Source organism: Nucisporomicrobium flavum, assembly GCF_016464385.1.
Lineage (GTDB): Bacteria > Actinomycetota > Actinomycetes > Mycobacteriales > Micromonosporaceae > Actinoplanes > Actinoplanes flavus_A.
Genome location: NZ_JADMLH010000012.1, coordinates 57,672 through 173,014 on the forward strand (window position 1 = coordinate 57,672; position 115,343 = coordinate 173,014).

Annotated in this window: 100 protein-coding genes and 1 tRNA gene (2 of these 101 cut by a window edge); 67 read left to right on the forward strand and 34 right to left on the reverse strand. The window is 72.2% G+C overall.

The genetic code is table 11. The features are described 5' to 3' along the window. On the forward strand, nucleotides 1-3,193 hold the 3' portion of the coding sequence (gene dnaE, locus IT780_RS26355) for a DNA polymerase III subunit alpha (RefSeq protein WP_199514384.1). It extends 341 nt beyond the left edge of the window; only the last 3,193 of its 3,534 coding nucleotides appear in the window; its start codon lies beyond the left edge, outside the window; the stop codon is at nucleotides 3,191-3,193. Between the two features lie 43 nt (nucleotides 3,194-3,236). Further along, a complete protein-coding gene (locus tag IT780_RS26360; protein ID WP_199514385.1) occupies nucleotides 3,237-4,010 on the forward strand; it encodes a hypothetical protein in 774 nt (257 codons plus the stop codon). Here the strand turns inward: IT780_RS26360 and IT780_RS26365 are convergent. Beyond that, the gene (locus IT780_RS26365) at nucleotides 3,925-4,632 is read right to left on the reverse strand and encodes an LON peptidase substrate-binding domain-containing protein (RefSeq protein ID WP_199514387.1); all 708 of its coding nucleotides are present in this window, start codon (nucleotides 4,630-4,632) and stop codon (nucleotides 3,925-3,927) included. The genes IT780_RS26360 and IT780_RS26365 overlap by 86 nt on opposite strands. Before the next feature lie 149 nt (nucleotides 4,633-4,781). Here IT780_RS26365 and hisD point away from each other — a divergent pair, with 149 nt between their 5' ends. From hisD to hisF, 8 genes are read left to right on the forward strand one after another with little or no spacing between them, the layout of a single operon-like run. Next, nucleotides 4,782-6,092, forward strand: coding sequence for a histidinol dehydrogenase (gene hisD / locus IT780_RS26370; RefSeq protein WP_199514389.1), 1,311 nt, complete (start codon nucleotides 4,782-4,784; stop codon nucleotides 6,090-6,092). After that, on the forward strand, nucleotides 6,089-7,165 hold the full coding sequence (locus tag IT780_RS26375) for a histidinol-phosphate transaminase (RefSeq protein ID WP_199514390.1): 1,077 nt from the start codon (nucleotides 6,089-6,091) through the stop codon (nucleotides 7,163-7,165). The genes hisD and IT780_RS26375 overlap by 4 nt, the downstream gene beginning before the upstream one ends. Next, nucleotides 7,162-7,773 (forward strand): imidazoleglycerol-phosphate dehydratase HisB, encoded by a 612-nt coding sequence (gene hisB / locus IT780_RS26380; RefSeq protein WP_199514392.1) that lies wholly within the window; start codon nucleotides 7,162-7,164, stop codon nucleotides 7,771-7,773. The genes IT780_RS26375 and hisB overlap by 4 nt, the downstream gene beginning before the upstream one ends. Then, the gene (locus IT780_RS26385; RefSeq protein ID WP_199514394.1) at nucleotides 7,770-7,943 is read left to right on the forward strand and encodes a CG2302 family histidine operon protein; all 174 of its coding nucleotides are present in this window, start codon (nucleotides 7,770-7,772) and stop codon (nucleotides 7,941-7,943) included. The genes hisB and IT780_RS26385 overlap by 4 nt, the downstream gene beginning before the upstream one ends. Further along, on the forward strand, nucleotides 7,940-8,560 hold the full coding sequence (gene hisH / locus IT780_RS26390; protein ID WP_199514396.1) for an imidazole glycerol phosphate synthase subunit HisH: 621 nt from the start codon (nucleotides 7,940-7,942) through the stop codon (nucleotides 8,558-8,560). The genes IT780_RS26385 and hisH overlap by 4 nt, the downstream gene beginning before the upstream one ends. Nucleotides 8,561-8,607: 47 nt before the next feature. Next, nucleotides 8,608-8,922, forward strand: coding sequence for a hypothetical protein (locus tag IT780_RS26395; RefSeq protein WP_199514398.1), 315 nt, complete (start codon nucleotides 8,608-8,610; stop codon nucleotides 8,920-8,922). Between the two features lie 26 nt (nucleotides 8,923-8,948). Beyond that, the gene (priA, locus tag IT780_RS26400) at nucleotides 8,949-9,674 is read left to right on the forward strand and encodes a bifunctional 1-(5-phosphoribosyl)-5-((5-phosphoribosylamino)methylideneamino)imidazole-4-carboxamide isomerase/phosphoribosylanthranilate isomerase PriA (protein WP_199514400.1); all 726 of its coding nucleotides are present in this window, start codon (nucleotides 8,949-8,951) and stop codon (nucleotides 9,672-9,674) included. A gap of 10 nt (nucleotides 9,675-9,684) precedes the next feature. Continuing rightward, a complete protein-coding gene (gene hisF, locus IT780_RS26405) occupies nucleotides 9,685-10,461 on the forward strand; it encodes an imidazole glycerol phosphate synthase subunit HisF (RefSeq protein WP_199514402.1) in 777 nt (258 codons plus the stop codon). 168 nt (nucleotides 10,462-10,629) lie between these two features. Here the strand turns inward: hisF and IT780_RS26410 are convergent, their stop codons facing one another. Both IT780_RS26410 and yczE read right to left on the reverse strand, forming a co-directional pair. Then, nucleotides 10,630-11,058, reverse strand: a complete 429-nt coding sequence (locus IT780_RS26410) for a hypothetical protein (protein ID WP_199514404.1) — start codon at nucleotides 11,056-11,058, stop codon at nucleotides 10,630-10,632. Nucleotides 11,059-11,386: 328 nt separating this feature from the next. Beyond that, nucleotides 11,387-12,043, reverse strand: a complete 657-nt coding sequence (gene yczE / locus IT780_RS26415; protein WP_199514406.1) for a membrane protein YczE — start codon at nucleotides 12,041-12,043, stop codon at nucleotides 11,387-11,389. A 59-nt stretch (nucleotides 12,044-12,102) separates the two neighbouring features. On the opposite strand from yczE, the gene yczR reads away from it, so the two are divergent. Beyond that, nucleotides 12,103-13,557: a MocR-like transcription factor YczR gene (gene yczR, locus IT780_RS26420; RefSeq protein ID WP_199514623.1), complete on the forward strand. Its 1,455-nt coding sequence runs from the start codon at nucleotides 12,103-12,105 to the stop codon at nucleotides 13,555-13,557. A gap of 80 nt (nucleotides 13,558-13,637) precedes the next feature. Here the strand turns inward: yczR and IT780_RS26425 are convergent, their stop codons facing one another. Then, entirely contained in the window at nucleotides 13,638-14,225 is a 588-nt protein-coding gene (locus tag IT780_RS26425) for a TetR/AcrR family transcriptional regulator (RefSeq protein WP_199514407.1), read from the reverse strand. Between the two features lie 98 nt (nucleotides 14,226-14,323). Between IT780_RS26425 and IT780_RS26430 the strand changes: the two genes are divergently transcribed. Both IT780_RS26430 and IT780_RS26435 read left to right on the forward strand, forming a co-directional pair. Beyond that, on the forward strand, nucleotides 14,324-15,466 hold the full coding sequence (locus IT780_RS26430) for an FAD-dependent oxidoreductase (RefSeq protein ID WP_199514409.1): 1,143 nt from the start codon (nucleotides 14,324-14,326) through the stop codon (nucleotides 15,464-15,466). A gap of 26 nt (nucleotides 15,467-15,492) precedes the next feature. Next, nucleotides 15,493-15,954: a pyridoxamine 5'-phosphate oxidase family protein gene (locus IT780_RS26435; RefSeq protein WP_199514411.1), complete on the forward strand. Its 462-nt coding sequence runs from the start codon at nucleotides 15,493-15,495 to the stop codon at nucleotides 15,952-15,954. A gap of 3 nt (nucleotides 15,955-15,957) precedes the next feature. On the opposite strand, the gene IT780_RS26440 is transcribed toward IT780_RS26435, so the two are convergent. Then, complete coding sequence (locus IT780_RS26440) at nucleotides 15,958-17,781, reverse strand: AMP-dependent synthetase/ligase (protein ID WP_199514413.1); 1,824 nt, start codon at nucleotides 17,779-17,781, stop codon at nucleotides 15,958-15,960. Between the two features lie 265 nt (nucleotides 17,782-18,046). Between IT780_RS26440 and IT780_RS26445 the strand changes: the two genes are divergently transcribed. Continuing rightward, entirely contained in the window at nucleotides 18,047-19,264 is a 1,218-nt protein-coding gene (locus IT780_RS26445) for a S8 family peptidase (protein ID WP_199514415.1), read from the forward strand. Between the two features lie 111 nt (nucleotides 19,265-19,375). On the opposite strand, the gene IT780_RS26450 is transcribed toward IT780_RS26445, so the two are convergent. Next, the gene (locus IT780_RS26450; protein ID WP_307831391.1) at nucleotides 19,376-20,026 is read right to left on the reverse strand and encodes a TetR/AcrR family transcriptional regulator; all 651 of its coding nucleotides are present in this window, start codon (nucleotides 20,024-20,026) and stop codon (nucleotides 19,376-19,378) included. 60 nt (nucleotides 20,027-20,086) lie between these two features. Between IT780_RS26450 and IT780_RS26455 the strand changes: the two genes are divergently transcribed. Beyond that, nucleotides 20,087-20,383 carry a hypothetical protein gene (locus IT780_RS26455; RefSeq protein ID WP_199514417.1) on the forward strand — a complete coding sequence of 99 codons (297 nt, stop codon included), beginning with the start codon at nucleotides 20,087-20,089 and terminating at the stop codon, nucleotides 20,381-20,383. After that, the gene (locus IT780_RS26460; protein ID WP_199514419.1) at nucleotides 20,380-21,246 is read left to right on the forward strand and encodes a methyltransferase domain-containing protein; all 867 of its coding nucleotides are present in this window, start codon (nucleotides 20,380-20,382) and stop codon (nucleotides 21,244-21,246) included. Before IT780_RS26455 ends, IT780_RS26460 begins: the two co-directional genes overlap by 4 nt. Before the next feature lie 14 nt (nucleotides 21,247-21,260). Here the strand turns inward: IT780_RS26460 and IT780_RS26465 are convergent, their stop codons facing one another. The 4 genes from IT780_RS26465 to IT780_RS26480 all read right to left on the reverse strand — a co-directional run bounded on the left by IT780_RS26465 (nucleotide 21,261) and on the right by IT780_RS26480 (nucleotide 24,634). Beyond that, on the reverse strand, nucleotides 21,261-21,845 hold the full coding sequence (locus IT780_RS26465) for a PepSY domain-containing protein (RefSeq protein WP_199514421.1): 585 nt from the start codon (nucleotides 21,843-21,845) through the stop codon (nucleotides 21,261-21,263). Between the two features lie 76 nt (nucleotides 21,846-21,921). Further along, nucleotides 21,922-22,668 (reverse strand): class I SAM-dependent methyltransferase, encoded by a 747-nt coding sequence (locus IT780_RS26470; RefSeq protein ID WP_199514423.1) that lies wholly within the window; start codon nucleotides 22,666-22,668, stop codon nucleotides 21,922-21,924. 20 nt (nucleotides 22,669-22,688) lie between these two features. Beyond that, complete coding sequence (locus IT780_RS26475; protein ID WP_199514425.1) at nucleotides 22,689-23,954, reverse strand: sensor histidine kinase; 1,266 nt, start codon at nucleotides 23,952-23,954, stop codon at nucleotides 22,689-22,691. Beyond that, nucleotides 23,951-24,634, reverse strand: a complete 684-nt coding sequence (locus IT780_RS26480) for a response regulator transcription factor (RefSeq protein WP_199514427.1) — start codon at nucleotides 24,632-24,634, stop codon at nucleotides 23,951-23,953. Before IT780_RS26480 ends, IT780_RS26475 begins: the two co-directional genes overlap by 4 nt. A 102-nt stretch (nucleotides 24,635-24,736) precedes the next feature. Between IT780_RS26480 and IT780_RS26485 the strand changes: the two genes are divergently transcribed. Both IT780_RS26485 and pdxR read left to right on the forward strand, forming a co-directional pair. Beyond that, nucleotides 24,737-25,183, forward strand: a complete 447-nt coding sequence (locus IT780_RS26485; RefSeq protein WP_307831392.1) for a hypothetical protein — start codon at nucleotides 24,737-24,739, stop codon at nucleotides 25,181-25,183. An 11-nt stretch (nucleotides 25,184-25,194) separates the two neighbouring features. Further along, nucleotides 25,195-26,589, forward strand: a complete 1,395-nt coding sequence (pdxR, locus tag IT780_RS26490; RefSeq protein WP_199514429.1) for a MocR-like pyridoxine biosynthesis transcription factor PdxR — start codon at nucleotides 25,195-25,197, stop codon at nucleotides 26,587-26,589. Here pdxR and IT780_RS26495 read toward each other — a convergent pair. Both IT780_RS26495 and IT780_RS26500 read right to left on the reverse strand, forming a co-directional pair. Continuing rightward, nucleotides 26,484-27,773, reverse strand: coding sequence for an APC family permease (locus IT780_RS26495; protein ID WP_199514431.1), 1,290 nt, complete (start codon nucleotides 27,771-27,773; stop codon nucleotides 26,484-26,486). The two genes, pdxR and IT780_RS26495, sit on opposite strands and share 106 nt — an antisense overlap. A gap of 69 nt (nucleotides 27,774-27,842) precedes the next feature. Continuing rightward, on the reverse strand, nucleotides 27,843-28,460 hold the full coding sequence (locus IT780_RS26500) for a TIGR03085 family metal-binding protein (protein ID WP_199514433.1): 618 nt from the start codon (nucleotides 28,458-28,460) through the stop codon (nucleotides 27,843-27,845). Nucleotides 28,461-28,636: 176 nt separating this feature from the next. Here IT780_RS26500 and IT780_RS26505 point away from each other — a divergent pair, with 176 nt between their 5' ends. Both IT780_RS26505 and IT780_RS26510 read left to right on the forward strand, forming a co-directional pair. Continuing rightward, nucleotides 28,637-30,433, forward strand: coding sequence for an ABC transporter ATP-binding protein (locus IT780_RS26505; protein ID WP_307831393.1), 1,797 nt, complete (start codon nucleotides 28,637-28,639; stop codon nucleotides 30,431-30,433). Further along, nucleotides 30,430-32,205 (forward strand): ABC transporter ATP-binding protein, encoded by a 1,776-nt coding sequence (locus IT780_RS26510; protein WP_199514437.1) that lies wholly within the window; start codon nucleotides 30,430-30,432, stop codon nucleotides 32,203-32,205. Before IT780_RS26505 ends, IT780_RS26510 begins: the two co-directional genes overlap by 4 nt. Nucleotides 32,206-32,215: 10 nt before the next feature. Here the strand turns inward: IT780_RS26510 and rpsD are convergent, their stop codons facing one another. After that, nucleotides 32,216-32,824: a 30S ribosomal protein S4 gene (gene rpsD / locus IT780_RS26515; protein ID WP_307831394.1), complete on the reverse strand. Its 609-nt coding sequence runs from the start codon at nucleotides 32,822-32,824 to the stop codon at nucleotides 32,216-32,218. Nucleotides 32,825-32,908: 84 nt separating this feature from the next. Between rpsD and IT780_RS26520 the strand changes: the two genes are divergently transcribed. After that, complete coding sequence (locus tag IT780_RS26520) at nucleotides 32,909-33,649, forward strand: DUF2470 domain-containing protein (protein ID WP_199514441.1); 741 nt, start codon at nucleotides 32,909-32,911, stop codon at nucleotides 33,647-33,649. On the opposite strand, the gene IT780_RS26525 is transcribed toward IT780_RS26520, so the two are convergent. Further along, the gene (locus IT780_RS26525) at nucleotides 33,646-34,239 is read right to left on the reverse strand and encodes a TetR/AcrR family transcriptional regulator (RefSeq protein ID WP_199514442.1); all 594 of its coding nucleotides are present in this window, start codon (nucleotides 34,237-34,239) and stop codon (nucleotides 33,646-33,648) included. The two genes, IT780_RS26520 and IT780_RS26525, sit on opposite strands and share 4 nt — an antisense overlap. 73 nt (nucleotides 34,240-34,312) lie before the next feature. On the opposite strand from IT780_RS26525, the gene IT780_RS26530 reads away from it, so the two are divergent. Further along, complete coding sequence (locus IT780_RS26530) at nucleotides 34,313-35,833, forward strand: FAD-dependent oxidoreductase (RefSeq protein ID WP_199514443.1); 1,521 nt, start codon at nucleotides 34,313-34,315, stop codon at nucleotides 35,831-35,833. Here the strand turns inward: IT780_RS26530 and IT780_RS26535 are convergent. The 4 genes from IT780_RS26535 to IT780_RS26550 all read right to left on the reverse strand — a co-directional run bounded on the left by IT780_RS26535 (nucleotide 35,731) and on the right by IT780_RS26550 (nucleotide 39,697). Then, nucleotides 35,731-36,402 carry a TetR/AcrR family transcriptional regulator gene (locus IT780_RS26535; protein ID WP_199514444.1) on the reverse strand — a complete coding sequence of 224 codons (672 nt, stop codon included), beginning with the start codon at nucleotides 36,400-36,402 and terminating at the stop codon, nucleotides 35,731-35,733. The two genes, IT780_RS26530 and IT780_RS26535, sit on opposite strands and share 103 nt — an antisense overlap. Nucleotides 36,403-36,422: 20 nt before the next feature. Next, nucleotides 36,423-37,157: an ABC transporter permease gene (locus tag IT780_RS26540; protein ID WP_199514626.1), complete on the reverse strand. Its 735-nt coding sequence runs from the start codon at nucleotides 37,155-37,157 to the stop codon at nucleotides 36,423-36,425. 5 nt (nucleotides 37,158-37,162) lie between these two features. Then, a complete protein-coding gene (locus tag IT780_RS26545) occupies nucleotides 37,163-37,885 on the reverse strand; it encodes an ABC transporter ATP-binding protein (RefSeq protein WP_199514446.1) in 723 nt (240 codons plus the stop codon). Nucleotides 37,886-38,032: 147 nt separating this feature from the next. Next, complete coding sequence (locus IT780_RS26550; RefSeq protein WP_199514448.1) at nucleotides 38,033-39,697, reverse strand: hypothetical protein; 1,665 nt, start codon at nucleotides 39,695-39,697, stop codon at nucleotides 38,033-38,035. A gap of 202 nt (nucleotides 39,698-39,899) precedes the next feature. Here IT780_RS26550 and hisI point away from each other — a divergent pair, with 202 nt between their 5' ends. From hisI to IT780_RS26565, 3 genes are read left to right on the forward strand one after another with little or no spacing between them, the layout of a single operon-like run. Next, complete coding sequence (gene hisI / locus IT780_RS26555) at nucleotides 39,900-40,295, forward strand: phosphoribosyl-AMP cyclohydrolase (RefSeq protein WP_199514452.1); 396 nt, start codon at nucleotides 39,900-39,902, stop codon at nucleotides 40,293-40,295. Next, entirely contained in the window at nucleotides 40,292-41,833 is a 1,542-nt protein-coding gene (locus IT780_RS26560; RefSeq protein ID WP_199514453.1) for an anthranilate synthase component I, read from the forward strand. Before hisI ends, IT780_RS26560 begins: the two co-directional genes overlap by 4 nt. Beyond that, nucleotides 41,830-42,414: a Trp biosynthesis-associated membrane protein gene (locus IT780_RS26565; RefSeq protein WP_199514455.1), complete on the forward strand. Its 585-nt coding sequence runs from the start codon at nucleotides 41,830-41,832 to the stop codon at nucleotides 42,412-42,414. Before IT780_RS26560 ends, IT780_RS26565 begins: the two co-directional genes overlap by 4 nt. Here the strand turns inward: IT780_RS26565 and IT780_RS26570 are convergent. Beyond that, on the reverse strand, nucleotides 42,348-42,644 hold the full coding sequence (locus IT780_RS26570) for a hypothetical protein (RefSeq protein WP_233413542.1): 297 nt from the start codon (nucleotides 42,642-42,644) through the stop codon (nucleotides 42,348-42,350). The two genes, IT780_RS26565 and IT780_RS26570, sit on opposite strands and share 67 nt — an antisense overlap. 351 nt (nucleotides 42,645-42,995) lie before the next feature. Here IT780_RS26570 and trpC point away from each other — a divergent pair, with 351 nt between their 5' ends. From trpC to IT780_RS26595, 5 genes are read left to right on the forward strand one after another with little or no spacing between them, the layout of a single operon-like run. Beyond that, nucleotides 42,996-43,799, forward strand: coding sequence for an indole-3-glycerol phosphate synthase TrpC (gene trpC / locus IT780_RS26575; protein WP_199514627.1), 804 nt, complete (start codon nucleotides 42,996-42,998; stop codon nucleotides 43,797-43,799). Then, on the forward strand, nucleotides 43,796-45,037 hold the full coding sequence (gene trpB / locus IT780_RS26580) for a tryptophan synthase subunit beta (protein WP_199514456.1): 1,242 nt from the start codon (nucleotides 43,796-43,798) through the stop codon (nucleotides 45,035-45,037). The genes trpC and trpB overlap by 4 nt, the downstream gene beginning before the upstream one ends. Continuing rightward, nucleotides 45,034-45,840 carry a tryptophan synthase subunit alpha gene (trpA, locus tag IT780_RS26585; protein WP_199514458.1) on the forward strand — a complete coding sequence of 269 codons (807 nt, stop codon included), beginning with the start codon at nucleotides 45,034-45,036 and terminating at the stop codon, nucleotides 45,838-45,840. Before trpB ends, trpA begins: the two co-directional genes overlap by 4 nt. 34 nt (nucleotides 45,841-45,874) lie before the next feature. Then, nucleotides 45,875-47,164 (forward strand): prolipoprotein diacylglyceryl transferase, encoded by a 1,290-nt coding sequence (gene lgt, locus IT780_RS26590; RefSeq protein WP_199514460.1) that lies wholly within the window; start codon nucleotides 45,875-45,877, stop codon nucleotides 47,162-47,164. 16 nt (nucleotides 47,165-47,180) lie between these two features. Next, nucleotides 47,181-48,371, forward strand: coding sequence for an FAD-dependent oxidoreductase (locus tag IT780_RS26595; RefSeq protein ID WP_199514462.1), 1,191 nt, complete (start codon nucleotides 47,181-47,183; stop codon nucleotides 48,369-48,371). Between the two features lie 10 nt (nucleotides 48,372-48,381). On the opposite strand, the gene IT780_RS26600 is transcribed toward IT780_RS26595, so the two are convergent. After that, nucleotides 48,382-49,263, reverse strand: coding sequence for a GNAT family N-acetyltransferase (locus IT780_RS26600; protein ID WP_199514464.1), 882 nt, complete (start codon nucleotides 49,261-49,263; stop codon nucleotides 48,382-48,384). A 149-nt stretch (nucleotides 49,264-49,412) separates the two neighbouring features. Here IT780_RS26600 and gltB point away from each other — a divergent pair, with 149 nt between their 5' ends. Both gltB and IT780_RS26610 read left to right on the forward strand, forming a co-directional pair. Continuing rightward, on the forward strand, nucleotides 49,413-53,966 hold the full coding sequence (gltB, locus tag IT780_RS26605) for a glutamate synthase large subunit (RefSeq protein WP_372443798.1): 4,554 nt from the start codon (nucleotides 49,413-49,415) through the stop codon (nucleotides 53,964-53,966). Then, on the forward strand, nucleotides 53,959-55,437 hold the full coding sequence (locus tag IT780_RS26610; RefSeq protein WP_199514468.1) for a glutamate synthase subunit beta: 1,479 nt from the start codon (nucleotides 53,959-53,961) through the stop codon (nucleotides 55,435-55,437). The genes gltB and IT780_RS26610 overlap by 8 nt, the downstream gene beginning before the upstream one ends. Nucleotides 55,438-55,459: 22 nt before the next feature. On the opposite strand, the gene IT780_RS26615 is transcribed toward IT780_RS26610, so the two are convergent. Continuing rightward, nucleotides 55,460-55,867 (reverse strand): NUDIX domain-containing protein, encoded by a 408-nt coding sequence (locus IT780_RS26615; RefSeq protein ID WP_233413587.1) that lies wholly within the window; start codon nucleotides 55,865-55,867, stop codon nucleotides 55,460-55,462. A 287-nt stretch (nucleotides 55,868-56,154) separates the two neighbouring features. Here IT780_RS26615 and pyk point away from each other — a divergent pair, with 287 nt between their 5' ends. Further along, a complete protein-coding gene (gene pyk / locus IT780_RS26620) occupies nucleotides 56,155-57,591 on the forward strand; it encodes a pyruvate kinase (protein ID WP_199514472.1) in 1,437 nt (478 codons plus the stop codon). After that, nucleotides 57,588-58,466 carry an acyl-CoA thioesterase gene (locus IT780_RS26625; RefSeq protein WP_199514474.1) on the forward strand — a complete coding sequence of 293 codons (879 nt, stop codon included), beginning with the start codon at nucleotides 57,588-57,590 and terminating at the stop codon, nucleotides 58,464-58,466. Before pyk ends, IT780_RS26625 begins: the two co-directional genes overlap by 4 nt. A gap of 220 nt (nucleotides 58,467-58,686) precedes the next feature. On the opposite strand, the gene IT780_RS26630 is transcribed toward IT780_RS26625, so the two are convergent. The 3 genes from IT780_RS26630 to IT780_RS26640 all read right to left on the reverse strand — a co-directional run bounded on the left by IT780_RS26630 (nucleotide 58,687) and on the right by IT780_RS26640 (nucleotide 61,029). Further along, on the reverse strand, nucleotides 58,687-60,045 hold the full coding sequence (locus tag IT780_RS26630; RefSeq protein ID WP_199514476.1) for an HdeD family acid-resistance protein: 1,359 nt from the start codon (nucleotides 60,043-60,045) through the stop codon (nucleotides 58,687-58,689). Between the two features lie 126 nt (nucleotides 60,046-60,171). Continuing rightward, nucleotides 60,172-60,870 (reverse strand): transcriptional regulator, encoded by a 699-nt coding sequence (locus IT780_RS26635; RefSeq protein WP_307831395.1) that lies wholly within the window; start codon nucleotides 60,868-60,870, stop codon nucleotides 60,172-60,174. An 85-nt stretch (nucleotides 60,871-60,955) separates the two neighbouring features. Beyond that, nucleotides 60,956-61,029 (reverse strand) — tRNA-Leu (locus IT780_RS26640). 134 nt (nucleotides 61,030-61,163) lie between these two features. Between IT780_RS26640 and IT780_RS26645 the strand changes: the two genes are divergently transcribed. The 11 genes from IT780_RS26645 to IT780_RS26695 all read left to right on the forward strand — a co-directional run bounded on the left by IT780_RS26645 (nucleotide 61,164) and on the right by IT780_RS26695 (nucleotide 73,987). Next, a complete protein-coding gene (locus IT780_RS26645; RefSeq protein ID WP_199514478.1) occupies nucleotides 61,164-61,781 on the forward strand; it encodes an ANTAR domain-containing response regulator in 618 nt (205 codons plus the stop codon). Between the two features lie 285 nt (nucleotides 61,782-62,066). Then, the gene (locus IT780_RS26650) at nucleotides 62,067-63,230 is read left to right on the forward strand and encodes a branched-chain amino acid ABC transporter substrate-binding protein (RefSeq protein WP_199514480.1); all 1,164 of its coding nucleotides are present in this window, start codon (nucleotides 62,067-62,069) and stop codon (nucleotides 63,228-63,230) included. A 79-nt stretch (nucleotides 63,231-63,309) separates the two neighbouring features. Continuing rightward, a complete protein-coding gene (locus IT780_RS26655) occupies nucleotides 63,310-64,260 on the forward strand; it encodes a branched-chain amino acid ABC transporter permease (protein ID WP_199514482.1) in 951 nt (316 codons plus the stop codon). Continuing rightward, nucleotides 64,257-65,405 carry a branched-chain amino acid ABC transporter permease gene (locus IT780_RS26660; RefSeq protein WP_199514484.1) on the forward strand — a complete coding sequence of 383 codons (1,149 nt, stop codon included), beginning with the start codon at nucleotides 64,257-64,259 and terminating at the stop codon, nucleotides 65,403-65,405. Before IT780_RS26655 ends, IT780_RS26660 begins: the two co-directional genes overlap by 4 nt. Before the next feature lie 92 nt (nucleotides 65,406-65,497). Further along, nucleotides 65,498-66,304: an ABC transporter ATP-binding protein gene (locus tag IT780_RS26665; RefSeq protein WP_372443807.1), complete on the forward strand. Its 807-nt coding sequence runs from the start codon at nucleotides 65,498-65,500 to the stop codon at nucleotides 66,302-66,304. Continuing rightward, complete coding sequence (locus IT780_RS26670; protein WP_199514487.1) at nucleotides 66,294-67,004, forward strand: ABC transporter ATP-binding protein; 711 nt, start codon at nucleotides 66,294-66,296, stop codon at nucleotides 67,002-67,004. Before IT780_RS26665 ends, IT780_RS26670 begins: the two co-directional genes overlap by 11 nt. A gap of 27 nt (nucleotides 67,005-67,031) precedes the next feature. After that, on the forward strand, nucleotides 67,032-67,940 hold the full coding sequence (locus tag IT780_RS26675) for an ABC transporter substrate-binding protein (protein WP_199514489.1): 909 nt from the start codon (nucleotides 67,032-67,034) through the stop codon (nucleotides 67,938-67,940). A gap of 7 nt (nucleotides 67,941-67,947) precedes the next feature. Further along, complete coding sequence (locus tag IT780_RS26680; RefSeq protein WP_199514490.1) at nucleotides 67,948-68,973, forward strand: amino acid ABC transporter permease; 1,026 nt, start codon at nucleotides 67,948-67,950, stop codon at nucleotides 68,971-68,973. Continuing rightward, the gene (locus IT780_RS26685; RefSeq protein ID WP_307831398.1) at nucleotides 68,970-69,734 is read left to right on the forward strand and encodes an amino acid ABC transporter ATP-binding protein; all 765 of its coding nucleotides are present in this window, start codon (nucleotides 68,970-68,972) and stop codon (nucleotides 69,732-69,734) included. The genes IT780_RS26680 and IT780_RS26685 overlap by 4 nt, the downstream gene beginning before the upstream one ends. A gap of 54 nt (nucleotides 69,735-69,788) precedes the next feature. Then, nucleotides 69,789-72,482, forward strand: coding sequence for a DNA polymerase I (polA, locus tag IT780_RS26690; RefSeq protein ID WP_199514492.1), 2,694 nt, complete (start codon nucleotides 69,789-69,791; stop codon nucleotides 72,480-72,482). 1,160 nt (nucleotides 72,483-73,642) lie between these two features. Beyond that, nucleotides 73,643-73,987 carry an ArsR/SmtB family transcription factor gene (locus IT780_RS26695; protein WP_199514631.1) on the forward strand — a complete coding sequence of 115 codons (345 nt, stop codon included), beginning with the start codon at nucleotides 73,643-73,645 and terminating at the stop codon, nucleotides 73,985-73,987. Between the two features lie 628 nt (nucleotides 73,988-74,615). On the opposite strand, the gene IT780_RS26700 is transcribed toward IT780_RS26695, so the two are convergent. Genes IT780_RS26700 through IT780_RS26710 form a run of 3 tightly spaced genes read right to left on the reverse strand, consistent with a single transcriptional unit; the run spans nucleotide 74,616 to nucleotide 75,974 of the window. Continuing rightward, nucleotides 74,616-74,942: a DUF3140 domain-containing protein gene (locus IT780_RS26700; RefSeq protein WP_199514494.1), complete on the reverse strand. Its 327-nt coding sequence runs from the start codon at nucleotides 74,940-74,942 to the stop codon at nucleotides 74,616-74,618. Next, nucleotides 74,932-75,138 (reverse strand): hypervirulence associated TUDOR domain-containing protein, encoded by a 207-nt coding sequence (locus tag IT780_RS26705; RefSeq protein WP_199514496.1) that lies wholly within the window; start codon nucleotides 75,136-75,138, stop codon nucleotides 74,932-74,934. Before IT780_RS26705 ends, IT780_RS26700 begins: the two co-directional genes overlap by 11 nt. Before the next feature lie 20 nt (nucleotides 75,139-75,158). Further along, entirely contained in the window at nucleotides 75,159-75,974 is an 816-nt protein-coding gene (locus IT780_RS26710) for a class I SAM-dependent methyltransferase (protein ID WP_199514498.1), read from the reverse strand. 860 nt (nucleotides 75,975-76,834) lie between these two features. Between IT780_RS26710 and rpsA the strand changes: the two genes are divergently transcribed. From rpsA to IT780_RS26740, 6 genes are all read left to right on the forward strand, one after another. After that, nucleotides 76,835-78,349, forward strand: coding sequence for a 30S ribosomal protein S1 (gene rpsA / locus IT780_RS26715; protein ID WP_199514500.1), 1,515 nt, complete (start codon nucleotides 76,835-76,837; stop codon nucleotides 78,347-78,349). A gap of 242 nt (nucleotides 78,350-78,591) precedes the next feature. Next, the gene (gene coaE / locus IT780_RS26720; protein WP_199514502.1) at nucleotides 78,592-79,794 is read left to right on the forward strand and encodes a dephospho-CoA kinase; all 1,203 of its coding nucleotides are present in this window, start codon (nucleotides 78,592-78,594) and stop codon (nucleotides 79,792-79,794) included. Nucleotides 79,795-80,075: 281 nt separating this feature from the next. Further along, complete coding sequence (uvrB, locus tag IT780_RS26725) at nucleotides 80,076-82,208, forward strand: excinuclease ABC subunit UvrB (RefSeq protein ID WP_199514504.1); 2,133 nt, start codon at nucleotides 80,076-80,078, stop codon at nucleotides 82,206-82,208. 711 nt (nucleotides 82,209-82,919) lie between these two features. After that, nucleotides 82,920-83,798 (forward strand): hypothetical protein, encoded by an 879-nt coding sequence (locus IT780_RS26730; protein WP_199514506.1) that lies wholly within the window; start codon nucleotides 82,920-82,922, stop codon nucleotides 83,796-83,798. 128 nt (nucleotides 83,799-83,926) lie between these two features. Further along, on the forward strand, nucleotides 83,927-84,826 hold the full coding sequence (locus IT780_RS43235) for a GNAT family N-acetyltransferase (RefSeq protein ID WP_199514507.1): 900 nt from the start codon (nucleotides 83,927-83,929) through the stop codon (nucleotides 84,824-84,826). A 778-nt stretch (nucleotides 84,827-85,604) separates the two neighbouring features. Continuing rightward, nucleotides 85,605-86,603 carry a TerC family protein gene (locus IT780_RS26740; RefSeq protein ID WP_199514509.1) on the forward strand — a complete coding sequence of 333 codons (999 nt, stop codon included), beginning with the start codon at nucleotides 85,605-85,607 and terminating at the stop codon, nucleotides 86,601-86,603. A 317-nt stretch (nucleotides 86,604-86,920) separates the two neighbouring features. Here the strand turns inward: IT780_RS26740 and typA are convergent, their stop codons facing one another. Continuing rightward, nucleotides 86,921-88,786: a translational GTPase TypA gene (typA, locus tag IT780_RS26745; RefSeq protein ID WP_199514511.1), complete on the reverse strand. Its 1,866-nt coding sequence runs from the start codon at nucleotides 88,784-88,786 to the stop codon at nucleotides 86,921-86,923. Between the two features lie 160 nt (nucleotides 88,787-88,946). Between typA and IT780_RS26750 the strand changes: the two genes are divergently transcribed. Beyond that, on the forward strand, nucleotides 88,947-89,741 hold the full coding sequence (locus tag IT780_RS26750; protein WP_199514513.1) for a lytic transglycosylase domain-containing protein: 795 nt from the start codon (nucleotides 88,947-88,949) through the stop codon (nucleotides 89,739-89,741). 205 nt (nucleotides 89,742-89,946) lie between these two features. Further along, entirely contained in the window at nucleotides 89,947-90,372 is a 426-nt protein-coding gene (locus IT780_RS26755) for an uL11 family ribosomal protein (RefSeq protein ID WP_199514515.1), read from the forward strand. A 67-nt stretch (nucleotides 90,373-90,439) separates the two neighbouring features. Here IT780_RS26755 and IT780_RS26760 read toward each other — a convergent pair whose 3' ends face one another. After that, nucleotides 90,440-91,087 carry an ATP-dependent Clp protease proteolytic subunit gene (locus IT780_RS26760; RefSeq protein ID WP_199514517.1) on the reverse strand — a complete coding sequence of 216 codons (648 nt, stop codon included), beginning with the start codon at nucleotides 91,085-91,087 and terminating at the stop codon, nucleotides 90,440-90,442. Nucleotides 91,088-91,249: 162 nt separating this feature from the next. On the opposite strand from IT780_RS26760, the gene IT780_RS26765 reads away from it, so the two are divergent. After that, complete coding sequence (locus IT780_RS26765; protein ID WP_199514519.1) at nucleotides 91,250-91,870, forward strand: cysteine hydrolase family protein; 621 nt, start codon at nucleotides 91,250-91,252, stop codon at nucleotides 91,868-91,870. A gap of 3 nt (nucleotides 91,871-91,873) precedes the next feature. On the opposite strand, the gene IT780_RS26770 is transcribed toward IT780_RS26765, so the two are convergent. From IT780_RS26770 to IT780_RS26780, 3 genes are read right to left on the reverse strand one after another with little or no spacing between them, the layout of a single operon-like run. Then, nucleotides 91,874-92,527 carry an MBL fold metallo-hydrolase gene (locus IT780_RS26770; RefSeq protein ID WP_199514521.1) on the reverse strand — a complete coding sequence of 218 codons (654 nt, stop codon included), beginning with the start codon at nucleotides 92,525-92,527 and terminating at the stop codon, nucleotides 91,874-91,876. Nucleotides 92,528-92,529: 2 nt separating this feature from the next. Beyond that, on the reverse strand, nucleotides 92,530-93,234 hold the full coding sequence (locus IT780_RS26775) for a maleylpyruvate isomerase family mycothiol-dependent enzyme (RefSeq protein ID WP_199514523.1): 705 nt from the start codon (nucleotides 93,232-93,234) through the stop codon (nucleotides 92,530-92,532). Beyond that, nucleotides 93,231-94,133 (reverse strand): NAD(P)H-binding protein, encoded by a 903-nt coding sequence (locus IT780_RS26780; protein ID WP_199514525.1) that lies wholly within the window; start codon nucleotides 94,131-94,133, stop codon nucleotides 93,231-93,233. The genes IT780_RS26775 and IT780_RS26780 overlap by 4 nt, the downstream gene beginning before the upstream one ends. 63 nt (nucleotides 94,134-94,196) lie before the next feature. On the opposite strand from IT780_RS26780, the gene IT780_RS26785 reads away from it, so the two are divergent. The 9 genes from IT780_RS26785 (at nucleotide 94,197) to whiA (ending at nucleotide 108,297) form a co-directional block, all read left to right on the forward strand. After that, nucleotides 94,197-94,811 (forward strand): TetR/AcrR family transcriptional regulator, encoded by a 615-nt coding sequence (locus tag IT780_RS26785; protein WP_199514527.1) that lies wholly within the window; start codon nucleotides 94,197-94,199, stop codon nucleotides 94,809-94,811. Nucleotides 94,812-94,889: 78 nt separating this feature from the next. Further along, on the forward strand, nucleotides 94,890-95,930 hold the full coding sequence (gene rsgA, locus IT780_RS26790; protein ID WP_199514529.1) for a ribosome small subunit-dependent GTPase A: 1,041 nt from the start codon (nucleotides 94,890-94,892) through the stop codon (nucleotides 95,928-95,930). 25 nt (nucleotides 95,931-95,955) lie between these two features. After that, nucleotides 95,956-97,752 carry a DUF6311 domain-containing protein gene (locus IT780_RS26795; RefSeq protein WP_199514531.1) on the forward strand — a complete coding sequence of 599 codons (1,797 nt, stop codon included), beginning with the start codon at nucleotides 95,956-95,958 and terminating at the stop codon, nucleotides 97,750-97,752. Between the two features lie 113 nt (nucleotides 97,753-97,865). Next, nucleotides 97,866-100,823 (forward strand): excinuclease ABC subunit UvrA, encoded by a 2,958-nt coding sequence (uvrA, locus tag IT780_RS26800; protein ID WP_199514533.1) that lies wholly within the window; start codon nucleotides 97,866-97,868, stop codon nucleotides 100,821-100,823. Between the two features lie 493 nt (nucleotides 100,824-101,316). Beyond that, entirely contained in the window at nucleotides 101,317-101,871 is a 555-nt protein-coding gene (locus IT780_RS26805) for a Rieske (2Fe-2S) protein (protein WP_199514535.1), read from the forward strand. Nucleotides 101,872-102,155: 284 nt separating this feature from the next. Further along, nucleotides 102,156-104,612 carry an excinuclease ABC subunit UvrC gene (gene uvrC / locus IT780_RS42150; protein ID WP_307831399.1) on the forward strand — a complete coding sequence of 819 codons (2,457 nt, stop codon included), beginning with the start codon at nucleotides 102,156-102,158 and terminating at the stop codon, nucleotides 104,610-104,612. A 262-nt stretch (nucleotides 104,613-104,874) separates the two neighbouring features. Beyond that, nucleotides 104,875-105,771 (forward strand): RNase adapter RapZ, encoded by an 897-nt coding sequence (gene rapZ, locus IT780_RS26820; protein ID WP_199514632.1) that lies wholly within the window; start codon nucleotides 104,875-104,877, stop codon nucleotides 105,769-105,771. Then, entirely contained in the window at nucleotides 105,768-107,081 is a 1,314-nt protein-coding gene (locus tag IT780_RS26825; protein WP_443678591.1) for a gluconeogenesis factor YvcK family protein, read from the forward strand. Before rapZ ends, IT780_RS26825 begins: the two co-directional genes overlap by 4 nt. Before the next feature lie 235 nt (nucleotides 107,082-107,316). Then, a complete protein-coding gene (gene whiA / locus IT780_RS26830; RefSeq protein ID WP_097322458.1) occupies nucleotides 107,317-108,297 on the forward strand; it encodes a DNA-binding protein WhiA in 981 nt (326 codons plus the stop codon). 111 nt (nucleotides 108,298-108,408) lie between these two features. Here whiA and IT780_RS26835 read toward each other — a convergent pair whose 3' ends face one another. After that, nucleotides 108,409-109,599, reverse strand: coding sequence for an MFS transporter (locus IT780_RS26835; protein WP_199514537.1), 1,191 nt, complete (start codon nucleotides 109,597-109,599; stop codon nucleotides 108,409-108,411). A 2-nt stretch (nucleotides 109,600-109,601) separates the two neighbouring features. After that, entirely contained in the window at nucleotides 109,602-111,857 is a 2,256-nt protein-coding gene (locus IT780_RS26840; RefSeq protein WP_199514539.1) for a glycoside hydrolase family 3 C-terminal domain-containing protein, read from the reverse strand. Nucleotides 111,858-111,916: 59 nt separating this feature from the next. Between IT780_RS26840 and IT780_RS26845 the strand changes: the two genes are divergently transcribed. The 4 genes from IT780_RS26845 to tpiA form a co-directional block, all read left to right on the forward strand. Further along, nucleotides 111,917-112,561 (forward strand): TetR/AcrR family transcriptional regulator, encoded by a 645-nt coding sequence (locus IT780_RS26845; RefSeq protein ID WP_199514541.1) that lies wholly within the window; start codon nucleotides 111,917-111,919, stop codon nucleotides 112,559-112,561. 336 nt (nucleotides 112,562-112,897) lie between these two features. After that, nucleotides 112,898-113,893, forward strand: coding sequence for a type I glyceraldehyde-3-phosphate dehydrogenase (gene gap / locus IT780_RS26850; protein WP_199514543.1), 996 nt, complete (start codon nucleotides 112,898-112,900; stop codon nucleotides 113,891-113,893). 5 nt (nucleotides 113,894-113,898) lie between these two features. Then, entirely contained in the window at nucleotides 113,899-115,095 is a 1,197-nt protein-coding gene (locus tag IT780_RS26855) for a phosphoglycerate kinase (protein WP_199514545.1), read from the forward strand. Between the two features lie 3 nt (nucleotides 115,096-115,098). After that, nucleotides 115,099-115,343, forward strand: the 5' portion of a protein-coding gene (gene tpiA, locus IT780_RS26860) for a triose-phosphate isomerase (RefSeq protein WP_199514546.1). Its footprint extends 547 nt past the window's final position; only the first 245 of its 792 coding nucleotides appear in the window; its start codon is at nucleotides 115,099-115,101; the stop codon falls past the right edge of the window.

Genomic DNA, 115,343 nt, shown 5'->3' on the forward strand with positions numbered 1-115,343 from the left:
GAACCTGTTCCGCCTCAGCAGCCGGGCGTCCATGGAGGGCCACTACGTCAAGTGGCCGCGGATGGACATGGACATCATCGCCGAGCACGCCGAGGGCATCATGGCCACGACCGGCTGCCCCTCCGGCGCGGTGCAGACCCGGTTGCGCCTGGGCCAGGACGAGGAAGCCTTCAAGGTCGCCGCGCAGTACCAGGAGATCTTCGGCAAGGACAACTACTTCCTCGAGATCATGGACCACGGCCTCGAGATCGAGAACCGGGTCCGCGACGGCCTGCTCGACATCAGCCGCCGGCTCGGCATCCCGCCGCTGGTCACCAATGACTCGCACTACACCCACGAGTCGCAGGCCGAGGCGCACGACGTGCTGCTGTGCGTGCAGACCGGCAGCAACATCGCCGACCCCAACCGGTTCCGCTTCGACGGCGGCGGCTACTTCATCAAGTCCGCCGACCAGATGCGCGCGGTGGACTCCTCCGACGCCTGGCTGGAGGGCTGCCGCAACACGCTGCTGGTGGCCGAGAAGGTCGACACCGAGGGCATGTTCACCTTCAAGAACCTCATGCCGCGGTTCCCGGTGCCCGAGGGGCACACCGAGGAGTCCTGGTTCCGGCACGAGGCGTTCGAGGGGCTCAAGCGGCGGTTCCCGGACGGCATCCCGGAGACCCACATCAAGCAGGCGGAGTACGAGCTCGGCGTCATCAGCCAGATGGGCTTCCCGTCGTACTTCCTCGTGGTCGCCGACTTCATCCAGTGGTCCAAGCGCAACGGCATCGCGGTCGGCCCGGGCCGTGGCTCGGCGGCCGGCTCGCTGATCGCGTACGCGATGGGCATCACCGACCTGGACCCGCTGCCGCACGGCCTGATCTTCGAGCGGTTCCTCAACCCCGAGCGCGTCTCGATGCCCGACGTCGACATCGACTTCGACGAGCGCCGGCGCGGCGAGGTCATCCGCTACGTCACCGAGCGGTGGGGCGAGGACAAGGTCGCGCAGATCGCCACGTTCGGCACGATCAAGGCCAAGGCCGCGATCAAGGACTCGGCCCGGGTGCTCGGCTACCCGTTCGCGGTGGGCGACCGGATCACCAAGGCGCTGCCGCCGGACGTGATGGGCAAGGGCATCCCGCTCTCCGGCATCTTCGACAAGGAGCACAAGCGCTACGGCGAGGCCGGCGAGGTCCGCGCGCTGTACGAGCAGGACCCGGACGTCAAGAAGGTCATCGACACCGCGCGCGGCATCGAGGGTCTGATCCGGCAGACCGGCGTGCACGCCGCCGGCGTCATCATGAGCGCCGAGCCGATCATCGACCACATCCCGCTGATGCGCCGCGCCACCGACGGCGTGATCATCACGCAGTTCGACTACCCGACCTGCGAGACGCTCGGGCTGCTGAAGATGGACTTCCTCGGCCTGCGCAACCTGACGATCCTCGACGACGCCGTGAAGAACATCCAGCTCAACCACGGCAAGGAGCTGGACCTGCTGGCCCTGCCGCTGGACGACAAGCCGTCGTACGAGCTGCTCGCCCGCGGTGACACGCTCGGCGTCTTCCAGCTCGACGGCGGGCCGATGCGCTCGCTGCTGCGGCTGATGAAGCCCGACAACTTCGAGGACATCTCCGCCGTCCTGGCGCTGTACCGCCCCGGCCCGATGGGCGTCGAGTCGCACACCAACTACGCGCTGCGCAAGAACAAGCTGCAGGACATCACGCCGATCCATCCCGAGCTGGAGGAACCGCTCCGGGAGATCCTCGAGCCGACGTACGGCCTGATCGTCTACCAGGAGCAGGTGCAGCGCGCCGCGCAGATCCTCGCCGGTTACAGCCTCGGCCAGGCCGACCTGCTGCGCCGCGCGATGGGTAAGAAGAAGAAGGAGATTCTCGACAAGGAGTTCATCCCCTTCCGCGACGGCTGCCGCGAGCACGGCTACAGCGACGAGGCCATCCAGGCGGTGTGGGACGTGCTGGTCCCGTTCGCCGGGTACGCGTTCAACAAGGCCCACTCGGCGGCGTACGGCCTGGTGTCGTACTGGACGGCGTACCTCAAGGCGCACTACCCGGCGGAGTACATGGCCGGGCTGCTGACCAGCGTCGGCGACGACAAGGACAAGATGGCGATGTACCTGGCCGAGTGCCGGCGCATGGGCATCCAGGTCCTGCCGCCCGACGTCAACGAGTCCGCCGGCCCGTTCACCCCGGTCGGCAAGGACATCCGGTTCGGCCTCGCCGCGATCCGCAACGTCGGGCACAACGTGGTGGAGGCGATCGCCCGCTGCCGCGAGGAGAAGGGCAAGTACCAGGACTTCTACGACTTCCTGTCCAAGGTGGACGCGATCGCCTGCAACAAGAAGACGATCGAATCGCTGATCAAGGCCGGCGCCTTCGACTCGATGAAGCATGCCCGCAAGGGCCTGCTGGCGGTGCACGCCGAGGCGATCGACGCGTACGCCGACGTCAAGCGCAACGAGGCCGCGGGCCAGTTCGACCTCTTCGGCGCGTTCGGCGACGAGGCCGGCGGCAGCTCCGCGACGGTCGCGATGCCGCCCATCACCGACGGCGAGTGGGACAAGCGCGACAAGCTCGCCTTCGAGCGCGAGATGCTCGGTCTGTACGTCTCCGACCACCCGCTCGCGGGCCTCGAGCAGGTGCTGGCGAACGCCGCCGACACCACGATCGCGGCGCTCAACGAGGAGGGCTCGGTCCCGGACGGCCAGGTCGTCACGCTGGCCGGCATCCTCACCGGCGTCCAGCGGCGCATCACCAAGCAGGGCCGCGCCTGGGCCTCGGCCACCCTGGAGGACCTCGCCGGCGGGGTGGAGACGCTGTTCTTCCCCAACACGTACGAGGTCATCGGCCAGTACATCGCCGAGGACGCGATCGTCGTCGTGAAGGGCCGGGTCGACCGCCGCGACGACACGCCCCGGATCATGGCGATGGACATGTCGATGCCGGACGTGACCCACAACCCGGACACCAAGCCGATCACGCTGACCATGCCGATCACCCGGTGCACGCCGCCGCTGGTGTCCGAGCTCAAGGAGATCCTGGTCAGCCACCCGGGCGACAGCGAGGTGCACGTCCACCTGCTCAACGGCAGCCGCAAGACGGTCATGCGCCTCGGCGGGTTCAAGGTCGCGGCGACGCCCGCCCTGCGCGCCGACCTGAAGATGATCCTCGGCCCGTCGGCGGTCGCCTGATGGTCCGCGGCGCGCGCCCGGCGGGACCTGGCAGGATCGGGGCGTGAATCCCGGTCAGGAGCAGGGCCCGCCCCTCCACGAGCAGGACCCGTCGTACCCGTACGGGCCGCCGCCGCAGGAGTTCGGGTTCGAGGCGCCGGCCCCGGCGCGCAGCCGGAGCCGGGCGGTCGCCGTCACGGCCCTGATCACGCTCGCGATGGCCGTCGCGGGCGGCCCGCTCGGACTGCTCTGGTCGTGGCTGGCGCCGTCGGTGCCGGTGGTCAACGCGGGGCAGAACGGCATCGTCGTCAACGACCCGTCGCCGGAGGAGTACATCGCGGCCGACGGCTGGTTCACCATCATCGGCTTCGGGTTCGGCCTGGTCGCCGCGATCGTCATCTGGCTGGTGCTGCGCCGCGACCGGGGGCCCGCGGTGCTGCTCGGCGTGGTGTTCGGCGGGCTGGCCTCGTCGGCCACGATGTGGGGGACCGGGCGGGTCATCGGTCTGAGCGCCTGGCACGACTGGCAGCGGCACTCCGCCGTGGGGGACTCGTACCAGCGGCCGCCGGACCTGCACGCGCACGGGGCGCTGCTGGTGGCCGCCTTCGCCGCGGTGATCGTCACCACGCTGCTGGCCGGCTGGTCCAACGACCCGGACCTCGACCGCCCGGGCGCGAAGCCCGGCTACGGCAACGACCTGGCGGACGACAACCTGGACGGCCGCGGGCCGGCCGGGGCGCCGGGCGGCCCGCTCAGTTCGGGCTCACCGGACGCGCCAGATCCGACAGCGGCACCGGCACCGCCCGCACCCTGGCGAGCAGACCCGCCTCGCGGTTGAGCAGCCGCAGCTCGGCGCGCAGCCGGGCGGCGGTGTCCGGCGCGGCCAGCAGCTCCTGCCGTTCGTCGGTGGTCAGCTGGGCGGTCGCCGCGACCAGGTGCGAGAGCACCGTCGGGTCGTCCGGCACCTGGTCGAGCACCTCCGAGTCGGGGCGCAGCAGGTCCAGATAGGTCCGGAAGGCGGCCAGCACCCGCGGCGCCAGCAGCTCCGCCGTCCCGCCGGTCGTCTCCTCCTCGGGCAGCCACTCCACCTCGGCCGTCAGGTACGGGTGCGTCGCCGCCGCGAGGGTGACCACCCGGAACCGCCGCCGCCCGACCGTCACGATGTCGAAGCGGCCGTCGGGCAGCTCGGTGACCTGCCGCAGCTCGGCGGTGCACCCCACGTCGTAGAGCTCGCCCGTGGTGATCGCCGCTCCCGGGGGCGCCTCGCCGTCGCTGTCGGCGGGGAGCGCCTCGGAGCCGTGCCGCAATGTCACGACGCCGAACTCATGCGGTTCGGCGTCGGTCGTGGCGACCAGGTCGCGCACGAGCGTGCGATACCGCTCCTCGAAGATGTGCAGGGGCAGGACCAGGCCGGGGAAGAGCACCGTGCCCAGCGGGAAGACCGGGAGAATCGCGCCCACGGCACGAGCGTATCGGCATGGTCGCTTTCCGCGCGCGTCCCGGAGCGGTGATCTTTGCCCCGGGCTTCGGCAAAAGCCGCATAGTCGCTCTTCTCACTGCCTGGAACCGCGGCGGGAGCCCGCGGGCGTCCCGGCCTAGACTTGTCGGCGTGCTGAATCGGATCGACCTGCGCGGCTCCCGCCGGGACCCGCGCGGTCTGCTGCCCCGTGCCCAGCTCGACGTCTCCCAGGCCGTCGAGAAGATCCGCCCCGTCGTGGTGGCGGTCCGGGAGCATGGTTTCGCGGCGATCCGCGAGGCCACCGAGAGATTCGACGGGGTACGCCTCGAGCGCCTGCGCGTGCCCGCCGAGGCGATCGCGGCCGCCGAGTCGTCCCTCGACCCCGACATCCGCGCCGCGCTGCTGGTCTCCATCGAACGGGCCCGCAAGGTGCACGCCGACCAGCGCCGGACCGACACCACCACCCAGGTCGTGCCGGGCGGCACGGTGACCGAGCGCTGGGTGCCGGTGTCCCGCGTCGGCCTGTACGTGCCGGGCGGGCTCGCCGTGCTCGCCTCCACCGTGGTGATGAACGTGGTCCCCGCCCAGGAGGCCGGCGTCCGGTCGCTCGTCGTGGCCAGCCCGCCCCAGTCCTCGAACGGGGGTCTGCCGGACCCGACGATCCTCGGCGCCTGCGCGTTGCTCGGCGTCGACGAGGTGTACGCGGTCGGCGGCGCCCAGGCCATCGCGATGCTCGGCTACGGCTCCGACGGCGCCGACGAGACCGACCGGTGCGAGCCGGTCGACGTCATCACCGGCCCGGGCAACATCTGGGTCACCGCGGCGAAGCGCCTGCTGCAGGGCACCGTCGGCATCGACGCCGAGGCCGGGCCGACCGAGATCGCGATCCTCGCCGACGACACCGCCTCGCCGGCGCACGTCGCCGCCGACCTGATCAGCCAGGCCGAGCACGACCCCCTCGCCGCCAGCGTGCTGGTCACCGATTCGCCCGAGCTGGCCGACGCGGTCGACGCGCAGCTGGCCGCGCAGGTGCCGGCCACCAAGCACGAGGCCCGGGTGCGCGAGGCGCTGGGCGGCACCCAGTCCGGCGTCGTGCTCGTCGACGACCTGGCGCAGGGCCTCGCGGTCGTGGACGCGTACGCCGCGGAGCACCTCGAGATCCAGACCCGCGACGCCCGCGAGTGGGCCATGCGGGTGCGCAACGCGGGGGCGATCTTCGTGGGGGCGTACTCGCCGGTGTCGCTGGGCGACTACGCGGCCGGCTCCAACCACGTGCTGCCCACCGCCGGCTGCGCCCGGCACTCCTCGGGCCTGTCCGTGCAGTCGTTCCTGCGCGGCATCCACGTCGTGGAGTACGACGAGGCCGCCCTGCGCGACGTCGCGCCGCACGTGGTGGCGCTCGCCAACGCCGAGGACCTGCCCGCGCACGGCCAGGCCGTGACGGCCCGGTTCGCGTCGTGACCACCGTTGACGACCTGCCGATCCGCGACGACCTGCGGGGCAAGTCGCCGTACGGCGCGCCCCAGCTCGACGTCGCGGTGCGGCTGAACACCAACGAGAACTCGTACGCGGTGCCCGACGTGGTGGTGGACGAGATCGCCAAGGCGGTCCAGGCCGAGCTGCGCGACCTCAACCGCTACCCCGACCGCGACGCCGTCGCCCTGCGGACCGACCTCGCGGACTACCTGGGCCACGGGCTCACCACCGCGAACGTGTGGGCGGCCAACGGCTCCAACGAGGTGCAGCAGCAGCTGCTGCAGGCGTTCGGCGGACCGGGCCGTACGGCACTCGGCTTCGGCCCGTCGTACTCGATGCACCCGCTGCTCGCGGCCGGCACCGGCACCCGCTGGATCGGCGCGCTGCGCGACCCCGACTTCGGGCTCACCCCCGGCGCGGCCGTCGCGCAGCTCGAGCAGCACCGGCCCGACCTCGTGTTCCTCTGCTCGCCGAACAACCCGACCGGCACCGCGCTCGACCCGTCGGTGATCGACGCGGTCCTCGGCGTGGCGACGGGCATGGTGCTGGTCGACGAGGCGTACTTCGAGTTCGCTCGCCCCGGCACGCCCAGCGCGCTGGAGCTGCTGCCCAACCACCCGCGCCTCGTGGTGACGCGGACCATGAGCAAGGCGTTCGGGTTCGCCGGCGGCCGCCTCGGCTACCTCGCCGCGGACCCCGCCGTCGTCGACGCCGTCCAGCTCGTACGGCTGCCGTACCACCTGTCCAGCCTGACGCAGGCGGCCGCGCGCGCCGCTGTCGCCCAGCGCGACGCCCTGCTCGCGGCCGTGGAGGCCATCAAGGAGCAGCGCGACCGCATCGTGTCGACGCTGCGCTCGCGCGGCGTCCGCGTGGCCGACAGCGACGCCAACTTCGTGCTGTTCGAGGCGGGCGCCGACCAGAAAGTGGTCTGGCAGGCGTTCCTGGACCGCGGGGTGCTCATCCGCGACGTCGGCCTCGCCGGCTGGCTGCGCGTGACCGCGGGCACCGAGACCGAGACATCCGCCTTCCTGACCGCCGCCGAGGAGATCCTGTCGTGAGCCGCACCGCGCGCGTCGAACGCGTCACCAACGAGACCAAGGTCCTCGTCGAGATCGACCTCGACGGCACCGGCAAGGGCGACCTCGCCACCGGCGTCGGCTTCTACGACCACATGCTCAACCAGCTGGCCAAGCACGGCGGCTTCGACCTCACCGTCCGCACCGAGGGCGACCTGGAGATCGACGCCCACCACACCATGGAGGACACGGCGATCGCGCTGGGCGAGGCGTTCGCGCGGGCGCTCGGCGACAAGGCCGGCATCCGGCGGTACGGCTCCGCCACGATCCCCATGGACGAGGTGCTGTGCCGCGCCGCCGTCGACCTGTCCGGCCGGCCGTACGTGGTGCACGACGAGCCGGAGCTGGCGCCGTACATCGGGCCGGTCTACCCGACGAGCATGACCCGGCACATCTTCGAGTCGTTCGGCCACACCGCCAAGGTGACGCTGCACGTCAGCGTGCTGCGCGCGGCCCGGGACGGCGGCCGGCCCGACGCCCACCACGTCGTCGAGGCGCAGTTCAAGGCCTTCTCCCGGGCGCTGCGCGAGGCCGTGGAGATCGACCCGCGCAACGCCGGGGCGCTGCCGTCCACCAAGGGCGTGCTGTGAGCAGCATCGTCCCGGTCCTGCTCCTGGCCGTCGCCGGCATCCTGGTCGGCGGGGTCGTCTCGCTGGCCCGGCAGGGCGCCAGCAGGTTCTCGATCGGGCTCGTCGCCGTGCTCGCGCTGCTGGCCCTGGCCGGCGGGGTGCTGTGGCTGATCCCGGGGGACAACACATGAGCAGCGTGGTGATCCTCGACTACGGGTCGGGCAACCTGCGCTCCGCCGAGCGTGCGGTGGCGCGTACCGGAGCCGACGTTACCGTGACCGACGACCTGGCCGCGGCCGCCGACGCGGACGGCCTGGTCGTCCCGGGCGTCGGTGCGTACGCCGCGTGCATGGCGGGCATCGAGAAGCTCGGCGCGGGGCCGGTGATCGCCGCACGCGTCGCCGCCGGCCGCCCGGTCCTGGGCATCTGTGTCGGCATGCAGATCCTCTTCGAGACCGGCGTCGAGCACGGCGTCGAGACCCGCGGCCTGGGCCTGCTGCCCGGCGCCGTGACGAAGCTCGCCGCGCGCCGGATCCCGCACATGGGCTGGAACACGGTCTCCGTGCCGGCGGAGTCCGTGCTGCTCGGCGGGCTTCCGGAGGACACCCGGTTCTACTTCGTGCATTCGTACGCGGCGCAGAACCTCGACGCGCTGTCCGAGGCGGGTGCCACGGTGACGACGGCCGCACACGACGGGCCGTTCGCCGCGGTGGTGGAGCACGGGGCCCTGTCGGCCGCGCAGTTCCACCCCGAGAAGTCCGCCGACGCCGGGTACGCGCTGCTGCGCACCTGGGTCTCCCGGCTGTGACCCGGCACCGCGTCGTGGCGCGTCGCGCAGTCGCCGGGGCGTGACCGGTGTCCAAGGAGAGAGCGAGGCGGCGGGCCGAACGGCTCGTGGTCCTGGAGAAGGAGAAGGCCGCCCGGGCCCGCAAGGTCGCCCGCCGGCAGCGCCGCCGCGCCCTCGTCCGCCGGCTCACGCCGCAGCGCCGCAGCTCCGGGCGCCTGCACCGGCGCAGCCGCACCCAGCGGGCCGGCATCGTCGTCATCCCGCTGGCGGCCGCGGCCCTCGTCTGGTTCCTCGTCCCGGAGCTCGCGCTCCGGCTGGTCCTCATCGCCATGATCGTGCTTGTCCTGCCGGCCCTGGTCGTCGTGGTCCTCGGCCGCCGGTAGCCCTTCTCATCCCTGGGAGTTTCGCCGTGACCCTTGCCCTGCTGCCCGCTGTCGACGTCGCCGACGGCCAGGCGGTGCGCCTCGTCCAGGGCGCCGCCGGCTCCGAGACCGGCTACGGCGACCCCCTGGAGGCCGCGCTCGCCTGGCAGAACGACGGTGCCGACTGGGTGCACCTCGTCGACCTCGACGCCGCCTTCGGCCGCGGCTCCAACGCCGCCCTGCTCGCCGAGGTGGTCGGCCGCCTCGACGTCAAGGTGGAGCTCTCCGGCGGCATCCGCGACGACGAGTCGCTGCGCGCGGCGCTCGGCACCGGCGCCGCCCGGGTCAACATCGGCACGGCCGCCCTCGAGGACCCCGAGTGGTGCGACCGGATCTGCGGCGAGTACGGCGACCGCGTCGCCATCGGGCTGGACGTGCGCGGCCGTACGCTGTCGGCCCGCGGCTGGACCCGCGACGGCGGCGACCTGTACGAGGTCCTCGAACGCCTCGACAAGGCCGGCGCGGCCCGGTACGTGGTCACCGACATCACCAAGGACGGCACCATGAAGGGGCCCAACCTGGAGCTGCTCCGCGAGGTGTGCGCCCGTACGCCCGCCCCGGTCATCGCCAGCGGCGGTGTCTCCACCCTGGACGACCTGCGCGCGCTGGCGACCCTCGAACCGGTCGGCGTCGAGGGCGTGATCGCGGGCAAGGCCCTCTACGCGGGCGCGTTCACGGTCGCCGAGGCGCTCGCCGTCCTCGCGTCTCGATAGGGAGCACACCATGACTGTGGCGGTACGCGTCATCCCCTGTCTCGACGTCGACGCGGGGCGCGTGGTCAAGGGCGTCAACTTCCTCGACCTGCGCGACGCCGGCGACCCCGTGGAGCTCGGCGCGGCGTACGACGCGGCCGGCGCGGACGAGCTGACCTTTCTGGACGTGACCGCGTCCTCGGACGACCGCGGCACGATGCTCGACGTGGTACGCCGTACGGCCGAATCGGTCTTCATCCCGCTCACCGTGGGCGGCGGGGTCCGCTCGGTCGACAACGTCGACACGCTCCTGCGCGCGGGCGCCGACAAGGTGGGCGTCAACACGGCGGCCATTCACCGCCCCGAGCTGATCTCCGAGATCGCCGACCGCTTCGGCAACCAGGTCCTCGTGCTCTCCCTGGACGTACGCCGGGTGCCGGCCGGTACCGGGCCGGGCCACCCGAGCGGCTGGGAGGTCACCACCCACGGCGGCCGCAAGAGCGCCGGCCTGGACGCGGTCGAGTGGGCGCGCCGCGTCGCCGAGCTGGGCGCGGGCGAGATCCTGCTGAACTCGATGGACGCGGACGGCACCAAGGCGGGCTTCGACCTGGAGCTGATCTCGGCGGTGCGGGCGGTCGTGGACATCCCGGTGATCGCCAGCGGGGGCGCGGGGCGCGTCGAGCACTTCCCGCCGGCGGTGGCGGCGGGCGCGGACGCGGTGCTGGCGGCGAGCGTCTTCCACTTCGGAGAGCTCACCATCGGCGAGGTGAAGGAGAGCCTGCGGGCGGCCGGCAACCCGGTCCGCTGACCGGCGCCCGGCCGGTGGCGGCCCGGCCAGCGGCGGCATGGCCAGCGGCGGTCCGGTCTGGCCTGGCCTGGCCTGGCCGCACGGTCCGCCCGCGCGACCCGCCCGCAGGGTCAGCCCGTGCGACCCGCCCGTGCGACCCGCGCGAGCACGCGGCGCGGTGCGGGCTGCTCAGCGGCCGTCGGCCAGTCGTAGGGAGTATTCGCGGACGGCGGCGTTGTAGGTCTTCTCGTCCAGCTTCCAGTCCGACTCGCCCGGCGTGGCCGCCCGGTTCAGCTGCGTCTGGAGGGTGACGACCGCCGAGGACAGGCCGCTGAACGGCCGGGTCCGCCACAGCTGCTCGCCCGCGGGTGCCACCTCGACCAGGTCATCATCGACGGTGAGCAGGCCGGCGCCCGCGAGGCGGCGTACCGATTCCTCCAGCTCGGAACGGCTGGGGACGCTGTGGTGCAGGAAGTCCGCGGCCGCGAGCACGTCGGCCAGGCTCGCGCCGGTCACCGGGAGGGCGGCGTGCAGCGCGCGGTCCCTCTCCAGGCGCTCGGCGATCACCGCGGACACGAAGATCCAAGCGTCGTTCCAGTGCCAGCCGCCAGCCCCCATGCCGCAATGATGCCGCCTGCAACCGGAACCGGGAAGCACATGTGTCGCTATGATCACCGAGCTGTGTCCGGACGGCCGGACATTTCACCCCCCGCCGCCCGGTCCACCCAGGACGATGTCACCCGACCGGTGCCCCGGCGACCGTCCCGGCCGGGCGCGCGCCGCCGCCACGGACCGGAGACGGGTCCGTCGGCCCGGAGAGAACCGATTTAGCGGCAGCGCCAGCGCCAAGGCCATTCAGCAGGGGACGCGCGGCGCCAGGCCGGCTCGGCCGGGACGTGGCGCCGGCGCTGCGGGCCGCCCGGTGCGAGGCCTGGCCCGCCGCCGGTCAGGCCACCGCCGGAACGACCTGCCCCACGGCCTCCCGCCGCCGCACCGCGAACATCGGCATGAAGACCTGCACCAGCGGCCCGATCCCGAGCGCGTACGCGACCGTGCCGATGCCCACCGTCCCGCCGAGCAGGAAGCCGATGGCCAGCACCAGCACCTCGATGCTCGTACGCACCAGCCGGATCGACAGCCGCGGGAACCGGTTGACCAGCCCCGTCATCAGCCCGTCGCGGGGTCCCGGGCCGAAGTGGGCGCCGATGTACATGGCCGTGGCGATGGCGTTGACGACGATGCCGACCACCAGGTACGTGATGCGGATCGCGAGGCCTTCGCCGGGGGAGAGCACCGCCAGCGCGGCGTCGACGACGAAGCCGATGACGACGAGGTTGGCGATCGTGCCGAAGCCCGGGCGCTGGCGCAGCGGGATCCAGAGCAGCAGGATCGGGATGCCGGTGAGGATCACCACCCAGCCGAAGCTGAGCCCGGTGGCCTTCGACACACCCTGGTGGAAGACGTCCCACGAGGTGAGCCCGAGCCCCGACTCCACCATGAAGGCCATGCTTATCCCGTACAGGATCAGACCCGCGAAGAGCTGACTGGTACGGCGGAAGAGCCGGCGGTCCGCGGTGGCAAGGTGGTTGCTTCGGTTCGTCATGAGTGCCACTCTGAAGGCCAATTGGACGGGCTGCGAGAGCCAATTTCCCGGAGGTGGCTGTGACGACGTCGGTACGGGGAGGCCAATTGGCGCGGCTCCTCGGCCAGTGGCACTCGCTGCCGGGCCGGCACCGGAGCCCCGACTACGCCGCGCTGGCCGGGGCCGTACGGGGACTGCTCGCCGACGGACGGCTGCCGCTGGGCGTACGGCTGCCCGCGGAGCGAGAGCTCGCCGAGGCGCTCGGGGTGAGCCGGACGACCGTGACCGCCGCGTACCGTGGCCTCCGCGAGACCGGCCACCTCACCAGCCGGCGGGGCGCGGGGAGCTGGACCACCCTGCCGAACGGCCACCGGGTCGCGACGTCCGGGCTGTGGACCCCCGACGACGACCTCGACATGATCGACCTCGGCGTGGCGGCCTCGGCGGCGCCGGTCGAGCTGATCCCGGCCGCCCGGGCCGCCGCCGACGAGCTGCCCCGGTTCCTCGGCAGCGCCGGATACAACCCGACCGGCCTGATGGAGCTGCGCGACGCGGTCGCCGCCGCCTACACCGCGCGCGGGGTGACCACGAGCGCCGAGCAGATCCTGATCACCAGCGGCACCCAGCAGGCCCTCGACCTCGTGCTCCGCCTCTCCGTCCCGGCGGGCGCGTCGGTGCTGGTGGAGTCCCCGACGTACCCGAACGCGCTTGCCGCCCTGGCCGCCCGCCGCGCCCGGATCAGCACCCACGGCATCGACGCGGCGACCGGCTGGGACGGCGAGATGCTGCTCGGCGCGCTGCGGCAGACCCGTCCGCGGCTGACGTACGTGATCCCGGAATTTCACAATCCCACCGGCCACCTCATGCCGGCCGCCCTGCGGGAGCGGCTCGTGGCCGCGGCCCACGCGACCGGCACCGAGCTGGTCGTCGACGAGTCGTTCGTGGACCTGCCGCTCGACACCGACGAGATGCCGCCGCCGGTCGCGGTCTTCGACCGGCATTCGCGGGTGGTCTCGATCGGCGGCATGAGCAAGGCCTACTGGGGAGGCCTGCGGATCGGATGGGTACGCGCGTCCGCCCCGCTCGTGCAACGGCTCGCGGCGCTCCGCGTGGGCGTCGACATGTCCAGCCCGGTCCTGGAGCAGCTCGTCGCCGTGCACCTGCTGCGCGACGCCGCGTCGATCGTGGCGACCCGCCGCGCCCAGCTGGCGGTCCGTCGCGACGCGCTGATCGCGGCCCTGCGCGAGTACCTGCCGGAGTGGCAGTTCACCCTGCCCGCCGGTGGCGTGATGCTGTGGGCGGAGCTCGACGGGCCGATTTCCAGCGCGCTCGCCCGCGCCGCCGAGGACGTGGGGGTGCGGCTGGCGCCGGGGCCGCGGTTCGGCCTGGACGGCACGCTGGAGCGGTTCCTGCGGCTGCCGTACTCGCTGCCCGCGGACGACCTGACCGAGGCCGTGCGCCGGATCGCCTCCGTCCGGCACGACCTCGACCGCTCGGCGCGACCGGCCTGGCGATCGGAAGCGGTCATCGCCTGACGCGGCGCGGCGCGCCGCGGGAGGCCGCGGCGCGGGGAAAGGCGCAGGGAAGGCGCGGCGCGGGGAATCCGCGGCGGTTTCTACGCTGCCGTGCCCGGCGGTCGCCACCCGTGGATCAGCATGTCGAACATCGCGTCCACGGCGGCGCGGAGGTCCGGGCGGCCGCGGGTCAGGGCGGGGATGTCGAGCACGAAGCGCGCCAGGGCCGTGCAGCCGAGGTCGTCCGGGGCGGCGCCCAGCTCGGCGGCGATGGCGGCGCTGAGGCTGTCCGTGTGCCGGGTCCACATGCGATCCGCGTACGCCCGCAGCTCCGGCGTGGTGTCGATGAGGCGGGTGAACTGCTCCGCCTGGGGATGCGCCGCGATCGGCAGGTAGTGGTCGATGAAGTGGTGCCGGAGCGCGTCCGGGACGCTGCGGCCGGCGGGGCGCTCGCGTACGGCCGCGATCAGCCCGGCCTCCGCGCTGGCGTCCTGGTCGAAGACCAGCGCCTCCTTGCCGCTGAAGTGCTTGAACAGCGTGGTGGTCGACACGTCGGCGGCGTCGGCGATGTCACGGATGCTGACGCGGTCGTAGCCCCGCTCGAAGAAGAGCCGGAGGGCGGCGTCGGCGATGGCTTGCCGGGTGGCGGCCTTCTTGCGTTCCCGTCGGCCGACGGAGGGCTGGCTCATGGGTGGAGCGTATCACTAAGGTGACTCGAGCAAAAAGTTGACCGGTTGCACTTTTGTATTTAGCCTCCTTTCGCATGGACTCCCGTCAAGAGATGATCATGACTTCACCGGCGCCCACCGCCGCCCGGATCAGCGTCATCGGCGCCGGCCCCGGCGGCCTCACCTGCGCCCGCATCCTCCAGTCGCACGGCATCGACGTGACCGTCTTCGACCGTGATCCCGGTCCGGACGCCCGCGACCAGGGCGGCACCCTCGACCTGCGCGCCGACAGCGGCCAGCTCGCCCTGCGCGAGGCCGGCCTGCTCGACGGGTTCCTCGCACGGGCGCGCCCCGAGGGCCAGGAGATGCGGATCATGGGTGTGGCCGGTGAGCTGCGCGCGCACCTGATCCCGGAACCGGACGATCTCGTCAAGCCCGAGATCGACCGCGGCCAGCTGCGGGACCTGCTCCTCGAATCGCTGCGGCCGGGCACCGTGCGGTGGGGATGCGCCCTCACCGAAGTCGGCGGGACCCGCGGCGGGCCGCGTTCGGTGCGTTTCGCCGACGGCACGACCGTGGAGACCGACCTCGTCATCGGCGCCGACGGTGCGTTCTCCCGGGTGCGGCCCGCCGTCTCGCCGGCAGTTCCGCAGTACACCGGCGTGAGCTTCCTCGAGGCCTGGTTCCATGACGTCGAGAACCGGCACCCGGAGCTGTCCGATCTGGTCGGACCGGGCGGCGCCGGCGCGGCCGACGGCGAACGCGCCCTCTTCGCCCAGCGGAACAGCGGCGGCCACATCCGCGTCTACGTCATCCAGCGGGTGCCGGTCGACTGGGTCGCCCGGGCGGGCGTCGGCGCCGGGGACACCGCCCGGCTGCGGGCTCACCTGCTCGACGCGTTCGCCGCCTGGTCACCGCGGTTGCGCCGGCTGATCACCGACAACGACGGGCCGTACGTCGACCGCCCGATCTTCGCCCTGCCGGTTCCGCACACCTGGGAGCACGACCCGGCGGTCACCCTGCTCGGCGACGCTGCTCACCTCATGCCGCCGCTCGGGGTGGGTGTCAACATGGCCATGCTGGACGCGAGTGATCTCGCGTTGTCGCTGGCGAACGCGGCCACCGTCGGGGAGGCGGTCCGCGCGTACGAGAACGTGATGCTGCCCCGCGCCACCGATCTGGCCAAGGCGCTCGAAGGCCGCACCGAGGACCTGCTCTCCGACGATCTGCCGCCGGAGTTCGGCGACGACGCCCAAGGGTGATCGCCGACGGCTGACATGATGCCCGGATGAGCGCAGCAGAACCGCCCAGGGACCTGGCCACCCGCAAGGCCGACGCCCTCACCAAGCTGGCCGGCCCCACGGCCGACGCCTGGGTCGCCACCGCCGCCGGCGACATGCCGTATCTGGTCCCGCTCACCCTGGCCTGGCTGCGGGAACGGGTCGTACTGGCGACCGAGGCCCGGTCGCGGACGGCCCGCGCGATCACCGCCACCGGGACCGCGCGGCTCGGTCTGGGCGGGACGCGGGACGTCGTGATGATCGACGCGGTCCTGGAGTCGTCGGTCGCCGTCGGGGAGGCGCCGGACTGGCTGGCCGAGGGGTACGCCGAACGTGCCGACTGGGATCCGCGGGCGGCCGGGGACGGCTACGTGTTCCTGGTCCTGCGGCCCGACCGGGTTCAGGCGTGGCGGGAGGCGAACGAGATCAGCGGCCGTACGCTCATGCGCGACGGCCGCTGGCTCGGATGACCGTTACATCTGGACGAGCGATCCCGCGTACATCTTGTCGATCTGCTCGGCGAAGCTGGTCTCGACGCTGCGCCGCTTGATCTTCATGGACGGGGTGATCTCGCCCTGCTCGATGCTGAGGTCGCGGGGGAGGATCGCGAACTTCTTGACCGTCTCCCACCGGTTCAGCTTGCCGTTCAGCTCCTCGATGTAGCCGGCGACCAGCTTCTCCGTCTCCGGCGCCGCGACGATCTCGGAGTACGACTTGCCGGCCAGCGCGCCGCCGGCCGCCCACGTGATGATCGCGTCCTCGTCGAGGCTGATCAGCATCGTGACGAAGTTGCGGGCCTGCCCGATCACCACGGCCTGCGAGGTGTACGGGCACACCGCCTTGAACATGCCCTCGATCGCCGACGGGGCGATGTACTTGCCGCCGGACGTCTTGACCAGGTCCTTCTTGCGGTCGGTGATCTTCAGGTAGCCGTCCGCGTCGAGCTCGCCGATGTCGCCCGTACGGAAGAAGCCGTCCTCGGTGAACGCCTCCTCGGTCTCCTTGGGCAGGTTGTGGTAGCCGCGCATGACCGGCTTGCCGCGCAGCAGGATCTCGCCGTCGGCGTCGATGCGGCACTCCAGGTCGCCGAGGGGCTGGCCGACCGTACCGATCCTGAGCTTGCCGAGCCGGTTGACGAAGTTGGCGGCGCTGCTCTCGGTGAGCCCGTACCCCTCCATGATCGGCAGGTTGGCCGCGGCGAAGAACTCGGCGATGTCCCGGCTCAGCGGGGCCGAACCGGAGACCAGCACGCGCAGCCGGCCGCCCAGCCGCTCCTGCAGCTTGCTGAAGACCAGCCGCTCGGCGACCGCGTACTTCGCCTTGATAGCCGCCGGGACGGGCTTGCCCGCCTGCTCGTACCCGACCTTCTGCTTGCCGGTGGCGACCGCCCAGCCGAAGATCTTGGCCTTGAGCCCGCCGCCGCCGATCGCGGTGGTGACCGTCTTGTTGTAGACCTTCTCGAAGATCCGCGGGGCCGCGCACATCAGCGTCGGCTTCACCACCGACAGCATGTCGACCAGCTTGTCGACCCGGCCGTCGATGTACGTCGGCACGCCCACGTGCAGGATGCCGCACAGCAGCGACTTGCCGAACGAGTGGGACAGCGGGAGCCACAGGTACTGCAGGTCGCTGGACTCGAAGAGGCCGAGGCCGGCCTGCGCGACGCCCTCCCACGTCCAGCCGCCGTGCAGCAGCTCGACGCCCTTGGGCCGCCCGGTGGTGCCCGAGGTGTAGATCAGCGTGGCGACGTTGTCCGGCCCGATGCCCTCGGCGATCCGCTCGACGAGGTCCGGCGTCTCGGCGAGCGCCGCCCGGCCACGCTCCTCCAGCTCGGCGAGCGTGAGCTGCGGCGGCTGGGCGGAGGCGTCGGCGAGGCCGTCGATGAGCACGACGTGGGTCACCGACGTCTCGACGCCGGACAGCTTCATCGCCTGCTTCGGGTTCTCGGCGACGAGGATCTTCGACCCGGAGTCCGAGACGATGTACGCCGCGTCCTCCGGCTCGGTGGTCGGGTAGACCGTCGTGGTCGCACCGCCGGCGCAGTTGATGCCGAGGTCCACCAGCGCCCACTCCAGCCGGGTGCTGGACAGGATCGAGACGCGGTCCTCGAGCCCCACGCCCAGCCCGGCGAGCCCGGCGGCGATCGCCTTGGCCCGCTCGCCGACCTGCGCCCACGTCAGCCACTCGATGGCCGAGTCGTCGGCCGTCGGTACGGCGAACGCCCGGCCGTTCGGGGTGGCCTGCACACGACGCAGGAACATGTCCGGAATCGACCGGTAGGGAACCTCGAGAGCCATCGGGCGCCGCCTCTTTGCGTTGCTGGAAGGGGGTGTAACAGCCGTGTTACCGAAGAGTATTGCGCCGGGAGGGCTGGACACCAGACCGCCCCGGGTCCCCAAAGGCAATCCTAAAGCCCCTGTCGGCGGGCCCGGGCAGCCCCCGCCGCCTGGTATGGCCCATTCGATATAGAGGCACGTCGACGCGTTGCCCCTACTGTCTCCCTCAACGGGCCAGGAGCCCGGGGGACCCCGCAGGGTCCGGCAGGCGCGAGAGAGGAACAGCATGGCGATTCGACGCCCCCGAGGCCGCCACATGGTGGCCGTCAGTCTGCTCGCTTTGGCCACGACGACCGCCGCTACGACGACCCCCGCGGTGGCGGCCCCCGCCACCGGCCAGATCCGGCTCGCCGGCACCGCCGACGCGGTCCCGGGCAGCTACATCGTGGTGCTCAAGGACGCCGCGGTGGGCGGCAAGGCCGGCAGCCGGAAGGTGGCGTCCGCGGTCGGCTCCCGTTCCGGATCCCTGGCCCGCAGCTACGGCGGCTCGGTCCAGCGCACGTTCGGCGCCGCGCTCAACGGCTTCGAGGCGAAGCTCAGCGAGTCCGCGGCCAAGCGGCTCGCGGCGAACCCGGACGTCGCGTACGTCGAGCAGAACCAGACCGTCTCGCTGCTGGCCACGCAGTCCAACGCCACCTGGGGCCTGGACCGCATCGACCAGCGCAACCGGCCGCTGAGCACCACGTACACGTACAGCCAGACGGCCTCGAACGTGACGGCGTACATCATCGACACGGGCATCAAGTACACCCACAACGACTTCGGCGGGCGCGCCAGCTTCGGCTACGACGCCGTCGGCTCGGGCGGCGTCGACTGCAACGGCCACGGCACGCACGTGGCGGGCACGGTCGGCGGCAGCACGTACGGCGTGGCGAAGCAGGTCCGGCTCGTCGGCGTCCGCGTGCTGAACTGCTCCGGCTCCGGCACGAACGCGGGCGTCATCGCCGGCGTCAACTGGGTCACCTCGAACGCCCGCAAGCCCGCCGTCGCGAACATGAGCCTCGGCGGCGGCGTGAGCAGCGCCCTCGACAGCGCGGTGGCGAACTCGATCAGCTCGGGCGTCACGTACGCGCTGGCGGCCGGCAACTCGAACGCCAACGCCTGCAACTCGTCGCCGTCGCGGGTCGGCTCGGCCATCACGGTCGGCGCCACCACCAGCACCGACGCCCGCGCGTCCTACTCGAACTACGGCACCTGCCTGGACATCTTCGCCCCGGGCTCGTCCATCACGTCCGACTGGTACTCCAGCAACACCGCCACCAACACGATCAGCGGCACGTCGATGGCCTCCCCGCACGTGGCCGGCGCCGCGGCCCTGGTCCTGTCCGCCAACCCCTCCTACAGCCCGTCCCAGGTTCGCGACTCGCTGGTGAACAACGCCACCGCCAACGTGGTGACCAGCCCGGGCAGCGGCTCCCCGAACCGTCTGCTCTTCGTCAGCTGACCGCTCACCAACCCCGCGGTGCCCGGGCCGGTCGGTCCGGGCACCGCTTTCTTCCAGGTACGGCCACACCCGCGAAGCCTCCCGCACAGTGGCCGGAGAGATCAGGAGCGGTCACGGGCCGGCCGCCGCGTCGAGCAGCGCGGCGGCCGTCGTGCGGACGTACCACTCCCGGTAGCGCTCCGGCGTCCAGCCCCGGCGGCGCACGAGCCAGTCGTAGTTGCGCACGTCCATCGCCAGCCACAGCACGTCGGCCGCCGACTCCACGTCGTGACCCGCCCGGAGCCGCCCGGTGCCGGCGAGCTCGGCCGCGAACATCAGCATGCCGCGCCGCCGCTCCTCGTCGTTCTTGCGCAGGATCGCGGCGGCATCGGCGTCGGCCGAGGCGGCGTTGAGCAGCGCGAGCATCACGTCCACCTGCCGTGCGTTGGTCTGCTCGAGATGCACCGCGTAGCGCGCGAGCTTCGCCTCGGGCCCGGCGAGCGCGTGGATCTCCGCCACGAACGCCCGCTGCGGCAGGGCCACCGGCTCGTCGTCGCCCGCGATCGTGCGGTCGAGCAGGGCGGACAACAGGTTCCGTTTGCTGCCGAACACCGCGTACACGGTCTGCACGGCGACGCCCGCCCTCGCCGCGACGGCGGTGAGCGGGGTGGCGGCATAGCCGGGGTCCACGAACAGGGTCGCCGCAGCGTCCAGAACGGCGTTGCGGGTGCGCCGTGCCTGCTCCTGTCGCTGTGCCGACGCGTACCGCCGCTTGACAACCACGCCGTCAGCGTAGTGGGCTATTGGTTAGAGCGTAACTCTAGTCAAAAGGGGGCGGACGCCATGCCGTTCGGGGTCGTACAGGAGATGCCGGGAGTCACCGAGGCGGAATACCGGCTGGTGGAGCGCAATCTGGGCCCCGACCGGCCGCCGGGCCTGCTGGCGCACGTGTCCGGGCCGGCCGAGGACGGCTGGCGGATCGTCAACATCTGGCGCAGCCCGGAGGACTTCCGCCGGTTCCAGACCGAGCGGCTGGCCCGGGCCGCCGGCCTCGCCGCCCGCGAGGACGGCTTCGACCCCGGCAAGGCCGCGTCCTTCCGGTCGTTCACGGTCACCGGCGACGAGCTCCCGTTCCCGTGACCGCCGCGGCACGCGATCGCACGTCGGCGTACTGGTCGGCGGCGGCCGCCGGCTGGATCCGCCACGCGGACCGGCACGACGCGTGGGGGCGGCCCCTCGGCGCCACCGCCCTGGCCGCCCTGCGCCCGGCGCCGGGCGAGCGCTTCCTGGACGTGGGCTGCGCCTGCGGCGGGACGACGGCCGAGCTGGCGTCCGTGGCCGGTCCGGCCGGGGCGGCGGTCGGGGTGGACCTGGTGGAGGCGCTGATCACCGAGGCGAACCGGCGGTTCCCGGCGGCGCCCGGCCGGAACCTGAGCTTCCACACCGCGGACGTGGAACGGATCGAGCGCGTCCCGCAGGCCCCGTTCGACGCGGCCTACTCCCGGATGGCCCTGATGATGTTCGCCGACCCCGTCGCCGGCTGCGCCGCGGTACGCCGGTCCCTGCGGCCCGGGGGACGGCTGGCGGCCACCGTCTTCCGGGGCGGCGGCGCGCCCTGGCTGCCCGCGGCGATGCTCGGCGCCGCCGCGGACGTCGGGCCGGTGGAACCGCTGCCCGTGGGCGACGAACCCGGCCCGTTCGCCTTCGCCGACCCGCGGCGGGTGGAGCGGATCCTGGCCGCGGCGGGCTTCACCGCGATCGCGGTCAGACCGGACGACGTCGTGGTCGGCGCGCCGGACGATCCGGAGGCGGTGGCCGACTGGCTCATCGACCTGGGGCCGGCCGGGGTGGCGTACCGGGCGGCGCCGGCCGGTGCGCGAGCGGCCGCCCGGGAGGGTGCGGCCCGCCTGCTGGAGCGGTACCGCACCCCGGGCACCGGATATCGCCTGCCCACGGCGATCTGGACGATCACCGCCGAACGCCCCGCGACGCCCGGCGGCTGACCGTCCGGCCCGGCTCAGTCGTCCGAGCCGTGCCCACCGTGGCGCCCGTGGTCGTCGCCGGCACGGTCGTCCGACCCGCGCCCCCGGCCCCGGTCGTCGCCGGCGCCGTCGTCGGAACCCCGTCCCCGGCCGCGATCGTCGGCAGCACTGTCATCCGAGCCGCGCCCGCGCCCGCGGTCGTCCGTGGCCGAGCCGCCGCTCGCGCCCTTCACCCGGTGGCGCAGGACCTCGCCGGTCGCCCGGTCCACGTCGATGTCGTGCGCGGCGCCGCGCAGCGTCACGTCCACGTCCCAGACCGCGCGGCCGTGCTCGGTCTCCCGCTCGACCTTCGTCACCCGGCCGCCGCCGACCACCCGGATCGCGATGGCCTTCGCGGCGGCCACGCTGATCCCCCCAGCGGCCGACGGCGACGAGGCGGTGGACGAGGCCGACGGGGACGGCGAGGCGGAGCTGAAGAGCGACGGCGGCGTGACCACGTCACCGTTCGGCAGCATCGGCACGGCCGGGTCGTCGGCGCCCGCCGCGAGGGCGGTGCCGCCGAGGGCGAGGGCGGCCACCGCGCCGGCGGCCAGGGCGGATGCGGTACGAAGCCTGATCATGGGAACCTCCGAGGTGTCGGTTGTCGTGACACCTGCACGCTCCCGCGCGGCGCGCTATGGGCACGCTGTGTGATCGCTAAGACGCGGTTAAGGGCTTCCGGTACACCGAGATGTGGTCCGTGGAGTCCGGGCCGAAGGGGGCGCTGTCCCAGGTCGCGTACCGGGCCTCGAGGGTGAGGCCGGCCCGCTCGGCGAGCTCGTCGATCTGATCCGGCCAGAGGTAGTGCATGCCGAACGGCTCGAGCCGTACGCCGCCGTCGGTGAACACGATGGTCTGGCGCAGGAACGTCTGGGCCTCGCGGTCGTACCGGTGCGTCCGGACCGACACCGACGTCTCCGTCACCGACCAGACCTGCACCTGCTGCTCGTCGCGGTCGAAGTTCGCGGGGTCGGGGACGAACGCCTCGATGACGAAGGCGCCGCCGGGCGCGAGCACGCGGGCGACGTTGCGGAAGCAGTCCTCCTGGCGGCCCTCGCCGGTCAGGTTGAACAGCGTGTTGAAGACCAGGTAGGCGAGCGGGAACGGGCCGGGCACCGCGACGTCCGCCATGTCGCCGACGAGGACCGGCATGTCCGCCCCGCCGGGTTTGGCGCGCAGCAGCTCCACCATCTCCGGGGACGCCTCGATGCCGTGCACCTCGACGCCGTGGGCCGCCAGCGGCAGGGCGACCCGGCCGCTGCCGATGGCGAGCTCGAGCGCGGGACCGCCGCCCGCCAGGCCGGCCAGGAAGCGGGCCGCGGGTTCCGGGTCGGGGTTGCCGGGGCTGTCGTAGTGCGCCGCCCATTGGCGGCCGAACAGCCCGGGGTCGTCCAATATCGACATGCCCTCAGACCAGCAGAGTGTCAGGCGGGCGGCAAGGCATTTACCCCGGTCAGATCGATGCGGACGTACGCGCCCCCACCCGGCGCCGGTTCGACGCGCAGCGAGCCGCCGCCGCTCTCGGCCGCCCGCCGGGCGATGTCCAGGCCGAGCCCGGTCGAGCCGCTGCCCGAGGAGCCGCGGCGCAGCGCGTCCGGCGGGAAGCCCGGACCGTCGTCGGAGACCGTCAGCACCGCGCCGCCGCCCGGGCGGGCGGCCAGCGACACCCCGAACGCGGTGCCGTCCGGGGTGTGCGCGAACACGTTGCCCAGCAGCGCGTCGAGCGCCGCGGCCAGCTCGTCGGCGGGGATCGCCACCGGGAGGGGACCGGGCGGGAGCTCCCGGCGTACCCGCCGATCGGTGTCCTCGGCCAGCACCGCCCAGAAGGCGACCCGGTCCGCGACCACCGCCGCCGCGTCGCAGGCCCGCTCGCCGCCCCGGCGGCGGGCCTGCTGGATCACCGCGGTGACCGCCCGCTGGATGCCGTCGGCGGCCGCGGCGACCCGGGCCGCCTCATCCGGGTCGCGCAGGGACTCGGCCTCGAGGCGCAGCGCGGTCAGCGGGGTGCGCAGCCGGTGGGACAGGTCGGCCACCTGCTCCCGCTCCTCGCGCAGCAGGTCCTGGATGCGCCCGGCGAGGTGGTTGAGCGCCGCGGCGACCTCGCGCACCTCGGGCGGGCCGGCGGGGGCGGCCCGCGCCGACAACTCGGCGCGGGCCAGGCGGTGGGAGACCGCGGAGAGGTCGGCGATCGGGGCGACGAGCGTACGGGCCAGCCGGTCGGCCACCACCAGCCCGAGCAGGACGAGCGCCACGCCCAGCCCGGCCAGCACGAGCCACGACCGGGCGACCCCGCGGTTCAGCTCCGCGGCGGGCACGACGGTGCGGATCACGTACGTGCCGGGCCCCGTGACCACCGGCACGACGATCTCCCGGCCCGCGCCCGTGGCCACGGCGAACGACTCGCCCTTCGCGGCGGCCAGCCGGACCGCGGGGGTGGGCGCCGCGGCCTGGCCGATCACCGCGCCGTCCGGCGTGAACACGCTGACCGGCACCGGCTGGCCCTGCACCGCCAGCGACAGCTCATCGGCGCCGGTGCCGACCAGCGGCACGATCGTCTGCAGGACGCCGTTGGCGCGGCTGATCGCCCGGTCCTCGGCGACCTGCCGGACGAGCAGCGCGAGCGGCGCGAGGAACGCGATCAGGATCAGACAGGTGGTCGCCGCGACCAGGAGCGTCAGGCGGCGTCTCATGCCGGCCCGCTCAACCGGACGCCGACCCCGCGCACGGTGTGCAGGTAGCGCGGGTCCTGCGCGGTCTCGCCGAGCTTGCGGCGCAGCCAGGACAGGTGCACGTCGACGGTCTTGTCCGCGCCGCCGTACGGCACCTGCCACACCTCGCTGAGCAGTTCCCGTTTGCTGACCACCTGCCCGGCGCGGGTGGCGAGGTGATGCAGCAGGTCGAACTCCCGCGGCGTCAGGTCGAGGTCCGTGCCGTCGAGCGTGGCCGTCCGGGCGCCCGCGTCGATGCGCAGGCCGCCCACCGTCAGCGCGGCCGGTTCCGTGCCGGCCGGGCCGCCGCGGCGCAGGACCGCGCGGACCCGGGCGTCGAGCTGCGCGGCGGTGAACGGCTTGACGATGTAGTCGTCGGCGCCCGCGTCGAGCACCCGGACGATCTCGGTCTCGTCGTCGCGGGCGGTCGCCACGATCACCGGTACGGCGCTGACGGCCCGCAGCATCCGCAGCAGCTCCCGCCCGTCGAGGTCGGGCAGCCCCAGGTCGAGCACGACGAGGTCCGGGCGCTCGGCGAGAGCGGTCTGCAGCCCGTCCATCGCGGTGTGCGAGGCCGCCACCGCGTGCCCTCGCTCCCGCAGCGCGCGCAGCAGGGTGGTACGGATCGCCGAGTCGTCCTCGATCAACAGGAGGTGGGCCACGCTGGCAACCTATCCCGGCGTACCGGCACGATCGTGGCTCTTAACCCTCCCTTAGCGTGCCCGCGAGCCTGCCTTAGCGTGCCGCCGGGCATAGTCGCTCCTGTGAACCGCCGAACGCTGCTCGTGACCGCCGGCTGGCTCGGTGCGGCCGTGCTCGCCGTGCTGGTCGGCCTGACCGGGGTACGCCTCATCGGGGCCGGCCTGACCTCGCCGGAGTCCCGCCCCCGCAGCGCCGCGGAGGTGGCCGAGGACCTGCGCTCGCTGCCGTCCCCTTCCCCGTCCGCGACCCGTACGCCGACGCCCACCGCCTCGCAGGCCGTCGGGAGCCCGCGCGGCCGGACCTTCCCGACGCGCGGGGGCACGGTGGTGGCCCGGTGCGCCACGGGCGGCCCGGAGATCGTCACGATGTCGCCGGCGCCCGGGTTCGCGCTGCACGAGCGGGAGCGCTCCGAGGGGGAGTTCCGCAGCACGTCGGACAACCACGACCGGGTCAAGTTCAGGATCGCCTGCTCGGCGGGTACGCCCTCCCTGCAGCTGCGCGGTGACTGAAGAATAGGGGCGTGGACCTCGTCATCAACCTCGACGGCTCGGGCGAGAAGACGGTCCGGGTGTACCGGGCGCTGCGCGAGGCGATCGAGGACGGGCGGCTGCCCGAGGGCCACCGGCTGCCCGCGACCCGGGTGCTCGCGGCGGATCTCCGGGTGGCACGCAACAGCGTCGCGACGGCGTACGAGCGGCTCGTGGCGGAGGGCTACCTCGTGGCCCGCACCGGCGCGGGGACGTTCGTGGCCGCCGTACGCGACGAACCCGCCCCGCGCCGCGCCACGGCCGACCCGCTGCACCCGCGGCCGGGGTGGACCTTCGAGCCGCTGCCGACGGGCGCCGGCGTGCCCGCACCGAAGTACGACTTCCGCACCGGCATCCCGGACGCGCGGCTGTTCCCGTTCGACACGTGGCGGCGGCTGGTCGCGGCGGAACTGCGGCTGGGCGCCAACGAGCCGGGCGCGTACGCCACCCCCGCCGGCCACCCGGCCCTGCGCGCGGCGATCGCGCGGTATCTCGGCTACTCGCGGTCCCTGCGAGTGGAGGCGGACGACGTGCTCGTCACCAACGGCACGCAGCACGCGCTCGACCTGATCGGCCGGGTGCTGCTGCGGCCGGGGGACGTCGTCGCGCTGGAGGAGCCCGGTTATCCGCCCGCGCGGCGGCTGTTCGCCTCGCTGGGCGCGCAGGTGGTGGGCGTACCCGTGGACGCCGACGGCCTGGTCGTCGACAACCTGCCGCGCGCCGCCCGGATCGTCTACACCACGCCGTCGCACCAGTTCCCGCTCGGACCGGCGATGAGCCTCACCCGGCGGCACGCGCTGCTGGACTGGGCGCGGTGCCGGCAGGCCGCGGTGATCGAGGACGACTACGACTCCGAGTTCCGTTTCTCGGCGCGCCCGCTGGAGCCGCTGCACAGCCTCGACACCGCCGGGCGGGTGCTCTACGTGGGCACCTTCTCCAAGACGATGCTGCCCAGCGTGCGGACGGGCTTCGTGCTCGCCCCGGCCGGCCTGCGCGCGGCGCTCGCGGCGGCGCGCCAGCTCGGCGACGGGTACGGGCAGATCGCGGTGCAGGCGGCGCTGGCCCGGTTCATCGACGAGGGGCTGCTGGCCCGGCACGTCCGGCGGGCTCTGAAGGCGTACGCGCACCGCCACGCCCGCATCGTCGCCGTGCTGGGCCGGCACGCCGGGCTCACGGTGCTGCCGTCGGCGGCCGGCCTGCACGTCACCGCGCTCGCTCCCCGTTCGGCCGAGGTGGTGTCGGCGGCCGCCGAGCGCGGTGTGGCCGTGGAGGACCTGGCCGGCTACGGCAGCGACTCCACCGGGTTCGTGTTCGGCTTCGGCGCGATCGATCCCGCGCTGCTCGACGAGGGGCTGGAGGTCTTCGGCGAGGTCCTCCGGGAGGCGTAGGCCACCGCGGCCGCGGCGACGACCAGGCTGAGCAGCGCCGGGGTGCCGTTGAGGACCAGCAGGCCGAGCGTGGACACGAACGCGAGCCCGGCGCCGCGCCGCGCCCAGCCGGGTGGCAGCAGCTTCAGGGCTGCTGCCGTGCCGAGGACATACACCAGCGTGAAGCAGCCGGTGACGAGCAGCATGGCCGTGTGGAAGCTGATCGGCAGCGCCGCCGACACGAGGCTGCCGGCGGTGACGACGAGCAGCGACCTGCGGGGCGTGCCGACCGGGCCGGCCGGCAGCGCGCCGTCACGGGCCAGGGCCGCGCCCAGCCGGGACGCTCCGGCCAGGTACGCGTTGACCGCCCCGATGGTCAGCAGCACGGCGACCACCGCGGTGACCACCCGGACCGGCCCGCCCACCCCGACGGCCAGCAGGTCGGCGAGCGGCGCCGGGCTGTCCCCGATGGCCGGGCCGAGCACCAGCACACTGGTGGCGGCGACGGCGAGGTACAGCACGCCGACGATCAGCACCGCCGCGCCGGTGGCCCGCGTGACGTCCCGGCGGGGGTCGCGGTATTCGCCGGACAGCGACGAGACAGCCTCCCACCCGGCGAAGCCCCAGACCAGCACGGCCGCGGCGGTGCCGATGCCGGCCCAGCCGTACGGTGCGAACGGCGTGAGGTTGGCCAGCCGGGCGTGCGGGAGCGCGGCGATGACGGTGACCACGAGCAGCGCGGCGAGCGCGGCGGTGAGCCACAGCTGTGCCCGGCCGGAGATCTGCAGCCCGAACCAGTTCATCGTGACGACGATGCCCATGATCACGAAGAACGTGCCGAGCACGGTCGCCCGGCCGCCGCCGAGGAGGTCGGCCACGTATCCGCCGGCGAACGCGGCGGCGGGCGGGGCGCCCAACGGCACGGCGAAGAAGAAGCACCACCCGACCGCCGCGGCGGCCCGGGCTCCGAAGGCCAGCCGGACGTATGTGGAGACGCCGCCGCCGTCGGGATAGCGGGCGCCGAGCGCGGCGAACGTCCCGGCCAGGGGAGCGGACAGCAGGATCAGGGCGAGCCAGGCGAGCAGCGAGGCGGGTCCCGCGACGCCCGCGGCCAGCGCCGGCATCGAGATCACGCCGGTGCCGAGCACGGCGCCGACGCAGAGGGCCGTGCCCTGGGCGCGCGACAGGGTGCCGGTGGAGGTCATGTGATCACCGTAGGCACCCGATTGGCCCCTCGTCCGGGCCAATCCGACCCCCATCAGAGGAGCCAATTGCTACATGTTCAGCTTGGCTGTACGGATGCTCTCGTCGCCGGCGATCTCGACCCGCGCGACGCTCTGGCGGCCCGAGCAGAAAAGCACGATCTCGCCGGGCGCGCCGGTCACCGTCGCCGCCGGGGTCCCGTCGCCGACCTGCAGCACGCCAAAGCCGGGCGCCTCGATCCGGACCGGCTTGCCGAGCCGGCGCAGCGCCAGCCGGGCGGTCACCTTGGTGGCCTTCCAGAGCGCGTTCTCCTCGCCGCGGTCGAGCGCCCGCGGCTCCCAGCCCGGCTGCGCGCGCCGGACGTCCTCGTGGTGCACGAAGTACTCGACCGTGTTGGCCAGCTCGTCGAGGAGCGGGTTGCTCACCGGGCTCCACCACGGCGGGGTGCGCACCTCGGCCACGACCCGCTCGTACGGCTGCGCAGCCTTGGCCCGCCGGACGTGCTCGCCGTGCCCGGCCAGCGGCGGCACCAGCATGCCGACCATCGCGTCCGGCCGGCGGTCCCGGACCACCAGGTGCGCGGCGAGGTCCCGGGTGGCCCAGCCGGCGCACATGGTCGGCGCGTCCGGACCCACCTCGAGGAGCAGATCGGCGAGGAGGCGGCGTTCCGTACGCGCGTAGTCGGTCATTCCGCGATCGTAGGCGGCCCGCGGCTCGCGCGCGCGGCGGCCGTCGATGCCCCCGGGCTGCGCGCCGATGTAATCGTGGACACAATGTAAATGCCGTGGCTTCCGGCGGCCGGTTCGGCAGGATGGAGGCGGTAAGGCCGGTTGACCCGGCGGGCACTTACAGATGCGGGGGGCACGTGAGCACGAGGACCGGCCGCGACGTGCTGGGCCGGGGCCTGCGGGTGCTCGGCCGCGCCATCCGTACCGAGCCGCGGCTCTTCGTCATCGGCGCGCTGGGCAGCAGCCTGTTCGGGCTGCTCGTCATCGCGAACTCGTACGTCGTCGGCGCGGTCATCGGCCATGTCGTGGTGCCGGCGTTCAGCGAGCACCGGGCCGGTACGGCCGAGCTGGGCCTGATCGCCGCCGCGTTCATCGGCATCTCGCTGCTGCGCGTCGCCAGCATCTTCGGCCGCCGCCTCGGCGCCGGGTTCATGCAGTTCCGGCTGCAGGCCCGCTACCGCCGCGCGGTCACCCGCCGCTACCTCGCGCTGCCGCCGGCGTGGCACCAGCGGCACGCCACCGGCACCCTGCTGTCCAACGCGAACTCCGACGTGGAGGCCGCTTTCGTCCCCATCGCGCCGCTGCCGTTCGCCGTCGGCACGATCGTGATGATCGTGGCCGCGGTCGTCTCGCTGTTCTTCACCGACTGGGTCCTCGCGATGGTCGGCGTCTGCCTGTTCCCGATGCTGTTCGGGCTCAACTACGTCTACTCGCGGCGGATGTCCCCGCGGCAGATCCGTGCCCAGCAGCTGCGCGGCCGGGTCAGCGCGGTCGCCCACGAGAGCTTCGACGGCGCCCTCGTCGTCAAGACCATGGGACGCGAGGCGGACGAGTCGAAGCGCTTCCAGGTGCACGTCAGCGAGCTGCGCGACGCGCTCATCTCGGTGGGCCGGCTGCGCGGCCTGTTCGACCCGCTGATGGACGCGTTGCCCAGCGTCGGCACCCTGGCGGTACTGCTGCTCGGGGCGTGGCGGCTGCAGACCGGTGCGCTGAGCGTCGCCGAGCTGGTCAGCGTGGCGTTTCTGTTCACCGTGCTGGCGTTCCCGGTGCGCGCGATCGGCTGGGTGGTCGCCGAGCTGCCGCGCAGCGTCGCCGGGTGGGAGCGGGTGCAGGCGGTGCTCGCCGCCGACGGCGACCTCGCCTACGGCACCGCCGAGGCCGCCGCGAGCGGACCGGCCGCGCTCACCTTCGACCAGGTCCATTTCTCGTACGGCGAGGACGGCCGGGGCGCCGAGGTCCTGTACGACATCTCGTTCACCGTCCCGGCCGGCAAGACGGTGGCGCTGGTCGGCGCGACGGGCTCCGGCAAGTCGACGATCGCCTCGCTGGCCGTACGCCTCGTCGACCCGGACAGCGGCACGGTGAGCGTCGACGGCATCCCGCTGCCCGAGCTGAGCGAGCAGGCCCTGGCTTCCGCGACCGCGCTCGTGCCGCAGATCCCGTTCATCTTCGACGACACGGTCCGCGGCAACGTGACCCTCGACCGCGACGGCGTGGACGACACGGCGGCCTGGCGGGCACTACGGCTGGCGCAGGCGGAGGGCTTCGTCGCGAAGCTGCCCGAGGGCCTGGAGACGCCGGTCGGCGAGCGCGGCACGTCACTCTCCGGCGGCCAGCGGCAACGGCTCACGCTGGCCCGCGCACTGGCCGGGCGGCCGCGGCTGCTCGTGCTCGACGACGCGACGAGCGCGGTGGACCCGCGGGTGGAGGCGGCGATCCTGGCCTCGCTGCGCGGGCACGAGGCGGGCGCGTCGATCCTCGTGGTCGCGTACCGGCGGGCGACGATCGCGCTCGCCGACGAGGTGGTCTACCTGGAGGACGGCAAGGTCGTGGCGACCGGCACCCACGCGCACCTGATGGCCACCGAGCCCGGATATCTGAACCTGGTGACCGCGTACGAGAAGGCCGAGCACGCCGAGGAGGTCACGGCATGACGACCGCGACCGCTGTGGTGGAAGAGGGGACGCTCGCCACCGTTCGCCGGGGCGTGGCGCTCTCGCCCGAGTTGCGCCCGGGCCTGGCGGGCACGCTCGCGCTGGCGTTCCTGTCGATGGCCGGCCGGGTGGCCGTGCCGATCGCGATCCAGCAGGGCCTCGACCGCGGCATCCGCGCCCCCGGCGGGCCGCACCTGGGCACGGTCACCCTGATCGTGCTGCTCACGCTCGCCGTCCTGGCCGTCTCGACCGCCTCCGGGTACGCCATGACGCGCCGGCTGTTCACGGTCAGCGAGACCGCGCTGGCCGCCCTGCGCGCCCGTACGTTCCGGCACATCCACGACCTGTCGATGCTGCACCAGCAGTCGGAGCGGCGCGGGTCGCTGGTCTCCCGGGTCACCGGCGACGTCGACCAGATCACCCAGTTCCTGCAGACCGGCGGCGTCATGCTGCTGATGACCAGCGGGCAGGTCGTGGTCACCACGGTCGTCATGCTGGTCTACTCGTGGCAGTTGACGCTGGTGGTGTTCGCCGCGTTCGTACCCGCCCTGATCGTGATCCGGCTGTTCCAGAAGCGGCTCGCCGGGGTCTACCGGATCGTGCGCGAACGCACCGGCGTGATGCTGGGCGCGGTCGCCGAGAGCGTCGTCGGTGCCACGGTGATCCGCGCGTACGGCGTGGCGGGGCGCACCGAGAAGCGGCTCGACACCGCGATCGACGACCTGCGGGTGGCCCAGCAGCGGGCGCTGCGTACCAGTGTCACCAGCTTCTCGACCGGCGAGATCGCCGCCGGCGTGGCCCTGGCGTCGGTGGTCGTCGTGGGTGTGCTGCTCGGCGTGGACGGCGGCCTGACCGTCGGCAAGCTGACCGCGTTCCTGTTCCTCGTCACGCTCTTCATCCAGCCGGTGCAGATCGCCACCGAGGTGCTCAACGAGGCGCAGAACGCGGTGGCCGGCTGGCGGCGCGTGCTCGACGTGCTGGACATCGAGCCGGACGTGGCCGACCCCGCCGACGGGGTGGAGCTGCCGCCCGGCCCGCTGTCGGTGACGTTCCGCGACGTGTCGTACCGCTATCCCGGCGGTCCGGTGGTGCTCGACGACGTCGACCTGGAGATCCCCGCGCGCACGAAGGTGGCGGTGGTGGGGGAGACCGGCAGCGGCAAGACGACGTTCGCGAAGCTGCTGACCCGGCTCATGGATCCGGCCGGCGGCGAGGTGCTGCTCGGCGGGGTGCCGCTGACCTCCGTACGGTTCGACTCGTTGCGGTCCCGGGTCGTGATGGTCCCGCAGGACGGGTTCCTGTTCGACGCGACGGTGGCCGGGAACATCCGCTTCGCCCGTCCCGGGGTGACCGACGACGAGCTGCGGACCGCGTTCGAGGAGCTCGGGCTCGCTGACTGGCTGGCCGGGCTGCCGCAGGGGCTGGACACGCCGGTGGGCGAGCGCGGCGAGGCGCTGAGCGTGGGGGAGCGGCAGCTGGTCGCGCTGGTGCGGGCGTACATCGCCGACCCGGACCTGCTGGTGCTCGACGAGGCGACCAGCGCGGTCGACCCGGCCACCGAGGTCCGCCTGCAGCACGCCCTGGACGCGGTGACCCGCGGCCGGACGACCGTCGCGATCGCACACCGGCTCTCCACCGCGCAGTCCGCCGACGAGGTGATCGTGGTCGACGCCGGCCGGGTCGTGCAGCGCGGCCCGCACGCGGAGCTGCTGCACGACCCGGAGTCCATCTACGCCAAGCTCTACGCGAGCTGGCTGGAGCAGACCCGCTGAGCGGCCGGGCTCAGCGGGCGTAGAACTCGACGACCAGCTGCTCGTCGCAGAGCACCGGCACCTCGGCACGCTCGGCCCGGCGCAGCACCGTGGTGCGCAGCTCCTCGAGCACGGTCGACAGGTACGGCGCGGCCGGCCCGTCGAGGTGCGCACCGGTCGCGGCGATCTGGAACGGCGGCTTCTGCCGGCTGCTCTCGCGGACCTCGACGACCTGGCCGGGCTTGAGCCGGTACGACGGCCGGTCGACCTTGTGCCCGTCCACGGTGAAGTGCCCGTGCGCGACGAGCTGCCGGGCCTGGTAGATCGTGCGGGCCAGGCCGGCGCGCTGCACGGTGGCGTCGAGGCGGCTCTCCAGCAGGGCCACCAGGTTCTCGCCGGTCTTGCCCTCCTTGCGGTGCGCCTCGTCGTACGCCGCCCGCATCTGCGCCTCGCTGATGTTGTACTGGTGCCGCAGCCGCTGCTTCTCCAGCAGCCGTACCTGGTAGTCGGACTGCTTGCGCCGCCCCCGGCCGTGGACACCCGGCGGGTACGGCCGCCGCTCGAAGTACTTCACGCACTTGCGGGTCAGCGGGATGCCGAGCGCCCGCGAGAGCCGGGCCTTGGGTCGGGAGTTGTTCACGGGCGATCTCATTCCTTCGTACGGATGCTACGGTTAGCCTCGCCTAACTAAGGTAAGCCTAACCCGGTGCCCGGAGGTTCCCGCATGCAGCCCACCCACGCCGAGGTCGCTCGCACGATCGCCGCCGGCCACCTGCCCGCCACAGCGCACATCGCCGGTCACCCCGGCCCGCTGCCGGTCCGGCACGTGACCGACGGCCGGGGCCGGGCGCTGCTGCTGTCCTCCCGCGACGGCGACCTCGCCAGGGCGCTGCGCCCGAGGCCGGACACCGGAGACACCGCGCTGATCCTCGACATCCCGGACGTGCCGCCGATCGCCGGGGCTCCGACGCTGGGCCGGGTGTGGGTGTCCGGCTGGGCAACTCCGCTGGCCGGGGAGGAGGCCCGCCGCGCGGCGCTCGACTACGCCGACGTCGACGCGGCGTCCGACCTGCTCGACGTCGGCACCACCCGGGTCATCCACCGCCTGCACGTCGCCGAGGTGCGCCACGAACGCCACGGCGTGCTCATCGACGTCGACCCCGACGAGTACGCCGAGGCCACGCCGGACCCGCTGCACCTCATGGAGTTCGACCTCATCGCCGACCTCGCCGACCACCACGAGCCGGAGATGGCCGCGTACGTGCGCCGCCGCCTCGGACCGGCCGCCCGCCCCGGTGACGAACCCCGCGTGGTGCGCCTCGACCGGTACGGCTTCGTCGTCCGGATGGGTGCCCGGCTGGCACGGCTCGCGTTTCCCCGCCCGGTGACCGACCGCCACGACCTGGCCCACCTGCTGCACCCGGTCCTCTGCCACCGCTGCGTCCGCACCGGCCGCGTGGCTTAGGGCCGCCCCCGCATCAGCGGCAGGGCCAGGTCGTCGACGATCGATCGGATGCGGTCCGGGGCCGGCGGCCCGAGATCCATCAGCAGGTCGTGGCGCACCAGGTCGAACGGCATGTCGAGCACTGCCGGCGGGATCCGGTCCAGGGCCAGCTCGCCGCGCTCGTGGGCGCGTCGGTAGATCGTCCGCTCGTGCGGGAGCCGCTGGTCGCCCATGGCCTGCTCGCGTACCCGTGCGGGCGTCAGGCCGGTGTCGGCCAGCAGCCCCGAGAAGGCGGCGGCCGCGGCGATGGCGAACAGGCCGGCGCGGGCCCGGCTCACCTCGGTGAGGTAGGCGAGCAGGTCGCCGCGCAGGGTGCCGGTGTCCGGCTCCGCGACCGGGTTCACAACGCGCTGGTGCTCGAAGGCGGCGAGCACCAGCCGGTCCTTGTTCGGCCAGCGGCGGTAGAGCACGGCCTCGCTCGTGCGGGCGCGTGCGGCGACCGAGCCCATGGTCAGGCGCGCGTATCCGGTCTGGACGAGCTCTTCCCACGCGGCGGTGAGCAGGGAGGCCTCGAGCTCCTTGCCGTGCCGGCGGCGGCGCGCAGTTTCCACCCGGCCACCTTAGAAAGTCTTTCCTTTCTTGCCAAGCGCTGCTAGAAAGGAATCCCTTTCTTGGAGGTGTCGTATGGAACCGACAGTCCTCATCGCGGGTGCCGGCCCGACCGGTCTGACGCTGGCCTGTGAGCTCGCCCGGGGTGGCGTTCCGTTCCGCTTGATCGAGGTCGCCCCGGGACCGCAGCCCGGCTCGCGCGGCAAGGGCGTCCAGCCGCGCACCCTCGAGATCTTCGAGGACCTCGGGATCGCCGGCCGGGTGCTCGCCCACGGCCGGCTCGCGATGCCGATGCACTCGAGCGCCCCCGACGGCAGCGTGACGCGGGGTGGAGCCGTGCCCGAGGACCTCGCGGACCGGCCCGACATCCCGTACCCGGCAAGCCTCATCACCCCCGAATGGCGTATCGAGGAGGCGCTGCGGCTGCGGCTCGCCGAGCTCGGCGGTGCCGTGGAGTTCGGCGTCGCCCTGACCGGCTTCGACCAGTCGGGTGGCGGGGTGTCGGCGACGGTCGTCCAGGACGGCACGGCTCGGACCGTGAGCGCGCAGTGGCTCGTCGGCTGCGACGGCGGCCGCAGCCTGGTCCGCAAACAGGCCGGCATCACGTTCGACGGCGAGACCCGCGACGAGGTGCGGATGGTCCTCGCCGACCTGCCGGTCGACGGGCTCGGCCGCGACGTCTGGCAGGCGTGGCGGCACGAGGAGGGCCTGGTCAGCCTCTGCCCGCTGCCCTCGACCGACCTCTTCCAGTTCGCGGCCGCCCTCGCGCCGGGGCAGGACCCCGAGCCCAGCCTCGCGAACCTGCGGGCGATCCTCCGGCGGCGGACCGGCCGCACCGACATCCACCTCCACGAGCCGCAGTGGTCGTCGCTGTGGCGCGCCAACATCCGCCTCGCCGGCCGCTACCGCGAGGGCCGCGTGTTCCTGGCCGGCGACGCGGCGCACGTCCACTCACCCGCCGGTGGGCAGGGGATGAACACCGGCATCCAGGACGCGTACAACCTCGGCTGGAAGCTCGCCGCGGTCGCCGCGGGAAGCTCCCCGGCGCTGCTCGACACGTACGAGGCAGAACGACGACCGGTCGCTGCCCACGTGCTCGCCCTGTCCACCGCCCGTCTCGCCGAGGTGCTCGCGCGCAACGATCTCCCCACCCGCCGCGACGCCAGCACGATCCAGCTCGACGTGGGATATCGCGGCTCCGCTCTCGCCCGCGACGACCGGGACGAGGCCGCGTCCCTCCGCGCCGGGGACCGCGCCCCCGACGCGACCGGGCTGACCACGGTCGAGGGGGAGCGCCGGCTGTTCGAGCTGACGGGCGGCGGGCGTTTCACCCTGGTGAGCTTCGGCGCGGCGCCCGCGGTGCCGGACGGCGTACGCACCCTGCGCGTCGTCGACCGGCCGGCCGGGCCCGGCGACGTCGCGGACACCCGTGGGCACCTGACCACTGCCTACGGCGCGACGCCCCGGACGCTGGTGGTCATCCGCCCCGACGGCTACATCGGGCTGATCTCCGACGCCGGGGACGCCACCGCGCTGTCGCGATACCTCGCGGACTTCCCGGTCCCGAACACCTCGGGCAGGTCCCCGGTGAGGTAGCGCTGCACGTTCGGCCCGATCGCGGCGGCGAGCTGGTCCACCGGGGCGGACGCCACCGGCTCGACCTTGAGCACGTGGCGTACCACGGCCAGGCCGGCGATCTGCGTCGCGACCAGGGCGGACCGCATCGGCGCCTCGCTCTCGTCGATGGCGAGCTGGGCGACCGCCCGGCGCAGGATCTGGGTCACCACGAACTCGCGCATCAGCCGGGCGGTCCACTCGTTGCTCATCGCCGAGCGCATCAGCGCCACCGCCGCGGTGCCGGCCGGCGAGTCCCAGACCGTGAGCACCGTACGCACGAGCCGCTCCCCGGCCTCCTCCCGCGGGCCCGCCAGCGCCTTCGGCACGAGCTCGGAGGGATCCAGCGGCAGGTTCATGGTCGCCAGGAAGAGCTTCTCCTTGGTGCCGAAGTAGTGGTGCACCAGCGCCGGATCGACCTCGGCGCCGGCCGCGATGGCGCGGATCGACGCCTTGTCGAAGCCCCGCTCGGCGAAGATCGTGCGGGCGGACTCCAGGATGGACTGCCGGGTGTCCTGGTTGCCGGGGCGCCGCCCGCTTCGCCGTACCAAAGGAAGGCTCTCCGTTCGTCTCAGGCCGTGCGCCGCCGCAGGGTCGCGGCCGCCAGCGTCAGGGCCAGGACCGCGGCGCCGGCGACGACCGTCAGATCCCACCACATCGTGCCGGTCGGCTCGGTGGAGCGTCCGACCTGGGTGAGCGCGTCCACCGCGTACGACAGGGGGAAGACATCGCTGGCGGCCTGGAGCCAGCCTGCCATCCGCTCGCGCGGCACGAACAACCCGCACAGCAGCAGCTGCGGGATGACCACCACGGGCAGGAACTGGACGGCCTGGAATTCGGTACGGGCGAACGCGCTGCAGAACAGCCCCAGCGCGACCCCGAGCACCGCGTCGACCACGGCGATCAGCACCACCAGCCCGGGGTTGCCGAGCGTGTCCAGCCCGAGCAGCCAGAACGCCGCCGCCACCGCGACCGATGCCTGCACCGCGGCGGCGAGACCGAACGCGATGCCGTACCCGAAGAGCAGGTCGAGCTTGCCCAGCGGCGTGGTGAGCAGCCGCTCGAGCGTCCCGGAGGTGCGCTCGCGCAGCATCGCGATGCTCGTCACCAGGAACATGATCACGAAGGGGAAGATGCCCAGCATCGTCAGCGCGATCCGGTCGAACGTGCGGGCGGTGTCGTACATGAAGTAGATCAGGGTGAGCAGGGCGACCGGCACCACCAGCAGCAACGCGACCGTACGCCGGTCGTGGCGCAGCTGCCGCAGGACCCGGCCCGCCGTGCTCGCGGTGATGCGAGGGCTCAGCGCGGTCATGCCGGCACCTCCTCGCGGTCGCGGATGAGGCGCAGGAACGCCTCCTCCAGGTCGTCGGTGCCGGCCGTGGCGCGGATCGCCGCCGGGGTGTCGTCGCCGATCAGCTCACCCTCGCGGATCAGCAGCAGCCGGTCGCAGCGCCCCGCCTCGTCCATGACGTGGCTCGACACCAGCAGCGTGGTGCCCTCGGCGGCGAGCGCGTGGAACTTCGCCCACAGGTCGGCGCGCAGCACCGGGTCCTGTCCGACGGTCGGCTCGTCCAGGACCAGCAGCCGGGGCCGGCCGATCATCGCGCAGGCCAGCGACGCGCGGCTGCTCTGGCCGCCGGACAGGTTGCCGACCAGCTGGGTCGCCGCGCCGGCCAGCCCGACGTCGGCGACGGCCCGGTCCGCGTCGGCCGCGGTGAGGCCGTACAGCGACGCGAAGTAGCGGGCGTTCTCCCGGACGGACAGGTCGGCGTAGACGCTCGGTGACTGGGTGACGTAGCCGACCGTACGGCGCAGCGCCGGTGACCCGGCCGGCTCGCCGAGCACCGTGACCGTGCCGGAGCGGACGAGCTGCACCCCGACGATCGCCCGGATCAGCGTCGTCTTCCCGCTGCCGCTCGGCCCCAGCAGCCCGGTGACGCTGCCGGCCCGCACGTCGCACGTGATGCCGCGCAGCACCCGCCGTTTCCCGCGGTCGATCACCAGATCGCGCACCTCGATGGCGGTGGTCATCGTCGCCTCCCCGAAACTCATCAACTGTTGAGTTCAACGCTAGATGAATTCGATGGGCGGGGCAATGACCGCGCGGAAGGTGGCACGCGGACATGACAAAAAGCCGCGGCCCCGACAAGCGGGACCGCGGCTGGAGAAGAGCGGGAACTACAGGGAAAGGATCCGGTCGAGGAACTCCCGGTAGCCGCGCATGGCCATCCGCATGCTCTCGGTGTCCGGCACGGCGTCGTCGCTCAGCGGGTCCAGGCGGTCCCGCTCGGCGAGCATCGCCTCGCCCAGCTCCTGCACAGCCTCGGTGAGCAGGGTGTGCGCCCGGGTCAGCGCGGCCACCGGGTCGTCCACGAACTGCGCCTTGACCTCGTGCCACTCGGCCCGGAACTGCGCGCTGGCCGCATCGTCCCAGAACGCGATGGACTCCTGGCGTACGTCGCCGGGGCGCAGCGGGCCGTCGCCGCCGTCCTCGCGCGCCGCCCGCCGTCCGGCCACGGCCTCGTCGCGGGCCCGCCGCCCGGGCTCGTCCTCGGCGGCACGGCGTCCGGCGCGGGTGTCGTCCGGCTCGGCGGCGCGCCGTCCCTCCCGCACGTCGCCCAGCGTCGCGGCCCGGCCCTCGGCGGGGTCGGCGGCCCTTCTGCCCGGCACGCGGCCCTCCGGCTCCTCGTCGGCGCGGCTGCGGCGCCCACCGGGCACCGGGCCCGGTTGCAGCGGGTTCGGCGGCAGCGGCTGGACGGGCGCCGGCTGCAGCGGGTTCGGCGGCAGCGCCGACTGCAGCGGTGGCGGCTGCAGCGGGTTGGGCGGCAGGGGCGCCTGGACGGGCGTCGGCTGCAGCGGGTTGGGCGGCAGCGCGCCGGCCCGGAAGGCGGCGTCGGGGCGGCCCCACGCGGCGGAGCGGTCGTCCTCGGGCTCGTCGCCCTGCTCCGGCCGTCCGCGTCCAGCAGGCTGCCCGGCGCCCGGCTCGGCGGGCGGGGTGCCGAAGCCCGGGAACGGCGGCGAGGTGTCGCCACCCTCACCGGCCGGCACGGAAGCACTCCCCGACGTGGGCCCGCGGTGGACGGGCGGGGCCCACGCCTCGTGCTCCTGCGGCGCGGGCTGGGCCGAGACCGGCCGGATGCGGGCGTCGCCGCCCGGCTGCGCGCTGACCGGGCGGTCGAGCGGCATCGGCACCTGCGCCGAACCGGTCACCGCCGGCGGGCCCGCGTCCGGGCGGTCCGCACCGTCCCGCGCGTCCTGGCGGCCCGCGCCCTCCCGGGCGTCCTGGCGGTTCACGCCGTCCCGGGCGTCCTGGCGGCTTGCGCCGTCCCGGGCGTCCTCCGGCGCGCGGCGGGCGCCCGGCGGGTCGAGGGGCGCCAGCGGGTCGGCCGGCAGCTCCGGCGTCTGCGGTCCGGCCGACGCGAACGGCGACGGCGCGCACAGCGGGGGTGTCTCGGGGGCGACCTGCGGCGCGAACGGCGACCGCGCGCCCGGCAGGCTGCCGTTGGCGACGGGGTTCTGGCCGTTGGCGCGGGCCGTGCCGCCGTGGCGGGGCCCGAAGTCGTCGCGGTGCCCGTTCATCTCCACCGGTGGGAAGCCTCCCTGGTCGGTCCAGCGCAGTCCGTTGGTCGTGCCGCCCAGCAGCGCGTCCGCGGGTCGCCGGGACCCGAGCGGAACCATCTGGGTGTCGTTCGTCAGCGCGGAGCCCGCCTGCGCGCCGGCCCGGCCGGCCGCGGTCTCCGCATCGGTCGCGGCGGGCGGGTCGTCGCCGGGCCGTCGCTGACCGGGCACCGGCCCGGCCTCGGCCGGCTCGCGGCCGTCGTCCGGGGTGGCCGTCGGCTCCATGATCGAGACTCCCGTCGCGGTGGCGGCGTGACCGTCCGCTGGGCCGGACGGGCACGGGCGCGACACCTCTGGCGCAGCGCACGACGACGGTACCGTCCCGGGGACGGACGTCACACCCCCTGTGTGGCTCCGTGACCGGATCGTGGGCTAGAGACAGCGGCCCACGTGGACGGCTGCGCCCGGTACGAGACAATCTGGCACTGTGCCTGCCACAGACCTCGAGAACCAGCCCGCCCGGCCCTCCGCCCTCGACCCGGCCGTCGCCGCCCGCCTGCGCCGTACCCCCGACGGCCTGGTCGCCGCCGTCGTCCGCGAGCACGGCAGCGGTGACGTGCTGATGCTGGCCTGGATGGACGACGAAGCACTGCACCGCACCCTCACGACCGGCCGCGCCACCTACTGGTCCCGCAGCCGCCGCGAGTACTGGGTGAAGGGCGCCACGTCCGGCCACCACCAGTACGTCCGCTCGGTCGCGCTGGACTGCGACGGCGACGCGCTGCTGGTGACCGTGGACCAGGTCGGGGCGGCCTGCCACACCGGCACGCACACGTGCTTCAGCGACGAGCTGCCCGTCAGCGCACCGGAGGAGAACCGATGACCAGCGGTGCCGTCACGCCGGAAGAGGACGCCTTCCTGGCCCAGGCCGCGCGGCGCCGGGTGGTGCCGGTGACCCGGCGACTGCTGGCGGACGGCGAGACCCCGATCGGCGTGTACCGCAAGCTCGCCGGCGGCCCGGGCACCTTCCTGCTCGAGTCCGCCGAGCAGGGCGCCGGGTCGGCCGCGTGGTCGCGCTACTCGTTCATCGGCGTCCGCAGCGCCGCCACGCTGGTCGAACGCGACGGCCAGGCGGCCTGGCTGGGCACCCCGCCCGCCGGGGTGCCGCTCGACGGCGACCCGGTGGCCGCGCTGCGCGAGACCGTCGCGGCGCTGGCCGCCCCCGAGGACCCGGGTACGGCGGCCGGCCTGCCCCCGCTGACCGGCGGCATGGTCGGCTACCTCAGCTACGACCTGGTCCGCCGGTTCGAGCGGCTCCCGGCGACCGCCACCGACGACGTCCCACTCCCCGAGCTGGGCATGATGCTCGCGACCGACCTCGTCGTGCTCGACCATTACGACGGCTCGGCGATCCTGGTCGCCAACGCGGTGCTGCCGGACGGTGCCGACGCGGCCACCGCGCGGGCCGCGTACCACCAGGCCGTGGGCCGGCTCGACGCGATGACCACCGCGCTGTCGCGCCCCACCCCGCCGATGATCTCCACCGTGGAACGCCGCGCGCCGGGCGAGGTGGTCAGCCGTACCGCGCCGGGCGACTACCAGAAGGCGGTCGAGACGGCGAAGGAGGCGATCCGGGCCGGCGAGTGCTTCCAGATCGTCGTGGCGCAGCGCTTCGAACGGGCCACCGACGCCGACCCGCTGGACGTCTACCGGGTGCTGCGGGCCACGAACCCCAGCCCGTACATGTACCTGCTGCGCTTCGACGACTTCGACATCGTCGGCTCGTCGCCGGAGGCGCACCTGAAGGTCAGCGCGGCCGAGGGTGGCGTACGCCGGGCCCTGCTGCACCCGATCGCCGGCACCCGCTGGCGCGGCGCGACCCCGGAGCAGGACAACGCGCTGGCCGCCGAGCTGCTCGCCGACCCGAAGGAGCGCGCCGAGCACGTCATGCTCGTCGACCTGGGCCGCAACGACCTGGGCCGGGTGTGCCGGGCGGGCAGCGTGGAGGTGCCGGACTTCGCGCGCATCGAGCGGTACAGCCACGTCATGCACATCGTGTCCACGGTGGTCGGCGAGCTGCGCGAGGACCGTACGGCGTTCGACGCGCTCGCGGCAACGTTCCCGGCGGGCACGCTGTCAGGCGCCCCGAAGGTCCGGGCCATGGAGATCATCGAGAGCCTGGAGCCCACCCGCCGCGGCCTGTACGGCGGCACCGTCGGCTACTTCGGCTTCGCCGGCGACATGGACATGGCCATCGCGATCCGTACGGCGCTGATGCACCACGGGACCGCGTACGTGGGTGCGGGCGCGGGCATCGTCGCCGACTCCGACCCGGCCGCGGAGGAGCAGGAGACCCGCAACAAGGCGGCCGCCGTGCTCGCTGCGATAGCCGCCGCCGAGACCCTGCGCGCGGCCCGATGAGGACGGCGTCCCGCCGTCTCGGCGTCGCGGTGCTGCTGTGCGTGGCAGGGGCGGCCGTGGCGCTCTACGGCATCACCCGCACCTGGGCGGTCGAGGTGACCGTCCGGCCCGGCCTGCCGGAGCTGCGGTCGTCGCGCACCGGCACCGACGTGGCGCCGTGGGTGATCGCGCTGGCGCTCGTGGCGCTGGCCGGCGGGGGCGCGCTGCTGGCCACCCGCGGCCTGGCCCGCCGGGTGCTGGGCGGGCTGCTCGCGGTGGCCGGCGCCGGTGTGGCCGTGGGGGCGATCCTCGGCCGCGCGGGGCTGGACGTCGGCGCGGCCGGTGCGGGTGGCACCTTCGGGCCGGTCGCGTGCGTCGCCGGGGGACTGCTGGTGCTGGCCGGCGGCTGGTCGGCGTTGCGTCACGGCCACGAATGGCCGGGCATGGGTGCCCGCTACGAGCGCCGCGTGCAGGCGACGCCGCCCGCTGCGGCGGGTGATCACCAGGCCGGCACCGATGACCGGGCCGGCACGGATCAGCGGGTCGAGACCAGGGCGGCGTGGGACGCGCTGGACCGCGGGGACGACCCGACGGCGCGCTGACCGGCGTTGCGCGGGCGCGGGCCGGCGGCCAGGGCGGCGACCATCGCGTCCATGTCGGCGCGGGCCTGGGCGCGGGCGCGGTCGGCGCACATCGCGGCCCAGGCGTTGCCCTGGGCGGTGCGCACGTTGTCCTCCCCGACGACCTTGCGCTCGACGCCGGCGAGGATCTCGGCGGCGTACGAGAGGACGGTCCGGGAGACAGCGGCGAATCCGGTCTCGGCGGCTTCCATGGTCACCTCCACAGGGCGCGGGCTCGGGCCGTCGGCGTGGCACCGCGGACCAGTTTGCCCGACAGCCATGGTGCCGGAGTCGTATTTCCGACCGGTGACACGACCATCACCGGTTGGTGGGGGTCAGCCGATCATCCGGGGGGTCCCAGCACGCCGCGTGGGACCACGGGGGAGGATGTGACGTAAGACAAGCTGCCGCCCGGCAGCGCATTATGCCGCAGCCCACCTCGTGAGGCGCGCCATACCCCGGGCGGCCGGAGGAGTCGGCGGCCACCTAGCATCGGGCCGAGGACACCCGGAGAGGGGAGTCATTAGGTGACATCCGATCAGCGTGGTGCGGGATCGCAGAACGTGCTCGAGGAGATCCTGGCGGGGGTGCGCGAGGACGTCGCAGCCCGGCAGGAACAGATCTCGCTCGACCAGGTACGCGAGCTCGCGGCGGCGGCCCCGCCGGCGATCGACGCGTACGCGGCCCTCCGCAAGCCCGGCGTGGCGGTGATCGCCGAGGTGAAGCGGTCGTCGCCGTCGAAGGGCGCGTTGGCTGACATCCCCGACCCGGCGGAGCTCGCCGGTGAGTACGCGGCCGGCGGCGCCCGGTGCATCAGCGTGCTCACCGAGGGCCGCTGGTTCGGTGGCTCCCTGGAGGACCTGGCCGCGGTGCGAGCCGCGGTCGGCGTGCCGGTGCTGCGCAAGGACTTCGTCGTCTCCAGCTATCAGGTGCACGAGGCCCGGGCCCACGGCGCCGACCTCGTGCTGCTCATCGTGGCGGCGCTCGAGCAGAACGTCCTCGTCGGCCTGCTCGAGCGGATCGAGTCGCTGGGCATGACCGCGCTCGTCGAGGTGCACAACGAGGAAGAGGCCGACCGGGCACTGGACGCCGGCGCCCAGGTCATCGGGGTGAACGCCCGCGACCTGCGCACGCTGGAGGTGGACCGGTCCGTCTTCGAGCGGATCGCGCCGGGCCTGCCGAACAACGTCGTCAAGATCGCCGAGTCGGGGGTGCGCGGCCCGCACGACCTGATCCGGTACGCGTCCGCCGGCGCCGACGCGGTGCTGGTGGGCGAGGGGCTCGTGACCCAGAAGAGCCCCCGCGACGCCGTGGCCGAGCTGGTCAACGCCGGCAACCACCCCGCCACCCCGCGGCCCGTACGGTGACGGCCGAGGCCCTGCCCGACCTCGCCGGCCACTTCGGCCGGTACGGCGGGCGTTTCGTCCCCGAGGCGCTCGTGCGGGCGCTCGACGAGCTGGACGCCGCGTACCGTGAGGCCAAGAACGACCCGGTCTTCCAGGACCGGTTCCACGGCCTGCTGCGCGACTACGCCGGCACGCCGTCGCTGCTCTACCGCGCGGAGCGGCTGTCCGAGGCGCTGGGCGCGGAGATCCTGCTCAAGCGTGAGGACCTGAACCACACGGGCGCGCACAAGGTGCGCAACGTGCTCGGCCAGGCGCTGCTCGCGAAGCGGATGGGCAAGCCCCGGGTGATCGCGGAGACCGGCGCCGGCCAGCACGGCGTCGCGAGCGCCACCGCGGCGGCCCTGCTGGACCTCGAGTGCGTGGTCTACATGGGCGAGACCGACACCGAGCGGCAGGCCCTCAACGTGGCCCGCATGCGCATGCTCGGCGCCACGGTCGTGCCGGTCACCAACGGTTCCCGCACGCTCAAGGACGCGCTCAACGAGGCGCTGCGCGACTGGGTCGCGAGCGTCGACACCACGCACTACCTGCTCGGCACGGCCGCCGGCCCGCACCCGTTCCCGGAGATCGTCCGCGACTTCGTCGGCGGCATCGGCACCGAGGCGCGCGAGCAGTGCCTCACCCAGCTGGGGCGGCTCCCGGACGCCATTGCGGCCTGCGTCGGCGGCGGCTCCAACGCCATCGGCATCTTCCACGCGTTCGTGCCCGACCAGCAGGTCCGCCTGTACGGCTTCGAGGCCGGCGGCGACGGCGTGGAGACCGGCCGGCACGCCGCCTCCATCACCGGCGGCTCGGCGGGTGTGCTGCACGGCGCCCGCACGTACGTGCTGCAGGACGAGGACGGCCAGACGGTCGAGTCGCACTCGATCTCGGCCGGCCTGGACTACCCGGGCGTCGGCCCGGAGCACGCGTGGCTGCACGACACCGGCCGCGCGGCGTACGAGCCGGTCACCGACGACGAGGCGATGGCGGCGTTCCAGCTGCTCTGCCGCACCGAGGGCATCATCCCGGCGATCGAGAGCGCGCACGCGCTGGCCGGCGCCGCCCGCATCGCGCCGCGGCTGGCGGCCGAGCTGGGCCGCACCCCGACGATCGTGGTGAACCTGTCCGGCCGCGGCGACAAGGACGTGCACACCGCCGGCGCCTATTTCGGCATCCTCGACCAGGTCGAGACGATCGTGCCCGGGGAGAACTCGTGAGCATCTCGGCAACCTTCGGCAAGGCGAAGGCCGAGGGCCGGTCCGTGCTGGTGGGCTGCATGCCCGCCGGCTTCCCGACGGTCGACGACAGCATCGCCTCGATGGTCGCCATGGCCGAGGCCGGCTGCGACGTCATCGAGGTGGAGCTGCCGTACAGCGACCCCGTGATGGACGGGCCGGTGATCCAGAAGGCCAGCGACATCGCGCTGGCGAACGGCGTACGGACCCGCGACACGCTGCGCATCATCGAGGCGGTGGCCGGCGCCGGCGCGACGGTCGTGCTGATGACGTACTGGAATCCCATCGAGCGGTACGGCGTCGACGCGTTCGCCCGCGACCTCGCCGCCGCCGGGGCGACCGGCATGATCACCCCCGACCTGATCCCGGACGAGGCCGGCGAGTGGATCGCGGCCGCCGACCGGTACGGGATCGACCGCACGTTCCTGGTCTCGCCGTCCTCGACCGACGACCGCCTCGCCATGACCGTCGCCAACTGCCGCGGCTTCGTCTACGCGACCGCGCTGATGGGCGTCACGGGCGCCCGCACGTCGGTGTCGTCGCAGGCCCCGGAGCTGGTCGCGCGGGTACGCGCCGTGGACCCGGAGATGCCCGTCGGCGTGGGCCTGGGCGTCGGCACCGGCGCGCAGGCCGCCGAGGTGGCCGCCTTCGCCGACGGCGTGATCGTCGGCAGCGCGCTCATCCGGTGCGTCCTCGAGGCCCCCGACCTCGCCACGGGCCACCAGCGGCTGCGGGCGCTCAGTGCCGAGCTGGCCGAGGGCGTACGGTCCGGCGCGCCCTCCTGACACCACGCGCAGCAATCGGCGGTAGGGTGCGCGCGTGAAGCTCGCCGCTATCCCCAGCCCCGCCACGTCGGTCTGGCACGTCCTCGGCCTTCCGATCCGGGCGTACGCGCTCTGCATCGTCGCGGGCATCGTCGTCGCCGTGCTCGTCATGGAACACCGCCTGCGCCGCCGCGGCGTGGCGCCGTGGGCCTCGCTGGACATGGCCGTGTGGGCGGTGCCGTTCGGCATCATCGGCGCGCGGATCTACCACGTGATCACGTCCCCGGCGGAGTACTTCGGCGACGGCGGCCACCCGATCCGCGTCTTCCAGATCTGGGAGGGCGGCCTCGGCATCTGGGGCGCGGTCGCCGGCGGCGCGCTGGGCGCCTGGTTCGCGGCCCGCCAGCTCGGCCTGCCGCTCGCGGTGTTCGCCGACGCGCTCGCCCCGGGCCTGCCGCTCGCGCAGGCGGTCGGCCGGCTGGGCAACTGGTTCAACAACGAGCTGTACGGCAGCGTCACGACCCTGCCGTGGGGCCTGCGGGTGCACGACATGGACCGGTCCAACCCGGGCCACGCGACGGTCATCGACGGCAAGCCGGTCACCCTCCCGGACCTCTACCACCCGACCTTCCTGTACGAGGCGGTCTGGGACGTCGGCGTGGCGGTGCTGGTGTACCTGCTCGACCGCCGGTTCAAGTTCGGCCGGGGGCGCGCGTTCGCCCTGTACGTGATGGCGTACACGCTGGGGCGCCTCTGGATCGAGATGCTGCGCATCGACGACGCGAACCACTTCTTCGGCATCCGCCTCAACGTCTTCACCTCCATCGTGGTGTTCCTGCTGGCGCTCGCCTACTTCCTGGTGGTCCGCGGGCCCCGGGAGTACGTGGTGCCGATCGACGCCCCGGAGACCGAGCCGGAGCCCGAGCGGGCGAGCGACGTGGACCAGGTCGACGTCGGCGCCTCCGCCACGGGTGCCGCCCGTCCGCCGAGGGCCTATCAGGTGGTCAGCGAGGAGCGGTTCCAGGCGTACGAGCGCACCGGCATCCTCCCGCCCGCCGAGCCGTCCGCCACGCCTTCCGCCGAGGAGCCCGAGCCGGCCACGCAGGCTGGGCCGGCCGCTGCGACCGAGCCGGCCGCGGCGACGGGACCGGCCGCGGCGACGGGACCGGCCGCGGCGACGGGACCGGCCGTTGCGACCAAGACGGAGGCTCAGCCCGCAGCCGAGGCCCAGCCCGCGTCTGCGGGCCCGACCGAGCCGGCCGCTGACGACGCGCCGACCGCGGCGTCCGGGTCCGAGGGCGACGACGCGCGGCCGGCGGCTCCCGCGTCCGCCGACGAGCGTTAGAGGCCGGGGCCGCGACATGCGCACGGCCGTGGTGGTGGGCGCGGGCATGGCGGGGCTCGCCGCCGCCGGCGCCCTGGCCCGCGACGGCTGGCGGGTGACGCTGCTGGAACGCGGCGAACGGGTCGCCGCGCCGCCCACCGCGCTGGTGCTGTGGCCCAACGGCCGCCGCGCCCTCGAGGCCCTCGACCCCGACGGCGGCTGGTGCGGCATCGCCGCGCCGCTGCCCGACGGCGGGGTACGCCGCCCCGACGGCCAGTGGCTGGTCGCGCCGCACACCCGCCCGGGAGCGGGACACGCCCCCGCGGTCGTGCACCTGGAGGACCTGTACGACGCGCTGGTCGCGGGGCTCGGCGACGGCGTGGAGATCCGTACCGGCGTGGAGGTCACCACCGTGCGGGCCCGGCGCGCCGCCCGGCCCGCGGTCGGCGACGGCCGGGTGGTGTTCGAGGCGGACCTGATCGTGGCGGCGGACGGCATCGACAGCCCGGTCCGCCGGGTCCTCGCGCCGGAGGCCGTGGCGGTCGGCTCGGGCTTCGCGGCCTGGCAGGCGGTGGTCCCCGGCTACCGGGCGCCGGCGCTGCCGGAGGATCAGGCCGCCGGGGGAGAGACGCTCGGCGCGGGCTACCGGTTCGTGTCGATGCCGCTCGGCGAGCGCGCGGCCGGCCGTGGCGGGGTCTACTGGGTGGCGACGGCGGCCGGCGCGCCGCGGCCCGAGTCGCCGGCGACCCAGCTGAGCCTGCTGCGCCGGTGGTTCGCCGAGTGGCACGCGCCGGTGGGCGAGCTGCTCGCCGCGACCCGGCCGGAGGACCTGGTGCCGCAGGAGGTGCGCGAGCTGCGACCGTTGCCGCGGGCGTACGGCTTCCGCTGCGGCTCCGGCGGCGTGGTGCTGCTGGGCGACGCCGCCCACGCGATGCCGCATCACCTGGGCCAGGGGGCCTGCCTGGCGTTCGAGGACGTGGCGACGCTGCGGTCCCTGGTGGCCTCGGTGGAGCCGGGACCCGGGCTGTGCCAGGCGGTGGAGGCGTACGACCGCGCCCGCCGCCCGCGGACGGCCAGCGTGGTCCGGCAGAGCCGGCGCATGTCCGCGGTGGTGCAGGCCCGGGGCCGGCTGGCGTTGCGGGCCCGCGACGCGGCGCTCGGCTCGCTGCGCCCCCGCATCCTCGGCCACGCGCACGGCCTGGCCGCCGACTGGCACCCTCCGGAATAACGCCCGGGGATCAGAGCGGCGCGACCGCCGGCTGGGCGATGCAGGCCGTCCCGACGCGCCGGAAGCCCACCTTGGAGTACAGCCGCGCCACGTCGTCGTCGCCCGCGGACAGGAACACCAGGTCGTCGCCCTCCTCCAGGGCGCGCCGGGCCAGGCTGGCGGTCAGCTGCGACGCGTACCCGCGGCGCCGGGCCGCGGGCAGCGTGGCCACGCCGGCGACCTCGGCGACCCCGCCGACGCGCTGCACCGACCCGCAGGCGAGGACGCCGTCGGCGGGTGAGTCGACGACGGCGCTGATGAAGCGGCCGGAGGCGTGCCGGCGGACCTGGTCGTCGATGACCTCGGGGGACGGCGGTGGCACCGCGTCGCGCTGCGCCGGGCCGGCCGGCTCGACGATGAGCGCGCCGGCCTGGGCGGTGGCCGGTCCGGCGCCGGTCGCGGACGCCGGCGCGCCGAAGCCGAGCCGGCCGACGGCCCGGCTCGCGGCGATGTCGGCGGCGAAGCCCGGCGCGGCCGGGTCCAGGAAGCGGATGGTCCCGCCCGGGATGGGCAGATCGGGTACGAGCGCCGCCCGGTCCAGCACCATCAGCGGCGCGAGCAGCACGTCCAGCCCGGCTGAGCGCGCCACGGCGAGCAGGTCGGGCGTGGTCTCGTGCACCCACTCGAACGTCTCCGGGACGCCCAGCTCTCGTTGCCTGATCCGGACGGCAGTAACATCTGCGGCAGACGGCGTCCCATCCCCGAGGCGGGGCCGGGCGTAGTAGGGCCACCCCGCACCCTCGCGGATGAAGAGTACGAATCCCCCGATGTCCTCGGTGACCGTGGCATCGCGGGGCACGGAATCGTAGAAACGCTCCAGCCGGGTGAAGACGTCGGTATCCTCTAGCGCCACCGCGCGAGACTACCGAACCCGCGTCGACAAAGTGTGATCCATCCGCACCTGGCGGAGATCGGTGACGACTAACGTAGTATCGAGAGACTTTTGCAGGGCCGACGTCGTCCCGACCTTGAACGGAAACACCAGTGACGATCGGAGGCCCGGTGGCTTTTCCGCACCCCCAGGGTTTGTACGACCCGCAGAACGAGCGCGACGCGTGTGGCGTGGCCTTCGTCGCCGATCTGCACGGCCGCCGGTCCCACGATGTGGTAGCCCAGGGCTTGTCCGCGCTGATCCGCCTCGACCACCGTGGCGCCCGCGGCGCCGAGTACAACACCGGCGACGGCGCCGGCATCATGATCCAGGTGCCGGACGCGTTCCTGCGCGAGGTCGTCGACTTCGAGCTGCCGGAGCCCGGCGCGTACGCGACCGGCCTGGTGTTCCTGCCGACCGACGAGTCCGACGCGGCCCGTGCGATCGCGGTCTTCGAGAAGTACGCGCTGGTCGAGGGTGGCGACATCCTCGGCTGGCGCGACGTGCCCGTGGACCCGTCCGGGCTGGGTGAGTCGGCCGAGGCCGCCCGCCCCGCCATCAAGCAGGTCTTCCTGGCCGCCCACCGGCTCACCGGCACCAAGACCGGCAAGGCGGGGGAGCGGCTGTCCGGCGTCGAGCTGGACATCGTGGCGTTCTGCATCCGCAAGCAGGCCGAGCGGGAGACGCAGCAGCGCGGCATCGGGGCGTATTTCCCCTCGCTGTCGTCGCGCACGATGACCTACAAGGGCATGCTCACGCCCGACCAGCTGCCCGAGTTCTTCCCCGACCTGACCGACGCGCGCATCGACAGTGCCATCGCGCTCGTGCACTCGCGGTTCTCGACCAACACGTTCCCGTCGTGGCCGCTGGCGCACCCGTACAGGTTCATCGCGCACAACGGCGAGATCAACACGATCCGCGGCAACAAGAACTGGATGGCGGCCCGGGAAGCGCTGCTGGCCTCGCCGGACGTGCCGGGCAACATCAAGCGGCTGTTCCCGATCTGCACGCCGGAGGCTTCCGACTCGGCGAACTTCGACGCCGTCCTGGAGCTGCTGCACCTGGCCGGGCGCAGCCTGCCGCACGCCGTGCTGATGATGATTCCCGAGGCGTGGGAGAACGACCCGGGCATGGACCCGGCGCGGCGCGCCTTCTACCGCTTCCACGCGAGCCTGATGGAGCCGTGGGACGGCCCGGCCAGCGTGGCGTTCACCGACGGCACGATCATCGGTGCGGTCCTGGACCGCAACGGGCTGCGCCCCGGCCGCTGGTGGCACACCAGCGACGGCCTGGTCGTGCTCGGCTCCGAGGCCGGCGTGCTCGACCTCGACCCGGCCACCGTCGTGGCGAAGGGCCGCCTGCAGCCGGGCCGGATGTTCCTGGTGGACACCGCCGCCGGGCGCATCGTGCACGACGACGAGATCAAGGCCGAGCTGGCCGCCGCGGAGCCGTACGACGACTGGCTGCACGCGGGGCTGATCAACCTGTCCGATCTGCCCCCGCGCGAGCACGTCATCTACACCCACGACTCGGTGCTGCGCCGCCAGCAGGTCTTCGGCTACACCGAGGAGGAGCTGAAGATCCTCGTCGCGCCGATGGCCCGGGCCGGCGCGGAGCCGCTGGGCTCGATGGGCACGGACACCCCGATCTCGCCGCTGTCCACCCGGCCGCGGCTGCTGTTCGACTACTTCCACCAGCTGTTCGCCCAGGTCACCAACCCGCCGCTGGACGCGATCCGCGAGGAGCTGGTGACCAGCCTGTCGACCACGATCGGCCCGGAGGGCAACCTGCTCGCCCCGGGCCCGGCCAGCTGCCGCCAGGTCGTGCTGCCGTACCCGGTCATCGACAACGACGAGCTGGCCAAGCTGCTCTCCATCGACGAGGACGGCGACCTGCCCGGCTTCAAGGCCGTCCGGGTCTCCGGTCTGTACCCGCTGCGCGACGGCGCCGAGGGCATCAAGGCGCGGCTCACCCAGATCTGCCGGCACGTCTCCGAGGCCATCGAGGACGGCGTCCGCATCCTGGTGCTCAGCGACCGCGACTCCAACGCCGACCTGGCGCCGATCCCGTCGCTGCTGCTCACCGCCGCGGTCCACCAGCATCTCGTGCGCGAGCAGACCCGCACGCAGGTCGCGCTCGTCGTCGAGACCGGCGACTGCCGGGAGGTGCACCACGCGGCCGTGCTGATCGGGTACGGCGCCGCCGCGGTGAACCCGTACCTGGCGTTCGAGAGCGTCGAGGACCTCATCGCCACCGGTCCGCTCGCCGGCATGGAGGCGGGCAAGGCGGTCCGCAACTACGTCAAGGCGCTCGGCAAGGGCGTCCTGAAGATCATGTCCAAGATGGGCATCTCGACCGTGTCGTCGTACTGCGGCGCGCAGGTCTTCGAGGCGGTCGGCCTCGAGGACGAGCTGCTGCAGCGCTACTTCACCGGCACCTCCGGGCGCATCGGCGGCTCCGGGCTGGCCGAGATCCACGCCGAGGTGGCGGCGCGGCACGCGAAGGCGTACCCGAGCAACCCGGCCGAGCGCAGCCACCGCCGCCTCGAGGTCGGCGGCGAGTACCAGTGGCGCCGCGAGGGCGAGGTCCACCTGTTCAACCCGGAGACCGTCTTCCTGCTGCAGCACGCCACCCGCAGCAAGCAGTACGACGTCTTCCAGCAGTACACGGCCAAGGTCGACGGGCTCGCCGAGGCGGCCGGCTCGCTGCGCGGGCTGTTCCGCTTCCGGTCCGACCGGCAGCCGGTGCCGCTGGAGGAGGTGGAGCCCGCCTCGGAGATCGTCAAGCGGTTCGCCACCGGCGCCATGTCGTACGGCTCCATCTCGGCCGAGTCGCACGAGACCCTCGCCATCGCGATGAACCGCCTCGGCGGCAAGTCGAACACCGGCGAGGGCGGCGAGGACGTCGAGCGCCTCTACGACCCGGCCCGGCGCTCCAGCGTCAAGCAGATCGCGTCCGGCCGCTTCGGCGTGACCACGGAATACCTCGTCAACGCCGACGACCTGCAGATCAAGATGGCGCAGGGCGCGAAGCCGGGCGAGGGCGGCCAGCTGCCCGGCAACAAGGTGTGGCCGTGGATCGCCAAGACCCGGCACGCCACGCCCGGGGTGGGGCTCATCTCCCCGCCGCCGCACCACGACATCTACTCGATCGAGGACCTGGCCCAGCTGGTCCACGACCTCAAGATGGTGAACCCGGCTTCGCGCGTACACGTGAAGCTGGTCTCCGAGATCGGGGTCGGCACCGTCGCGGCCGGCGTGGCCAAGCTCAAGGCCGACGTGATCCTGATCTCCGGCCACGACGGCGGTACGGGCGCCAGCCCGCTGAACTCCCTCAAGCACGCCGGCTCCCCGTGGGAGCTCGGCCTGGCCGAGGCCCAGCAGACGCTGCTGCTCAACAAGCTGCGCGACCGGGTCACCGTGCAGGTCGACGGCCAGCTCAAGACCGGCCGCGACGTGATCGTCGCGGCGCTGCTGGGCGCCGAGGAGTTCGGCTTCGCCACCGCGCCGCTGATCGTCTCGGGCTGCATCATGATGCGCGTCTGCCACCTGGACACCTGCCCGGTCGGCATCGCCACGCAGAACCCGGTGCTGCGCGAGCGGTTCAGCGGCAAGCCGGAGTTCGTCGAGAACTTCTTCCTGTTCCTCGCCGAGGAGGTCCGCGGCTACCTCGCCGAGCTGGGCTTCCGCAGCATCGACGAGGCGATCGGGCACGCCGAGGTGCTCGACGTGGCGCCCGCGGTGCACCACTGGAAGGCGAAGGGCCTCGACCTCACCCCGATCCTGTACGTCCCCGAGCTGCCCGAGGGCGCGTCCCGCCGCGGGATCGTCGCCCAGGACCACGAGCTCGACAAGGCGCTCGACAACGAGCTCATCGCGCTCGCCCAGCCGGCGCTCACCGAGGGCCGCGAGGTCCGCGCCGAGCTGGCCGTGCGCAACGACCACCGCAGCGTGGGAGCGATGCTCGGCGGCGAGGTCGCCCGGCGGTACGGCGGCAACGGCCTGCCCGACGACACCATCTCCTTCACCCTGCGCGGCACCGGCGGGCAGTCGTTCGGCGCGTTCCTGCCGCGCGGCGTCACGCTGCGGCTCATCGGCGACACCAACGACTACGTCGCCAAGGGCCTGTCCGGCGGCCGGGTCAGCGTGCGGCCGGCCGACGAGGCGCCGTTCGTGGCGGAGGAGAACATCATCGCCGGCAACACCATCCTGTACGGCGCCACCGGCGGCGAGGTGTTCCTGCGCGGCCGCGCGGGCGAGCGCTTCGCCGTGCGTAACTCGGGGGCGTCGGCGGTCGTCGAGGGCGTGGGGGACCACGGCTGCGAGTACATGACCGGCGGTGTCGTGGTCGTCCTCGGCTCGATCGGGCGCAACTTCGCCGCGGGCATGAGCGGCGGCAAGGCGTTCGTGCTCGGGCTCGACCCGGACAAGGTGAACCCCGAGCTGGTCGACCTGGCCCCGCTGACGGCCGACGAGCAGGAGACGCTGCACGACCTGCTCGTCAAGCACCACGCCGAGACCGGGTCCGCGGTGGCGGAGCGGCTGCTCAAGGACTGGCCGGGTGCGGCGGCGGAGTTCACCGCCGTGGTGCCGCGCGACTACAAGCGAGTGATGGAACTGATCAAGACCGCCGAAGCTGCCGGTCGGAACGTCGACGAGGCGGTTATGGGGGTCACCCGTGCCTGATCCGAACGGTTTCCTGCGCTACGAGCGGCAGCTGCCCAAGCGCCGCCCGGTGCCCGTACGCATCCGCGACTGGCGGGAGGTCTACCCGCCGGCCGGTGACGAGCTGATCCGCGACCAGGCGACGCGCTGCATGGACTGCGGCATCCCGTTCTGCCACGAGGGCTGCCCGCTCGGCAACCGCATCCCGGACTGGAACGACCTGGTCCGTACCAACGCGTGGGCCGCGGCGGCGGAGAGCCTGCACGCCACGAACAACTTCCCGGAGTTCACCGGCCGGCTCTGCCCCGCGCCCTGCGAGGCGGCCTGCGTCCTCGGCATCGCCGACGACCCGGTCACCATCAAGCAGGTCGAGGTGGAGATCGCCAACCACGCCTTCGACCTCGGGTACGTGCAGCCGCAGCGTCCCGCGACCCTGTCCGGCAAGTCGGTGGCCGTGGTCGGCTCCGGCCCGGCCGGGCTCGCGGCCGCGCAGCAGCTGGCCCGCGCCGGCCACGCCGTCACGGTGTTCGAGCGCGACGACCGCATCGGCGGCCTGCTGCGCTACGGCATCCCGGACTTCAAGCTGGAGAAGGAGCGCATCGACGCCCGCCTCGCCCAGATGGAGGCCGAGGGCGTCGTCTTCCAGACCGGTGTCAACGTGGGCGTCGACGTGACCGCGGACGATCTGCGCGAGCGCTTCGACGCCGTGCTGCTCACCTGCGGCGCCCTCGCCGGCCGCGACACCCCGGAGACGCCGGGTCGCCACCTCAACGGCGTCCACCTGGCCATGGAACACCTGGTCCCGGCCAACCGGGTCGTCGCCGGCCTGCAGGAGTCCACCCCGATCGACGCCAAGGACAAGCACGTCGTGATCATCGGCGGCGGCGACACCGGCGCCGACTGCCTCGGCGTGGCGCACCGCCAGGGCGCGGCCAACGTCATCCAGCTCGACCAGTACCCGCTGCCCCCGGAGACCCGCGCGGCCGAGCAGCACCCGTGGCCCACCTGGCCGGTCATCCTGCGCAACTACCCCGCGCACGAGGAGGGCGGCGAGCGCGTCTTCGGCGTGGCGGTGCAGGAGTTCGTCGACGACGGCGAGGGCAACGTCAAGGCCATCCGCATCGTCGACGTCGCCGTCGAACGGATCAACGGCCGCCGTACGGTCACCGTCGCCCCCGGCTCGGAGCGCGACCTGCCGGCCGACCTGGTCCTGCTCGCGATCGGCTTCGAGGGTACGGAGCAGCAGCCGCTGCTGGAACAGTTCGGCGTCACCCGCAACGCCCGCGGAGCCGTCGACGCCCGCCCCGACTGGCAGACCGAGGCGGACGGCGTCTTCGTCGCGGGCGACATGCACAAAGGCGCCTCGCTGATCGTCTGGGCGATCGCCGAGGGCCGCGCGGCGGCGGCGGCGATCCACAGTTACCTGGGCGGCGACGGCGAGCTGCCGGCCCCGGTACGCCCCTCCTCCCAGCCGCTCGCGGCGACCCGCTGACGCACCGGCCCGGCACCCGTCCTCACGGGTGCCGGGCCTTTTTCGCGGCCTCGGACAGCGGCTCGGGGAGCGCGTCCGCGTCGAACCACCCGATCTCCGTGCACTTGCCCGGTTCCCGGATCTCCGGCACCCCGCCGACGTGGCGTGCCGCGTACGACACCGACACCCAGTGCTGCCCCTCCTCGGGGAGCAGGTGGTCGGCCACCCCGAGCAGGCCGGTGACCTCCACCTCCATGCCGTACTCCTCGCGGAACTCCCGCCGTACGGTCTCCTCCAGGGTCTCCCCGAAATCGACCGTGCCGCCGGGGAACTCCCAGCAGCCGGCCTCGTTGCGGGCCGCCGGCCCGCGACGGGCCAGGAACACCCGCCCGTCCGCGTGGCGGACCACGGCCCCGACCCCCACCCCGACGTAGTCGCGTCCCGGCACCATCACGCCCACCCCTTCCGGCCCGCCCGGCCCTCGCACGGGCTCCCTTCCACCCCGGGACGGCGGTCCCCGGCGCTGCCCGGCGGGGCACTGCGGCGGTCCCCGCCAAATGCTCGATCGCGGACCGATAAGCTGAAGCCGTATCGCGGTCGCCGACGCCCGCACCCGCTTCATCCGATGCGGCTGCGAAGCCGGTGCACCGTCGCCGGCCGTGCGGAGCGTCGCCACCCGCAGTTCATCCCCATGACGGGGGTCGGCCAGCGGGCCGATCCGAAAGAGAGACTAGCCTGATGGCTGTGACACGCCGCGCAAAGATCGTCTGCACCATGGGTCCTGCCACCGCCTCCCCCGAGCGCATGCTCGGCCTGGTCGAGGCCGGTATGGACGTGGCACGAATGAACTTCAGCCACGGCAGCCACGACGATCACCAGCAGATCTACGAGATGGTCCGCGCCGCCGCGAAGCAGACCGGCCGCGCCGTCGCCGTCCTCGCCGACCTGCAGGGCCCGAAGATCCGCCTCGGCCGGTTCGCCAACGGCCCGCACGTGTGGGCCACCGGCGACGTCGTGACCATCACCAGCGACGACATCCTCGGCACCCCGGACCGGGTCTCCTGCACCTACAAGAAGCTCCCGAACGAGGTCAAGGTCGGCGACCGGCTGCTCATCGACGACGGCAAGGTCGCCGTCGAGGTCTCCGCGGTCGAGGGCAACGACATCCGCTGCCTCGTCACCGAGGGCGGCCCGGTCTCCAACAACAAGGGCGTGTCGCTGCCCAACGTCGCGGTCAGCGTCCCGGCGATGAGCGAGAAGGACGAGGAGGACCTGCGCTTCGCGCTCGGCCTCGGCGTCGACCTGATCGCGCTGTCGTTCGTCCGCTCGCCCGACGACATCAAGCTCGTCCACCAGATCATGGCCGAGGAGGGCCGGACCGTACCGGTCATCGCCAAGGTCGAGAAGCCCGAGGCGGTCGACCACCTCGAGGCGATCGTGCTGGCGTTCGACGGTGTCATGGTGGCCCGCGGCGACCTCGGCGTCGAGCTCCCGCTCGACCAGGTGCCGCTGGTGCAGAAGCGCGCCGTCCAGCTCTGCCGGGAGAACGCGAAGCCGGTCATCGTCGCCACCCAGATGCTCGACTCGATGATCGAGAATTCCCGCCCGACCCGCGCCGAGGCCTCCGACGTCGCCAACGCGGTCCTCGACGGCACCGACGCCGTGATGCTCTCCGGCGAGACCTCCGTCGGCAAGTACCCGGTGCTCACCGTCAGCACGATGGCGAAGATCGTCACGACCACCGAGCAGGGCGCGCTGGGCGTTCCGGTGCTGCAGCACGACCCGCGTACGCACGGCGGCGCGCTCACCGTCGCCGCGTCCCGCATCGCCCGCAACATCGGCGCCAAGGCCCTGGTCGCGTTCTCGCAGACCGGTGACACCGTGCGCCGGCTCTCCCGGCTGCACTGCGAGCTGCCGCTGCTCGCCTTCACGCCGGTGCCCGCGGTCCGCGACCAGCTCGCGCTCTCCTGGGGCGTCGAGACGTTCCTCACGGACTTCGTCGAGCACACCGACGACATGTTCCGCCAGGTCGACCAGGCCATGCTCGGCCTCGGCCTGGCCAAGCCCGGCGAGTACGTCGTCGTCGTGGCCGGCAGCCCGCCGAACGCCCCCGGCTCCACCAACACCCTGCGGGTCCACCAGCTCGGCTCGCTCGTCGACCCGAGCACCGTGTGAACGGACCGCTGCGGGGACAGGCCGCCGTCGACCAGCTGCTCGAGGTCCTCGACCTCAAGCAGCTGGACGCCGACCGCTTCCAGGGTGAGAGCCCGCAGGTCGGCGCCCAGCGCGTCTTCGGCGGCCAGGTCGCCGGCCAGGCCCTGGTCGCCGCGGGGCGCACCGTCGACCCGACGCGCTTCGTGCACTCGCTGCACGGCTACTTCGTCCGCCCCGGCGACCCCACGGTGCCGATCGACTTCACCGTCGAGACCATCCGCGACGGCCGCTCGTTCTCCGTACGCCGCTCCACCGCCCAGCAGCACGGCAAGACCATCTTCTTCATGTCGGCGTCGTTCCAGGTCGTCGAGCACGGCCTCGACCACCACACGCCGCCCCCGGAGGGCGTACAGGGCCCCGACGAGACCCCCACGATGCGCGACTGGCTCGCCCGCTACCCGCAACGCCAGGCCGCCTTCGACTCCGCGCCCCAGGCCATCGACGTCCGCTACGTCAACACGCCGGGCTGGGTCCCCCCGGGCGACCGCGACGCCACCGACCACCAGCGCGTCTGGATGCGCATCAACGGCAAACTCCCGGACGACCCGCTGATCCACGCCTGCGCCCTCACGTACGCCTCGGACCTCTCCCTGCTCGACTCGGTCCTCTCGGTCCACGGCGAGGTCTGGGGTCCGGGCGGCGTGATCGGCGCCAGCCTTGACCACGCCCTCTGGTTCCACCGCCCGTTCCGCGCGGACGAATGGTTCCTGTACGACTGCACCAGCCCGTCGGCCAGCGGCAGCCGAGGCCTGGCCAGCGGCCGCATGTTCACCCGGGAAGGCGCCCACATCGCGAGCGCGGTCCAGGAAGGCCTCCTGCGCCGGGTCGGCGCCTGACCGTCCCGGTCTCGGCCGCCCCTTCACCCCTGGCACGGGTGGGCTTGCGCCTCGGCGCGCTCGCCTTCGTCTCTGCGTCCGGCCTTGTCCCGCGCTGGGCCGCGCTGTTTCCGGGCAGCATGCCTTCGGGGATCTCAGGCCGGAGGCGCCCCGCCGGGCGGGACCCCGGCCTGGCGACTGGCCGTCGTACTGGGTCCCGCACCGGCAGGGCAGGGGAGGATCAGTCCACCAGCCCGCGAGTGCCCGGCGTGTCCTCAACCGCGGCCGCCGGCGTCGACGCGCCCTGCTCATCAGTCGAGGGCCGCACGACTTCCGCGCGCCCCACCGCATGAGCGGCGTCGCCCGCTGCGGCGCCTTCCGCGCCGGGCCTGCCGGCCGGGGGAGCTTCGGCACCCTCGGCAGTGTCCGGCACCTCGACCTGCTCGGCCTCGGCCGCCGCCTTCGCGGCCCCCGGGACAGCGGCCCCGGTCACCCCGGCCAGCGCGAGCATCGTGTCCAGGTCGGCAGTGGTCCTCAGGACCTCGTCGTGAAAACTCCCGGCCCGAGCCGCAGCCCCAGGCTGCCCCGCATCGAACCCTCCGGACCCCGCCGCCCCGCCGCCTCCCGCCGCCGCCGCGCCGCCGCCATGCCCCGCCGCGCCGCCGCCATGCCCCGCCGCCGCGCCGCCGAGTGCCGCTGCTCCGCCGCCGAGTACCGCTGACCCGCCGCCAAGCCCCGCTGTCCCGCCGCCGAACGCCGTCGTCCCGCCGCCAAGCCCTGCCGTCCCGCCGCCGCCATACCCCGCCGCGCCGCCGATCCCGTGCCCCGGCGCCCCCGCCCCGCCGGCCGCCGCCCCGCCACCCGCCGCGTCGCCGCGCACCACCGGCCGCGGCGTCGACAGATCCGACATCCCGGCCGCCGAACCTCGCGCCGCCGCCCGGTGCCGCGCCCGCGCACCCCGGTTCGGCGCGGTCTCGAAATCCGTCAAGCCCGCCGAGTAGCCGGCCACCCCGATCGCCCGTTCCGCGGACAACTCCAGCAGCCGCTCACCCCGCGATACCGCCGACGCATCACGCAGCCGCAACGACGCCACCAGATCGGCGACGCCACGCAACAGGGCCGCCCCCGCCAGGATCAGCACGATCACTTCCGGCGTACGCGCAAAGGAGCTGGCAGCGAAGAACCCCAGCCCGAGCTCCGCCACCCCGACGACGGTGAGCAGCCCCCAGATCCCGTCGGTCTCCCGCGTCATCATCGAGATCGCGACATCCGCGGCGCCCCGCACCATCAGGTACCACCCGATCAGCGCGGCCGGCGTCGTCCACGACCCGCCCGCGTCGATCATCATCAGCACCGCGGTGGCGGCGAACAGCACGGCCATGCCCGCGTTCAGCCACCACGTCCGCGTCCCGGCCAACGCCCGCACCGCCTCGGTCGCCGCGGCCAACAGCACAACCGGACCGGCCACGTCCGCGATGCCGGCGGGCTCGATCCGCAACACGCTCCACGCGATCGCCAGCCACGCCACGCCCGCGAGCAGAAGGAACCCCCACATCGCGTCACGCACGACGGTCAGGGGCGACGAGCCGGACCACAACATGAAGCCTCCTGGCAGTGCTGGTACTGCCATGACAACACCGCCGAGACAGGCAAACCGGTCTTTCACCGAAAAACGCCGACCCCGCCACGCCCGATCCAAGACCACCGATGAGAGGTACGGTCACCCTCAGCACTTCGCCCCCACAACCCCGTCCAGCACCACCACCCCCTCCCGCCGCGCGACGGACAGCTGTATCGGGCTGCACATCCGCCACCGCACGCCCGAACGGTCGAGCGCGTCCTGGCACAGGCGCATGATGTCGGCCGACTTGTTGGTGAACATGTAACGCGGATAGGCGTATACCTTTCCGGCCGCGTGCACTTTGTTCTCGGTGCGGCACCCGTCGGAATGGAACAGGCCGCGCAGAAACTGCCCGGGGAATACGTCCACGACGGCTCTCTGCCAGGCGGTGAGGGTGATCGTTCTGTCGTGTTTCTTGCCGATCCCGTGCTGGGGGAGCAGGCAGGGCCAGTGCATCCAGCTGGAGCGCACGGCGTCGCGTCCCTCGCGGCGCTGGTGCCCGACCCTGCGGGCTCCGCAGGCGAGCATGGCCGCCTCGATCTCGGCGATGACTCCCGGGTAGCGCAGGTCGCACGCCACGGTCAGCAACGGCACGCGCCGGGTCAGCAAGAGGTGGCCGTCGCCGAGGTACATGCCCAGGAGGTAGGCGTACCACGCCGGATCGTCCACCGCGCGCGCCGGTTCGGTGCAGAAGGGGCAGCGCAGGTCCGGTTGGGAACGGCTCTTGTCGCGCGTGCGGTACAACCAGCCGGCGACGGTGTCGCGGGGGACTTCAAGATCCGCGCAGATGGCGGCGAACGGCACGCCGGCGGACCTGAGATCGATCGCCCGTTGCCGTACGTGGGGTGGGTGCACCGGACCATCATCGATGCGGGGTATGACACTTCGGTGTCCCCGGTGGGATTCGAACCCACACTGAATGGATTTTGAGTCCATCGACTCTGCCGATTGGTCTACGGGGACGAGCCGTGCTCGGTTCGCACCCGGGTTGGCCACGGCGATACGAGCAGGACACACACTACCCACTACGCTGTCAGGGGTGACACCCAGATACCCGGGTGTCGCGACTTCGGGCGAGCGTTGGGGGTAGTGGTTCCGTGGCCGACACGCAGGCGAGTGCCGAGCGCAGGCGGGTGTTGATCGCTGAGGACGAGGCTCTCATCCGGCTCGACCTGGCCGAGATGCTGGTGGAGGAGGGCTACGACGTCGTCGGGGAGGCCGGCGACGGCGAGACCGCCGTACGGCTGGCCGAGGATCTCTCCCCGGACCTCGTGATCCTGGACATCAAGATGCCCATCATGGACGGGCTCGCCGCCGCCGAGCGGATCGCCGGCGGGCGCATCGCTCCCGTCGTCATCCTGACCGCTTTCAGCCAGCGGGATCTGGTCGAGCGGGCGCGCGCCGCCGGGGCGATGGCCTATCTGGTGAAGCCGTTCCAGAAGTCGGATCTCGTGCCGGCCATCGAGATCGCGCTCTCCCGGTATTCGGAGATCGCCGCGCTGGAGTCGGAGGTGGCGGGTCTCACCGACCGGTTGGAGACGCGCAAGTCGGTGGAGCGCGCCAAGGGTGAGCTCATGACGAAGTATTCGATGACCGAGCCGCAGGCGTTCAAGTGGATCCAGCGCACGGCGATGGACCACCGGATGACGATGCGTGAGGTCGCGGACCGCATTCTCGCGGAGGGTGAGGAGCCTCCGGGCACCGCCGCCTCCTGACGAGGGAGCGGTGACCGGCGAACCCGGTCGCCGCCCGAACCTGCCGGGAGCGTGCCCGTCCGGGCCCGCCCACCGGCATCCGGGAACTGCCTGTTTATTACACCTTCTCCGCCTGAGGATCACCGCACGTAACGGTTCGGTGAATGCCCGTGTGAACACTTACCTGTTCCCCGGCCTGTGGGATAGCGTCCCGCCCCATGACGGGCGCGGTGGGGTCGTGTGGTGCGCAAGTGCCAATCGACCTGCGGTGGCTCGGTGGGTTCGGTATGGAGGAGGGTTCCAACCTTGAGGCAGGTTCTCGCACGAGCCATCGGTGGGCTGGCCGTGATCGGCCTCGTCGCCGGTGCCGCTGCCTGCAACAGCAGCAGCAGCTCTGACGACGCGGCCAGTGGTAACTGCGGCTACAAGCTCGCGTTCTTCGGCGCCCTGACGGGTTCCGCGGCGAACCTCGGTGTCAACATCGAGCAGGGCTTCGAGCTCGCGATCAAGCAGTACAACACCAAGAAGGGCTCCGAGTGCATCACGGTGGCCAAGTTCGACTCGCAGGGCGAGCCGGCCGTTGCCCCGGGTGTTGCTCGTAACCTCGTCGCGGACAAGAAGATCCTCGGCATCGTCGGCCCGCCGTTCTCCGGTGAGTCCGAGGCCGCGGACCCCATTTTCGAAGAGGCCGGCATTCCGACGATCACCCCGTCGGCGACCCGCGTCTCGCTGTCGGCGAACGGCTGGAAGACCTTCCACCGGGCGGTCGCGAACGACGACGCCCAGGGTCCGGCCGCGGCCAACTACATCAAGGACGTCCTGAAGGCGCAGAAGGTCTTCGTGGCGGACGACCAGTCGGCGTACGGCGCGGGCCTGGCCGACGTGGTGAAGAAGACGCTGGGCAGCTCCGTCGTCGCGACGGACAAGACCGAGGCGGACGGCAAGCAGACCGACTTCTCGGCGGTCGTGCAGAAGGTCGTGTCCTCGGGCGCGACGGCGATGTTCTACGGCGGCTACTACCAGAACGGTGGCCTTATCCGTAAGCAGCTGACCGCTGCGAACTGGAAGGGCGTGCTGGTCGGCGGCGACGGCATGAAGGACCCGGGCCTGGCGAAGGCGGCGGGCAACAACGCGGCGACCGGCACCGTCGTCACCTGCCCGTGCTCCCCGCCGGAGAAGGCGGGCGGCACGTTCGTCGCGGACTACAAGAAGCAGTGGAACGTCGACGCCGGTACGTACAGCGACGTGGCGTTCGACGCCGCGAACGTCTTCCTGGCGGGCATCGACGCGGGCAACACGACCCCGGAGAAGCTGAACACCTACCTGTCGACGGTGAACTACACCGGTATCGCGAACGTCTACAAGTGGACCGCCACGGGCGAGCTGGACCCCAACTCGATCAAGGTGTGGGCGTTCAAGTTCGACGCGACCGGCAACACCATCGCGGACCAAGAGGTCAAGACCTCCTGATTCTGCTGTAACTCGCTGTAGGGCCGGTGCGGCCGGATGATCTCCGGCCGCACCGACCTCTTCGTTTCAGGAGCCCCTTGTGAACTTCTCCGGTCTGATTCAGGACTTCGGACCGCTCACGATCACGGGACTTGCCCAGGGCGCGATCATCGCGTTGTTCGCCCTGGGATACACCCTGGTCTACGGCGTTCTTCGCCTGATCAACTTCGCCCACTCCGAGGTCTTCCTGCTCGGTTCCTACGCGTGTCTGATCGTGTGGGGACTCTTCGGGCTGGACCAGAACTCGGCCACCCCCAACATGGTCGCGGTCCTCGGCTACCTGCTGCTGGGCCTGCTCGCTGCGGTCGTCATCTCCGGTGTGACCGCGCTCGGCGTCGAACTCGTGGCCTACCGGCCGCTGCGGCGCCGCAACGCACCGCCGCTCGCGTTCCTGATCACCGCGATCGGCGCCTCCCTGTTCATCTCGGAGACCGTCGGCGTGGTCACCAAGCGCAACATCACCGGTGTGCCACCGCTGATCCGGCCGACCGACGTCGTCGTGATCGGCAACATGCACGTGACGAATCTGCAGATTCTGATCATCGTGCTGGCGCTCGTGGCGATGTTCGTGCTCGACCGCTTCATCAACCGTTCCCGTCTCGGCCGCGGAATCCGCGCGGTTGCTCAGAACCCGGACAGCGCGGCGCTGATGGGCGTCAACAAGAGCCGGGTCATCGCGCTGGTGTTCCTCATCGGTGGCCTGATGGCCGGCATCGCGGCGGTCATGTACGACCTCAAGATCGGCGTGACCCGGTTCGACGCCGGCTTCCTGCTGGGCATCGAGGCGTTCACCGCGGCGGTGCTCGGCGGCATCGGCAACCTGCGCGGCGCACTGCTGGGCGGCCTGCTGCTGGGCGTCCTGCAGAACTACGCGGCCGGCCTGTTCGGCACGCAGTGGCTGCACGCCGCGTCGTTCGTGCTGCTCGTTCTGATCCTGCTGGTCCGGCCGACGGGCCTGCTGGGTGAGTCGCTGGGGAGGGCCCGCGCATGACGACGACTGAGACTCCGCCGACCGGCGCGGTGCCGGCCGCGGAGAAGAAGAACTGGCGTACGTCGGGTGGCGTGCGTGGCTGGTTCGGCCGCCAGCACTGGGCGGTCCGTACGGTCCTCGCCCTGGTGTTCGCGGCGGTCGCCTACCTCCTGCCGTACGCGGGTGACGTGCCGGTGCTCGGCCCGCAGATCATCACCGAGGGCATCGACTGGCCCAGCGCGCTGTTCAACATGTCCTACTACGTGCTGCTGGCGCTGGGTCTGAACGTGGTCGTCGGCTTCGCCGGCCTGCTGGACCTGGGGTACGTCGGCTTCTTCGCGGTGGGCGCCTACACGGTGGCGATGCTGACCTCGCCGGACAGCGTCCTGCACACCGAGTGGCCGTGGCTCGCGGCCATCCCGGTCGCGCTGGCGATCGCCATGCTCTCCGGGCTGATCCTGGGCTGGCCGACGCTGCGGCTGCGCGGCGACTACCTGGCGATCGTGACGCTGGGCTTCGCCGAGATCATCCGTATCTTCGCGACGAGTTCGGAGACGCTGCGGGGCGACCGGGGCTTCTCGGACATCCCGCACCCGCCGGGCTCGTACGCCGACGGCAAGCCGATCTTCGGGGTGGCGGACGCCACGCCGTACTACTGGCTCGGCCTGTCGGTGATCATCCTGGTGATCTTCGGCGTGCGGAACCTCGACCGCAGCCGGGTCGGCCGCTCGTGGCTCGCGATCCGCGAGGACGAGGAGGCCGCGGAGATCATGGGCGTGCGCACGATCAAGTACAAGCTGTGGGCGTTCGCGATCGGCGCGTTCATCGGTGGCCTGGGCGGCGTCATGTTCGCCGGTCAGCAGGGCTTCATGAACTCGCAGACGTTCATCCTGCAGTTCTCGATCCTGGTGCTCGCCGGCGTCGTCATGGGTGGTTCGGGCAACCTCTTCGGCGCCATCCTGGGTGGTGCGCTGATCTCGTACATCCCGGACCGGTTGCGCGGCATCGAGGACCCGATCTTCCACACGGACCTGTTCGGGTTCCGCTTCGCGATCTTCGGTCTCGTGATCATCGCGATCATGATCTTCCGGCCGCAGGGCCTGATCCCGAGCCGCCGCCGCGCGATGGAGCTCAAGGACCGCGAGAAGGAGGTGGCTCCGCAGTGAGCGAGCCACACATGGAGACCCCGCAGGAGCTGGACGCGGCGAACGCCCGTCCGGTCGACCGGGCGATGCCGACCGGGACCGTCGGCAGGTCGGTGGGCGAGCCGGAGCTGTCCGGCGGCCGCTCGGGTGACGTGCTGCTGGAGGTGGACCACGTCACGCTGCGCTTCGGCGGCGTGGTCGCGCTCAACGACGTCAGCTTCTCGCTGCGCAAGGGTGAGATCTTCGGCCTGATCGGCCCGAACGGCGCGGGCAAGACCACCTGCTTCAACGCGATGACCGGCGTCTACCGTCCGACCAGCGGTGGCATCCGCTTCCAGGGTGAGTCGATCGTCGGCAAGAAGAAGCACGAGATCACCCGCGGCGGGATCGCCCGTACGTTCCAGAACGTCCGGCTGTTCCCCGAGATGACCGCGCTGGAGAACGTCATGGTGGGCGCGGACGCGCACCACAAGACCAGTGTGGTCGGCGCGTTGTTCCGGCTTCCCCGGCACTGGCAGGAGGAGAAGGCCGGCCGGGAGAAGAGCCTGGAGCTGTTGCGCTTCGTGGGCATCGAGCGCCGGGCGGGGGAGGTCTCCCGCAATCTCTCGTACGGTGAGCAGCGCCGGCTGGAGATCGCGCGGGCCCTGGCGACCAACCCGACGCTGCTGTGCCTGGACGAGCCGGCGGCCGGGTTCACGCCCGCGGAGAAGGTCGAGCTGCTCGAGCTGATCCGCAAGATCCGTGACACCGGGGTGACCGTGCTGCTCATCGAGCACGACATGCGCCTGGTCATGGGCGTCACCGACCGGATCGTGGTGCTGGAGTTCGGCAAGAAGATCGCCGAGGGTACGCCCGCCGAGGTGCGGGACGACCCGAAGGTGATCGCGGCGTACCTGGGGGTCCCGACCGATGCTGCTTGAGTTGCAGGACGTGACGCTGCTGTATGGCCGCATCCAGGCCCTGCACGGCATCAGCATGACCGTCGGCGAGGGCGAGATCGTGGCCCTGATCGGCGCCAACGGCGCCGGCAAGACGACGACCATGCGGGCGATCTCGGGGCTGCGCCCGGTGGCGCAGGGCTCCATCCGGTTCAACGGCGAGGACATCACGAAGATGCGCGCGGACCTGCGCGTCGTCCGGGGTGTCTCGCAGTCGCCGGAGGGCCGCGGCATCTTCCCCGGCATGACCGTGCGCGAGAACCTGGAGATGGGCGCGTACACGCGCCGGAACCGGGCCGAGATCAAGGAGGACATGGATCGGGCCTTCACCCTGTTCCCCCGGCTCAAGGAGCGGGAGAAGCAGGTCGGCGGCACGATGTCCGGCGGTGAGCAGCAGATGCTGGCGGTCGGCCGGGCGCTGATGAGCCGGCCGAAGCTGCTGCTGCTCGACGAGCCGTCGATGGGGCTCGCGCCCATGCTGATCCAGCAGATCTTCGACATCATCGTCGAGATCAACCAGCAGGGCACGACCGTCCTGCTGGTGGAGCAGAACGCCCAGCAGGCCCTGTCGCGCGCGCACCGCGCGTACGTGCTGGAGACCGGCCGGATCGTCAAGTCCGGTACCGGCTCCGAGCTGCTGCACGATCCCTCGGTGAAGGACGCCTACCTGGGTGTCGCCTGACCCCGTCGCAATAAGGAGTAACTGACGATGTTCCGCATCTCATCTGGCCGCCGGGCGATCCTCGGCCTGGCCGTTGCGGCCGCGATGACCGTGTCGCTGGCCGCCTGCGGCGAGGAGTCCGGCGACGACACCGGCTCGAACGCCCCGGTCCCGTCGGCCTCGGCCGACACCTCCCTGGCCGACAAGGTCCCGGCCGCGATCAAGTCGGCCGGCAAGCTCGTCATCGGTACGGACTCCTCGTACGCGCCGAGCGAGTTCCTGGACGCCGACGGCAAGACCGTCAAGGGCTTCGACGTCGACCTGTTCAACGCGGTCGCGCAGAAGCTCGGCCTGAAGACCGAGTGGCAGTCGGCGACGTTCGACAGCATCATCCCGGGCGTGAGCTCGGGCAAGTACACGGTCGGCGTCTCCTCGTTCACGGTGAACCCCGACCGGTTGAAGGAGGCCACGATGGTCTCCTACTTCTCCGCGGGCACCCAGTGGGCGGCCAAGGCCGGCGCCACGGTCAACGCCGACGACGCCTGCGGCAAGAAGATCGCGGTGCAGACCGCGACGGTGCAGGTGGACGACGTGAAGGCGCGCTCGAAGAAGTGCACCGACGCCGGCAAGCCGAAGATCACGATCGACCAGTACCAGGCCCAGAGCGACGCCACCAACGCCGTCGTGACCGGCAAGGACGACGCGATGCTGGCCGACTCGCCGGTGTGCGCGTACGCGGTCAAGCAGACCAGCGGCAAGCTGGCCCTGGTCGGCGAGATCTACGACTCGGCCCCGTACGGCTACGTGCTGCCCAAGGACCAGGCGGACTTCGGTGCGGCGATCGAGGGCGCGCTGGAGTCGCTGATCGCGGACGGCACGTACAAGACGATCCTCAGCAAGTGGGGCGTCGAGGCCGGCGCGATCACCGACCCGGCCGTCAACCCGCAGGTCTCCTGACCCGCGCATGAGCGACCAGAACACCCCCGGACGGGCACGGCCTGACGCGATCAAGGCCGTGCCCGTGCGGCACCCCGGGCGATGGCTCGCCATCGCGGTGCTCGCGGTGCTCACCGCGATGTTCGTGCACATGCTCGTCACGAACGACCAGTTCCGCTGGTCGTTCATCTTCTCCTCGTACGAGCCGGGCAAGCGCGGCGTCATGTTCACCGAGCCGGTGCTCGAGGGCCTGCGCGGCACGATCCTGCTCACCATCACGTCGATGCTCATCGGCGTCGTGCTGGGTGTGGTCATCGCCATCATGCGGCTGTCGGACAACCCCATCCTCAGCTGGGTGGCGTGGCTCTACACCTGGTTCTTCCGGGCGGTGCCGCGGCTCGTGCTCGCGATCCTCTTCGGCAATCTGAACATCCTGTGGGACCGGATCGGCTTCGGCCTGCCGTTCGACCAGCAGATCGGCAAGCTGTTCGGCATCGACGACCTGAACGCGCAGTTCTACAGCGTGAAGGCCAGCGATCTGCTCGCCGGTTTCGTCGCGGGCATGCTCGCGCTGGGGCTGTCGGAGGCCGCGTACATGGCGGAGATCGTCCGAGCCGGCATCCAGTCGATCGACCCCGGCCAGTCCGAGGCGGCGGTGGCGCTGGGCCTGTCCCGCGGGCAGGTGTTGCGCCGGGTCGTGCTGCCGCAGGCCATGCGCGTGATCGTCCCGCCGACCGGCAACGAGGTCATCGCCATGGTCAAGGACACCTCGCTGGTGGCCTTCGTACCCGTGACCTATGAATTGTTCTTCCAGCTCAACGCCATCAAGGCCCGGACGTTCGTGGTCCTGCCCGTGCTGGTGGCGGCGGTGATCTGGTATCTGATCATCTGCAGCGTCCTGATGGTCGCCCAGTTCTTCGTCGAGCGACACTTCAGCAAGGGCTACGGCGCCGCCGGCAAGGCCCGGCAGAAACTGCAGGGCATCGCCGCGGAGCAGGGCGGGGTGGCGCCCTATCCGGGGCCCACGTCGGGGCCGGGAGGAGCGGGACTATGACCGACGAGATGGTGCGCGCCGAGGCCGTGCACAAGTCGTTCGGCTCCCTCGAGGTCCTCAAGGGCGTCGACCTGGTCGTGCGGCCGGGGGAGGTCTCCTGCGTCCTCGGCCCGTCGGGCTCCGGCAAGTCGACGTTCCTGCGGTGCATCAACCACCTCGAGAAGATCAACGCCGGCCGGATCTTCGTCGACGGCGACCTCATGGGCTACCGCGAGCGTGGCGGCAAGCTGCACGAGCTCAAGGAAAAGGATGTCGCCGCGCAGCGCCGGTCCATCGGCATGGTCTTCCAGCGGTTCAACCTCTTCCCACACATGACGGTCCTGCAGAACGTCATGGAGGCCCCCTGCCGGGTCAAGAAGGAGAACAAGGCAGACGTACGCGACAGAGCGATCGCCCTGCTCGACCGCGTGGGTCTCGGCGACAAGGTGGGGAACTACCCGGGCCAGCTGTCCGGCGGTCAGCAGCAGCGCGTGGCGATCGCCCGGGCCCTGGCCATGCGGCCCAAGCTGATGCTCTTCGACGAGCCGACCAGCGCGCTCGACCCGGAGCTGGTGGGCGAGGTGCTCGACGTCATGAAGGGCCTCGCACGCGACGGCATGACCATGATCGTCGTCACCCACGAGATCGGCTTCGCCCGCGAGGTGGGCGACTCGCTGATCTTCATGGACGGCGGCGTGGTGGTCGAGCAGGGCCCGCCCCGCGAGGTCCTGGCGAACCCGCAGCAGGAACGAACCAAGGCATTCCTCAGCAAGGTGTTGTAAAGCAGGCGGGGCGGTCGGTGGAGTTGTCGTACCCCCGGACTAGAGTTCTCCGACGTGAGCGACGACGCCCAGACCCCCCGCTTGCTGCTGCTCGACGGCCACTCGCTGGCCTACCGGGCCTACTTCGCGCTGCCCGTGGAGAATTTCTCCACGGCCACGGGGCAACCCACCAACGCCGTGTTCGGCTTCACCTCGATGCTCATCAACATGCTGCGCGACGAGAAGCCGACCCACATCGTGGTGGCGTTCGACGTCTCCCGGCATTCCTTCCGCACGGAGAAATACGCGGAGTACAAGGCCGGCCGCTCCGAGACCCCGCAGCCCTTCCTGGGCCAGGTGAGCCTGGTCAAGGAGGTGCTGCAGGCGCTGCGCATCCCGGTGGTGGAGAAGCCCGGCTACGAGGCCGACGACGTCATCGGCACGCTGTCCTGCCAGGCCCGCGACGCCGGTTTCGACGTCGTCATCTCCACCGGTGACCGCGACGCGTTCCAGCTCGCCGGCGAGCACGTGACGATCCTCTACCCGGTCCGCGGCGTGTCCGAGGTCTGGCGGATGACCCCCGAGGCCATCGAGGCGAAGTACGGCGTGCCCCCCGGCCGCTACCGCGACAAGGCCGCCCTGGTCGGCGAGGCGAGCGACAACCTGCCCGGCGTGCCCGGCGTGGGCGACAAGACCGCCGCCAAGTGGATCAATCAGTACGGCGGCCTCGACGGCATCATCGCCCACGTCGACGAGATCAAGGGCAAGGCCGGCGAGAACCTGCGCGCCCACCTCGCCGATGTCATGCGCAACTACGAGATCAACGCGCTGGTCTGCGACCTCGAGCTGCCGTTGCGCCCCGAGGACGTCAAGTGGACGGGCTGGGACCGCGAGGCGGTGCACCAGGTCTTCGACGCGCTCGAGTTCCGGGTGCTGCGCGAGCGGCTGTATTCGTACCTCGAGGCCGTGGAGCCCGAGGCGGAGGCCGGCTTCGACCTGTCCGGCACGGTCCTGGGTGCCGGCGAGGTCGCCGCCTGGCTCGGCGAGCACGCCGCGGCCGCCCCGGTCGGCGTCGCCGTCACCGGCAGCTTCGGCCGCGGCACCGGCTCGCTCACCGGGATCGCGGTGGCGACCGGCGACGGCCCGGCCGCCTGGTTCGACCCGGCCGCCCTCGACGAGGCCGACGAGCACGCGGTCGCCGCCTGGCTCGCCGACCCCGACCGGCCGAAGATCATCCACGACGCCAAGCCGGCGATGCTCGCGTTCCGGGCGCACGGCTGGTCGCTCGCGGGCGTCCGCGTCGACACCGCCCTGGCCGCCTACCTCGCCAAGCCCGACCAGCGGGCGTACGACCTCACCGACCTGGCCCTGCGCTACCTCAAGCGGGAGCTGCGCGTCGACGCCCCCGACGACGGCCAGCTCACCTTCGACGGCCTCGGCGAGGACAACGCCGCGGCCGAGCAGAACGTCATGCTCCGCGCCCGGGCCACCCTCGACCTCGCCGACACCCTCATCGAGGAGCTGTCCCGCGACGACGGCGCCTCCCAGCGCCTGCTCGCGGAGGTCGAGCAGCCCCTCGAGATCGTGCTCGGCGAGATGGAGCACGTCGGCATCGCGGCCGACACGCAGTACCTCTCCGAGCTCGAGGCCCACTTCGCCGCCGAGGTGAAGGCGGCCCAGCAGGCGGCGCACGAGGTGGTCGGGCGCGAGTTCAACCTCGGCTCGCCCAAGCAGCTGCAGGAAATCCTCTTCGTCGAGCGCAACCTGCCCAAGACCAAGCGCATCAAGTCCGGCTACACCACCGACGCCGACGCGCTGCAGAGCCTCTTCGCCCAGACCGGTGACCCGCTGCTCGAGCACCTCCTGCGCCACCGCGACGTGGCCAAGCTGAAGTCCACGGTGGACGGCCTGCTCAAGTCGGTCTCCGAGGACGGGCGCATCCACACCACGTTCAACCAGACGGTCGCGGCCACCGGCCGGCTCTCCTCGACCGACCCCAACCTGCAGAACATCCCCATCCGCACCGAGGAGGGCCGCCGCATCCGCCGCGCCTTCGTGGTCGGGGAGGGCTACGAGTCGCTGCTGACGGCCGACTACAGCCAGATCGAGATGCGCATCATGGCGCACCTCTCCGGCGACGAGGCCCTCATCGCGGCCTTCAACTCCGGCGCCGACTTCCACGCGGCCACCGCCTCGAGCGTCTTCCACGTCCCGGTCGAGGAGGTCGTCCCCGACCAGCGCCGCAAGATCAAGGCGATGAACTACGGCCTCGCGTACGGCCTCAGCGCCTTCGGCCTGTCCAACCAGCTCACCATCACCACGGAGGAAGCCCGTGGCCTGATGACCGAATACTTCGAACGCTTCGGCGGCGTCCGCGACTACCTCCAGGCGGTGGTCCGCCGAGCGGTCCAGGACGGTTACACGGCCACCATCCTCGGCCGCCGCCGCTACCTCCCGGACCTGAGCAGCGACAACCGCCAGCGCCGCGAAATGGCCGAACGCATGGCCCTCAACGCCCCCATCCAAGGCTCGGCGGCCGACATCATCAAACTCGCCATGCTCCACATCGACACCGCGATCCGCGAGGCCGGCCTCAAGTCCCGCATGCTCCTCCAGGTCCACGACGAACTCGTCTTCGACGTGGCCCCCGGCGAACGAGAACCCCTCGAATCCCTCGTCCGCCGCGAAATGGGAGCGGCGTACCCGCTGTCGGTCCCCCTCGAGGTCTCGGTAGGCCTCGGCCACGACTGGAACAGCGCCGACCACTGACCCGGGGTGCCCGTCAGCCCGGCCCCCTCTGGCTGACGCCGCCCGCCCGCCGCCGCCCGCCGCTGGCTACCGTCCGCCCACTGCCGGCCGCCCACTGCCGGCCGCCCACTGCCGGCCGCCGGCCAGCGTCGGGCCACGCCGCCTCCTATCCGCCGCTGCCGCCCGATGTCCGCGAGCGTCGGGCCGCGCCGCCTCCTACCCGCCGTTGCCGCCCGATGTCCGCGAGCGTCGGGCTGCGCCGCCTCCTACCCGCCGCTGCCGCCCGATGTCCGCGAGCGTCGGGCCGCGCCGCCTCCTACCCGCCGCTGCCGCCCGATGTCCGCGAGCGTCGGGCCGCGCCGTTGCCTCCCGCCACTGCCGCCCACTGTCCGCCAGCGTCGGGCCACGCCGTTGCCTCCCGCCACTGCCCGTGCACCGCTTCGGCGCCTGCCCGCTTGCACCGGCTTGGCGAGTTCAGCGTCGCGTGCCGTGCCTCCCTGCCTGCGCAGCTGCGCCCGCTCGCGTGTGCGCCCGCTCGCGTGTGCGCCCGCTCGGGTGTGCGCTCTGCTTGCGCGTGCCCCGTTGCTGCGCTTCCCGCTTCCCGCTTCCCGCTTCCCGCTTCCCGCGCCCCCCGCCCCGCTCCCGCTCCCGCTGGCCGGATCCTTCGTGCCGTCCTGCCCGCGTCACGCGCTCGCTTGCCCCACCGGTGCCGGACCGCTGCTTCCTCCTGCCGCCCGCATCACCCCACCCCAGCGCCCGCCACCCGTCGTCCGCTTGCGGCCTGCCGTGACCACGACCCCCTGGCGGATTTCCGACTCGTTGAATTTCCCGCACCATCCGTGACCCAGGCTCGCGGGACAGGCCGACTCCCACCCGACTGAGGTACCGAAGATGCGTGGTACCCCTGGTCCCTTCGGGCATCGCGCACGCCCATTCGGGCCTACCTCAAATAGCGGCCCTCAACGCACCGCCCACACCAGGAAACCACCGTCCACCTCGGAATACTTCGCCAGCTCGACCTTTCCGGCCCGCCCCGCCCGCCAGCCGCAATGCCTTGTTCCACAATGCATTCTGGCTGTCCGCGACGACGCTCTCGCGCTGAGGAGTGAGTTGTCAGTTTCTTGTTCGGATGACTTGCCGGACTCTGCAAGGGTGGGCTGATGCCGAGCACTTCTTTCGACATGACATCGCTGTCGGGCGCCTGGGCACCCGTCGTACGCCGCCCGCTCGAGGCCGACCAGGCGCGCGCTCTCGCGCCCATGTTCAAGGCCCTGGGCGACCCCGTACGCCTCCGCCTGCTGTCCATGATCGCCTCAGCGGGCGGCGGCGAAGTCTGCGTCTGCGACCTGACGGGCGCGTTCAAGCTGACCGGCCCGACGATCTCCCACCACCTCAAGGTCCTCCGGGAGGCAGGCCTGGTGGACAGCGACCGACGAGGCACCTGGGTCTACTACCGCCTGGTGCCCGCGGCGCTCGCCCTCCTCGCCGGCCTCCTCGACATCGGCACCGTGGCCGCCACCATCTGACCCAACCTCTTCACGGTCACGCCCACGACGGCGTTGCAGGGCGTGACGTTCGCAGGCCGGACCAGACCAGCGCAGCGCAGGCCAGACGGTGTCGCGGCATGGCTGTGCTGCCGGGCAAGATGGTGCCGCCGGGCGTAGCGTGCTGCGCGGCAAGATGGTGCCGCCCGGCGTAGCGTGCTGCCGGGCATGGTGGCGGCGCGGGCATGGCGGTGCCGCTGGACGTAGCGGCTGCTGAGGGCGACGTGGCGCGGGGCATGACGGTCCGCGCTCCGCGAGAGATACGCAAGCCGGACCGCCGTCGCGCAGGCACGACAGTGCAGCAGCGCACGACAGTGCCGCAGATGATGGTGCCGCAGGAGCAACGCGACAGGGCGAGCTATGACCCGCTTCGAGAACCACACGTTCTCGCCAAGATAGAGCGCCCCGGCCGGTCTCCCGTCGCGGCACCGATCCGCGGGCGCCCGGTCGTTCCAGCGCTCTCAGCGAAGGCCCGTAGCCGCGCCGCCCTGACGATTGCAGGGACGCCGCCCTGACGCTTGCCGGGACAACGTGATGCCCCGGCAGCCGGCAAGCCAATCGACCGCCGCGGCCTCGCACTCTGCAGGGCCACCACCGCGGAACCTGGCGGCTACTTCTTGAGCGGGTCGTGCCCCCAGTTCATCAGCGAGTACCGCCATTTCGTCTCTTCGACGTCCCCCGACGGCCGCTGCGCCAGGTGCCGGTGGACGTACCCGACGACCTTCCGCATGTGCGCCTGATCTGTCTCGTCCAGGTCGGCCTTCTTCTTGTGCAGAAGCGTGATGATTTTCCGGCCGCTGTCGTGGCCGACGGATTCGGCGCCGCTCGACGACTTCTGGCCCACGTCCTGCGACTCGTCCGTCTTCAGCCACTTCTCGAGTTCCGAGGCGGACATGTTCACCGCTTCGCGGAAGTCCGCGTACGTGTCACTTGTCATCCTTCAGCGCTCCCGGCTTGTGGACCGCCGTACCGCCGGTCTTGTCGCTCTTGACCTTGTACTGCGGGTCGTCCTCGGACGCGTCCACCGTGCGGCCGGCCTCGGACGTACGGGACGTGATCTTCTTCTCGACCGTCCCGTGCACCGTGCTGCCGTGGCTGTTCCAGGTCACCTTGTCGCCCTTTTTCAAGCTCATGACCTGCTGGTACCCGCTGGTCAGGCCCGATAACTGGCGAATATCGCGGTGCCCGGGAACAGCCTGCCGCGCAGCGGGCTCCACTGGCCCCAGATCTGCTCGTGCCCTTCCGGCCATTCCGGCTCGATGAGGTCGGTCAGCACGAAACCGGCCGCGACGAGCTCGCGAACGCGGTCCCCGAGGGTCCGATGTTGTTCGACATACGTCGGGGTGCCGGTGCCGTCCTGCTCGACGTAGGGCCGGCGGTCGAAATACGGGTGGACCGCGAGCAGCCCGTCCTCGCCCGGTTCGTCGAGGAAGATCCACCGCATCGGGTGAGTGATCGAGAACACCCATTTCCCGCCCGGCCGGAGGACCCGCGCCACCTCCCGCATCACCGCCTCGGAGTCGGCGACGAACGGAATCGCCCCGAACGCCGTGCAGACCACGTCGAAGGCGGCCGTGGCGAACGGCAGCGCCAGGGCATCGGCCTGCACGAGCGGCACCCGTACCCCCGAACGGTCCGAAGCCTGTCGCGCCTGGCGCAGCATCCCCCCGCTCAGATCCATCGCGACCACCTCGGCGCCCTGCCCGTCGAGCCACCGCGCAGCCGCCGCCGCGCCGCACCCGAGCTCCAGCACCCGCCGCCCGCGCACGTCGCCGAGCAGCCGCGCGTCCGCCTCCCGCAGCCCCTCCGGACACCAGACGAAATCCACGTCGCCGAGAAAGGCCCCGTGCTCCTCCTGGTAGTCGTCGGCGTCCAGGTCCCACCAGTGCCGGCTCGCGACGCGACTCTCGTCGTCGGTCACAGCCCGCCGCAGCGTGCCCGGCTGAGCGGGCGGTTGCGCTTCGATCACCAGGCAACCGTACGGGGACAGTACGACAAAACCGCCTCAGGCCTGCGCCCCCGCGAAACCCAGCGCCCCGGCCCCGCCCAGCGGTCTGCTCACACCCGTACCCGATGCTCCGAAACTCCCAGCCCAGCGCCGAAACCCGCGGCATCCGCCCAGCCCCCCACCCGCCCGGCGCCCGCTCCCGCTCCGCCTACCGGCCCGCTCCGCCTACCGGGCCCGTTCCGCCTACCGGGCCCGTTCCGCCTACCGGGCCCGTTCCGCCTACCGGCCCGCTCCGCCTACCGGCCCGTTCCGCCTACCGGCCCGCTCCGCCTACCGGCCCGCTCCGCCTACCGGCTCCCGCTCGCCCCGCCTACCGGCTCCCGCTCGCCCCGCCTACCGGCTCCCGCTCGCCCCGCCTACCGGCTCCCGCTCGCCCCGCCTACCGGCTCCCGCTCGCCCCGCCTACCGGCTCCAGTTCCCGCTCGAGCGCCTCCGGCGCTCCGCTTCCGCCCGGCCGGCGCCCACCCACCCGGCCCGAAGCCGCCCACGCCCCCCGACGTCGCCCCTCCCAACCCCCAAAATGGCACAAAACACCCCTGGTCCCGGCTTTCCCAGGACGAATGTGCCTCGGTCATCAGGAGGGCTTGCAACCTGTGGTAATGCGCACGGTAAGCTAGTCGATGCGCTCGCGGATCGTGTGCCTCGGCAGGGAGCAGGTTCCGCAAGACGTCGGTCCCAGCATGATCCTGCTCGTTTGATCGCCCTCGCTTGATCGCCAAGCTCCAGCGTCGTTGATCACCGGTTGCTCGTGCTGTGCCCGCCGTCAGTTCCGCGGGGCGCGAGAGACACCACGACACCATCCGTTCGGAGCAACAGTCCACATGACGAGCAGCATCGAGGCCACCTCGAGCGCCAACAAGGTCACCGTCGACGATCTTGGCTCGGAGGAAGCTTTCCTCGCAGCCATCGACGAGACCATCAAGTACTTCAACGACGGCGACATTGTCGAAGGCACCGTCGTCAAGGTCGATCGGGACGAGGTCCTGCTCGACATCGGCTACAAGACCGAGGGTGTGATCCCCTCTCGTGAGTTGTCGATCAAGCATGACGTGGACCCCGCGGAAGTGGTGTCGGTCGGTGACCACATCGAAGCCCTCGTCCTCACCAAGGAGGACAAGGAAGGCCGCCTGATCCTCTCGAAGAAGCGCGCGCAGTACGAGCGGGCGTGGGGCACGATCGAGAAGATCAAGGAGGACGACGGCGTCGTTCGCGGCTCCGTCATCGAGGTCGTCAAGGGCGGCCTCATCCTCGACATCGGTCTCCGGGGCTTCCTTCCCGCGTCCCTCGTCGAGATGCGCCGCGTCCGCGACCTCCAGCCGTACGTCGGCCGGGAGCTCGAGGCGAAGATCATCGAGCTGGACAAGAACCGCAACAACGTGGTTCTGTCCCGCCGGGCGTGGCTCGAGCAGACCCAGTCCGAGGTCCGCACCGAGTTCCTCAACAAGCTCCAGAAGGGCCAGGTCCGCAAGGGCGTCGTGTCCTCCATCGTCAACTTCGGTGCCTTCGTGGACCTGGGTGGCGTGGACGGCCTGGTGCACGTCTCGGAGCTCTCCTGGAAGCACATCGACCACCCGTCCGAGGTCGTCGAGGTCGGCCAGGAGGTCGAGGTCGAGGTGCTCGACGTCGACCTGGACCGCGAGCGCGTCTCGCTGTCGCTGAAGGCGACCCAGGAAGACCCGTGGCGCCAGTTCGCCCGGACCCACGCGATCAACCAGATCGTGCCGGGCAAGGTCACCAAGCTGGTTCCGTTCGGTGCGTTCGTCCGGGTGGACGACGGCATCGAGGGCCTGGTGCACATCTCCGAGCTGGCCGAGCGTCACGTCGAGCTGCCCGAGCAGGTCGTCCAGGTCGGTTCGGACGTCATGGTCAAGGTCATCGACATCGACCTGGAGCGTCGCCGGATCTCGCTCTCGCTGAAGCAGGCGAACGAGAACTTCGTGGAGGGCGAGGAGCACTTCGACCCCACCCTCTACGGCATGGCGGCCACCTACGACAACGAGGGCAACTACATCTACCCGGAGGGCTTCGACCCGGAGACGGGCGAGTGGCTCGAGGGCTTCGACAAGCAGCGCGAAGCGTGGGAGAAGCAGTACGCCGACGCCCGCGAGCGCTGGGAGGCCCACACCAAGCAGGTGCAGGCGTCCCGCGAGGCCGACGCCGAGGCTGCTCTCAACCCGGCCCCGGCGGGCGGCGTGACCACGTCGTCCTCGTCGTCCTCGTCCTCCTCCACCAGCACGTCGGCCCCGGCGCGCACGGCGGAGGAGCCGGCCGGCACCCTGGCCACCGACGAGGCCCTCGCCGCTCTGCGCGAGAAGCTCGCCGGCGGCAAGAGCTGACCCGGATCTGATCCACAGGAACCCCGCCCATCCGGCTCCGGCCGGGTGGGCGGGGTTCTTTCATGCCCGCGTACGCACGCAGCCGGCATCATCCCCGCGGGCCACCCCAGCGCAGCGTCATCGACGTATCCGCAGCTCATCGCCCGCTTCTGAGTTGTCCACAGCCGCGCACCGCCCGAGTTGTCCACAGCTGCGACCCGGCCGACCTGACACCGCAAGATCGACCCGGGATACTGGGCGGCGTGCTGAAGGTGGGTCTCACAGGTGGAATCGGAGCCGGCAAGAGCGCCGTCGCTCAGCGGCTGCGACAGCTCGGCGCGGTCGTGATCGACGCCGACGTGCTGGCACGGGAGGTTGTTGCCGCCGGCACCGACGGGCTTGCCGCGGTCGTCGAGGCCTTCGGTCCGGGCGTCGTCGGCGCCGACGGCGAGGTGGACCGCCCCGCCCTCGGCGCGCGCGTCTTCGGCGACGAGGCCGCCCGGCGGCAGCTCGAGCGGATCATCCACCCCCGCGTGCGCGCCCGCACTGCCGCCCTGACCGCCGCGGCGGCGCCCGACGCGATCGTGGTCAACGATGTCCCGCTGCTCGTCGAGACCGGCCTCGTTCCCACGTACCACCTGGTCGTCGTCGTGGATGCCGAGCCCGCGCTCCGGGTCGGCCGCCTCATGCAGAGCCGGGGGATGACCGAGGAACAGGCCCGTGCCCGGATCGCCGCCCAGGTTCCGGACGCCGAGCGGCGCGCGGCCGGCGACGTGGTGATCGACAACAGCGGCACCCTGGCCGGCCTCGAGACCCAGGTCGATCAGCTGTGGCATGAGCGCCTCACGCCGTACGAGAAGAATGTGAGGCTCCGCACGGCCGCGCCGTCCGACGGAATCCTGCGCGTCGCGGCGCCGGATCCGACCTGGTCCACCCAGGCGGCCCGCTTGATCGCCCGGATCGACCACGCGCTGCGACCTCAGCTCGGCGGTCCGGCTGACGTCTCTCACATCGGCTCCACGGCGGTCCCCGGCCTCCCGGCGAAGGATCTGATCGACCTGATGCTCGCGGTTCCCACGCTCGAGCAGGCGGACAAGCTCGCTGACGCTCTCGCCGACGCCGGCCTGCCGCGCCGGGAGGGGGAGTGGTGGGACAACGCCCGCGGGCTGCCCGGGGAGACCTGGCCCAAGCGCCTGCACGGCAGCGCCGATCCAAGCCGCCCAGTCAACCTGCACCTCCGGGTCACCGGCTCCCCGGGCTGGCGTTTCGCCCTGCTCATGCGTGACCACCTCCGGTCGGACCCGCAGGCCCGCGACGGGTACGCAGCCGCGAAGCGGCAGTGGGCCGCGGCCCATCCGGACGTCGACGGGTACGCGCAGGCGAAGGAACCGTGGTTCGACGAGGAGTGGCGGGCCGCGCAGGAATGGGCCGAAGCGACGGGCTGGGAGCCACCGACCCGGTCGTGAACACGAAGGGGCGCCCGCGGCGGCCCGGTCCACGTCTCGCGTGGTCCTCTCAGATGCGCTCACCGACGTGACGCCGGGGCTGCGATCTCAAGCCCGTCCGTGGCGCCGTGTGGTGGCGCCGGGATCGGAGGGGCGGCCGCCGCGAGCGGCCTACCGAACCAGGGTAGGGCCGCCCCGGAACCAAGGACAATGCCTGGTGGCGGTGCGGAATGTGCACCCAGCGAACACCGCTCGGCCCCGGTCGCCGGAACTTGTCATACCCCCGACGTACGGTTGTCCCCATGGCGCTCGACATCCCACGACTCGACGGCACCTTCAAGGTCGTCAGCGACTACCAGCCGGCCGGTGACCAGCCCACGGCCATCGCCGAGCTGGAGCGCCGGGTGCGCCGGGGCGACCGCCACACGGTCCTTCTCGGCGCCACCGGCACCGGCAAGAGCGCGACCACCGCGTGGCTCATCGAGAAGCTGCAGCGGCCGGCGCTCGTGCTCGCCCCCAACAAGACCCTGTGCGCTCAGCTCGCCAAGGAGTTCCGCGAGCTCATGCCGCACAACGCGGTCGAATACTTCGTCAGCTACTACGACTACTACCAGCCCGAGGCGTATATCGCGCAGACGGACACCTACATCGAGAAGGACTCGTCGGTCAACGAGGAGGTCGAGCGGCTGCGTCACTCCGCGACGATGTCCCTGCTCACCCGGCGTGACGTCATCGTGGTCGCCACCGTCTCCGCCATCTACGGCCTGGGCACCCCGCAGGAATACCTCGAGCGCGCGGTCAAGGTGAAGGTCGGCCAGGAGGTCGACCGCGACAAGCTGCTGCGCCGCCTCGTCGACATCCAGTATTCGCGCAACGACATGGCCTTCCAGCGGGGCACGTTCCGGGTCCGGGGCGACACCCTCGAGATCATCCCGGCGTACGAGGAACTGGCCGTGCGCGTGGAGCTCTTCGGCGACGAGGTGGAGAAGCTCTACTACCTGCACCCGCTCACCGGCGAGATCGTCCGCGAGGTCGACCAGCTGGTGATCTTCCCGGCGACGCACTACGCGGCGGGCCCGGAGCGCATGGAGCGCGCCATCCGCGACATCGAGGCCGAACTCGCCGAGCGCCTCGCCGAGCTGGAGCGGCAGGGCAAGCTGCTGGAGGCGCAGCGGTTGCGGATGCGCACGACGTACGACATCGAGATGATGCGCCAGGTCGGCTTCTGCAACGGCATCGAGAACTACTCGATGCACATGGACGGCCGGTCGTACGGCGACCCCGCGTACACGCTGCTCGACTACTTCCCGGACGACTTTGTCACGGTCATCGACGAGTCACACGTGACGATCCCCCAGATCGGCGGCATGTACGAGGGCGACGCCTCCCGCAAGCGCATCCTCATCGAGCACGGCTTCCGGCTCCCGAGCGCCGCCGACAACCGGCCGTTGCGCTTCGACGAGTTCCTGGAGCGCGTCGGTCAGATGGTGTTCCTGTCCGCCACCCCCGGCCCGTGGGAGATGGGGCAGGCTCAGGGCGAGTACGTCGAACAGGTCATCCGCCCCACCGGCCTGGTCGACCCCGAAGTGGTGGTGAAGCCCACCAAGGGCCAGATCGACGACCTGATGCACGAGATCAAGGAGCGGACCGATCGCGACGAGCGCGTCCTGGTCACCACCCTCACCAAGAAGATGGCCGAGGACCTGACCGACTACCTCCTCGAGAACGGCATCCGGGTCCGCTACCTGCACTCCGAGGTCGACACCCTGCGCCGCGTCGAGCTGCTCAAGGAGCTGCGCAAGGGCGACTACGACGTGCTGGTCGGCATCAATCTGCTCCGCGAGGGTCTCGACCTGCCCGAGGTGTCGCTGGTCGCGATCCTGGACGCCGACAAGGAGGGCTTCCTCCGCAGCGGCCGTTCGCTGATCCAGACCATCGGCCGCGCGGCCCGCAACGTCTCCGGCCAGGTCCACATGTACGCCGACAAGATCACACCCTCGATGCGCGACGCCATCGAGGAGACGGACCGCCGCCGGGCCAAGCAGATCGCCCACAACGAGGCCAACGGCATCAGCCCGGAGCCGCTCCGCAAGAAGATCCACGACATCCTCGACGACATCTACCGCGAGGCCGAGGACACCGACACGGCCATCGGCGGCCACGGCCCCGGCGGCCACGTCGTCGGCGGCGCGGGCCGCCAGATGTCCCGCGGCAAGGCCCCGGTCCCCGAGACCCGCTCGAAGGCCCGTTCCGGCTCGGTCCCGGCCCGCGAAGGCATGGCCCGCGCCGAGCTGGCCCAGCTCATCCAGGACCTCAACGACCAGATGCTGGCCGCGGCCCGAGAGCTCCAATTCGAGCTCGCAGCCCGCATCCGCGACGAAGTCTCCGAACTGAAGAAGGAACTGAGGGGCATGGACGTCGCCGGCGTGAAGTAGGCACCACCCCGGCCGGCGCTGAGCTCACCCTCGGCGCCGACCGGGCGGCCATGCCGGGCCTCGCCTGCCGGGGCGGACCAGGCCTTGCCGGGGCTGACCTGATGGGCGCGGCGGGGCGGACCAGGCCTTGCCGGAGCGGACCGGGCGGCCGTGCCAGGGCTGACCTGATGCATGCCGGGGCGGACCAGGCCGTGCCGGGGCTGACTGATGCGTGCTGGGGGCGGACCAGGCCTTGCCGGAGCGGACCGGGCGGCCGTGCCGGGTGGACTGCGTGGTTGGTTGTGCCAGGGTCGACCGGGTAAGCCGTTGCCCGCGTCCGCGGCGGGCCGGTCGGTGTCGGCTGTCTTGTAGCTGCTTGTGCGCCCGTCCCAGCAGCGTCCGGGAGCAGGCGGGTCGGTGGCGACCCGGTTAGCGTCGTCCGTGTTGCGGTGGCTATGCCCCGTCCCGGCAGCGGCGGCGGCAGCGTCCGAAAGCAACCGGGTCAGCGGCGCCCCGGCCGGAGGCGACCACGACTACGGCGCCGGTCTGACTGCCGGGCGCGATGCCCTTGTGGGCACTTCGCGGCCCGACGTTCCGCGGCTGCTTGACCCGCCAGTCGCGCGATCCCTACGGTGCAGCCATGTCGTCAGTGACCGGAGCGGATGCGGTGCCGAACGCCCGGCCGCAGCGCTGCTTCCAGCAGACCTGGCTCTCGACCGGGCAGTGGTCACGGTGACTGATTCGGCGCATGCCCGGTGGCGACTCCTCGACGTGGTCAACCGGCTCGGACGGGGCTTCCGCGCGAGCCTCGGGCGCCCGGGGAACCGCGGGATCGTCTGGCTGGCGTTCCTGGTGGCGGTGCTCGGGGCACTGTTCGGGGCGGCCGGCGCGACGCGGGTCGGCTGGGAGTTCGCGCCGGCTCTTCCCTCCGGCGCCGAGGCTGCGGAGATCGGGCAGACCGTTTTCCCGGGTATGACGGTGTCCGGTGACGATCACGCGCCCCTGTGGTCCTCCAGCGCGGACGGCGAGCACCTCGAGTACGGGACCGCCCGCTACATGGTCGATCCCGCCAGTGCGGGGGCGGGTGACTTCACTGCCGGCGTACGGGATCGGCTTGCCGCTGCCGGGTGGCGACTGCACGAGGACGCGCTTCCCGTACGCGGTGTCGACCCCGCCGACGTGACGCCGACGGAGACATATCCCGTACGCGCGACCCGCGGCGACCTGATGCTCACCTACACAGGCGGAGCGGGCTTCGCCCTTGCGCGCGCCGCGCCGGGCTGGATGTGGATCTTCGCGGCGGCAGGTGCGCTCCTCGGCGCCTTCGTCGGCTGGCTGCTCACGGGCTGGGCAAGCCGCCGGGCCGCCGAAGGGTCCGTGGCCGCGCAGGTGGCAGGGCTGGTGGCGTGGCCCACCGCGGTGGCCGTGCCGATCCTGCTCCTCGGCGGCCTGCTGTTCCGGCCGGACTCCCAGTCGTGGAGCGACGCCTTCTACCTACGCCTTCTGTACGCGATCGACGGACCGCCGAGGTGGGTGGGCGTGGTAGCAGCGGTGGCCCTCGGCACGGTCGCCGTGTCCCGCCGCCCCCTGCGCCGCGTCAGCCCGGCCTGAGCAACGGCCGCCGGTGAGTCGGCTCGTCGAGCAGCAGCACCCGCGCCGGGCGATCCCCGGCGGCAGGATGTCACGGCGCCGCGGAAATTGTCTGGGGTATGGGCTGCGATGTCGCTAGCGTGACCGCCGTGTCTACGCATGAGGCCGTGACCTGGACCGCCGCACCCTTCGCCGACGTACCCGAACTGGCCGAGCTCGCCGCGCGCTGCCTGGCTGCCGATGGTGGGTTGCCCCTCGCCTCGGATCCCGGGTTCCTGCGGAGCCGGTGGGCCGGCGATGCCGTGCTCGCTCAGCAGGCCAGAACCCCTGACGGCCAACTCGTGGCCGCCGGTGCGCTGCGGCCGGCGCCCGGGGACGGGGAGACGTGGGTGCACGGCGCGGTGTTCGGGGGGATGGTGGATCCGGCTCACCGGTCGGCGGGGCTGGGCGGCCGGCTGCTCGACTGGGGGCTGACCGAGGGGCGCCGGCTGGGCGGGCGGGTCACGGTCGAGACCGAGTCTTTGACGGGTACGGCCGCACGGCTCTTCGCCGACCGTGGGCTGCGGCAAGTGTTCGCCGAGGATGTGATGCGCATCGACCTTGCTGAGGGCGTACCCGGAAAGGGGTGGGCTGACGGGACGCGCCTGGCCGAATGGTCCGCGGAGACCGCGGGGCGTTTCTTCCGGGTTTATGAGGCTGCGTTCCGTGACCGGCCCGGGTTTCCGGGGTGGAGCGCGGAGCAGTGGACGGCGGACGTTGTGGATGAGGACTTCCGGCCGGGCTGGTCGGTGCTCGCGTCGGTGCCCGGCGTGGGCGATGCGGGGTTCGTGACGGCTGCCGTCGGATGGATCGTGCAGGTCGGCGTGGTACCGGCGGCCCGCGGGCGAGGCCTCGGGGGCGCGCTGGTGTGCGAGGCGCTCCGCCGGATGCGGCGCGACGGGGAGACTGAGGCATGGCTCGATGTCAATGTCGACAATCCGGCTGCGGAGCTGTACCGGCGGCTGGGGTTCGAGCATCGGGGCCGACGGGCGCGCTTCGCCGCTCAGTGAGGCGACGCGGTCACGGCGACGCGGTCACGGCGATGCGGTCACGGCGATGCGGTCACGGCGATGCGGTCACGGCGACGCGGTCACGGCGATGCGGTCACGGCCACGCAGCTACGGCAATGAGCTAGCCTCCTAGGATGCTGAAGAGGGTGTGCGGTTCAGTGCACCGGACCGGACATCGATCAAGCACAGTTCGCGGGTTCAAGCCAACCGGTCAGACGAACTCCCACCGCTCGGGCGATCGCCGACCCGCCGACCGCCGACCGCCGACCGCCGACCGCCGACCGCCGACCGCCCAGGCAACACTCAGCGCCTGGAGGACGGCGACCGCCCCGGACGGAAGGTGACCGCCTGGGCGAACCGACCTGCCCACCGCCACCGTGCCCTTTGGGGCGCCGAATGCCCGATGTCCTGCTCTCGAACGCCACCAGGCGAGAGTATGGACACGATTCCCCGGGTCGATGTGTCACTCGCCCCCGTCATGCGACACAATGGCTCGCGTAGGAGGGGAGTATTCCTCCGCACCGGTCTCGTCAGCACGGTCTGCGTCCTTCGGGGCGCGCCCGGGGCCGGTGGTTCTCGCTTGCCGCGGTTTGGCGTGTGACGGGCCTGGTTGGTTCGGGCGGTGCCTGCTCAGCGCGGGGCATCGGTCGGCCGGTGGGGGCGTTTCGCCGGGTGCGGGCTCTTGGGCGGGGGCGGAAGAGACCTCCGACAGCCGTACGTCGCTGCTCCGGCATCTTGAGCCGGCGCGGCGATGAACCGTGTCTGCCGGAGGTCCTCATTGAACGTGCATGCCTGGGTCTGGTTCGCCACCCTCGGTGCCCTCGTCGTCATGCTCACCGTCGATCTGCTGATCGTCGGGCGGCGGCCGCATGAGCCGTCGGTGCGTGAGGCCGGCACCTGGGTGGCGTTCTACATCGGCCTGGCGCTGGTGTTCGGGGCCGGGATGGGGCTGGTCGCCGGGTGGACGCCCGCGGGGGAGTTCTACACCGGGTGGCTCACCGAGTATTCGCTGAGCGTCGACAACCTGTTCATCTTCATGATCATCATGGCGCGGTTCAACGTGCCCCGGCAGTTCCAGCAGAAGGTGCTGCTGATCGGCATCGTGCTGGCGCTGGTCATGCGCGGCGCGTTCATCGCCGCCGGCGCCGCGCTCATCCAGCAGTTCTCGTGGGTGTTCTACATCTTCGGCGCGTTCCTGGTCTACACCGCGGTCACCCTGTTGCGGGGCGGTGAGGGCGAGGAGGAGTTCAAGGAGAACATCCTGATCCGCTGGGCGAAGCGGGTCTTCCCGGTCTCCAGCTCGTTCGACAGCGGGCGGATGACCGTCGTCACCGACACCGGCCGGCGGCTGTTCACGCCGATGCTCATCGTGATGATCGCCATCGGCACCACCGACCTCATCTTCGCGCTCGACTCGATCCCGGCGATCTTCGGCATCACGAAGGAGCCGTACCTGGTCTTCACCGCGAACGTCTTCGCCCTGATGGGTCTCCGACAGCTGTACTTCCTGCTCGGCGGCCTGCTGGAGCGCCTCGTCTACCTCAACATCGGGCTGGCGTTCGTGCTCGCGTTCATCGGCGTGAAGCTGTTCCTCGAGGCGCTGCACACCAACTCGCTGTCGTTCATCAACGGCGGTCACGGCCTGCACTGGGCGCCGGAGATCCCGATCTGGCTGTCGCTGCTGGTCATCATCGGCACGCTGGGCATCGCCACGGTCGCCAGCCTCGCCAAGTCGTCCCGCGACCGCAAAAAGGAACTGCTGGACACCCCCGCCTGAGCGAAGCGCGAGGCAGAGCGGCCCGCGAGGCAGAGCGGCCCGCGAGGCAGAGCGGCCCGCGAGGCAGAGCGGCCCGCGAGGCAGAGCGGCCCGCGAGGCAAGGCGGCCCGCGAGGCAGGGCGGCCGCGGTGCAAAAGAGGCCAGCGGAGCGAAGAGGGCGGCGGAGCGCAGAGGCGAGCGAAGCCAGGCTGCGAAGTGCGCCGCGAGACGTGAGCGGACCCCAGATGCGCGAGGCCCGCGGCCACCTTGCGGTGGGCGCGGGCCTCTCTCACATGCTTTCGCGGGTACGGCGCTGAGCACCGTACCCGCGGATGGGTTTACTGCTGGTGCTTGCGGCGGGCCGCGGCGCGGCCCCGGGTCTGCTGGTCGAGCACGACCTTGCGGATCCGCACGGCCGCGGGGGTGACCTCGACGCACTCGTCCTCGCGGCAGAACTCGAGGGCCTGCTCCAGGGACAGCTTGCGCGGCGGGATCAGCTTCTCCGTCTCGTCGGCGGTCGACGAGCGCATGTTGGTGAGCTTCTTCTCCTTGGTGATGTTGACGTCCATGTCGTCCTGGCGGCTGTTCTCGCCGACGATCATGCCCTCGTACACCTCGGTGGTGGGCTCCACGAAGAGCTGGCCGCGCTCCTGCAGGTTGGTCATGGCGAACGCGGTGACCACGCCGGCCCGGTCGGCGACCAGGGAGCCGTTCTGGCGGGTGCGCAGCTCGCCGAACCACGGCTCGTACGCCTCGAAGATGTGGTGCATGATGCCCGTGCCGCGGGTCTCGGTGAGGAACTCCGTGCGGAAGCCGATCAGGCCGCGGGCCGGGACCAGCCACTCCATGCGCAGCCAGCCGGTGCCGTGGTTGATCAGCTCTTCCATCCGGCCCTTGCGGGTGGACAGCAGGCTGGTGATCGCGCCCATGTACTCGTCCGGGGCGTCGATGGTCAGCCGCTCGACCGGCTCGTGCACCTTGCCGTCGATGACCTTCGTGACCACCTGCGGCTTGCCGACGGTGAGCTCGTACGACTCGCGGCGCATCTGCTCGACCAGGATCGCGAGGGCGAGCTCGCCGCGGCCCTGGACCTCCCAGGCGTCGGGGCGCTCGGTCGGCAGGACGCGCAGGGAGACGTTACCGATCATCTCGCGGTCCAGCCGGTCCTTGACCATGCGGGCGGTGACCTTGCTGCCCTTGACCTTGCCGACCAGCGGCGAGGTGTTGGTGCCGAGGACCATCGAGATGGCCGGCTCGTCGACGCTGATCAGCGGCAGCGGGATCGGGTTCTCCGCGTCCGCCAGGGTCTCGCCGATCATGATGTCGGCGATGCCGGCGACGGCCATGATGTCGCCCGGGCCGGCGCTCTCGGCCGGCTTGCGCTCGAGGCCCTCGGTGATCAGCAGCTCGGAGATGCGCACGTTGCTGATCGTGCCGTCGGTCTTGCACCACGCCACGGTCTGGCCCTTGCGGATCGTGCCCTGGTGCACCCGGCACAGCGCCAGCCGGCCGAGGAAGTTGGAGGCGTCGAGGTTGACGACGTGCGCCTGCAGCGGCGCGCCCTCGGTGTAGGTCGGGGCCGGGATGGTCCCCAGGATCGTGCTGAACAGCACCTCGAGGTCGGTGCTGTCCTCCGGGACGGTGCCGTCCTTGGGCTGGGTCAGGGAGGCGATGCCGTCGCGGGCGCACGCGTACACGATCGGGAACTCGATCTGGTGCTCGTCGGCGTCGAGGTCGAGGAAGAGCTCGTACGTCTCGTCGACAACCTCCTTGATCCGGGCGTCGGGCCGGTCCACCTTGTTGATCACCAGGATGATCGGCAGCTTGGCCTGCAGGGCCTTGCGCAGCACGAAGCGGGTCTGCGGCAGCGGGCCCTCGGAGGCGTCGACGAGCAGGACGACGCCGTCGACCATGGTGAGGCCGCGCTCGACCTCACCGCCGAAGTCGGCGTGGCCGGGGGTGTCGATGATGTTGATCGTGACGGGCTCGCCGTCGGCGGGCCGGTAGCTGATCGCCGTGTTCTTGGCGAGAATGGTGATGCCCTTTTCCCGCTCCAGGTCCATGGAGTCCATGACGCGGTCGGCCATCTCGCCCCGCGCGTGGGACTGGCTCCCCTGGCGCAGCATGGCGTCGACCAGGGTTGTCTTGCCATGGTCCACGTGGGCGATGATGGCGACGTTGCGTAGGTCGGTGCGGGTCTGCATAGGCCTATTGTCCCCGGTCTGGGTTGCCGGTGCCGTCCGGGGTGTGGATACCGGAACCGGTTGCGACCCCCGTCACGTACGTCCGTTTTGCCGGGCGGCGTCGCGCTCGGGCCGCTGTTAGCGTGCGTGGATCACCAGGCGAACGCGGGAGGCACCGTCGATGGAACGCAGGTTCCGGTGGCTCGCCGCCGCGCTCGCCGGGCTGATCGTCGTCGCCGGCTGCGGGCTCGGTGGCGGCGGGGGCGAGGAGCAGAGGACGCTCCCCGGAGTCGTGACGTCCGATCCGGTGCCGGAGGAGACCACGGAGGTGGCCGAGCCGTCGCCCGAGCCCACGACACCGTCGCCGGCCCCGGCCACGCGGAAGCCGAAGCCGAAGCGGACGAAGGCCACGCCGACCGAGGATCCGAACAACTTTCAGCTGCCGGCGTGCGCCACCCGGGAGGGGAGGGCGGTCTCCAAGGCGAAGGCCAAGTCGGCCCTGCTGGCCGCGGCGGGCAGGACGTACTGGCCGACGTCCGCGCCGGCGCTGAAGGTGCCGGGCCGCCTGGTGCTGGCCACGGCCTGGCATGAGAGCGGCTGGCAGTCGAACATCGTCAACTGCGACGGCGGGCGCGGGCTGATGCAGGTGATGCCGGACACCGAGGCGTTCGTGAACCAGCGCTTCGAGCAGTCGTTCGACAGCCAGGACTACCGGCAGAACGCGGTGCTGGGCGCCAACTATCTGGCCTGGCTCACGAAGGTCTTCGGTGACACGTACTTCAAGGGCAGCTACGACCTGAGCACCCGGAAGTGCCGTACGCACTCCAGCATGTGCCTGCTGAACATGGTCATCGCCGCCTACAACGTGGGCCGCGGCGGGGTCGACGCCGCGTACGCGGACAAGCGGCTGCCCAACCCCGGGTACGTGGACGTGGTGCGGTCGCTCATGAAGTCGTGTTACTGCGACAAGTACTGAGGCGGGTGACCGGGTCGGCGGGCCGGGTCGGGGTCGAGCTATCATGGCCGGTAGAACCCGAGACTGTGCCCTCCGGCTGCTCACCCCATGGCGTTTTGACCCGTGAACGAGCCCGGTAGTAAAGTCTCGGGGTTGTCGTGCGTTGATGATGCTGGCGAGCTCCTGACTTCGGCCCGTGCAGCACACACTAAGGAGCTTTTGCGCAATGCCGCCCAAGAAGAAGACCCATGAGGTGACCCTCGCGCTTGAGGCGGGTAACGCCGCGATGGTGGACCTCGGTAAGATGCTCGGCCCGACCGGCGCCAACATGCGCGCCGTCAAGGTGGAGTACGACGAGGCGACGGCGAAGAACCGTGGCGAGATCATCCCCGTCATCGTCAGCGTCTTCGAGGACCGCAGCCACCAGCTCACCTACAAGACGCCGCCGACGAGCTTCCTGATCCGCAAGGCTCTGGGCATCCAGTCGGGCGCGTCCAACCCGCTGACCCAGACGGTGGGCACGCTGAGCGGCGAGCAGATCCGCTCGATCGCCGAGCGCAAGCTCCCCGACCTGAACGCCAACGACCTGGAGGCGGCCGTCAAGGTCGTCGCCGGCACCGCGCGTTCGATGGGCGTCAAGGTCGCCGAGTAAGTCTCGACGGCTTTCTGAGCCAGACGAAAACGGCAGGCCGCCCGGCCTGCCGTTTTTGTTGTGCCCGTTACGGGGTCTTGCCGGCGATGACCTCGTCGATGAGGCCGTACTCCTGAGCCTCCGCCGCCGACAGCACACGGCCCGCGGACAGGTCGTCCTCGATCCGGCTGCGGGTCTGGCCGGTCACCTCGACGAGCCGCAGCACCACCTCCTCCAGCTCCCGCAGGTGCTGCCCGGCCGCCGCGGCGACCTCGTCGGCCGTACCCATGACGCCGGCCGCCCGGGGCTCCGTCATCCGGAAGCGGGCGTGCCGGTAGGCCGACCGTCTCGTCGCCGCGGCCAGCACCGCGAGGACCGCGCCGCCCGCCTCGGAGGTGACCACGGCGTGCACCGGGGCCGCCATCGCGTCGATCACGTCGATGACCGCGTGGGCCGCGTTGAGCTCGCCGCCGCCGCTCGCGACGTGGAGCTGCACCGGCTCCGGGCCTGTGGCCTCCAGGGTGAGCAGGGCCGCCGCGATGCCGGAGGCCGCCTGCGCGGTGAGCGGGCCGCGGACCATCACGATGCGCTGGTCGAACAGGCGCTCCTCGAGCCAGCCGGGTATCTGCGGACCGGCTCCGCCGGGCATCGCATCGGGCCACGCGCCGGGAACGCGCCACGGTTCGGGGGAGGGCTGGGACGGTTGCCAGCGCAGCGGGTCGTGGCGCAGATCCATCGTGGCCTCCGGGGGCTCGAGGGGTGCGGCCGAGTCTAGGCGCGCCCGGACCACCCGCCGGAGTGTTTCCGCCGAGGGCGGACAAGGCCGGAACCTTCCGCCCGCCCCGCCACCGGCCCTAGGGTGGGTGTGACGCCCGGCACAGGCATTCAGGGAGTGGGCATGTCCGAGACGCTGCACCTCGACCCCGCGACGACCGCGATCGTCCTCATCGAGTTCCAGAACGAGTTCACCTCGGACGGAGGGGTGCTGCACCAGGCCGTCGCGCCGGTCATGGAGAAGACGGGCATGCTCGCGCGGACGGTCGCGCTCGTCGACGCTGCCCGGGCCGCCGGGGTGACGATCATGCACGCGCCGATCACGTTCGCGCCCGGGTACACCGAGCTGTCGCGGCATCCGTACGGGATCCTCAAGGGCGTTGTGGACGGCAACGCGTTCGTGAAGGGCACGTGGGGCGCGGCGATCGTCGACGAGCTCACGCCCGACGAGGGAGACATCCTCATCGAGGGCAAGCGCGGGCTGGACACGTTCGCCAGCACGAACCTCGACTTCATCCTGCGCAGCCGCGGCATCCAGACCGTGATCCTTGCCGGCTTCCTCACGAACTGCTGCGTCGAGTCCACGATGCGCAGCGCGTACGAGAACGGCTACCGGGTCATCACGCTGACCGACTGCGTCGCAGCCACCTCGGCGGAGGAACACGACAACGCGATCGCGTACGACTATCCGATGTTCTCCCTGCCCACCGAGGCCGCCACCGTCAGGAGCGCCCTGGGCGCCTGAGCGTCACCAGCCGCGGGAGCGCCACTCCGGCAGGTGCGGGCGCTCCCGGCCGAGCGTCGAGTCCTTGCCGTGGCCGGGGTAGAACCACGTGTCGTCCGGCAGCCGGTCGAACAGCTTCGTCTCGACGTCGGTGATCAGCGACTCGAAGTTCTTCTTGTTGCCGCGGGTGTTGCCGACGCCGCCCGGGAACAGGCTGTCGCCGGTGAACAGGTGCGCGATGCCGCCCGGCTCGCGGTAGAGCAGCACGATGCTGCCCGGGGTGTGGCCGACGACGTGGATCACTTCGAGCGCGCAGTCACCGACCGCGATGGTGTCGCCGTCGCGGACCGTGTCGGTCACCACCGGGATGCCCGCCGCGTCGTCGACGCCGGCCACCGAGCGTGCGCCGGTGGCCTCGACCACCTCGGCCAGCGCGCCGTGGTGGTCGCCGTGCTGGTGGGTCGTCACCACGGTCGCCAGGCCGCCGTCGCCGATCAGGTCGAGCAGCGTGGCGGCGTCGTTCGCCGCGTCGATGAGGACCTGGGTGCCGTCGGACGCGCAGCGCAGCAGGTAGGCGTTGTTGTCCATCGGGCCGACCGACACCTTCGTCACGGTGAGGCCGCGGAGCTCGCGTACCGCCGGGGCCGAGCCCCGGCTCACGTCGCCGGTGTACGTCATCGTCACTTCCACTTCGGGGGAGCCGGCAGTTCGCCGTCGGGGGAGATCGTGAGGTCCGAGCCGTCCGCACGGCCGGCGAGCCACGCGGCGATGGACCGGGTGGGTCCGCCGACCGACGGGGTGGCGTCGGTGACCGTGCCGATGGTGAGCGGATGGTCGAGGCCGTGCGGGCGCAGCACCAGCGCCAGGCTGCCGTCGGCGCCGCTGACGATCTCGCGGAGCAGGCGCAGCGCGAACGCGTCCGACCAGTCCTCGGGGGTGTAGCCGAGGCCGAGGTCGACGTGGTGCACCTCGACCTCACGCAGCCGCGCCCACGGCACCACCGCGGCGGACTGCCCGGTGGCGGCGAGGTGGAACGTCCACGCCTCGGCCGGCATCGCCGCGGCGGCGTCGGCGAACCGTTCGTGGGACTCGCGCAGGTCCGCGATCTGCTCGTCGAGGGGGCGCCGGTATCCGGCCTCGATACCCTCCGCGCGGGCCGTCGGGGTCGCGTACGGCAGGGTCTCCACGCCGGTGCGGGCCCAGGTCAGCAGGTTGGTGTAGGCGTCGGCGTTGCGGGCCACGTGGGTCAGGACGTGACCGACGGTCCAGCCCGGCAGCCGGGACGGCGCGGAGGTCGCGCCGGGCTCCAGGCCTTCGGCCGTACGGATCAGCCGTTCCGTCGCCTGGTCGACATCGGTCATGAGCACCAGCGGATCGATCGTCACGTACCCGACCCTAGTGGGTGCCGGGCGTCCGGGTCGGCGAAGGCGGTCGCGTGGTCGGTGGCCCACTGCCGGAACGTCCGCGGGGGCTTCCCGAGGATGTCGCCCACCGTGGACGTCACGTACGCCCGGTGTCCCATCGTGGCGTTCCACGCGGCCAGCAGCATGTCCACGGCGGGGCGCGCGGCCTCCGGGGTCCGGCGCCGGAAGTCGTCGGCCGGCAGGTCCTCGAACGTGATGGGACGGCCCAGCACGTCACCGATGGCGCGTACCTGGTCCGCCTGACTGAGCGACTCCGGGCCGGTCAGCACGTAGTCGCCGCCGGCGTGCCCGTCCTCGGACAGGCACCGCGCGATGACCTCGGCGACGTCGCGATCGTCGACCGGCGCCGTCTCGGCCGCGCCGTACGGCCACCGGACCACCTCCCCGCCGCGGATGGCGTCCGCCCACCAGAGCAGCGCGTTCGACGCGAACATCCCCGGCCGTACGATCGTCGCGTCGAGCCCGGCCGCCGCGATGAGCCGCTCGATCCCCGCGTGCATCGCCGCCATCGGATTCGGTTGCTGGAAGAACGGATGCGGCGTCCGGTGCGGTGCGGACAGATAGACGACCCGGCGGGTGTGACGGGCCAGCCGGTCGATGACGGCCGGCGCGGTCTGCGGCGGCGCGGTCCACACCAGGAACACCGAGCCGGCGCCGTGCAGCGCCTTGTCGAGCGAGTCCGGCACCGTGAGGTCGCCGGTCACGATCTCGGCCTCGGCCGGCAACGCATCCGCCGGTTCCGGATGGCGGCGCACGAGGGCACGGACCGGTACGCCCGCGTCGAGCAGCAGGCCGGTCACGGCACGTCCCATTCGTCCCGTCGCACCGGTGACCAGCACCGGGATGTGATCAGAAGTCATGGCAGCGATTGAACCGTTACTCGGTTAAAAAAGCAACTCAGTAACTAATGTTACCGTGTCGGGGTGACCGAGCAGGCGGGGCTGCGCGCCCGCAAGAAGGAACGCACCCGGGATGCGATCGCTGACGCGGCCATCTCGCTGTTCCTCGCGCGCGGGTTCGACGAGGTGTCGGTGTCCGACATCGCCGCGACGGCGGAGGTGTCGAAACCAACCCTGTTCCGCTACTTCGCCACCAAGGAAGACCTGGTCCTGCACCGCTTCGCGGACCACAACGGTGAGGCGGCGCGCGTGGTTCGCGACCGTCCGCCGGACACCGCGCCGCTCACCGCGCTGCACCGGCACTTCCGCGACGGCCTGGACCGCTTCGAGCCGGTCACCGGCCTCAACGACCATCCCGAGGTCCTGGCGTTCCACCGGCTGGTGTTCGGTACCCCCAGCCTTGCGGGACGGCTGACGCAGTACCAGCTCGACGACGAGGACGCGCTCGCCGCCGCCCTCGGCGAGGGTGTCGCGGCCCGGCTGCAGGCCGCCCAGGTGATCGCGGTGCACCGCGTCCTGGCCCGCGCCAACTGGCAGAAGATCGCCGGCGGGAGGACCGCACGCGACGTGCACCCCGAGGCGGTCGCCGACGCGGATCGCGCCTTCGGCCAGCTGCGGCACGGCATCGGCGGGGCCTAATTCGCTTTCCCTGGCGGTGACGCCGCTCGTACGGTCTGTGCAACACGTCGACAGGACCTGCGAGGAGGTTGGGTGTCCATGTCTGACCTGTCCGCGCTGGGCTGGGACGCGACGCTGGCTTCCGCGTACCGCTCCTTCGACCGTCCCGACGCGACGGCCGGCCGCGTGCTGCGAGCCGACCGCGGCGTCTGTACCGTGCTCGCCGCCGACGGTGTGCACCGTGCGAGCCTCTCCGGCACCGTTCTGCTCGGTGCCGCGGGCGACCCGGCGAACCTTCCGTGCGCCGGTGACTGGGTGGTCCTGCGTCGCTGGCCGGATCGCCGGACGACGGTGGAGGTCGTGCTGCCGCGGCGCACCGCGCTGATCCGCCGTACCGCCGACAAGGACTCCACCGGCCAGGTGCTGGCCGCCAACATGGACACCGTCGCGGTCGTCGAACCCATGCATCCTGCACCCGACGCCGCGCGGGTCGAGCGTCTTCTCGCCCTCGCGTGGGAGTCCGGCGCGCAACCGGTGGTCCTGCTCACGAAGAGCGACACCGCGGGGGTCCCGCAAGCGGTCGCGCGCCAACTTTGTGAGCTTGCGCCAGATGTACGGGTCCTGGCGATCAGCGTTCACGAGGGGCTGGGGCTCAACGAGGTGCGGGAGCTCGTCACGCCGGGACGCACGCTCGCGCTCCTGGGCCGGTCCGGTGCCGGCAAGTCCACCCTCGTCAACGCGCTGGCGGGCACGGAGGTGATGCCCGTACAGGAGATCCGCAACGTCGACGGCAAGGGGCGGCACACGACCGCGTACCGAAGTCTGGTCCTGATTCCCGGAGGCGGCGCCGTGCTGGACACGCCCGGCATCCGCGGGGTCGGCCTGCTCGACACGGAAGAGGGACTGGACCGCGCCTTCGCCGACGTGGCCGGGCTGGCCACCCAGTGCCGGTTCGGTGATTGCGGTCACGACGGCGAGCCCGGTTGCGCGGTCGAAGCCGCGCTCGCCGACGGCTCGTTGCTCCCGCGACGCCTCGAGAGCTGGCGCAAGCTGCACCGGGAGGTCGCCGTGGAGAGCGGCCGGCGGGCCGCGCGGCTCGCCGGGGCAGCCGGGCCGGGCAGGCGCAGGCCGCGGCGCTGACCCGCGGCTCTGGCAGAATGCACCGATGCCCGCGGTAGAGGAACAGGTCGTCGCCGGCCAGCCGGATGTCGTCGAGCCCGCACCCCCGCGGCCTCGCGACCGCAGCGGGCTCTGGGGACTGCTGAGCTACCTGGCCCTCGCCGTGCTCGTGACGATCCAGCTCTGGACCGACCCGAACGGGCGCGTGCTGTCGTCGAACGACGACGACCACGGCTTCTTCATGGTGCTGCTCACCCACGGCGAGCGCGTCGTCTTCCACGGGCAGAACCCGTTCTTCACCGACCGCTTCAACGTGCCCGACGGCGTCAACATGATGGCCCAGACGTCGGTGCTCGCGCTGAGCCTGCCGCTGGCACCGCTCACCCACTTCCTCGGCGTCGGCTTCACGGTCGTCGCGCTGATCACCCTCGGCCTGGCCGGGACGGCGGGAGCCTGGTGGTGGGTGCTCTCGCGGCACCTCGTCCGCAGCCGCCCCGCCGCCTGGCTCGGCGGGCTGTGGTGCGGGTTCGCCCCGGCGATGGTGTCGCACGCGAGCGGGCACGTGAACTTCGTCGCGGAGTTCGTGGTGCCGTTCATCGTCTGGCAGGTGCTGCGGTTGCGCGAGCCCGGCCGGGCCGTCCGCGGCGGGCTGATCCTGGCCCTGCTCATCGTGCTGCAGGTGTTCATCAACGAGGAGAGCCTGCTCTTCACCGCGCTCACCCTGCTCGTGTTCGTCGTCGCGTACGCCTGCTTCGACTTCTCCGCGGCGCGGCAGGTGGCACGCCGGTTCGGCGCGGGGCTGGCGGTGGCCGCCGGGGCCTCGCTGGTGCTGCTCGGGTACCCGCTGTGGTGGCAGTTCGCCGGGCCGCAGAGCTACCACGGGCAGCCGTTCGAGCCGGGGAAGTTCGTCACCGATCTGCTGTCGCTGGGCGCGTACGCCCGCCAGTCGCTCGCCGGCAACGTGGCGCTCGCGCGTGAGCTGACCGTCAGCCCCACCGAGGAGAACACCTTCTGGGGCGTACCGATGCTCGTGATGCTCGTGGTCGCCATGCGGATGCTGTGGCGCAACGCGGCCGCGCGGGCCGCCTTCGTCGCCGGCGTGGTCCTGCTGCTCATGTCGATGGGCCCGGAGCTGCGCGTCGCCGGGCACGACACCGGGATCCCGCTGCCGTTCGCGCTGATCGCGCACGTGCCCGTGATCGACCTGGTCAGCGTCACCCGGTTCGCGATGGTGCCCGCCACGATCATCGGCGTGCTCATCGCGCTCGCCGCCGACCGGGCCGGGCTGCTGCCGCACCGGCGGCGGGTGGCGTTCTGGATCGGCATGGCGCTCGCGGTCGTACCGGTGCTGCCCAAGCCGCTGCCGACCGTCGAGGCGTCGCCGCTGCCGCCGTTCATCGCGCAGCGGATGTGGGAGCCGTACGTGCCGGACGACCGCACGCTGGTGACCGTGCCGATGCCCGAGGTGACCACCGGGCGTACCGGGATGCGCTGGTTCGCCCTGTCCGGCCAGGGGTACAAGACGCCGCGCGGGTACTTCATGGGCCCCGCCGACCCGCCGGGCAACCGGACCGGGTCGTGGAACGCGGCGCCCCGGCCCACCTCCGACCTGCTGCGCATCGCGGGGGCGTACGGTCGGATGCCGGTGCTGACGGACGCCGACCGGCGGGCCGCGACCGCCGACCTGACCTACTGGCGGGCCGCGGTCGTGGTTCTGACACCCGACGCACCGAATCACGACCTGTTGGAGACGATCGTCACGGGGCTGCTCGGACGGGCTCCGCAGCAGCTCGGAGGCGTGGCGATGTGGGACGTCCGGGATATCGTTCACCCTGCCGGGTGACGGGAATGACCGGGCCCGCGGGGGCGCTGTGCTCTTGGCGCCGGAAACTTGTCGTACCCCGCGGCTAGGGTGGCGGCGCCCATCATCAGAGACCGTAAACGGAGTGGCTGGCTGTGGCCGACCGACTGATCATCCGCGGCGCGCGCGAGCACAACCTGCGCGACGTCAACCTCGACCTGCCCCGCGACGCCATGATCGTGTTCACCGGGCTCAGCGGCTCGGGCAAGTCCAGCCTCGCCTTCGACACGATCTTCGCCGAGGGGCAGCGGCGCTACGTGGAGTCGCTGTCGTCGTACGCGCGGCAGTTCCTCGGCCAGATGGACAAGCCCGACGTCGACTTCATCGAGGGCCTGTCCCCGGCCGTCTCGATCGACCAGAAGTCGACCTCGCGCAACCCGCGCTCGACCGTCGGCACGATCACCGAGGTGTACGACTACCTCCGCCTGCTGTTCGCCCGCACCGGCATCCCGCACTGCCCGGTCTGCGGCGAGCGGATCAGCAAGCAGAGCCCCCAGCAGATCGTCGACCGGGTCCTCGCCATGGAGGAGGGCACCCGGTTCATGGTCCTCGCCCCGGTCGTGCGCGGCCGCAAGGGTGAGTACGTCGACCTCTTCGCCGAGCTGCAGGCCAAGGGCTACGCCCGGGCCCGCGTCGACGGCGTGGTGCACCCGCTGACCGAGCCGCCGAAGCTCAAGAAGCAGGAGAAGCACACCATCGAGGTGGTCGTCGACCGGCTCAGCGTCAAGGCGAGCAGCAAGCAGCGCCTGACCGACTCCGTCGAGGCGACGCTGGCGCTGTCCGGGGGCATCGTGCTGCTGGACTTCGTCGACCTGCCCGAGGACGACCCCGCGCGCGAGCGCCGCTTCTCCGAGCACCTCGCCTGCCCCAACGACCACCCGCTCGCCATCGAGGACCTCGAGCCCCGGGTGTTCTCCTTCAACGCGCCGTACGGCGCCTGCCCGGAGTGCACCGGACTGGGCACCAAGAAGGAGGTCGACCCGGAGCTGATCATCCCGGACGAGGAGCGCAGCCTGCGCGAGGGCGCCATCCAGCCCTGGTCCGGCGGCTCGACCCTGGAGTACTTCCTGCGGCTGCTCGAGGCCCTGGGCAAGGCGGAGGGCTTCAGCCTCGACACCCCGTGGCGGGCCCTGCCCAGCCGCGCGCAGAAGACCATCCTCTACGGCTCCGAGGACCAGGTCCACGTCCGCTACCGCAACAAGTACGGCCGGGAGCGCTCCTACTACACCGGCTTCGAGGGCGTGGTGCAGTGGATCGAGCGCCGGCACGGCGACACCGAGAGCGACTGGTCGCGCGACAAGTACGAGGGCTACATGCGCGACATCCCGTGCCCGACGTGCGGCGGCGCCCGGCTCAAGCCCGAGGTGCTGGCGGTCACGATCGCCGGCAAGAGCATCGCCGACGTCTGCAACCTGTCGGTGGGCGACTGCGCGGAGCTGCTCGCCGGGCTGGAGCTCGACGACCGGCAGAAGATGATCGCCGAGCGGGTGCTCAAGGAGATCAACGCGCGGCTGCGCTTCCTGGTCGACGTCGGCCTGGACTACCTCTCGCTCGACCGCGGCGCCGGCACCCTCTCCGGCGGCGAGGCGCAGCGCATCCGGCTCGCCACGCAGATCGGCTCGGGCCTCGTCGGCGTGCTGTACGTGCTGGACGAGCCGTCGATCGGCCTGCACCAGCGCGACAACCACCGGCTCATCGAGACGCTCGTCCGGCTCAAGAGCCTCGGCAACACGCTGATCGTGGTCGAGCACGACGAGGACACCATCCGTACCGCCGACTGGATCGTCGACATCGGCCCCGGTGCCGGCGAGCACGGCGGTCAGATCGTGCACAGCGGGTCGGTCAAGGGGCTGCTGGCCAACAAGCAGTCGCCGACGGGGGCGTACCTCTCGGGCCGCAAGAAGATCCCGACCCCGGCCACCCGCCGGCCGCAGACGGCCGGCCGTGAGCTGGTCGTGCAGGGCGCCCGCGAGCACAACCTGCGCAACCTGACCGTCGGCTTCCCGCTCGGCCAGTTCATCGCGGTCACCGGGGTCAGCGGCTCCGGCAAGTCGACGCTGGTCAACGACATCCTCTACACCGTGCTGGCCAACCAGATCAACGGTGCCCGGATGGTGCCCGGCCGGCACACCCGCATCACCGGCCTGGAGCACGTCGACAAGGTCGTCGGCGTCGACCAGTCGCCGATCGGGCGCACCCCGCGCTCCAACCCCGCCACGTACACCGGCGTCTTCGACAACATCCGCAAGCTGTTCGCGGAGACCACCGAGGCGAAGGTCCGCGGGTACGGCCCCGGCCGGTTCTCGTTCAACGTCAAGGGCGGCCGCTGCGAGAACTGCTCCGGCGACGGCACGATCAAGATCGAGATGAACTTCCTGCCCGACGTGTACGTCCCCTGCGAGGTCTGCAAGGGCGCCCGTTACAACCGCGAGACGCTCGAGGTGCACTACAAGGGCAAGACCATCTCCGAGGTGCTGGAGATGCCGATCGAGGAGGCCGCGGACTTCTTCTCCGCCATCCCCGCGATCCACCGCCACCTCCGTACGCTGGTCGACGTGGGCCTGGGCTACGTCCGTCTCGGCCAGCCCGCACCCACCCTCTCCGGCGGCGAGGCGCAACGCGTCAAGCTCGCCTCCGAGCTGCAGAAGCGTTCCACCGGCCGCACCGTGTACGTCCTCGACGAGCCCACGACGGGCCTGCACTTCGAGGACATCCGCAAGCTGCTGCTCGTGCTCAACGGCCTCGTCGACAAGGGCAACACCGTCATCACCATCGAGCACAACCTCGACGTGATCAAGACGGCGGACTGGTTGATCGACATGGGCCCGGAGGGCGGCAGCAAGGGCGGTTTGGTGCTCGCGACGGGCACACCGGAGGAGCTGGCGGAGGTGGCGGAGAGCCACACCGGGCAGTTCCTGCGGCCGATGCTGGGGCTGAGCGGGAAGCCGGCCGGGGCGGAGGCCGCTGTGGCCCGGGCCGCCAAGGCGAACGGGACGGCCAAGGCGGCTGTGAAGCCCCGCGCCTCGCGGGCGCGGGCGAAGGCGGCTGTATAGCGCTCCTCAGGCCGAGCCCTCCGAGGGCTCGGCCTGCGCGGCTTCGGCCGGCGGTGGGTCGGTTGCGGCCCGTCGCCGGGGCGCGGACCTTCGCCGGCCGGCGCGGCCTCGGTCGGCTCGGGCCCGATCGGCGCGGCTTCGGCATCGCTTGGCTCTGATCGGCGCGGCTTCGACCGCGCTTGGCTCCGATTGCGCGGCCTCGGGGGCGCGGCCTCGGCGGACGGAGCCTCGGCCTACGCGGCCTCGTTTCTGCGGCTTCGGGGAGAAACTTGAAGTCACAGGTAACCCACAGCTATCGCGTCAGTCGGCTTCTGTGCTGCGGAAACGCGGCCAAGTCGGATCCCTGCCCCTCCACGATGCCGCAAATCGGCAGTTCCGAGCCGATAATTTCCTCCTGCGCCCATGAACCACATCCGAGGGCCGCGCGTATGTACAAGCAACGCCGCGTGACGCAAGCGCGCGGACAGGGCACGTGGAAGGGTTTGGCGAACAGATGACTGACGTGCAGACGAGGCCCGACGCCGAGATCACGGGCGCCGACGAGCCGGCCGCCGCCACGGGCACGGTCGCCACGCGACGCGTCGTACTCGCAGGGGCCGGGGCCCTCGGTGCCGGGTGCCTTCTCGCCGCTTGCGGTACGGACACCAGCAGCAGCGGCACCAACGGCGCCAACGGCGGCGACTTCACCAACGACCCCGCCCCCGCGGGCAGCGCCGGCGCCGACGCGGGTGGCACCGGCTCGACCGGCAAGGGCTCGTCCGGCGGCGGGAAGACGCTCGTGGCGGCCGCGGACGTGCCGGAGGGCGGTGGCGTGATCAAGGGCGACTACGTCATCACCCAGCCCCAGAAGGGCACCTACAAAGCGTTCAGCAAGATCTGTACGCACCAGGGCTGCCCGGTGAGCAAGGTCGACGGCGGTGTCATCACCTGCCCCTGCCACAACAGCACGTTCTCCATCGAGGACGGTTCCCCGACCGGCGGCCCGGCGAAGAAGGCGCTGCCCGAGACGGAGATCAAGGTGGACGGCGACAACATCGTCGCCGCTTAGGCCTCCCCGCCGGTTGCGGCGTTCGCCGTGACCGGCCGGGCGGGGCCCGCAGCGGGGGACCGGCCCGTGGTGGCCGCCGTGGTCCCGGCCATGCGACCCGTGGTGGTCGTCGTGGCCACGCCACACCGGCCCGTGGTGGTCGTCGTGGCTGTCCGGTCACGGCCGCCGCACCCCTGCCGGCACCGGCCGGTCCCTGTACGTCCGGCCGGAGGCCCGACGCCGTGGCGGCGGCAACGGACCTCCGGTCGGGTAATCATGTCAGGGGTCCGCACTAGGGTGGAATCGTGCCTGACCCGTCCAGCTACCGACCGGCGCCCGGGACCATTCCGGACGCCCCCGGTGTCTACCGCTTCCGCGACCCGACCGGCCGCGTCATCTACGTCGGCAAGGCCAAGAGCCTGCGCAACCGGCTGAACTCCTACTTCGCCGACACGTGGGGCCTGCACCCGCGCACGCAGCAGATGGTCACCACCGCGGCCGGCGTCGACTGGGTCACGGTGAGCAGCGAGGTCGAGGCGCTGCAGCTCGAGTTCCTGTGGATCAAGGAGTTCGATCCGCGCTTCAACGTCAAGTACCGCGACGACAAGTCGTACCCGTTCCTCGCCGTGACCCTCAACGAGGAGTTCCCCCGGCTGCAGGTCATGCGGGGTGCGAAGCGCAAGGGTGTGCGCTACTTCGGGCCGTACAGTCATGCCTGGGCGATCCGGGAGACGCTCGATCTATTGCTGCGGGTCTTCCCGGCGCGCACGTGTTCGGCCGGGGTGTTCAAGCGGGCCGGTCAGATCGGGCGTCCGTGCCTGCTCGGCTACATCGGCAAATGCTCGGCGCCCTGCGTCGGCTCGGTCACCGCCGAGGAACATCGCGCGATCGTCGACGACTTCTGCGACTTCATGGCCGGGCGCACGGACGCGTTCGTCAAACGACTCGAGCGCGACATGCTCGACGCCTCCGAGCAGCTGGAGTTCGAGAAGGCGGCCCGGCTGCGCGACGACATCGCCGCGCTGCGCCGGGCGATGGAGAAGCAGACCGTCGTGCTCGGCGACGGCACCGACGCGGACGTCGTCGCCTTCGCCGAGGACCCCCTCGAGGCCGCGGTCCAGGTCTTCCACGTCCGCGACGGCCGCGTCCGCGGCCAGCGCGGCTGGGTGGTGGAGAAGGTCGAGGATCTCACCACCGGCGATCTGGTCCATCACTTCTGCACCCAGGTGTACGGCGACGAGCACGGCGAGGGCGACGTCCCCAAGGAGCTCCTCGTGCCGGCCCTCCCGCCGGACGCCGCCGCCCTCGAGAACTGGCTTTCCGACCGTCGCGGCAGCCGCGTGAGTCTGCGCGTGCCCCAGCGCGGCGACAAGCGCTCCCTGCTCGAGACGGTGGCGCGCAACGCGGGCGAGTCGCTGGCCCGCCACAAGCTGCGCCGCGCCGGCGACCTCACCACCCGCAGCAAGGCCCTCGACGAGATCGCCGAGGCGCTCGGCATGGACACCGCGCCGCTGCGCATCGAGTGCTTCGACGTCTCGCAGATCCAGGGCACCGACGTGGTCGCCAGCATGGTGGTCTTCGAGGACGGCCTGGCCCGCAAGAGCGAATACCGCCGCTTCGCCGTCCGCGGCAACCCGGACGGCAGCGGCACCGACGACCTCGCCGCGATGAGCGAGGTGATGCGGCGCCGGTTCGCCCGCTACCGCGCGCACGCCGCCGACGAGCCCGTCGAGGCCGAACCGACCGCGGAGGAGCTGGCCGCGGACGCCCAGGTGCCGCTGCCCGCCACCGCCGCCGAATTCACGTCCGCTTCGGCCGGGTCCGCCTCGCTCGGGTCCGCTTCGGCCGGGTCCGCTTCGGCCGGGTCCGCTTCGGCCGGGTCCGCTTCGGCCGGGTCCGCTTCGGCCGGGTCCGCTTCGGCCGGGTCCGCTTCGGCCGGGTCTGCTCCGGGCGCGGCCGCCTCGGCTGGGTCCGTTTCGGGCGGGGCCGGCTCGGTGGACGGTGGGGCGGATGGTGCCGACGAGCCGGCCACGAACGACCTGCCGGGCATCGACCCGTTGACCGGCCGGCCGCGCCGGTTCGCGTACCCGCCTCAGCTGGTCGTCGTCGACGGCGGCCAGCCGCAGGTCAACGCCGTGGCCGCGGTCCTGTCCGACCTCGGCATCACCGACGTCGCGCTGTGCGGGCTGGCGAAGCGCCTCGAGGAGGTGTGGCTGCCCGGCGAGGACTTCCCGGTGATCCTGCCCCGCACCTCCGAGGCGCTGTACCTGCTGCAGCGCGTCCGCGACGAGGCCCACCGGTTCGCGATCACGTTCCACCGCCAGCGGCGCTCCAAGCGGATGACCGCGTCCGCATTGGACAACATCCCCGGCCTCGGCGAGACCCGGCGCAAGGCGTTGCTGCGGCACTTCGGCTCGCTCAAGCGCCTGGCGCAGGCGAGCCCGGAGGAGATCACCGAGGTGCCGGGGGTCGGACGGCGTACGGCCGAGGCAGTGCTGGCGGCGCTGGCCCCGGAGAAGGAGTCCGCCAAGGACACCGGCCCGGGGGAGGGCGAGGGGAGTCCCGTCGCCGTGCCGCGGGGTGGCGCCGGCCGTACGAAATCGGGGGCGAACCGGTCCCGGGTGGCCCGGCCCCGCGCGTCCGCCTCCGAGGACGAGATCGCCGACGCGCCGGGTGTGACCGGCGAGGCGGCGGGTGTTGTTGACGACAGCGTGGCAGGAGCGGGTGACCCGGCGAATGACGCGGAGGAGACCCGTAGGTGAGGTGGGCCCGGCGTGGACGGGCCGGGCGCGGGCATGCCGGGGTGAGACGACCCGGACACGGCCGGTGAGCAGGACCAACCGGCGGAATAGGGGTGTGCGGTGTGGCCGTTCCCTCTGGCGGGCGAAGGGGTGCGCCCGATCGGATTGATCGGTTACCGGACACGGCGTCCGGCGGGATCCGGTGGCCGGGTCGGCCTAGGATGGCGTGTCCGCCCGGACCGGGTGGAGCTGTGCGGTGCAGGAGGAGTGCGTGACCGAGTCGATGCCGGAGTTCGCTCCGGAGCCGTCGCCCGACGAGGCCCAGACCGACCTCGTGGTGGTGACCGGGGTGTCCGGTGGCGGCCGCAGCACGGTCGCCCGGGCCTTGGAGAACGTCGGCTTCTACGTTGTCGACAACCTGCCGCAGGCGCTGATGCTGGACATGGCTCAGCTCGCGTTCGAGGCCGGCGGCGCTGCCCGGCGTACGGCCATGGTGCTGGACGTCCGCAGCAGGGCCTTCTCCACCGACCTGGCCGGCGCGGTCCGCGCCCTGAAGGACCGCGGCTTCTCGCCGCGCGTGGTCTTCGTCGACGCCGACGACGAGGTGCTGATCCGGCGCTTCGAGTCCGTACGCCGCTCCCACCCGCTGCAGGGTGACGGCCGCCTCGCCGACGGGATCGCCGCCGAGCGCAAGCTCCTCGAGGAGGCGCGCGAGCAGGCGGACGTGATCATCGACACCAGCCACCTCAACGTGAACCAGTTGCGCCGCCGTGTCGAGGAACTGTTCGGCGGCGAGGACGCCCGCAAGCTGCGGATCACCGTGCTGTCCTTCGGCTTCAAGTACGGCCTGCCTCCGGACGCCGACTACGTGCTGGACGCCCGGTTCCTCCCGAACCCGTTCTGGGTGCCGGAGCTGCGCGAGCACACGGGCCTCGAGGAGGGCGTCAGCACGTACGTGCTCGGGCAGGAGGGCGCGAGCGACTTCGTCGGCACGTACGCGGAGCTCATCTCGGCGACCGCGCCCGGCTTCGAGCGTGAGGGCAAGCGCTACCTGACGGTGGCGGTCGGCTGTACGGGCGGCAAGCACCGCAGCGTGGCGATCGCCGAGGAGCTGACCGCCCGCCTGCGCGACATCCGCCTGTCCGCCCACTCCTCCCACCGCGACCTGGGGCGGGAGTGACGCCGGCGCAAGCCGACCCGCCCGGGGACGCGGGCCGGCACCACAAGCCGATCAAAGTTGTCGCGTTCGGTGGCGGGCACGGGCTCGCGGCCTCGCTGCGGGCCCTGCGGCACTGCGGGCCGAAGCTGGACCTCGACATCACCGCGGTGGTGACGGTGGGCGACAACGGCGGCTCCAGCGGCCGGCTGCGCGCCGAGCGGGACGCCCAGTTGCCGCCGGGTGACCTGCGGATGGCGCTCACGGCGCTGGCCGACGACGAGCCGGCGCACCAGGTCATGGTCCGGCTGATGCAGCACCGGTTCGCGCCGGTCGGCAACCCGGACCGGCGCGCCACGGCCCACGCGACCCAGACCGGTGGCGGCCCGGCATCCGCGGAAGGCCCGGCCGACGGCGGCTCGGCTGCGGCGGCTGGTCCGGCCGGCGGTCTGAGAGCGGCGGGCGGTCCGGCCATTGGCATGGAAGCCGCGGCAGGTCCGGCCGACGGCGCGGGAGCTGCGGCGGGCCCGGCCGAGGGCTCAGTAGCGGCGGCGGGTCCGGCCGAGGGCTCGGCAGCGGGAGTCGGCGGCAAGTCTGGCTGGGGGAGTGTCGACCGGCGGGTCGCCGCGCTCGGCGGCAAGCAAGACCCGCTCGCCGGCCACGCCGTCGGGAATCTGCTGCTGCTCGGCCTGCTGGAGCTCATGGACGACCCGGTCGACGCCCTGCGGCACGCCGGGGCGATGGTGGGCGCGCGCGGGCAGGTGCTGCCCATGGCATGCCATGCCGTCGGGATCGAGGCCGACGTGCGCGGGGGCGATCCGGCTCGGCCCGGCGAGGTTGTCACCGTACGGGGGCAGCATGCCGTTGCCGTCGCCGGCGGGCACGTCGAGGCCGTACGCATCGTGCCTGCCTCGCCGCCCGCCTGTCCCGCGGCGCTGGACGCGATCGGTGAGGCCGACTGGCTGATCTTCGGACCGGGCAGCTGGTACACGAGCGTGCTCCCGCACCTGCTGGTGCCCGAGCTGGCCGCCGCCATCGTCGCGAGCCCGGCGCGCCGGTTGGTGACGCTGAACCTGGCCGCCGACAACGAGACGCTGGGGCTGTCCGTGGCCGATCACCTGGCGGCCCTGCACTGGTACCTGCCGCAGCTGCACGTCGACACCGTGCTCGCCGACGCGAAATGGGTGGGCGAGCCGGACCCGGTGCACCGGGCCGCGGAGGCGCTCGGCGCGCGCCTGGTCCTTGCCCCTTTGGCCGTTGCGGACGGCAGCCCCAGGCATGATCCTGAGTCGTTGGGCGCCGCGCTGGTGCCCGTCCTGGGCTCCGATCGTTAAGCAACTGACATGAGCGTGGAACCACTTTGACAGCGCCGATGACAACTGAAGAGCACCACGCAACGGGGCGACGCCGGCCGGGATAGGTGGCCGGCGTGCAGCCCGGCCGGCGGAACGCACGGACAGGCGGTGTGCGCCCCGGCGCCGAAAGCCACCTCGGCCGTGTGCCGGGCGGCCAGCAGGACAGCACGACAGAGCACAGAGACCGCGTAACAAAGCATGAGGTGACTTCGAGATGGCGATGACGGCAGCGGTCAAGGATGAGCTGAGCCGGGTCGACGTACCCAAGCCGTGCTGCCGCCGTGCGGAGATGGCCGCCCTGCTGCGCTTCGCCGGCGGCCTGCACATCGTGTCCGGCCGGGTGGTCGTCGAGGCCGAGCTGGACACCGGCGCGGTGGCTCGGCGGCTGCGCCGGGAGATCGCCGACGTGTACGGGTACCCCAGCGAGGTCCACGTGCTCGCCTCCGGTGGCCTGCGCAAGGGCAGCCACTACATCGTCCGCATCGTCAAGGACGGCGAGGCGCTCGCCCGGCAGACCGGCCTGCTCGACGTCCGGGGCCGTCCCGTCCGCGGCCTGCCCCCGCACGTGGTCTCCGCCAACGTCTGCTGCGCCGTCGCCGCGTGGCGGGGTGCGTTCATGGCGCACGGCTCGCTCACCGAGCCGGGCCGCTCCAGCGCGCTGGAGATCACCTGTCCGGGACCGGAGGCCGCGCTGGCGCTGCGCGGCGCCGCCCGGCGCATCGGCATCACCGCCAAGGAGCGGGAGGTGCGCGGCGTCGACCGGGTCGTGATCAAGGACGGGGACGCGATCGCCGCGCTGCTCACCCGCATCGGCGCGCACGCGAGCGTGCTCGCGTGGGAGGAGCGCCGGGTACGCCGGGAGGTCCGCGCGACCGCCAACCGCCTCGCGAACTTCGACGACGCCAACCTGCGCCGCTCCGCCCGCGCGGCCGTGGCCGCGGCGGCCCGGGTGACCCGCGCCCTGGAGATCCTCGCGGACGAGGCGCCCAACCACCTGACGTCGGCGGGCCAGCTGCGCCTCGAGCACCGCCAGGCCAGCCTGGAGGAACTGGGCGCGCTCGCCGACCCGCCGCTGACGAAGGACGCGATCGCCGGCCGGATCCGGCGGCTGCTCGCGCTGGCCGACAAGCGGGCCCGCGACCTGGGCATCCCGGACACGGAGGCCGCGGTCACCCCGGAGATGATGGCCTGCTGACCGCGCCGGCAGGCCGAGCGGCCGCGGCGATGAGCCCGGCCACGGGCTGAGGCCGGCCGACCGAAAGCGGCCAGTCGCCGGCCGAGCAGAAGCGGCCAAGCGCCGGAAGGGCTAGCGCGGCGCGGGGCGGTTCAGCAGGACCCGGCCCAGGACGAGCGTCCCCACCCCGGCGATCACGACGCTGAGCAGCCCCACCCGCAGGCTGCTGTGGTCGGCCACCAGCCCGACCACCGGCGGTGACGCCAGGAAGCCCACCCGCAGCACCCAGCTCACGATGGTCAGCCCCGCGCCCGGCGGCAGGCCGGGCAGCTCGTCGGCGGTGTGCATCGCGGCCGGGACCAGGGTTGCCGTGCCCAGGCCGGCCAGGGCGAAGCCGGCGAGGGCCGTACCGACGGAGGGGAAGGCCAGGGCGACGCCCATGCCGGCCGCTGCGACCGCGCCGCCGGTGCGGGTGACCGTACGCTGGCCGAAGCGGTCCACCGCGCGGTCGCCGAGGAGGCGTCCCACCGTCATCGCCACCTGCAGGGCCACGAAGGCGAGGCCCGCGGTCGCCGCGGTCGCTCCCAGGTCCTCGGTGAGGAAGAGGGCGCCCCACGAAGCGCCGGCGTCCTCGACCAGGGAGCCGAACAGGGCGAGGCCGCCGAGTGCCGCGAGCATCCACACCGCGGTCCTGGGGAACGCGCGGGGTGCCGGCGGGGCCGGTTCCCGTTCGGTGTCGTCCGGGCCGGGCAGCAGGAAGCGGTACGCGACCAGCGCCACCACGCTGAACAGCACCCCGGCGACGACGAGGTGGACCAGCAGCGGGATGCCCAGGCCGGCCGCCGCCGAGCCCATGAGGCCGCCGAGGACCGCCCCGATGCTCCAGACGCCGTGGAACGAGTTGACGATGGAGCGGCCGTACAGGCGTTGGACGCGCAGGCCGTGGGCGTTCTGCGCGACGTCGACGATCGCGTCGGCCGCGTCGGCCAGGAGCAGGACCGCCGCGAGCGCCCACCAGGACGGGACGACGGCGACCAGCAGGAAACCGAGCGCGATCAGCGGGATGCCGAACGCACCCGCGCGGGCCGAGCGGATGCGGCGGATCACCGCGGAGGCGAACAGGCCGCCGGTGAGGGCGCCGAGCGGGCCCGCCGCGAGGGCCGTGCCGAGCAGGGCGTTGCTGAGGTCGAGGCTTTCTTTCACCTCGGGGTAGCGGGGCACGAGGTTGGCGAACAGGGCGCCGTTGGTGAGGAAGACGGCGGCGACGGCGATGCGGGCGCGCCGGGCCCGGATTCCGGGCCCGGCGGGAGCGAGGGTGGCCATGGTCAGGAGAACCGCGCCACGGCTTCGTCGACCTGCTGTTCGGTGATGGGGGAGCCCGGGAAGCGCGACAGCCGCTGCAGCGGGATCGCGCGCATCATCTGGCCGTGCTGCGGGTCGAACAGCATCCCGTGGAACATGCTGTCCTCGATGCCCTCGCGCAGCCACGGGCCACCGGCCGGGTGGGCGAGCCATTCGTCCACGGTCGACGACGGGGTCAGCGGCGTGGTGACGTCGTCGCCGGTCAGCTCGACGGTGGTCTCGAGGCGGATGTCGCGGGAGGAGGCGCCGGCGCGGATGCCGAACGTGCCGCCCTCGACGGTCCAGCGCCGCAGCGCCGGGTGCCAGAACGCGAACGCCCGGTGTCCGAGCTCGACGGTGACCGGCTTGCTCTCGCCGGGTTCCAGGCTCACCTGCGCGAAGCCGCGCAGCTCCTGCTCCGGGCGGTAGACGCTGGCCTGCGGGTCGGTCACGTACACCTGGACGGTTTCCGTGCCGGCCCGCGGGCCGGTGTTGGTCACCGTGAGCGTGACGGTCACGCTGGTGCCCTCGACGGTCGCGGTCAGATTTTCGTACGCGAATGACGTGTACGAGAGCCCGTGGCCGAACGGGTACGCGACCGGCAGCCGGTGCGCGTCGTACCAGCGGTAGCCGATGAGCAGCCCTTCGCCGTACCGGACGTGGCCGTGTTCGCCGGGGAAGTTGCCGAGCGCCGGGTTGTCCTCGTAGCGCACCGGGATGGTCTCGGCGAGCTTGCCCGTGGGCGCCACCGTGCCGAGCAGCAGGTCCGCGGTGGCCGCGCCGCCGGCCTGGCCGAGCAGCCAGCCCTCGAGAATCGCGCGGGCGCGGTCCTGCCACGGGGCGACGGTGACGGCCGAGCCGTTGGACAGCACGACGACGACCCGCTGGTTCGCGTCGGCGACCGCGTGGAGCAGCTCGATCTGCTGGGCGGGCAGGTCCATGTGGTCGCGGTCGTAGCCCTCCGATTCGTACGCCGGCGGCAGGCCCAGGAACAGCACGGCGACGTCGGCGCCCGCGGCGGCCCGCACGGCCTCGTCGACGAGCGCGGGGTCGGTGGTCTCGGACTCGATGACGAAGCCGGGCGCGAACACGACGTCGCGCCGGCCGTCGAGCGCCGTGGTCAGCGCTTCGAGGGCGGTGTCCACCCGGGTGGGGTTGACCTGCGAGGATCCGGCGCCCTGGAACCGCGACGTACGGGCGAACTCGCCGATCACCGCGACCGTGCCGCCGGTGTCCGCGAGCGGCAGGATGCCGTCGTCGTTCTTGAGCAGCACCGCGCTGGCGGCGGCCGCCTCGCGGGCGAGCGCGTGGTGGGCGTCGGCGTCGAAGGTCTGCCCCGGCGTGAGGGCCGGCAGCGAGCGGTTGAGCAGCTCGAGCAGCCGGGTGACGGCGAGGTCCACGTCCTTCTCGCTGAGGGTGCCGGCGCGGACGGCGTCGAGGATCACCCGCGTGCCCGAGCCGCCGGAGGAGGGCATCTCCAGGTCGAGGCCGGCGGCGACGGCGGCGTCGCGGCGGTTCACGGCGCCCCAGTCGGACACGACCAGGCCCTCGAAGCCCCACTCGTTGCGCAGCACCTCGGTGAGCAGCCAGCGGTCCTCGCTGGCGTACGTCCCGTTGATCCGGTTGTACGAGCACATGACGGTCCACGGCTGCGCCCCGGTCACCACCCGCTCGAACGCGGGCAGGTAGATCTCGCGCAGCGTGCGCTCGTCGACGTCGGCGGAGACCGTCATGCGCGCGGTCTCCTGGTTGTTGGCCGCGAAGTGCTTCAGCGACGTGCCGATGCCCTGGCTCTGCACGCCGGTGACCATCGCGGTGCCGAGCTCCCCGGCCAGCAGCGGGTCCTCGGAGAAGTACTCGAAGTTCCGCCCGCACAGCGGCGACCGCTTCATGTTGATGCCCGGTCCGAGCAGCACCGCGACCTCCGCGGCGCGGCATTCCCGGCCCAGCGCCTCGCCGATGCGGGTCAGCAGCCCGGTGTCCCAGGTCGAGGCGAGCCCGGCGGCGGGCGGGAAGCAGGTCGCGGGCACGCTGTCGTTGAGCCCTACGTGGTCCGAGTCGCCGGCCTGCTTGCGCAGGCCGTGCGGGCCGTCGGTGACCATCACGGAGGGGATGCCCAGCCGCTCGACCGCCTGGGTACGCCAGAAGTCGGCGCCGTCGAGCAGCGCGGCCTTCTCGTCCAGGGTGAGGGCGCTGAGCAGGGCGGGGGTGTCCAGGGGCGGCGCGGCGTCAGCGGTCATGACCCCACCGTAACAATGAAAACCTCCACGCGGAAGTTTTCAGTCGCTACGATGGCGCGATGGCGGACGCCCCGGACACCACGCTCGAGACCACCCGGCGCGGCGCGTACGAGAAGGGCGTACGGCGCCGGCGCGAGATCCTCGACCGGGCCATCGAGGTCTTCGCCGAGCGCGGGGCGCAGGGCACCTCGCTGCGCGCCATCGGCGAGGCGATCGGCGTGTCCCACGCGGCCCTCAAGCACTACTTCGCCTCGCGCGAGGAGCTGCTCATCGAGGTGTACCGGGCGGCCGAGGAGCGGTCGATCATCGGCGACCCGGCGCCCGAGACGTCCTCGGTGGTGGGGCTGATGACGCACGCGGCCCGGCGCAACCACGGCGTGCCGGGGCTGGTGCAGCTGTACTCCACGCTGGTGGCGAGCGCGCTGGAGAACGGTCACGACGAGGCCCGGACCTTCTTCTCGGCCCGCTTCGAGGGGCTGCGCCGCATCCTCGCCACCCGGGTCCGCGAGGAGCAGGACGCGGGCCGCATCCGTGCCGACCTGGCCCCGCCGGCGGTGGCGGCCCTGATCATCGCCGCCTCGGACGGCCTGCAGACCCAGTGGCTGCTCGACCCGGCGGTCGACATCGAGGAGTCGTTGTCGCTGCTGGAAGCGCTGCTGGAGCGACCGCGCGACCGACCCGCGGACAAGCCCGGAAGGGGCTAACGGCCCGGACCACGACGGGCCTTCCGGTGGGGGCGGCCGGGCCTTCCTGCTTTTGTCGGGCACGGTGTCCGTACCGAAGAATGAAGATCGTCAAAACGGGCTGAAGTAACGATCAGGTTGCGCCCCCGCGGCACGGCCGGTCACCGTCTCGGATAGGGTCTGGGATGACGGCGACGGTGCCGGGCAGCACGGCCGGACGCGCCGGGGAGCGCCGCGACCTGCGGCGGTTCCCCAGACCGCGCGACGGCCCAGTCACAGCCGGCCTGCCTCACATGGTCGGCACGAAAACCTCCGCCGGTCGCAGAATCCGGCGGACCGAAACGAGGAGATCGACCTGTGACCATCCGGGTTGGCATCAACGGCTTCGGCCGTATCGGCCGTAACTTCTTCCGGGCGGTGGCCGCTTCCGGTGCGGACATCGAGATCGTGGGCGTGAACGACCTCACCGACAACGCCACGCTCGCGCACCTGCTCAAGTACGACAGCATCCTCGGCCGCCTGCCGCACGAGGTCAAGGCCACCGCGGACGAGATCACCGTGGCCGGCAAGACGTTCAAGGCGTTCGCCGAGCGCGACCCGCAGAACCTGCCGTGGGGCGACCTGGGCGCCGACGTCGTGATCGAGTCGACCGGCTTCTTCACCGACGCCACCAAGGCGAAGGCGCACGTCGACAGGGGCGCGAAGAAGGTCATCATCTCGGCGCCGGCCAAGAACGAGGACATCACGATCGTGATGGGCGTCAACGACAACCTGTACGACGCCGCGAAGCACACGATCATCTCGAACGCGTCCTGCACCACCAACTGCCTCGCGCCGATGGCGAAGGTGCTCAACGACACGGTCGGCATCGAGCGTGGCCTGATGACCACGATCCACGCCTACACGCAGGACCAGAACCTGCAGGACGGCCCGCACAAGGACCTGCGCCGCGCCCGCGCCGCCGCGCTCAACATGGTCCCGACCTCGACCGGTGCCGCCAAGGCCGTCAGCCTGGTGCTGCCGGAGCTCAAGGGCAAGCTGGACGGCTTCGCGATGCGCGTGCCGATCCCGACCGGCTCGGCGACCGACCTGACCTTCCAGGCCGGCAAGGACACCTCGGTGGACGAGATCAACGGCGCCATCAAGGCCGCCGCGGACGGTCCGCTCAAGGGCTTCCTGACCTACACCGAGGACCCGATCGTGTCGGCCGACATCGTCACCGACCCGGCGTCCTGCATCTTCGACGCCGGCCTCACCCGGGTCATGGGCAACCAGGTCAAGGTCGTCGGCTGGTACGACAACGAGTGGGGCTACTCGAACCGCCTCGTCGACCTGGTCAAGCTGGTCGGCTGAGCACTGTGAAGACTCTCGACGACCTGCTCGGCGAGGGTGTTGCGGGTCGGCGCGTGCTCGTGCGCGCCGACCTGAACGTCCCGTTCGACAAGAAGGACGCCACGGTCATCAGCGACGACGGCCGCATCCGCGCGGTGCTGCCGACGCTGATCGCCCTGCGCGACGCGGGCGCGCGCGTGATCGTGTGCTCGCACCTGGGCCGCCCCAAGGGCGCACCCGACCCGAAGTACACGCTCGCGCCGGTCGCCACGCGCCTCGGCGAGCTGCTCGGCAACCCGGTGGTCTTCGCCTCGGACACCATCGGCGAGTCGGCCTCCGCCTCGGTGGACGCGCTGCAGGACGGCCAGGTGCTGCTCCTGGAGAACCTGCGCTTCAACGAGGGTGAGACGTCGAAGGACGACGCCGTGCGCGGTGCGTTCGCCGACAAGCTGGCCGCCCTCGCGGAGTACTACGTCGACGACGCGTTCGGCGCGGTGCACCGCAAGCACGCCTCCGTGTACGACGTCCCGGCCCGGCTGCCGCACTACGCGGGCGGCCTGGTGCTGCGCGAGGTCGACGTGCTCAAGCGCGTCACCGAGTCGCCGGAGCAGCCGTACGTGGTGGTGCTCGGCGGCTCGAAGGTCTCCGACAAGCTCGCCGTCATCCAGGCGCTGCTGCCGAAGGTCGACAAGCTGCTCGTCGGCGGCGGCATGTGCTTCACCTTCCTCAAGGCCCAGGGCCACGAGGTCGGGAAGTCGCTGCTCGAGGCCGAGATGATCGACACCTGCGCGTCGCTGCTCTCGCAGGCCGACGGCCGGATCGTGCTGCCGGTGGATGTCGTGGCGGCTTCGGCCTTCGCGGCCGACGCTGACCACGACGTGGTTGACGCCTCGGAGATTCCGGCCGACCGGCTGGGTCTCGACATCGGGCCGAAGTCCGTGGCGCTGTTCTCCGAGGCGATCTCCTCGGCGAAGACGGTGTTCTGGAACGGGCCGATGGGCGTGTTCGAGCTCGCGCCGTTCGCGGCCGGCACCCGGGGCGTGGCCGAGGCGATCACCAAGATCGACGGCTTCTCCGTGGTCGGCGGCGGCGACTCGGCCGCGGCCGTCCGCACGCTCGGCATCGACGAGTCCGGCTTCGGCCACATCTCGACCGGTGGCGGCGCGTCACTGGAGTACCTCGAGGGCAAGACCCTCCCGGGCCTGTCCGCGCTGGAGAGCTGAGCCATGGCTGACGTCACCCGCCGCCCCATCATGGCCGGCAACTGGAAGATGAACCTCAACCACTTCGAGGCCATCCTCCTCGTGCAGAAGCTGGCCGCCAGCCTCACCGAGCAGCAGCTCACCGACGTCGAGGCGGTCGTGCTGCCGCCGTACACCGACCTGCGCAGCGTGCAGACGGCTATCGACGGCGACAAGGTGCAGATCAAGTACGGCGCCCAGGACCTGTCCCAGCACAAGGGCGGCGCGTA

Bases quoted from the DNA above. Each gene is read 5' to 3' on its own strand.
- hisH (WP_199514396.1), top strand. From the start codon at position 7,940: ATGAGCAGCGTGGTGATCCTCGACTACGGGTCGGGCAACCTGCGCTCC.
- hisF (WP_199514402.1), top strand. From the start codon at position 9,685: ATGACTGTGGCGGTACGCGTCATCCCCTGTCTCGACGTCGACGCGGGG.
- IT780_RS26410 (WP_199514404.1), bottom strand. From the start codon at position 11,058: ATGGGGGCTGGCGGCTGGCACTGGAACGACGCTTGGATCTTCGTGTCC.
- yczE (WP_199514406.1), bottom strand. From the start codon at position 12,043: ATGACGAACCGAAGCAACCACCTTGCCACCGCGGACCGCCGGCTCTTC.
- IT780_RS26425 (WP_199514407.1), bottom strand. From the start codon at position 14,225: ATGAGCCAGCCCTCCGTCGGCCGACGGGAACGCAAGAAGGCCGCCACC.
- IT780_RS26430 (WP_199514409.1), top strand. From the start codon at position 14,324: ATGACTTCACCGGCGCCCACCGCCGCCCGGATCAGCGTCATCGGCGCC.
- IT780_RS26435 (WP_199514411.1), top strand. From the start codon at position 15,493: ATGAGCGCAGCAGAACCGCCCAGGGACCTGGCCACCCGCAAGGCCGAC.
- IT780_RS26440 (WP_199514413.1), bottom strand. From the start codon at position 17,781: ATGGCTCTCGAGGTTCCCTACCGGTCGATTCCGGACATGTTCCTGCGT.
- IT780_RS26445 (WP_199514415.1), top strand. From the start codon at position 18,047: ATGGCGATTCGACGCCCCCGAGGCCGCCACATGGTGGCCGTCAGTCTG.
- IT780_RS26455 (WP_199514417.1), top strand. From the start codon at position 20,087: ATGCCGTTCGGGGTCGTACAGGAGATGCCGGGAGTCACCGAGGCGGAA.
- IT780_RS26465 (WP_199514421.1), bottom strand. From the start codon at position 21,845: ATGATCAGGCTTCGTACCGCATCCGCCCTGGCCGCCGGCGCGGTGGCC.
- IT780_RS26470 (WP_199514423.1), bottom strand. From the start codon at position 22,668: ATGTCGATATTGGACGACCCCGGGCTGTTCGGCCGCCAATGGGCGGCG.
- IT780_RS26475 (WP_199514425.1), bottom strand. From the start codon at position 23,954: ATGAGACGCCGCCTGACGCTCCTGGTCGCGGCGACCACCTGTCTGATC.
- IT780_RS26495 (WP_199514431.1), bottom strand. From the start codon at position 27,773: ATGACCTCCACCGGCACCCTGTCGCGCGCCCAGGGCACGGCCCTCTGC.
- IT780_RS26500 (WP_199514433.1), bottom strand. From the start codon at position 28,460: ATGACCGACTACGCGCGTACGGAACGCCGCCTCCTCGCCGATCTGCTC.
- IT780_RS26510 (WP_199514437.1), top strand. From the start codon at position 30,430: ATGACGACCGCGACCGCTGTGGTGGAAGAGGGGACGCTCGCCACCGTT.
- IT780_RS26520 (WP_199514441.1), top strand. From the start codon at position 32,909: ATGCAGCCCACCCACGCCGAGGTCGCTCGCACGATCGCCGCCGGCCAC.
- IT780_RS26530 (WP_199514443.1), top strand. From the start codon at position 34,313: ATGGAACCGACAGTCCTCATCGCGGGTGCCGGCCCGACCGGTCTGACG.
- IT780_RS26545 (WP_199514446.1), bottom strand. From the start codon at position 37,885: ATGACCACCGCCATCGAGGTGCGCGATCTGGTGATCGACCGCGGGAAA.
- IT780_RS26550 (WP_199514448.1), bottom strand. From the start codon at position 39,697: ATGGAGCCGACGGCCACCCCGGACGACGGCCGCGAGCCGGCCGAGGCC.
- IT780_RS26560 (WP_199514453.1), top strand. From the start codon at position 40,292: ATGACCAGCGGTGCCGTCACGCCGGAAGAGGACGCCTTCCTGGCCCAG.
- IT780_RS26565 (WP_199514455.1), top strand. From the start codon at position 41,830: ATGAGGACGGCGTCCCGCCGTCTCGGCGTCGCGGTGCTGCTGTGCGTG.
- IT780_RS26570 (WP_233413542.1), bottom strand. From the start codon at position 42,644: ATGGAAGCCGCCGAGACCGGATTCGCCGCTGTCTCCCGGACCGTCCTC.
- IT780_RS26595 (WP_199514462.1), top strand. From the start codon at position 47,181: ATGCGCACGGCCGTGGTGGTGGGCGCGGGCATGGCGGGGCTCGCCGCC.
- IT780_RS26615 (WP_233413587.1), bottom strand. From the start codon at position 55,867: ATGGTGCCGGGACGCGACTACGTCGGGGTGGGGGTCGGGGCCGTGGTC.
- pyk (WP_199514472.1), top strand. From the start codon at position 56,155: ATGGCTGTGACACGCCGCGCAAAGATCGTCTGCACCATGGGTCCTGCC.
- IT780_RS26630 (WP_199514476.1), bottom strand. From the start codon at position 60,045: ATGTTGTGGTCCGGCTCGTCGCCCCTGACCGTCGTGCGTGACGCGATG.
- IT780_RS26660 (WP_199514484.1), top strand. From the start codon at position 64,257: ATGACGACGACTGAGACTCCGCCGACCGGCGCGGTGCCGGCCGCGGAG.
- IT780_RS26670 (WP_199514487.1), top strand. From the start codon at position 66,294: ATGCTGCTTGAGTTGCAGGACGTGACGCTGCTGTATGGCCGCATCCAG.
- IT780_RS26675 (WP_199514489.1), top strand. From the start codon at position 67,032: ATGTTCCGCATCTCATCTGGCCGCCGGGCGATCCTCGGCCTGGCCGTT.
- IT780_RS26680 (WP_199514490.1), top strand. From the start codon at position 67,948: ATGAGCGACCAGAACACCCCCGGACGGGCACGGCCTGACGCGATCAAG.
- IT780_RS26685 (WP_307831398.1), top strand. From the start codon at position 68,970: ATGACCGACGAGATGGTGCGCGCCGAGGCCGTGCACAAGTCGTTCGGC.
- IT780_RS26695 (WP_199514631.1), top strand. From the start codon at position 73,643: ATGACATCGCTGTCGGGCGCCTGGGCACCCGTCGTACGCCGCCCGCTC.
- IT780_RS26700 (WP_199514494.1), bottom strand. From the start codon at position 74,942: ATGACAAGTGACACGTACGCGGACTTCCGCGAAGCGGTGAACATGTCC.
- IT780_RS26705 (WP_199514496.1), bottom strand. From the start codon at position 75,138: ATGAGCTTGAAAAAGGGCGACAAGGTGACCTGGAACAGCCACGGCAGC.
- rpsA (WP_199514500.1), top strand. From the start codon at position 76,835: ATGACGAGCAGCATCGAGGCCACCTCGAGCGCCAACAAGGTCACCGTC.
- uvrB (WP_199514504.1), top strand. From the start codon at position 80,076: ATGGCGCTCGACATCCCACGACTCGACGGCACCTTCAAGGTCGTCAGC.
- typA (WP_199514511.1), bottom strand. From the start codon at position 88,786: ATGCAGACCCGCACCGACCTACGCAACGTCGCCATCATCGCCCACGTG.
- IT780_RS26750 (WP_199514513.1), top strand. From the start codon at position 88,947: ATGGAACGCAGGTTCCGGTGGCTCGCCGCCGCGCTCGCCGGGCTGATC.
- IT780_RS26755 (WP_199514515.1), top strand. From the start codon at position 89,947: ATGCCGCCCAAGAAGAAGACCCATGAGGTGACCCTCGCGCTTGAGGCG.
- IT780_RS26760 (WP_199514517.1), bottom strand. From the start codon at position 91,087: ATGGATCTGCGCCACGACCCGCTGCGCTGGCAACCGTCCCAGCCCTCC.
- IT780_RS26765 (WP_199514519.1), top strand. From the start codon at position 91,250: ATGTCCGAGACGCTGCACCTCGACCCCGCGACGACCGCGATCGTCCTC.
- IT780_RS26770 (WP_199514521.1), bottom strand. From the start codon at position 92,527: ATGACGTACACCGGCGACGTGAGCCGGGGCTCGGCCCCGGCGGTACGC.
- IT780_RS26780 (WP_199514525.1), bottom strand. From the start codon at position 94,133: ATGACTTCTGATCACATCCCGGTGCTGGTCACCGGTGCGACGGGACGA.
- rsgA (WP_199514529.1), top strand. From the start codon at position 94,890: ATGTCTGACCTGTCCGCGCTGGGCTGGGACGCGACGCTGGCTTCCGCG.
- IT780_RS26795 (WP_199514531.1), top strand. From the start codon at position 95,956: ATGCCCGCGGTAGAGGAACAGGTCGTCGCCGGCCAGCCGGATGTCGTC.
- IT780_RS26805 (WP_199514535.1), top strand. From the start codon at position 101,317: ATGACTGACGTGCAGACGAGGCCCGACGCCGAGATCACGGGCGCCGAC.
- rapZ (WP_199514632.1), top strand. From the start codon at position 104,875: ATGCCGGAGTTCGCTCCGGAGCCGTCGCCCGACGAGGCCCAGACCGAC.
- whiA (WP_097322458.1), top strand. From the start codon at position 107,317: ATGGCGATGACGGCAGCGGTCAAGGATGAGCTGAGCCGGGTCGACGTA.
- IT780_RS26835 (WP_199514537.1), bottom strand. From the start codon at position 109,599: ATGGCCACCCTCGCTCCCGCCGGGCCCGGAATCCGGGCCCGGCGCGCC.
- IT780_RS26840 (WP_199514539.1), bottom strand. From the start codon at position 111,857: ATGACCGCTGACGCCGCGCCGCCCCTGGACACCCCCGCCCTGCTCAGC.
- IT780_RS26845 (WP_199514541.1), top strand. From the start codon at position 111,917: ATGGCGGACGCCCCGGACACCACGCTCGAGACCACCCGGCGCGGCGCG.